Origin of the sequence: Oceanihabitans sp. 2_MG-2023 (genome assembly GCF_030547245.1) — a bacterium.
GTDB lineage: Bacteria > Bacteroidota > Bacteroidia > Flavobacteriales > Flavobacteriaceae > Oceanihabitans.
Window position 1 is genome coordinate 1 of record NZ_JAUOQT010000008.1, and the last position, 115,343, is coordinate 115,343.

Sequence of the window (115,343 nt, forward strand, 5' to 3'; positions counted from 1 at the left end):
TAGCACAAACAGTTTCGCTAGAAACGGTATCTACAGGAGGTGTTCCGCTAACAGTTATTGTGAAACTAGATTCGTTAGAACAAGTATTAGGAGCGGTTCCAATTATATTATAGATATAAATGGTTTGTGTTGTTGTAATAGCACTTCCTGCAGTTAGTGCAGTTCCTCCACCATTGGTTGCCGTATAGTAGTTTCCGTTAGTAAGCGTTGGTAAGGTATAACTTGTACAAACGGTTTCGTTTGAAAGAGTATCTACTTCTGCGTTACCAACAAGTAACTGTGCCGCATTAGTAACCAAGTCACAAGATGCAGAAGTGACTTCGCAATAATATTGATTCATATCAAAAGTTAATGGCGCATTAGTAATGGTTAAGGTGTCTGTTGTTACTCCAGAATAATTAGCATCATTCGTTACATTTACCCAATTTCCAGCACTGTTTAAAACTTTCCATTGGTAGGTATATGTTTCGGTACCAGATATAGCAATTGTAAAAGTAGCTGTACCATTTTCACAAATGGTTTGTGAAGTTGGTTGTGTAATTGTTGGTGTATTATCCGGAATTGGATCTGCGGTATGCGAACCAAGATCTGCACAACTTTCATTTGTGTTGGTATCCCAATCTGAAGAAACAAACGTACTATTAGGAACAACAGCATCAGGATTTCTTTTTACCGTATATCCTACATTATTAGGAGCATTTACAACATCAATAAGTGCTCCGTTTTTTAAAAGCTTAATTTCATCATTACCATTAATACCTAATCCCATTTCAGTATCTTCTGTTAGTCCACAAGCCGTAGGGCCACCAATTTTCACTAAATAGGTTTGAAGAGGGCCAATAGAACCAGGTAAGATATGTGTAACACTCGGAGTTGCATCTCCAACATCTCTAAAGCGTTGTAATTCATATTCACCATTAAATGTAAGTGTTGTATTAGTCGGATTGTAAAGTTCTATAAGACCAGTACTACCTCCATTTACATCATAAATTTCTGAAATATAAACATCTGGAGAATCACATTCTGATTCTAATACCGAGAAGTCAGTTGTAGAATTTCCCACACAGCCACCTGTGCTTGTAATGGTTATGTTAGATGTAGTAGAAGTTCCTGCAGGAATAAAAGCTTCAATTACATTATCGTTAATGATATTAAAAGTCGTACTAACACCATCAAATTCTACTGTAGCAGCAGCATTAAAATTGCTTCCATCTATGTAAACTATTGTGTTTTCAGGACCACTTGAAGGGAAAAAAGATGTAATAACAGGAGCTGGACACTCTAATTTAAGCGTTTTATTAGAAGCGATAGTTGTGTTTAAAAAGAGTAAGAACCAGAATAGGGAAATTGAATATTTCATTTAAAAAAATTAGACTGCAAATTAAAAAATAATAAATAAATACAAAGTTAAGCGTATGTTACCATTATCTAATTAAAGCAAAATGACCTTTGTATGTTTTTCCGTTAGAAAAGCTAACAACAAACCAATAATCTGAAGATGGTAAATTTTCGCCATTAAATGTACCATTAAATCCTTGATTTTGTGGGGTTATTTGTTTTAAAAGTTTACCATATCTATCAAAAATTTGAATAATCATAGTTGCTTTAAAGTCTAAATCTACACCTAAAGGCATCCAAGTTTCGTTGTAATAATCTCCATTAGGAGTAAAATAAGATGGGAAACCTAATACATAAATAAGTTCTTGAACGGTTTCACAACCATTTTTATCACGAATGTAAACCATATGTTCACCTGCTGAAACATTAGTAAAGGTATTACTTTCTTGGTATAAACCACTAATAGAATCTATCGCAAACTCATAATCTCCATTACCTGAAACAGTAATGCTTATTGAGTTTTCTGGAGCAATACCCGAAACCGAAACCGATTCTACAAAAGCACTTTCGGTAGCTTCAACAAGGATATCTCTAGTTGCAGTACAGCCATTAGGAAGTGTAACAATAACTGTATAGATGCCAATTTCATTAATATATATAGTCTCGCTACTAAAGGTTGTTGCTAGGTTGTTTAAGCGCCATTGATAAGTGAAATCTCCCGGAGAGCCTGTTTGTATTCCTGCTTTTAATGGAATGGTATTTGGATAATTGTTTACGCAATATTTTATAGTTTCATCTTCTAAGAGAATAGGGGATTCTTCTGTAGTTAAAGTTACTGTGCTTACAGCAAAACAATCACTTCCATTAATAATAAGCACATAGATGGTTTCTAAATCTTGAGATGTATTTGTGTAGTTTCCATTGATACTATTTGTTTCTGCTAGTAAATCTGCTTCCGAAGGAAAAAATGTAATTACGGATCCTGCAGGAACTTGTGTTTCTATTTGGGAGCGTAGCTGATTTAAATCAAATTCGGTAAAACCGTCTACAGGTGCATTATCACATGCTGGAAATGGTGGAATAATAACTGTGTTTGTTGAAATATCTAAAATTACTTCCGCTACAGCGAAACAGCCAAACTCATTTTCTACACGAGCAAAAACGGATTGTAAAATCGTATTGTTTTCAAAAGATGTTGGATTAGGTATTTCGCCTATACCTTGTTCAGCATCGGCTTCAAACAGATAATAATCGGTAACATAATCTCTGTTGTTAGTAATAATATTTGGTTCGGCATCGAACAGATTATATCTTGTAATTCCGTCTTGGTTTAAATCGCAAGCAACTAAGGAGTAGTCGTTTACTATAGGTTTTGGAGCATATTCTACATTGATTTCCCCAGAGGTTATACAGGAAGTAGGGTAGGTAATAGCAACGCTATATATACCTTGATCCACAATAGTATAGGTTGGGTTTGTTTCTCCAGCAATAGGCAGACTATTTTTAAACCAAGTATATCCTGTAGCTCCAGTTTGTGTTGCATCTAGTTCTAGGGTTTCGTTTTCGCACAAGGGATTTCTTGTTGCTATTAGCCTATCTATACCGAGGTTAATGTTTGAGGTAAAACTTCCGGCTTCTAAAAAAACAGCAGAATCGTACCTGTAATTAAACTCATCTGCAATGACTAGTTTTACATGGTACGTTTGGTTTGGTGTAATGGCAGTGGTTGCTGTTAAAACCGTAGTTTGACCATTAAAATTTATAGGAGCAGTATTATTGTTCCAACCTCCAAAATAATTTCCATTAATTGCTTGGCAAGAACCAGGAATTCCTGAATGTACAGTGGTTACTTTTACAGGAGTATTTGTTCCTGGTACTAAAGCAATATTTGTATACGTTGAAGCGCTTACTGGGCGAATTAAAAAGCCAAATAAATCGGAATATTGACAGGTGCTATTATCTCCTTCTTGGTATTCTTCGGAAGCAAATAAATATCTAAAACTTATTTGATTACTAACCGATTGAAAATCGAATTCTAAAATAGTAGCATTATGCGTGTTGTTTTCTCCTAAGGCGGTTTCTAAATCTGTATCCCCAGACCATCCAGTTGCATCATCATCACTTAAGCTTGTATTTGGACCAGGAACGTTAGATAATCTTCCGGTGCTTAACACCAGGCCACTAGCGATAGGGAAAGAGGTTCCTGTAGCATCAAAATAACCATAACTTTGGTCTGTACCATTAAAGTTTCCTCCAACAACATTATTTACAATCACATTGCTAATACAATCACTATTTATTAAAATATCTTCAATAAGTTGTTGTGGCGTATACGTATTATTGTCTACTTGTATGTTTTGAGAAAACAGCAAACAAGTGAAAAGAGATAATAAAACCGAGAAATAATTCTTCATTACACGCAATTGGATTGCAAATATAAGTAAGAACTTACTTTTATATATACTATGAAGTGTTAAAGAATGTTGTTACACCTTATCGTTTTAGCGCAAAATTTCCTTTAAGTTCAAACTTTTTACCTTCTTGTATTACTTCAGCAACAAACCAATAATCGTTAGTTGGCATGTTTTGCCCTCTGTAAGTTCCGTCCCAACCTGGAGAAGTATGTGTTAGTGTTTTTAAAAGTTTGCCATATCTATCAAAAATATGCACAATAGTGCCAGTAAGTTGGTTCACACCTGTAATGTGCCAAGTATCATTATAGCCATCATTATTTGGTGTCATAAATAGAGGAGTATCTATAATTATAATTTCTTTGGTAGCAGAAGCACAACCATTGGCATCTAAAACTGTAATAATATGTGGACCAAGAGTTACATTATTAAAAAAGTTAGATTCTTGTGCAGGACCGTTATCTAGAATATAGAAGTAATCGCCAATTCCACTAATAGTAACTGTTATATTATTTGGATCTGAAAAATCTACTTGTTCTGTAAATTCTATAGTTGCCTGTTCGGATTCTATAACATTAAAAGTAGTAGAAGTAGTGCATCCAAAAGCAGTTGTTACACTTATAGAGTAGGTTCCTATTTGTGTGATTTCAATTTCTGGAGTTGTTTCGCTGTTAGACCATGCATAGGTGTCGTTACTAAAACCTGTATTTGCACTAACTATAAGAGGAAGACTTTCTAAGCAGATGGTTTGGTCTTCAATTTCTACTATTGGTTTTCTATGTACAATAGTATTAAAACTAGTTATGCTATAACATAGTGTGTTTTTATTTTCGATGCGTATGTAAAAGGTTTGTCCATCGAAAGCAATGTAGTTTAAATCTGTAATTGCATTTTCGTTAGTAATGGCTTCATCTTCTAATTCAAAATAAGAAACATTAAAGTCGTTTGGGTTTTGACTTCCTAATACGATTGCTGTTTGTTGTTCTAAATTAAATTCTTCCATAGAATCATAATCTTCATCACATGTTTGTAAGTCTGTTACAGTATATGCTATAGGATTACTATTAACTTGTAATATAAAGGAAGAAGTAATATGACAGTTAGAAGTTGTATTCTCAGCTCTAACATAAATCGTGTCATTATTAGAGACGTAAGTATAATTATCGTTTAGCGAGTTTTGTCCATTTTCTGCATCTGTAGAATTTCTATAAAACGAAACAGCTACATTTGTTGTATCGTCTAATAAGCTATCTATGGTTTCTAAAAGGTTAAAAGTATTATTATCACTTTCGCAAGTTTCGATATTAGAAATAGCGTTTATAGTTGGTGGGACGTTTACAATTAGTTCAATAGGTACTTCTACATGACAAGTAGAAATAGTACTCGTGATTTTGATATATGCTGTTTGTGGATTGGTAATATTGGTATAATTACTTGGGTTTGTGATTATATTTGTGTGCGCTTCTACGTCTTCAATTGAAGGATGGTAAGTTATTTCTATATCATCTTGCCTTACACCTAAAACATCTACTTCGACATCTGTTAAATTAAAGTTTGTAAGTCCGTCTGTATCTGTATCACACTTTTGTAGCGGTCCAGTAAGGTTTACATTTGGTACTTGTATGATGTTTAATCCAAATTCGGCGATACCATGACAGTAGGTTCCATTTTCTATTCTAGCATAAATCTGTTGCGGATTTTCTATGTTTTCATATTGAAGTGGTAAGCTATTTTGTTCGTTTTCTGCATCATTAAATGAGGTGTAGAATGTTATTGTTAGATTGTCTGTAGAAGCTGCAGACATTTCTATTATTTTTTCAGAAAAATCAAAAATCTCTTTGGCATCATTTGAAATGTCATCACAAACAATAAAATCATTAGGAGCTGTAAATTCTGGAATTAAGCCAACTTCTATCTGTAAAGAACTTGTGTCAAAACAATCTATATCTGTAACGTTTTCTACTCTTACAAAGATTTCTTGTGGATTATCTGTGTTTTGATATGCTATATTTTTATCTATTATACCAACTCTGTCGATAGCATTTTGTGCTGTTTCAAAATACAAAACACGTTTTCCTGTTTGGTTATTTAAGATTTCGGTATCTTTTTCATTAAAAATAAAATCTGCTGTTTGGTCTCCATCTGCTTCACATTGTCTAAAATTAGAGATATCTGTAAAAATAGGTTCTGTATTAACGGTTATTTCAAAAATAACTAAAGCAAAACAGGTTGTGATTTCACTTTCTACTCTTGTATAAATTGTTTGTGTATTTGCATTATAAGCAGCGGTGTTTGTTATTGCATTTTCATTTGCATTAGCGTCATTTTCTGAGGTATGAAACGTAATTGTTAAGTCTGAAGTGCTAGTAACTATTTCGCTTATTTTATTATCCAGATTTACAATATAGGAAGCGTCATAATCGTCATCACATATTACTATATCCATAGGTTGCATGACAGTTGGAGCTGGGATTACATGTATTTCTAACTCAGCGACATCATAACAATTTGTGTCTGTATTTACGACTCTTGTAAATACTATTTGCGGATTTGTGGTATTTGTATAAAAAGGAGGTAATTGGTTTTCGTTATTATCGGCATTTTCTTCTGTTAAAAAATAACTAACTGCCGTATTTGTAATTCCTTCACTTACATAACTATTAAAGTCTTCTAAAGCAATAGAGGTATAGCCATCATCATCTGTATCGCAATAATCTACAGGAGATAAAGGTTGAATTATAGTTGGAGGGTTTATATATAAATTAATAGATGTAAAATAAATACACCCAGGAGTTTCAATAGTTACATAAAGTGTATGTGGGCTACTTGTTACTGTGTAAGGTAAGGTTTTATCAATTTCGCTTACATTGTTAGTCTGGTCTTCTTCAGTTTCAAAGAAAGTTATTATAACGTCTTCAATATTATTCGCAATATTATCAGCAATATCTTCCAAGTTAAAATCATGAATACCATCATTAGATACATCATCACATGCGCTAAAATTGATAATATGTGTGCCAGATTGTAATAGATTAGCATGAAGTTCTACACCAGATATAGAAGCACATCCAGTAGCATTACTTACTACTCGAATATAAACGGTTTGTGTATTAGGCTCTGTGTTATTAAAATTTTGATAATCTGAAATTGGATTTGCACCAGTTTCTGCATCTTCATAAGTTATATGAAAAGATACCGTAACATCCGTTAGACCGTCTAATACATCTGGAATTATTGTAGATAAATCGAAAGTCGCTAATCCGTCATCATCTGGTTCACAAGCATTAATTTGTTGTGTGTCCATATTTATAACAGGATTTTCTAAAACATTAATTAATAATGTTGTTGTGCTAACACATCCAGTTGTTGCATCTACAACACTTACAAAAAGTTGCTCTGTTATATTGGTGTTTGCATATGGCAAAGGAATTGCATTTTCTACATTATTGGCATCTGTTTGCGAGTAATGATAGTTTACAATGTAGTTCGAATTCCCTCCTGATATTTCGTCGTTTTTTACCGATAAATCTATGGTTGTAAAACCGTCTGAAGTAGCATCATCGCATATATCTAATTGTGTAGGGTCTATAATTGTTGGTAACGAATTTACAACAAGGTTAAAGGTAGAGAATGCTAAACAACCATTCGCTGTATCTTCAATTCTTACGTGAATTATTTGCGGATTACTTGCATTTTGAATTGGAACAGTAATCGGGTTGTTTCCACTTTGTGCATTAGTATCTGAATCGTGATAACTAATATTATAATTGGAAGGCGGTACAGAGGCTAAAATTTCGGTTTCCATAGTAGAAAGATCGAAGGTTTCTACTTCATCATTACTTATGTCATCACAGATTTCATAATCTTCAATTTCTCCTGCAGATTGTTCCGAACTTAAAGTAACAGATATTTCATCTTGTATTTCGCAAAAAGTATCACTTATAGGAATAGTTACTAAAACTTGGTACATACCAGATTGCGTAACATTTTCTAAATCATGTTGTGTTTCCCCTGTTATTAAAGTCCCATTTAAAAACCATTGGTACGTTGCTAAAGGATTTTGTGTATCTGCATTAAGGGTAATAGAGTCTGCACAAGTTGTAATGTCTTCTCCTAGATTTACAGTTGCATTAAAACTGTTACCTTCAATAAAAACAGCAGAATCATAATTTTGGTCATCTTGATCTGCTATTACTAATTTAATTTGGTATTGTACGTTTGGCTGAATACTAGCTGTTGCCGAAAGTACTGTTGTACGACCATTAAAATTAGTGTCGCCAATGTTATAACCATCAAAATACGTTTCATTTTCTGCAGCACAATGACCAACAATTTCATCGTGTATGGTACTGGTGTTTACCGGTGTATTCGTTCCTGGTACTACAGCAATATTTGTATACGTAGTTGTGCCAACTTCTCTTAACAGAAAAGCAAAACCATCAGAATATTCGCAAGGGTAAGTTGCATAGTATTCTTCGGAAGCTAAGATATAGTTAAACTGAATTTGATTTGAAACAGAAATAAAATCGAACTCTATTGAAGTCGCATTCACTGTATTTGTAATGCCGAGAGCAGTTTCTATATCTGTATCTGTTCCCCAACTGGCATCTCCATCATGTAAGTTATTTTCGTTTGTAGTATTACCAGCAGAAGTTACGTTTCCAGTAGAAAGTAAAATACCATTTTCAAAAGGAAAATTAGAAGTCCCTTTTTCAAAATAACCATAACTAGTTAGTCCATTTACACTTCCGTTTACGTTAGAAACAATATTGGAAACCTCTACACAACCTAGAATTAAATTATTCTCAATAAGTTGTTGAGGTGTTTGTGTATTATCTATAGTAATTTTTTGCGAAAAGGAGTTATGCAAAAAACTAATACTTACTAAAACACATGTAAATAGTAGCCTTAGTCTATGGTTTTGTTTTATGGGACTCTTTTTCAAATTATTATACTTAAATTTTATGGGTCAAAACTAAGTAGAAATTAGATTAAATGCAAATTAAATCGGTGAAATACATTAAAAATAAATAGGTTATCTATTTAAATAGACCCAACCCGTTCTAACTTTAAAGTTAGAATCGTTTAAATTTAGTACATAAAAATAGGTGCCAACCGGAAGTAATGTATCTAAATTATTTAAACCTCGATTGGCTTTGCCTTCCCATCTTTTGGAGTTGTCTCCAACAAAGATTAATGTACCATATCTATTATATATTTGCAATTCATGGTTTTCGAAAATATCGTATAAACCTTGAATGTTAAACCAGTCGTTAACGGTGTCGTTATTTGGTGAAAAACCTTGAGGAATAATTGGTGGGCAGTTTTCTGTTAACAGGTTGAATTGATAAATAGCTGCACAACCTTCGTTTTCCTGTTTCATAAAAATGGTTTGCGGACTTGCGTTGCTTTGGAAATTTTCTGGTTGAATTATATTATTTTCATTATTAAGTAAGTCTTCCAATTCTTCATAAAAACTAATGGTATTAATGTCTACATTTTCAATAAATTCTAATTGGTTTGTTATATTAAAAATGGCAGTATTAAAACCTATATCACAACTTAGCATCGTTTCTAGTTTTGTTATTTCTGGTAGCGGGATAAGTTGTATGTTTTCAATGGTTATGTTGTTCGTTTCGTTTAATTCAATTACAATTCCGCTAGAATCTCCAATATCATCTACCACAAGACTTAAAGTGAAATTGTCTGGTATATTATCCGGTATTGTAAGAGATATATTTCTATTTTCTAAACCATCAATAGCTATTTCGTTTTGTGTTGTGCTTTGCGCTATAAGAATATTATTAGCATAAAAAGCTATAGGTGTATTTTCAGGTAATACTTCTGTACTATTTATATTATATACGGTATAATCTAGGTCTATTGTTTTGCTATAACAAGGTATTGTGTAATTGTTAAGCGTTATTGTAGCGTCTGGTAATTGGCTATTTAATACGGTAATAATGTTGTTTAGAATAATTAAATCTGCCTGTGTAGTTAATTTTATAGCTGCTGAAATATCTCCAATTGCAATATTATTTTGAATGGAATATACGTCTAAATCTACATTGTAAAAAGTTGTCGAGTTTGTAAACGTATTGGTTCCATTAAAAGCATTATCTGCTAAGTTTAATGGAGGGTTAGAGATTACAGCTTCATTGATAGTTAATGTTTCTCCAAGATTTAATGCGTTATCACCTTCCCAAGCAAGAAATCCAATTTTAGCGCCATCATTATCTAAAACATTAATGTTTTCAATAATAATTGTTTTTTCTTGTACTTCACGATTAATAATTTCTAAACCTTGAAAAAGGCTTACTTGATTTATTGGTAAGCTAGATTCTTCATAAATAATATACATACTCCAACCAGCAAAGTTTGTTCTGTTATTACAATATCCAGGATTGTTAGTAAGTGTTTCCGAAATATCTAAATCGCTAAATGTGTAATTGGTATTTCCTAAAGCGGAAACTATATCTGTAATGTTAGTAAAACAGGAGAAATAGGTTAGGGTGCCGTTTGTGGGATCTTGATAATTTACAGTATAGATTTCATCTGCAATAATAGTATTGTTGTTTAGTGTGACTTCTTGATCTCCTGTTCCAGACCCTGCCCAATATAAATATGCTGCTAAAATTGATGCACTGTTAGGTATATTTAAATCTGCTGAAGAGCTCGGTAAAATTTCACAAAATTCTCTGACTAAATTGTTTTCAAATTCATTTAAAGTATTACCAATTGCGGTATAATTTATACGACCATTATACTGTTGGTATAAAGTAATGTCTTGCCCTCTTAGTTGAAGAATACCAAAGAGTAAAAATGTTAATGCAAGAAGTCGTTTACGTATTTTCATAGGTTACTATGTAAATGTACGTGATTAATTTTATCGTTTTAAGGTAAAATGATTGAAATATTCTCTACCATCTTGTAAAGTAATAGCAAACCAATAGTCGTCATTAGGTAAGTTTACTCCATTAAAAGTACCATCCCAACCAAGCCCGGAAGGGCTTATTTGTTTAATTAGTTTACCATAACGATTAAATATTTTAATTTTTGTATTTGGTTGGATAGGATTAGAAATCCCTAATACTTGCCAAGTGTCATGCACGCCATCATTATTTGGAGTAAAAAATCTTGGAAAGCCAATTACGGAAACGTTTTGTTTTACAATACCACAATTGTTTTTAACATCCATTACATGAATAGTATACATTCCTGGATATACATTGTTTAAAATATTACTAGGTTGGTATGGCGTATATAAAACACCATCGTTGTTATATAATGCATATTCATAAATCCCTTCTCCAGAAGTTAAAACGGTAATGGTATTGCTAATGTTTCCATCTATAATTTCAACAGTATCTATGGTTGCTGTATTGGAAGCTTCAACAATTATTGTTCTCGATTTATCACAATTGTTAGCGTTTGTAATAGTCACTGTGTAATTACCAATTTCATTCACTTGAATTTCATTTGTTGTTTCACCAGAAGACCAAGAGTAGATGTAATCATTTGGATTTCCTATAACTCCACTAGACAGTGTTATGGTTTGTGGATAAAAATTTAAACAATAAAACGTTGTTTCGTCTTCTAAAATATCTGGCCGTTCATTGATTATTAATGCGACTTCACTAATTCCGTAGCAAGCATTATTATCCTCTGCTCTTGCAAATAATGTTTGTGAATAGGGAGTTGTATTTGTGTATGGAGTTGTTAATTCGTTTTGTTCTAAAAGTGCATCGTTATATGTTTCATAATAGGTGATAGGAAGTGTAATACCATTTATGTTTTGAATGTCTGTAGTAAATTCATCAAGATTAAAGGTGTTTATTCCGTCTTCGGAATCTATTTCATCACAAACTTCTGGTGGAAAATAATTTTGAATTTGAGTAGTGCTTACTTCCAGCGTAAGTGAAGCAACAGAAAAGCAACCTGTACTGTTATTAATAATTTGCGCGTATACAGTTTCTGGGTTTTGTGTATTAGTAAAACTATTTCCATCTATTTCATTTATACTATTTTCTGCATCTATTTGTTCTTCATAAAATTTAACTAGAGCATTTGTATTTCCAATAGTTAGAGATTCTTGTGCTTGAAAGAGATTGAAAATGGTTAGTCCATCTACGGTACCATCTTCATCACATTGAAAAAGTGAACTATTACTACTTGAAGGGGGCGCCAGAGTTACTAAATTTAAAGGGGTAATATTTTTACAATCTGGTTCGTTAGCGTCTTCAATTCTTACAAAAAGGGTAGTGTTGGAGCTATAATACGGACTTGTTAAAGGGCTCATATTACTTATAGCTTGCGCATTGGTTTCGTGATAGGTGATATTTACTTGTGAAGCATCTTGACCGTCTAGTATTTCTTCGGTTTTAGATTCTAAATCAAAAAAAGTAACGCCATCCATTGCATCTCCATCGTCGTAATTATCGCAACTTTCTAAATTGGTTGGAGCAGCAAAATCTGGACCTGAGTTTACTGTTAATTCAAAAGGAGCAATATCAAAACAACCATTAGCTGTATTTGTAAGTCTCGCATATATTGTTTTTGGATTTTCAAGATTTGTATATGGACTAGTTAATGGGCTAGTATTAAGGTTTGCATCGCTTTCGGAATCATGATAGGTGACATTTACATTGGTTTGCGTACCAATTATAGATGGTGTATTGTTATCTAAATTAAAAGTTGTTGAGCCATCATCAAAAGGTGCTGTTACATCACAGGCTTCCATGTTTAGTGCATCAGCAGAACCTGAATTATTAGTTGGTGGTTCTGCAAATTCTGCAGTTCCAGTCCATTCTAAAGTAAAAGGACTTGTACCAACAGGTCTATCTATAACAATATAGTATGTCTCTCCAGCAAGAACATCAAGCCATCTAACAAAACTGTTTCCTTGTCCACCTGGACCTTCGGAAGTGTCTGTTTCTGTATCATTCATTCCCGTAAGGTTGTTTCCTTGATTTGCAGCTTGCGGATTTGTAGTAGAGCATCTAATTGCTTGCCCAATTGCACCACAACTTACATTTGGACCAAATACAAAAAAGTCATAATCAATTTCAATTCTTCCACTTCTAGGTCTTAAAGTAAAACCAAGTGTACCATTATTAACTACAGTAACTTGTAGCCATAAGCTATTGTTTTCGCTACTAGAACAAGTGTTTGATCCAGAAAGCTCTTGTGTGCCAATACCGTTTGCGTCTAAATTTACACTAGAATTTCCACAAACAATAACAGCATCTATACAATCTGTTGGTAATTGAGCGAAAGTAAATTGCACAAACAGAATTAGAATGGATAGTATAAGTAGTTTACGATTTGTTTTCAAAAGGGCGATTATCTTTTAAGTGTGAAGTGATTAAAATATTCTCTTCCGTCTTGTAACGTAACGGCAAACCAATAATCATCATTAGGTAGGTTTTCCCCATTAAATGAGCCATCCCAACCTTGACCAATTGGACTAATTTGTTTTATTAATTTTCCATAGCGGTTATATATTTTAATCTTAGTATTTGGTTGAAAGATACTAGAAACACCGTATACTTGCCAATAATCATTTACGCCATCATTATTTGGTGTAAAGAATTTAGGGAAACCAATTACTGATACTTTTTCTTCTACAATACCACAACCGTTTTTTATATCTCTAATAGAGACAGTATAGATTCCTCCAGGGGCTACATTTGTAAATGTATTACTTGTTTGATAATATGCATATAACCCAGCATCATTAAAAAGGGCATATTCATATTCTCCTTCTCCAGAAGCATTAACAACTATTGTATTATTAGAGACTGCATCTAGAACCTCTATAGAATCAATAGTAGCGATATTTGAAGCTTCGACTATAATCGTTCTGGATTTTTCACAATTTTCGGAGTTGGTAACGGTAACTGTATAGCTTCCAGCTTCATTAATTAGAATTTGGTTTGTAGTTTCTCCATTAGACCATAGATAAGTAAACTCATTAGGATTGCCAATAACACCACTTTCTAACGGTATTGTTTCTGGATAGGAATTTAAACAATAATAAGTTGTTTCGTCTTCTACTAATTCTGGGCGTTTATTTATTGTTAATGTAATTTCACTAATACCATAGCATGCATTGTTGTCTTCAGCTCTAGCATAAATAGTTTGCGTGTAAGGCTCTATGTTTGTGTATGGAGATACTAATTGGTTTTGCTCTACTAGAGCATCATTATAGTTTTCATAATAGGTAATAGGTAGCGCAATACTATTTAAGTTTTGAATCTCTGCAGTAAAATCATCTAAGTTAAAGGTGTTTAAACCGTCTTCAGAATCTAATTCATCACATACAGGTTGCGGCGTATAGTCTTGTATTTGAGTTGTGCTAACTTCTAGTCTAAGTTTTGCAATTACAGCACATTCTGTTGTGTTATCTGTTATTAGAGCAAAAATTTCTTGAGGATTAATTGTATTTGGAAAGCTAGTTGCATCTACTTCATTTTCTTCATTTTGGGCATCTATTAATAAAGTGTGAAAGGTTACAGAAACATTTGTAGCACTTCCCGTTAATGCATCTTCTGCTTCTGTTAGGTTGAAAACTGTGTTGCCGTCTATAGTTCCATCTTCATCACATTGAAATAAGCTACTGTCATAGCGATTTGGTTTCGGGTTTACTGTAATATTAAAAGAGGTAGTATCAAAGCAGTCAGGGTTTAGGTTGTTTTCTATTCTCGCAAAAATAGTCTCATTTATTGGTGTAACATTATAATATGTGTTTGCTAATGGCGGATTATTATTAGTGGCGTCTGTTAGCGAATTATGATATGTTATGGTGTAATCTGCGGCGTTTTGTGTGCCTAATACATCACTATTAAAGTCAGTAAGTAATATATCTGTTTGTCCATTGGTATCATCTCCATCATTACTGCCATCATCACATGTTATAAAGTCATCGACAGTATTAGCTATTGGAGTATTAAAAATTTGTAAACGGAATGTTGTAGTATCGTAACAGTTAGGATTATTAATATTATGTATTCTAGCAAAAATGGTTTCCGGGTTTGTTTGATTATCATATGCTCCAAGGATTTCATTTTCATTATTGTTAGCGTCTACTTGATTTTCAAAATAATGAACACTATAAATGTTAGGGTCTTGGGTATCTAAAATTTGAGCGTCTTGACTGGAAAGGTCGAAAGCCCAGTGTGCGTTATTGTTGTCATCGCAAACAATATAGTCGTTTGGTTGCGTGGCAGTAGGTATATCGTAGTATTCAATGATGGCTTTTCCTTCCAGAGTTTCACAATCTGCAGAGTTTAAATCTATTATTAACTCATAAGACCCTGGTTGCGATATGGTTAGGTCGTAGCTTGAGTTTGGTAATGGTGTTCCGTTATAAGACCAGGAATAGGTAGCTCCTGGTATATCATCTGCAAAAAGAGTAAATATATCTCCTGTGCAAAGCGGTAGAAAAGTGGTTTCTGTAGCGTTTCCAGTAATATCAATTTTTTCAGTAAAAAAGGAAGAGATAAAAGGAGGAAGTCCTTGTCTTGCATTTCTTCCATTTAAATCTATGTTTGCATGTTGGTAATTACAACCTATACCAATGGTGTTAGGGTTTTCAATTGTGCTTAAAAACGGAACTCCTGTATTGTAGGTTTCACTTAGTGATCTAAAAATTTTCCCGTTAGGAGCTAGTTGTAAAGCACTTCGGTACATTTGTCTGTCGTCTATAACCACTTCACTAGCACTAATATTTGCCGCATTTAGATCGTATTGTAATAATGCTCCATATTGTGCATTAGGGTTCGAAAAATCGGAATTTGGAGTTTCATAATATGTAGTGACATATAGCAATTGGCTGTCTGGAGAAAACTCTAAACCATAGGAGGATTGCGGTTTTGATGTAGCGCTATTAAAATTAATATTAATTTGCTGTCTATTGCTTACTAATCCTGTATCCGTATCGAAATCGAAAAGAAATAAACCTTGACCAATATTGGCAGCTGCTAATTTTGTGCCATCTGGAGAGAATTTTAGGTAACCTCTTTTTTCGTCTATATTGATTCCTGAATTAGAAGCTACGGGAGTTAGGTTTATTCCTGTGTTGGAAACTTCATAAGCATAAAAAGTATCATTTCTATCACCTCCACTGCTGTCTGCAAAAGTAATTACCCAAATGTTTCCAGATTCGCAATCTTTTAATACTGCACTAAGTTTTTCTGAAGTATTACTAAGCAACTGTATGTTTTTTGTTGCCGTTACGCTACCAAAACCTGCATTTAGAGACATGTCCACTTCCGAGTAGTGAAAACCTTCATCTATAGAGCCTTGATATTCGGTATCTACGGTAAAAATATAATAAATATCTTCATCCTCTGGTTTCGGAATAATTATGGCAGATTGTGTGCTAGAAGGATTTCCTTTTAAGCTATTTCCATTAGGCATTACGTTATGTACTTTATCAAACACGGTTATACCATCTGTATAAAATAATAGATTACCATCTTGGTCTGAAATACTAGTGCAACCCTCGTCTGTTCTTAACTGTCCGTCTGTAATTGAAATAACAGTTCCAGTAGTAGTATTAAATTGAATCCCTGCATTATCTCCAAAATACCAATTGGATGCTTGATCTTGAGAATAAGAAATAGCAAATGTTAAAAAAAGTAGATATAGTATTTTTTTCATCTTATGTAGCAATAGCTACCAAAGATATTACATTTTTAATGGAATAAAGGAAGGTGAATGTTAAATTGAATAGACTTTCCTAATTTACAAATCTCTGTTTTTTAAAATTCTGTACGATAAGAATAAAAATAAAGCAGTCCAACAAAGTACAATAAGAAACTCATAACCATGTACAGCATAGTCATAGGTAAGATCTATTTTATCTGGGAACTTGGTCATTACTATACGTTGAAAAGGTTGGTCAATTAATTTGTACATCGACTTTAATGGGAAGAAATTTTGAATTTTTTCTGCAAGTTCAAAGTTACTTTGCCAAGTAATCAATCCTAAAATAATGTTTTCTAGTATGAATAATATAAATAAAAATGCTAATGCAAATGCCGAGCGTTTTACTAGCATTCCAAAGAATAAACACAGAGTGAAAAAGCCTACTAATTTTACAAAATATGCTGCTATGAAATTTGTTTCTCTAAATATGATACTAGCTTCAGTATAGCTAGAATAATACATGCCAATACAAAAGGAAGCAACTGTTATTAAAATAGTAGCTACTAATGAAAAGAAAACAATGGTATAAAATTTAGAGAGTATAAACTCTTTTTTACTTAAACCATCAATAAGGTTTTGTTTTATCGTTTTGTTGCTATATTCATTACCAATCATACTAACAACAACAATAGCAAAAAAGAATTTAAATTGCGCTGCGAAAAACGTAGTAATATGCCAGATTATAGGAAAGTTGAATATCCCTAGTTCACCTAATTCTAAAGTAAAAAAACCAAAGAAGTTTATCTTAATAGAAGATAAAATTAATACGGTAAAAGGTAGGACAAAGGAAACAAATATAAGTACTTTACTAGCTCTGTTTAGAAGTAATTTTTGTAATTCAAGATTTAATAGTCGTAACATGTGATTAATTTTTGTGCTGAAGCATGTCCAGTATGAGTTGGATGAATTAGTTGTTGTCTGTAAGTTGAAGAAATTGTTCTTCTAAACTTTCTTTACGTTTTACTAAATGCGATAAGACGATACCTTTTTCAAACATTAATTTGTTAAAATTAGTAGCATCCATTGGTTCGTTTAAAAAAGCCGTAATTAATCCGTTTTCCACTTTTATGTTTTTAAAAACAGCGTCATTTTCTAAGCATTTTAATAGTTCTTCTTGTTTTTCAGTTTTTAATTCAAAAAAACCATGACTAGAAATCATCTCGTCTACACGCCCTGAGTATAATTTCTCACCTTTACGAAGCACTACAACGTGTGAGCATACTTTTTCCACTTCATCTAATAAGTGAGAAGCTAAAAGAATGGTTGTTCCATTTGCAGCAATATCTTTTATTATCTTTCTAATTTGATGAATTCCTTGCGGATCTAATCCATTTGTAGGTTCATCGAGTATTAAAATTTCAGGATCATTTAGCAAAGCAGAAGCTATTGCTAGACGTTGTTTCATACCTAAAGAGTAGGTGTTAAACTTGTGGTCTTTTCTGTCTACTAAGCCAACAACTTCAAGTTTTTCTTCAATTTTACTATAGGCTACACCTTTAATTTTGCAAACCAGTTTTAGGTTTTGTGCTGCTGTCATGTATGGATAAAAGTTTGGACGCTCGATTATTGCTCCCACTTTTTTTAATGCATCATGTGTAGATACATTACCATCAAACCATTTAAAGTCTCCTTGGGTTTTGTTTACTACATTTAAAACAATACCTAAGGTTGTAGATTTTCCGCTTCCGTTTGGTCCTAGAATACCATAAACGTTTCCTCTGTTAATAGTAAATGAAAGATCTTTTACTGCTGTGACAAAACCAAATTTTTTAGTAAGGTTATTAATCGTTAAAATAGATTCCAAAATATAAAGGTTTGATGGATTAGTTATTAGTAAGACGAAGTACGCGAAAAATTGTTACAATAAAATAAAAAAAGCACGCTAATTATTTAAATTAGCGTGCTTTAGTTTCCATGAATAGTATCTGAAATTAATTCCAGTTTTCTTCAAAGTCTAAGTTATCGTAATCGTCGACGTCATAGCCATCATCAAATTCATCAAATTCGTCTAGGTCGTCACTTTCAAAGTTTTTAATAGGAGCTTCATCTGGAATTTGACCATGAACAAACATGAGGTTTGGGTAGTCTGTTCCTTCCGCTTCATCTACAATTTCAGCAAGCTCTACATAAAATGTCCACATGCTTAAAAAATCATAGACATAAATTAGCTTGGTTTGCATTTCATGAACTACATCATTTATGGTAGATTCGTTCATTAAGCGAACAGCATTCGCACCTTCGCTAACATCAAACATCGAGATTTCTTCGCCTTGTTCCCAAGCATCATTACTTATATAAAAAGAGGCCATTTCTAAACCATCAAATCCAAAGGATTGTGTGATTGTATTGTGTAAATCTTCTAAGGTGTCTGTTTCACGAATTTCTAAATCGCGAAAAACATCCTCTTCGGTATCGTTATCTAGTATTATTCTAAATCTATAAATCATTTTTTGTTATTGTGTTGTTAAGTTATTAAGGTCGCTTAATAACTACAGGAATCTTATTTGTTGCTTGCGCTTCGTTTAAAACAACAAATTCTTTGCAAAGATACTTATTTTTTAAATTATTTACTGAAACGATGTAGTGTAAATGTCATCGCACTTAATAGAAAAAATGCACCAATTTGGTGTGCTACACCTAACCAAACTGGCACTTGTAAAATAACAGTGCAAACACCAAGAATAAACTGAAGTGTAACAAGTGCTATTAATGCTTGTATGGCTTTGTTTTGATAAACAGTGCGTTTTATGTTTCTAGATTTTTTCCAAATTAAAAACACCATAAAAACAACTAGGTAAGCGAGTATTCTATGTACAAACTGTACACCGCTTTTTCCTTCGATAAAGTTTAAGTAAACAGGGTTTTTCTCTATTAAAACGGTTTCATGCATAAATTTACCTTCGTTCATCATTGGCCAATGGTTGTGTATAAAACCGGCATCTAGTCCTGCTACAAAAGCACCATAAATAATTTGTATAATCAATATAGTTAAGCTCAATTGTACGATTTTTTTAAAGCTTTTATGTATGGTTTTTTTATTAGGAAACATTAAATCTAAAGCGACCCAAAAGGTATACGCAAAGGTGATAAACGCAGTTGTTAAATGTGCTGAAAGTCTAAAATGGCTTACATCTGGATTATCAACTAACCCACTTTTTACCATATACCAACCTAGAAAGCCTTGGAAAGCCCCAAGACATAAAAGAATTACAGATTTTTTTATTGTAGGTTTACTAAGTTGTTTGGTAATTAAAAAGTATAAAAATGGAAGAAAAAATACCATGCCAATAAACCTACCAATAACGCGGTGTAACCATTCCCAAAAATAAATGTCTTTAAAATCTTGAAGATTAAAATGATTATTTAACTTTTGGTATTCTGGATATTGTTGGTATAAATTAAAAGCTTCTTGCCATTCGATGTCATTCATTGGTGGAATGGTACCAGAAATAAGTTTGTAATTTGAAATAGATAAACCAGAATGTGTAAGTCTAGTTATACCACCAACTACAACCATAATAAAAATTAAAATACATCCAGTTAGTAGCCAGTAGATTACTTTTTTATTATCTTTTTTCATGTTTAAATTAATTCTTTTTCAAAACATAAACTATTTTCAATACCTACGTATTGACCATAGTTTGGTATTAATTGATAGTTATTTTTTTTATAAAATTGCACAGCTTCTACTTGTCTTATTCCAGTTTCTAGGATGCATTTTTTGTAACCAATTTCTTTAGCCCAATTTTCTAAGGCTTCTAATATTTTGGTTGCAACACCTTGACTTCTAGTTTCGCTTAGTGTAAACATGCGTTTAATCTCTACACTAGTTGTATTATATTCTTTAAAAGCGCCACAACCAACAGGTTTATTCTCTAGATATGCAACAATGGTATTTTTTAAAACGTCAATATTATTGTATTGGTTGTAAAAGTCATGCTCGTCACCATCTGTAATTTTTAAATATGCATCTAGTTGTTTTACTAAATTAATGAAGTCTTTGTTTTCTGAGTTAGTTCTAACTAAATGCATTTTTTTTATCCTTTATTGAATACAGCTTATTGTTCACTAATTTCAAGTCCTAAACGTTTTCCTTCTTTTAGCATTAATTGAAAAGCGGCATCAAATTCGTTTGGAATAACTCCTTCTAAAATTGCTTCTTTTATGGTTTCTTTAATGATGCCAATTTCTTTAGAAGGTTTTAAGTTGAAAGTTTTCATGATTTCTTCTCCAGAAATGGGAGGTTGAAAATTACGAACGCTATCTCTTTCTTCAACCTCTATAATTTTTTCACGAACAATCTTAAAGTTATTATGATATTTTTTAAATTTATTTGGGTTTTTTGTGGTTATATCTGCTTCGCAAAGCGTCATTAAATCGTCCACATAATCTCCAGCATCAAATACCAAACGTCGCACTGCAGAATCTGTAACAGCTTGTGCTAAAACAATAGGTCTAGAACTCATAAATACCATTTTTTGAACAAATTTCATTTTGTCATTTAATGGCATTTTTAGTCTTTTAAATAAATGATAGACCATTTTAGAGCCTTCAAATTCATGCGAATGAAAGGTCCAACCTACTTTTTTACTAAATCTTTTTGTTGGTGCTTTTCCAATATCATGCAATAATGCAGCCCAACGCAACCAAAGATTATCTGTGTTTGGGGCAATATTATCTACAACCTCTAAAGTGTGATAAAAATTATCTTTATGTTTTTGTCCTTCAACTTCGTCAATTCCTTTTAAAGCTGTTAGTTCTGGTAATATATACTGTAATAAACCGGTTTGTTCTAATAGTAAGAACCCAATAGAAGGTTTTTTAGCCGAAAGAATTTTATTCAATTCTACTACAATACGTTCTTTGGTAATTATCTTTATTCGTTTGTTATTTCTAGAAATAGCATCCAGTGATTCTTTTTCAATATTAAAATGAAGCTGTGTTGCAAAACGTATTGCACGCATCATACGTAACGGATCATCACTATAGGTAATGTCTGGGTTTAAAGGTGTTTTAATGATTTTAGCATCTAAATCTGGAACACCTTGAAAAGGATCTAGAAGGTTTCCAAAATTATCTTCGCTTAAATCTAAAGCAAGTGCATTAATCGTAAAGTCTCTTCGGTTTTGATCGTCTTGCAATGTACCATTTTCTACAACTGGATTTCTACTGTCTTCGTTGTAGGATTCTTTTCTTGCTCCAACAAATTCAATTTCAATATCGTCATAACGAAGCATTGCTGTTCCGTATGTTTTAAATACTTGTACTTTTGGTTTGTTGGGTAAATTTTTGGCTACTTGTTTTGCTAGAGCAATTCCGCTACCAATAGCAACAATATCTATATCTTTAGCTGTGCCACGTTTTAAAATAAAATCGCGGACAAAACCACCAATAACAAAACTTTCTAAATTTAATTCTTTAGCAGATTTTGATATTATTTTAAATATTTTATGATTTAATGCTTGTTTGTAGTTCATAGACTAAATTCCAAAAAGTCAAAATTCAAATTCCAAGATATACTTTTTGGAATTTAGCACTTGGCGTTTTATTTTTTACTTTCGTATAACTTTAACAATACCGTTACTACCTAACTTAATAATAGACGATGGTTTTGTTGGTTTTTTTTCGTTTTGCAAATTTACAACATAGTCTACACCTTTTAAAATGTCGGGACTTATTTCTTTAAAGGATTTTGGGGTAGGTTGGCCACTTATATTTGCTGAGGTTGAAACTATTGCTCCATTAATTTTTCTACATAATTGGTAACAAAACTCATCATCGGGAATTCGAATCGCAATTGTTTTATCTTCTGCAATTAAATTTTGTGCTACATTTTGTGCATCATCATAAATGATGGTTATTGGTGTTTCGGAAATATCAAAAATACTTTGTGCAGCTTCAGGTATTTTTTTTACGTATTTTTTTAGCATTCTATCATCTGCAACTAAGCAAATCATAGCTTTCGTTTCTATGCGTTTTTTTAGCTTGTATATTTTTTCAACAGCTTCTGCATTGGTAGCATCACAGCCAATACCCCAAACGGTATCTGTTGGATATAAGATTATTCCTCCATTTTTTAGCGTTTCAACGGTGTTTTTAATTTCTTTGTGCATATATAATTGAAAAAAATATAACTGTTTTTTTGATTTTTTTTGAAACTACAATTTTATTAAATGAATAGATAAGAATCCATAAAACTAATTGTAATTTTGCGTTATGAAGTACGAAGTTAAAAGTAATTTTTCAGAATTTGAATCTGTATTAAAAGATTATATTCTAAATTTTGATAATCAAGGGGATGATTATGGCAACCAGAAGCGAAATTCGTTAAAATTATTTCAGTTAAATGATCTAACTATAAACATTAAATCGTTTCGTGTTCCTAATTTAGTGAATCAAATTGTTTATCGATTTTTTAGAAAAAGTAAAGCCGAACGTTCTTTTGTATATGCAAATAAATTACTCGATTTACAAATAGGTACTCCGCATCCAATAGCTTACTTTGAGTTGCCAAGTCCTTTATTATTTAAGAAAAGTTATTATGTAAGTGAACATTTAGATTACGAATTAACGTTTAGAGAATTATCGCATAATCCAGATATGCCAGATCATGATAAAATATTGAGAGCATTTACTCGCTTTACTTTTATGCTGCATGAAAAAGGGATTCATTTTTTAGACCATTCTCCAGGAAATACTTTAATTAAAAAAGTAGGAGCGGAGTATCAATTTTATTTGGTGGATTTAAATAGAATGGAATTCAAAGAAATGTCATTTAATGAAAGAATACATAATTTTGCTAGATTAACAATGTATAAGTCAATTGTTGAAACCATGAGCGATGAGTACGCAAAAGTTTCGGGTGAGGATTACAATAAGGTTTTTAATTTAATGTGGAAGGAAACGGAAGCTTTTCAAGAAAAATTTCACAGAAAAAGAAGGCTTAAAAAGAAGCTGAAATTCTGGAAAAAGTAATTTTTATCGCAATTGTAAAGCGGTATTTAATAAATAATAGAGTATTAAGTTAAAAGTTACTAAAAACTATTCTCTTCCTCTACGTAATAGCCAAAGTTTTAAATAGCGCATAAAAACAACATAAGCTTGTATTGTACCAATGGTAAAACCTACAAGACCATCTAAAAAACCTCTTTGCATAATATAATGTTTAAAAAAGCCATATAAGGGTTTTATTACAAAATGATAAGGCGTTAGTTTACCTGTTTTTTTGTCATAATCTTTAGCTTGCCACCAAGCGTATCGATTCATTTTTTCTAAATACTTATCAAAAGTAATATAAGTGTTGTGGTAAAATTTATTTGTTAATTTACCAACACTGCCTTCTACTTTTATTTCTGCATGTACGTGTTTATCTTCGTATTTGCATAAATCACGTTTAAAAAGACGAATTACTTTGTCGTTTCTCCAACCACTATAATGTACACGTTCTCCCATGAAGTGGTTCATTCTGCCAATCCAATAAGCTACATGTTCTATTTTAGGTTGTTTTAATATTGCTAGTATTTCTTTTTTTAGTTCTGGGGTAACACGTTCATCTGCATCTACTAATAGAATCCATTCGTATTTGGCTTGCGGGATTGCCCAATTTTTTTGTGAAGCAGAGTATTCATATTCACGACGTATTACTTTTGTTGCTAATTCTTGAGCTTTTTCAAAAGTACCATCTGTACTCAAACTATCTACAACTAGTATTTCGTCTGCAAAACTTACAGATGCAATAACAGCTTCAATGTTATGAATTTCATTTCCGGTAGGAATAATCGCAGTGAGTCTATTCATTGTTTTTTTGTAAAGTATATGCTTTGTTATAGCTTTTAAAAGTAAAGTAGTTTAAACGTTTTCGCATTTTATACTTTCGCACCAAATTTAAAGGTTTTTGTTTTAAATAGCTTTTATCTTTATGTAAAAATGAAATACTTGCATTTATGATGCGTTCGCTAGACTTTCCATCAAAATAAGGATGTAAATCTTGAATATAATTTTCAATATTTTTAATCAAGTTATCCGGATGTGTTAGTGCTTTTCGAAATATTTTTTCTAAATCGGCAGCTTGGGATACATGTAATAAAAAATCGTGTTGAAAAGTATGATTAAAAGTTACTACTGGTTTTTTTTGTAATAAAAATTCTTGAATTGCAGAGGTGGTGTCAGCAAACATTATATCTGCTTTTTTATATAAAGGAATTAAATCTGTTGTGTTGAAAAATGTGAAATTGGCATTGTTTATAGATTTCCATTTGCTAATAATGGTTTTTGGTAGTTTTGGATGTAATACCATGATAAAATGAAAAGTTCCAGTCGAGGATAATCTTTTAATTTCCTCGTAAACCGAATTGTTGTAGGCTAGACTTAGACTTTGTGTAAAAGTAGAAGCTATCATAATGGTGTTTTTGCTTTCTTTTTTTTCAATAGGAAACAAAGGGTCTACTTTGCTCCAGCCAGTCTCTATTACTTCAAAATATGGATGTTTTTTTTGTTGCGCTTTAAAACCATTTGTGGTAGAAGGTCCTTGTGTGCAATACAAATCGAAAAACCCGCGAAGCCTAAAGTGCGAAAAAGTATTTTTCTTTGAAGGTCTTTTTTGAGCATTAAAACCATGAAATACCTGTACTTTTAATCCGGAAATAAAATCGGGAACACTATCTGTTGCAGTTAATACAACATCTGGTTTGTAGTTTATAACTTCTTGAATGGTTTGTAAAGTATTCTTTTTTTCTTGGATTGCTTTTTTGCCATCGGTTATATCTGCAAACCATTTTACAGTGTAACCACGTTTTGTAATTTCAATATCTAAAGGCATACCAATTGGTAGTGCATAACTATAAGATATGTATATTAAAAACTTGTACTGCATTAATTTTATTGTTTTTGTTAAAGTAATTTTTTACTGTTAGTTTACTCGTTTTTCTAACCAATGTAAAAGGTATTCTAAGATAGTTGGAGGGCAAAGGTCTAAACTTTGCATGCCTAAAAATAATTTGTTTTTACTTTTTTTGTTCAATTTATATTTATACCAAAATAGGGGTTTTTTATAAGATCTAAAATACATAAGTTGCAAGTCGTCTTTAAAATAACAGGTTTCGTTTTTTATTTCTAGATGATTTGCTAATCCTTGAGGCGTAAATTGCGTATTGTCTCTAAATCTGTGTTTTATGTTATTAATGAACACCTCTTTATTTTCGTTGAAATATTTTTCGAAAGTAGATTTACGAAGTGGATGTGGTGTATGCTTAAAATTATAATAGGAATTAAAGCCTAGAAGTCTTGCTGCATTTTGCTGTATAGATTTATGACCAGTTCTAGGTTTTTTTAACTTTTTATAAAGTATATCGGTATCGAACTTTAACCATTTCCCTCTTAAAACGGGAAGCCCATTTTTAAAAAAATCATCAGGTTTTGTTTCTTTAATTAAAAAGAAATCGTCGTTAAAGTAAATAAAATGTTCTGCTAAATTGGGTATTCTGTATATGCAAGTTTCAATAGGTCTACAGTTAAAAACTGGTAAATAGGTTTCGTAATTTGCAAAAACAACACTATGATCTACTATGTTTACCTTGTTGTATTTGCTTTTTTTAGGTGTTAAAAAACCAGGAGTTTGTTCGTCTGTAACTACATGAATATTTCTAATATATGGAGCGAATTTTAAAATAGAATCTATAGTGAATTTAATTTCATTTACTTGGTCATACCGTGTTCTAAACTTTTTTGTTTTCGCTTTTTTATTATCTTTTATATATGGTAAAATCTTTGCTTTATGCTTTTCATCTTCCCCATCTACCCAAAGTATTACAGCATCAATTGGTTTTTGTGTTGTATTTTCTTTTGTCATAATAGTAATTAATTAAAAGTAAAATTAATTTACTTTGGTAATAACGTGGTTTTTATTTTCTTGTTTTGGTAGTATAAAATAATCTCCTATGATTTTATTGTATGCTTCAGGATAAAACTCTTTTCTTGCATCTGATGGGTAAAAGGTCATTTCCCCAAAAATAGATTTTCCGTTTATCGAATAAAAATCTACACGAACGAAGGGTAACTTGTCTGCTAATTTTTCAGAAAGCATTGCCATTTCTTGAAGATTGCTAGGTTTTTCTATATCAGAAGAAATGCTTTTGTAGTTTTTACTTTTACCAAAGGGTAATATATTAAATTCTAAATCAAAACAACCTTGTTTATGGTCTTCATCTCTATCTATATGCACATCAATAAACTTTGGTTTTCCGTTAAAGCAATAAAATTTATAATCTACTAATGAGTTTTTGTTATTTTCTTTTAAGAATTTTTCAATTATAATTTTAGGCTTTATGTCCTTATAAGCCCATTCTTGACCTTTTCGGTAGTATTGGTTTTTACTTAACCATTTGTTAAATAGATTTTTTGCTTTTTTAGTATCTAGCTTATTTTTATTGGTAACAATTAAATTATGGTTGTTGGTATGATTAGCTTTAACTACAAATTTGTTTGGTAATTTATTAAAATCTATGTTATTAACGTTATCATAAACAGCATAAAGTTCATTAAGATATTGTGCGCCAATTTTTTTTTCAACATAAGATCTAACAGCATGTTTATCTGCTAGTAGTGTTAGTATTTTTGGACGATAAAAAACCTTGTACCATTCAATTTTAGCATTAAACTCAATCGGGTTTTCTAAATTTAATTTTTTTCCTGAAAAGTATTCATAATGGTATTTTACATATAATTTAGAGGGTAGAAATCGCATTTTTCTAAGCGTTCTTAATGTAAATTTACGAATACTCTTAATCATTAATTTTTAGGTTTCAACAAATATAGTAAAAGTAAAAAGCTTTTATAAGAAGTGTTTTTATAAAAAAACCGCAATGAAATTTCAAAGCGGTTTATAATTAAATTTTTGTTTGTTTTTAAACAGCTACATCATATTCACGTAAAGCATCATTTAAAGAAGTCTTCTTATCTGTACTCTCTTTACGTTTGCCTATAATTAAAGCACAAGGTACTTGAAATTCTCCTGCAGCAAATTTCTTAGTGTAACTTCCAGGAATTACAACAGAACGCGCTGGTACAACTCCTTTGGTTTCTATCGGTTCATCTCCAGTAACGTCTATAATTTTAGTACTCATAGTTAGTACCACATTAGCACCTAAAACCGCTTCTTTTTCTACGCGAACACCTTCTACCACAATACAACGTGAACCTATAAAAGCTCCATCTTCAATAACAACAGGTGCAGCTTGTAAAGGTTCTAAAACACCACCAATACCAACACCACCAGAAAGATGTACATTCTTGCCAATTTGCGCACAACTACCAACAGTTGCCCATGTGTCTACCATTGTTCCTTCGTCTACATATGCTCCAATATTAACGTAACTTGGCATTAAAATGGTTCCAGGAGAAATATATGCTCCATGTCTAGCAACTGCATTTGGTACTACACGAATTCCTTTTTCTGCATATCCTGTTTTTAGTGGTATTTTATCATGATACTCGAAAATACCAACCTCAAGGGTTTCCATTTTTTGAATAGGAAAATATAAAACTACTGCTTTTTTTACCCATTCATTTACTTGCCAACCATCTGTAGTTGGTTCTGCTACTCTAAGTTTCCCTAAATCTAAAAGGTTTACAACCTCCTTAATTGCAGAAATAGTTTGTGGTTCTTTTAATAAATCTCTGTTGTTCCAAGCTGTTTCAATTAGCTGTTGTAATTCTTTCATTGCTATTATATATTTGCATTTTCATTAATACGAAAACTGCTATTGTTTCAAATTTTAGTTTTGCAAAGATAAATCTATAATTGGTTTATATAAAAGGTTGTATTAAAAATATAGTATAAATACCAAAACAATAAAATTAGCCTTATTTTTGTAAAATAATAATAATAACTTATTAAAATAACTCTCCTTTTTTGAGAATTTGTATGGCAAGAATTTTAGCATTAGACTTTGGTACCAAAAGAACAGGAATAGCAGTAACAGACGAATTGCAAATTATTGCTTCTGGTTTAACTACAATAGATACTAAAGAGTTAATTACTTTTTTAAAAGACTATTTTTCTTTAGAAAAAGTAGAGCTAATTCTAATAGGTGAGCCTAAGCAAATGAATAATGAGGTTTCTGAAAGTGAAGTCGCAATTCAAGCTTTTATTAAAAAATTCACTATTGCTTTTCCCGAGATGCCGATGCAGCGTGTAGATGAACGCTTTACTTCTAAAATGGCTTTTCAAACAATGATAGATTCTGGTTTATCTAAAAAAAAGCGTAAGAATAAAGCATTAGTTGATGAGATTAGTGCTACTATTATTTTACAAAGTTATCTGTATTCAAAATAGATTTTACTTTTTTTAATCGTTTAGTATGTATTTTATCGATTAAAAAAGCAAAAAAAATTCATTTAACGAGAATTTTTATTCAGTTGTCTAAAAATTAGATAGTTATAAGTTTGTGCGTATATATTTGTTGCAACCCAAATTTATTAACTTATGAAAAATCACTACTTTACAATGCTTGTATTGGCATTATTCTCGTTTACACAAATTCACGCACAATTTTGTCCTCCAACGGGATATGCAACTCCTTCTAATCTATATTTTATATATGAAGCAGGATCTTCAAATTGTGTCGATAGACCAACAACAGTGACCGTTGAGTCCTCCACCTTTACACAAACATCTTGTCAAGATCAATTATCTGTTTATGAATTGTCTTCTGGATCATCATTAGCCGATACAGAAAATATAGCTGTAGACTTTGGTTTTTCTATTTGTGAATATTCAGGTGGAACATTATCTGCAGAAGAATTTGAATTAATTTTTAAATCCATGCTAAAAGTATATCCTAATCCAGTTACACGTGGCGATAACTTACATATTGAAATAGGTGTAAATACTTCTGTAAAAGTAGAAGTGTATAATGTTACAGGAAAGAAAATGCTAAGTACTAATAAGTCACATTTAAACCAGCTATCTGTAGATGTTTCTAATTTAGAAAACGGTATTTATATAGCACAAATTGTTACAGATTTAGCAACAATTACTAGGAAAATAATTATTATGAATTAGTATAATTACTTCTATTACCTAAAAAACTCCTTAAATTTTAAGGAGTTTTTTTATACTTTTTAGCCAAGTAGTTAAGTAAGTATTGTATTTTTGCATGAAATTATTTAAAATACCTCATGATATTACCTATTGTAGCTTATGGAGATCCTGTTTTAAAAAAAACAGCAACAGACATTACTAAAGATTACCCAAAATTAGACGAGTTAATTTCTAATATGTACGAAACGATGTATGGCGCTTTGGGTCTAGGTTTAGCAGCTCCACAAATTGGATTACCAATTCGTATGTTTTTAGTAGATGCAGAACCTTTTGCCGAAGACGAATCTTTTTCTAAAGAAGAACAGGAACAATTTAAAGGGTTTAAAAAAACCTTTATAAATGCAAAGATTTTAGAAGAAAAAGGAGATGAATGGGCTTTTAATGAAGGTTGTTTAAGTATTCCTGATGTACGAGAAGACGTCTTTAGAAAACCAGAGATTACTATCGAGTATTTCGATGAAAACTTTGAAAAACATACCGAAACATACGATGGTTTAATAGCTCGTGTTATTCAGCATGAGTATGATCATATTGAAGGTATTTTATTTACAGACAAACTATCTTCATTAAAAAAACGTTTAATTAAAGGAAAGCTAACAAACATATCTAAAGGAAAAATAGGAGTAGATTATAAAATGCGATTTCCTAACCAAAAAAAGAAACGATAAAATTTGTTTTGCAATGGCAAACATTTGATATTTGCCATCTTTAAAAAAATAAGTATATGAGCTTAGAAAAAGTATTATCCATTTCTGGAAGACCAGGATTATATAAATTAATTGCACAAACACGTGGTGGCTTTATTGCAGAATCTTTATTAGATAAGAAAAAGATTTCTGTAAATATGCAACATAACGTTAGTATTTTAAGTGAAATAGCGGTGTATACACTGCAAGAAGAATTACCTTTAAGAGAGGTTTTTAATAAAATAAAAGAAAAAGAAAACGGTAAATCAACTTCTATTAGTCATAAAGAAAGTAAAGATAAGTTAGAAGAATACTTTTTTGAAGTATTACCAGATTATGATGAAGATAGAGTATATGCTAGTGATATTAAAAAAATCATTCAATGGTATAACTTATTAGAAAAGCATGATATGTTAGACTTTGATAAAGCAGAAGCTTCTTCGGAGGAAGAAGAATAACATTCTCAATTAAAATATTAAAAAAATCCAACTTATGTAGTTGGATTTTTTGTTTGTAAATTTACCAAAACGCGATATATGAATTCTAGAGACAACCAATTGAAAGCCTTTGATAGATTATTAACTATTATGGACGAATTACGCGAACAATGCCCATGGGATAAAAAACAGACTATGGAGACTCTACGTCATTTAACTATTGAAGAAACCTATGAATTAGGAGATGCTATTTTAGATAAAGATTTAGAAGAAGTAAAAAAGGAATTAGGAGACGTATTATTACATATTGTTTTTTATGCAAAGATTGGGAGTGAAACCAAAGCCTTTGATATAGCAGATGTTTGTAATGAAATTTGCGATAAATTAATACATAGACATCCACATATTTATGGAGATGTTAAAGTAGAAAATGAAGCGGATGTAAAACGAAATTGGGAAAACTTAAAACTTAAAGAAGGAAAAAATAGTGTGCTAGAAGGTGTGCCAAAAAGCTTACCAGCTCTAGTAAAAGCAAATAGAATTCAAGATAAAGTTGCTGGTGTGGGATTTGATTGGGAGCAACCAAGCCAAGTTTGGGAAAAAGTAGAAGAGGAGCTTCATGAATTTCAAGAGGAAGTAAAAGCAGAAAACCAAGAGGCTATGGAAAGTGAATTTGGGGATGTTTTATTTTCAATGATAAATTATGCTAGATTTTTAAATATAAACCCAGAGAATGCATTAGAGCGTACTAATAAAAAGTTTATTAAACGTTTTCAGTATTTAGAAGAAAAAGCGAAGTCTTTGAATAAAAATTTAAAGGATATGACGCTTGCAGAAATGGATGTTTTTTGGGAAGAAGCAAAAAAAATATAGTTTTTTTTTATTAATATAATCCAAAATTAATTTTCTACCGTATATACTACAAATGGCACTACTTTCATGAGTAGGTTAATAGCAGATCAAATTCTTAAAAGTGTCATTCTATTATCAATGTTATTTTTTAGTAGTAAAAAATAACAGTTTAGTTAGTTTAGTTAGGAACTAATCCTATTTGAATTTTAGTTATTCAAATAGGATTTAGTTTTTATATAATGCCTTGTAATTTAGTAAAGTTCTTTGATTTTACGAAGTTTATTTTTCCAAAGCTCTAAAGATTCTTTATGCTTGTTTATATTTTTATGGACTTCTTTAACTAAAGGATTATCGTCTTTAACATTGGTGAAAAACTGAAGATTATTTTCTAATTGATTAATTTCTCCTTTTACTTCGTCAATTTTCTTTCTAATAAAGGAGCGCTCATTATCTAAAAATCTACTGTCTTTAGCGTTACTTAAGTTTTCTAATTTGTTTTCAAACTTCATCATTTCAGCTTCCGCTTTATCCATTTTAAGTGCATCAAATAAAGAGTCTAAAGTTTTACTAAATTTTCCTTCTATATAGCGTTTGTTTGGTGGTACGCTACCTAAGGCTTTCCATTGTGCAATATGATCTTTTATACTTTTTAAGTCTTTATCATTTTCACCAGTCATTTCTAATGACTTCATGGTTTCTAATAGCTCTTTCTTTTTATTGTAAACCTCGAAGCCTTCTTTGTTTTCTGCATCCTTTATCGCATGAAACTTATTAAAATAATGATTGCAAGCACTTTTAAATTGTTTCCATATTTTATCACTATCTCTTCTCGGTACATGACCAATGTTTTTCCATTCCTCTTGAATTTTTTTCATTAAAGGAGTGGTCGTTTCAAAATCATCGTTATCCTTATTGTCCTCAGCAATTTTAATTAAAGCTAGTTTTTTATCTAGATTGGTATGTTGTTCTTTTTTTAAATCTTTATAAAAAGCATTTTTGTTTCTATTAAAGTCTCTAACTACATCTTTAAATTTAGACCAAGTTGCTTCGTTTACTTTTACAGGAACTTTTCCTGCGCTAAAAAACTCTTTCCGTAATGCTTCTATTTCTTTTATTTTGCCTTGCCAAGCGCTATGTGATTTTACTGGCTGTTTAGAAATGCTTTCAATTTTGGCAATAATAGCATGTTTGGTTTCTAAATTTAATTCGTAAATCTTGTCTAAGTCTTTAAAATAATCTTGACGTTTATCATGAATAATTTTGGTAGCAGCTTTAAATCTATTCCAAATATCGTCTCTATGTTCTTTTGCAACAGGTCCTAAATCTTCTTTCCAGAGTTTGTGTAATACCTGAAGTTCTCTAAAAGCACGATTTAAATTATCGTCTTGTGCAAGTTCTTCTGCTCTTTCAATAATTTTAAGCTTTTTATCTAAATTATGTTTAAAGTCTAAATCACGTAAATCTCTATTTAAATGTAAAAAATCATAAAAAATTTCTACATGATGATGATAGGTATTCCAAGCATTATTGTATTTATCTCTTGGTATTGATCCTGCATTTCTCCATTGTTCTTGCAGTTCTTTAAAATGGTTATAGGTGGTATTAATATTTTCTTCAACATTAATTAAACCTTTAATTTCTTCTATAATACGTAATCGTTCTTCTAGATTATCTTTATGGCTTTTTTCAATGCTTTTGTAGTGAGCATTTAATTTGTCGCGATATACAAAATAGGTTTCTTTAAATTGTTTATGAATAGGGTTTGAGTAATGAAAATCGATTTCATTGCCACCTTCATTTAAAAACTCTTCCTTCTTTTCGTCTAAAAGTGTGTTGAATTTGGCTTTAAACTCTGCTCTTATGTCTTCAACATGTTTTTTTATGGCTTGCACTTTTTCATTTGTAACCAATTTTTCAAGTTCTGCAGTTAAGCCTTCTAAATCCATAGCATGATAGTCTTTTACCTCTATCTCATGTCTGTCTTTTGTGTCTTCGTCTTCAGCATCTTCAGCGTTTACAGCTTCAATTTCATTTAAAACTTCATCCTGATTTTCTTGCGTGTCCTGATTTTCTGTTGGTATCGTTACATGGTTTTCTTCTGTTGTAGTAGAATTTTCTGTAGACTGATTTTCTTGTTTTCCGTCTGCTTGTAGCAGGTTATCTTTCTCTGACATTATAAAAATGATTGGTTCGTAAAAGTACTCTAGCGTTAAAGATACTAAACAAGGCTTATATTTTCAAAAAAGAAGCTAGTATTAACTAAATGAATTTTAAGGAGTATTCGTATTCATTACTTGTTCCAGATTTGCCAAGATTTTTCTGCTTGTAATTGTAGCATTTTGTAGCCATTAATTATGGTTGCTTTTTTTTGCTTTCCATACTTTAAAAATGTAGATTCTTCTGGATTATAAATAAGATCAAAAAGCAAGTGTTTTTCTGTGATTGCTTGGTAAGGAATATTTGGACACGCTTTTATGTCTGGATAGGTGCCTAATGGTGTACAGTTTACTATTATAGTATTCTTTTTTAGGATTGTTTCTGTTAGCTGTTGGTAAGAAATTTGATTCTCTTTTGTTGCGTTTCTAGAAACATAGGTATAAGAAATGTTTAATTTTTTTAAGGCATAAGCTATCGCTTTGCTAGCGCCTCCAGTGCCTAAAATTAGTGCAGATGTATGGTGTGGTTTTAGATGTGGTAGTAAGGAATTTTTAAAACCATAGTAGTCTGTGTTGTATCCTTTTAGTTTGCCTTTTTTGGTGAATTTTATGGTGTTTATTGCGCCAATTTTTTTAGCATTTTTATCTAATTTATCTACATACGGAATAATAAGTTCTTTGTAGGGAATAGTAATATTAAAGCCTTTAATGTTACTATCTTCTAAAAGTGAAGGGAAATCTGTTATGCTTTCTAAGTCAAAGTTTTGGTAGTTGGCATCCGTTATTTCTTCTGCTTTAAACTTTGCAGTAAAATAAGATTGCGAGAATGAGTAATCGATGTTTTTTCCTATTAATCCAAATTTACGCATTTGTTTTTCTTGTTTTTTGTCCGTAGAATTCTATAGCTAAAACGATAGCAATCCCTAGTATTGTAAATAGAATAGCAAGGTACGTTTCTTGATTTAATTCTGGTATAAAGCGCTTGTAGTTTTCTATAATTTTTGTTCCTGTAGAATCTGTTAAAAAACTACCGTCTTCATATGTTTTATAGACTGTTTTTTTAAAAGGCCAAACAACACCCAGAGATCCAACAATAAAACCAATTATGGAAGCTGTTGTTATGCTTTTATAGTTTTTTAATATATAACTTAATACATGCGAAAATGTTACTAAACCAGTAAAAGATCCTAATGTAAATACAGTAAGTACTTTTAACATTCTTAGACGTTCTGAATTTTGCATAAACGAAAAATCGCCTTTAAGCATATCTGCAAAACTATCATATAAAGCGTTTACAGAATCTACTAAAAGTAATACGTAATTACCTAAAAGAATTAGAATAAAAGAGCCAGAAAAACCAGGGAGAGTCATACCCGAAACACTAATAATACCGCAGATAAATACAAACCATAGATTGTCGTTTTCTTTAGCAGGATCTAAAAAACTTATGCTAATACCAATTGTAATTCCGATAAATAGAGCAAGATAGGTTTTGTAATTCCAGTCTTCAAAATCTTTACTAATGTAGTATATGGAGCCTATTATCATTCCGAAAAAAACACTCCAAACATAAAGTTCGTAATGGATAATTAAATAATCTAATATTTTTGAAATACTAAAATAACTTATAATCATTCCGAAGAATAACAAACTTAAAAATCGACCATTAATGTAGGTAAAGAAACTTTTAAATCTTCCATTAATAAAAAGCTTAAATGCTTTACCATTTATTTTTTGAAGTGAATAAATAAACTCTTCATAGAAACCAGCAACAAAAGCAACTACACCCCCAGAAACACCGGGAACTTTGTTCGCAGCTCCCATTCCTAATCCTTTTAAGACTAGAAATATTTTGTCTGTAAATGTTCTAGTACTTTGCATTTATTTTACTTTATTACCTATTTTTTCTAGAATAAAAATGGTTAAAAATCCAGTGATCATTAAGGCAACTGCTGTTAATAATTGAGCATTTGTCTGGTTTATTTCTGAAAAATTAGAAGGTAAAATACTTTTTTCAACAATTGTTTTATAGCTCTCAAAATTTTGAATAGTTTTTTGGTACACAGAAAGAGTTCCTAAATCACTAAGACTAGAAAATGGAATAATTTCACCAGTAGTATCGCTCATAACAGAGACCGTTTTTTTCCATGGCCAAACCTTGTTTAGCGAGCCAAAAATAAAACCAGTTAATACTGCTAATGTTATATTGTGATAATTTTTAAATAACCATTTTAAAACACGTGAAAAACTTAATAGTCCTACAATTGCACCAAAAGCGAAAATGGCTATTTTTTTGATATCTAAACTATCGATTGCAAGACTTAAAGTTTTGTAAGCACCAAGAATTACTAAAATAAATGAGCCCGAAATTCCTGGTAAAATCATTGCGCAAATGGCAATTGCACCAGCAAAAAATAAAAAGTAAGGATTGTTGCTGCTAGCCATAGATGGCAAAGAAGTTATGTAGAAGGCTAGTACTGCACCAATTATTACGGCTAAAATGGCAGCCAAGTTCCATTTCGTAATTTGTTTACCTATAAAAAGAATACTAGCTATAATTAGTCCAAAAAAGAAGGACCAAATTAAGATAGGATGTTGTTCTATTAGATATTTAGCAAGCTTCATAAAAGAAGCAAAGCTGATGATCATTCCTATTAGCAGTGCTAGTAAAAAGTTACCATTTACTTTTTGCCAAAAGGCAGAAATACCTTCGGTTTTTAAAATTTTAAGTGTGTTTAGATTTACATTGCTAATGGTTGTTATTAGCTCTTCGTAAATTCCAGAAATAAAGGCTATTGTGCCACCTGAAACACCAGGAACAGCATCTGCTGCACCCATTGCAATTCCTTTAAAAGATATGATTAAGTAGTCTATAAACCGTCTTTGCATGCTTTGATTTTTTGCTTAAACCAAAGGTAATATTTTAAGAAGACAATTTTTGCATTATTTTAATTTTAGTAACTTTTTCACCATAGGCTTATTAAAAACATTAGGGAAAAGTTCTTCAATAATAAAAACGTATTCAGGATTTGAACGCGTTGCATTTTTTAAGTGAAAGGTTCCCTTTTCTGTTTCATGTTGTAAAAAGTATAGGCCACCAAGTCTGTATTCTAATTCTGCGTTTTCTGGATGAAATTCAACTGCTTGTAAAAAGTTATAAATTGCGGCTTCGGTTTCTCCAAGTTTTAAAAGAATGTCTCCTCGAGTAATCCAAGTGTCTACTTCGTAATTCCCTAATTCTAATACTTTTTTATATCCACGTTCTGCTTCTTCTAAAAAGTTTAAGCGATGGTTTATTTGAGCATATAGTTTCCAATAGATCACATTTTCTGTGTCTATATTTATAGCTTTATTTATATAGTATAAAGCTTTATTGTAGTTTTTCTTTTTGTTATAAAACTTTGTGATTGCAATCCATCCTTTATCTAATAATGGGTCTTCATGTACCGTTTTATAAAAATATTGAACCGCTAATTCGTTATTTCCTAATTTTTCATAGCATTGAGCAATGCGTAATAAAGCAAAGGAGGTAGGATCATCTAGTTGTAAAGATAAAGTGTAACTTTCTATAGCATCATTAAATCTTTTTAGCTTTTCTAGAACTTTTCCTTTTTCTAGATATGCGCCAACAAATGTATCGTCCGAAATAATTGCAAAATCATAAGCGGCAAGAGCTTTAGTGTATTCTTTAGTGGTATAATATTGTTTGCCTAATTGATGCCAAGCAACTTCACAGTATGGATTCTTATTTAAATAGTCATTTAGGTAGGCGATTGCTTCATCATTTTCATCTAGAAAATCGAAACAATAAATCATATTATATAGTGCAGAATAATCTTCAAGGTCTTGTTCTAAGCATTTCATGAAGTTTTGTTTGGCTTCTTCAAATTTATCTAAAAACAGATATTCCATACCAATTAAAGAATATAAATCTGTTGTTTCATCTGCAAATTCTAATGCACTTATTAATACATCTACAGCTTTTGCATGATTATCTTGTTTAGAAAAAATATTAGCTTTTTGAATATAGATTTCTTCGTTTTGAGGTTCTAAATTATGAAGCTCATTTAAAAGTTTATCTGCTTTCGTTAATTCGTTTTCAAAAATATAAACTTCCACTTTAAATAATCTTAAGTTTATAGAGGTAGGATGCTGTTCAAGGCCTAATTTAATGGCTTTTTTTGCTAAAGCAACCTTACCTTGGTTAAGGTAGTGGTGTATAATATTCTCGAACTCCTCTGAATCGAAAAACAACACATTGTTTGTTTTTAGCATCGATTCAAATTTAGTAAGTGGTAAATTGTTGTTGTCGTTTTGACTAAACTCCATAGGCAATAAGTATGGTTCTTCTATAATAAATGTACTATTCTAATTAGCTAATAATGTAAAATGTGCTAAATCTTTTTAACAAAGTAATGAACAGTGCTTTTTGTTGGTGTTTGTTGTTGATAAACAGAAAGTTATGAATTACTTGTTTGGTTCTATTGTATTTAAAATAGCAAGAATAATGCCACAACCTTCAATAATTTCTTGGTTAGAAATGGTTAAAGGTGGAGTAATTCGGATTGCTTTTGGTTCAAAAAGTAGCCAAAACAGAATTAATCCTGCGTCTTGAGAACGTAAGATTACTTGATTTGTTATTTCTGCAGAAGAAGTTATTGCAGCAAGCATTAAGCCTTTTCCTCTAATTTCTGTAATTAGTGGGTGTACTAAATGTTTTCTAAATAGTGCTTCTTTTTCAAGAGTTAATGCAATTAGATTGCTTTGGGTTACTTCTTTTAAAGTTGCTAATGCAGCAGCAGCAATTACAGGGTGACCACCAAATGTAGTTATATGTCCAAGTTTTGGATTGTCTTGTAATAAATCCATAAGTGCAGCTGAAGCTGTAAATGCACCAATTGGCATTCCGCCACCAAGTCCTTTTCCAGTTACTAAAATATCTGGAGTGCAATTGTAGTTTTGAAACCCGAATAATTTTCCAGTGCGCCCAACACCAGGTTGAATTTCGTCTAAAATAAAAAGTGCACCTACTTTTTTACAACGAGCTTCTACTTTTTGTAAATAGTTATTTGTTGGTGCTATAAAACCTGCCCCACCTTGAATGGTTTCTAAAATAACACATGCGGTTTTATTGGTGATTTTTTCTAGTTGTGCTTCATTATTAAATGTAATAAAGGAAACATCAGGAAGTAAAGGTCTAAATGCTTGTTTGCGTTCTTCAAAACCCATAACACTCATTGCTCCCATTGTATTGCCATGATATGCTTTTTTTGCAGCAATAATTTGGCTTCTTCCTGTAGCTCGTTTTGCTAATTTTAACGCACCTTCTATTGCTTCTGTACCAGAGTTTGTTAAGTATGTTTTTTCTAAAGATTTAGGTAAGTGTTTTGCTAAAAGTTTTGTAAGTTCTACAGCTGGTTTTTGTATATATTCTCCATAAACCATTACATGTAAATATTTGTCTATTTGTTCTTTAAGCGCAGCAATTACTTTTGGGTGTTTATGCCCAAGTGTACATGCAGAAACACCCGCAACAAAATCTAAATAAGCTTTATTGTTGCTGTCGTAGATGTAGGACCCTTTAGCTTGGGATATTTCCATTGCTAATGGATGTGGTGACGTTTGTGCTTGGTATGTTAAGAAATCTTTTTTAATGTTTATTCTTCTTTAGATTCTATTAATTGTGGTTGTATTTTCTTTACAACGTTTAGCGGAAGTGTAGCTCCTTTTTTTAATTTTTTATTAGGAACATTTCTAGAAGCTTTAGGGCTTGCTATAGTTTTTTTTGATTTTTTTGCTTCTGCTTCATCTGCTTTTTCTATTCTATCTAGCATTTCCTTATCAAAAAAGTCTTCTTGTGGAACATAATCTTCTAAACCTTTAATAATGGGGAGGTTTAAAGGTGGGTCATCACTAAATAAGTCTTCTACACTTTTGGGTCTTTCTTCTTCTCTCCAATCAAAACCGCGTAATTTTCTAACGTTTTTTGGAAACTGGGATTCAGGATATGTCTTTCCGTCTACTTGTCTGATTTTTCGAAGTTCTTCAATTTCCCCATTAGCAAAAAGCATCATAATGCTTCCGGATTTGGATTTGTCTATTCCAACTAATTCATTTTCATCATTTCTAGCGAAATAAATGGATTCTGCATTTTTGTTAATGTCTACTTGTTTTAAGGTGTTTTCTTCAGAAAAAAGTCCGATTAGTATTTTTCCTGTAATTTGATTAAATCCGGCTCCTAGCGTGTCTTTGCTAATAATGAAAGCGTTATCGAAAACGATGAGGGAATCTAATTTTTCTGTTTTAGGATTCGATTTAAGCTGAATGGTATCTCCAGTCATCTGGTTGCCAAGATTCCAAAGAACTGGTTGCCTCTTGGTTACAAAAGCATCTTTAGAGTTTACGTTAGAAAGATTGATAAGTTCTGTTAATCCTGTTTGATGGTTTGCGTGTATGGAATCTGCCTTTCCGCTCATATCCGATTTGTAAAACTTCGCGTTTTTAAATGCTCTAGTTATTCTGTTTTCTGCTTTTCCAGTAACCATTAACGTGTCTGCATGTATATACACCGAATCATTTTCTTGTAGCGAAATAGCTAAAGCACGTTTTGTAATAAAAACAGAATCTTTTAGTTTGTAAATTTCGGCATAATGTCCTTTTACAATACTGTTGTTTATGGTGTCTGTAACTTTTATATTATTTGTAGCCGAAGCAAAACTTCTATTATTGTCAAAGTACATACTATCACCTTCAAATAGGCGATTTTCGTAATCTATTTTAGATTTTTTTACCGCATAGCCTTGTTTGGTTTCTGTATTGTAGAAGCCTTTTTCACAATATATTTTGCTGTCTTCGGTAACTATTGTTGAAGGCCCATAAAGGAATGCATGACCGGTTTCTGTGTAAAAATCTAATTGTTCTGTATCTATGGTATAGTCCGGATTTACCAGTTTTACCTTTTTTACAAATTGGTATTTTTTAGCATTCATGTAATACCTGCCAATTTTACTTGTAATTGTTCCTGAAGAATCTCGAACTACTTTTCCGCCGCTTTTGTAAAAGGATTGTTGTTTAGCACGATCAAAATACAAAGTATCAGTTGTTAATGTAGAAGCTGGTTCTTTTAAAATAACCTCTCCGCTAGCAAAAGCTAGTTTTGTTTTGCCGCTGTATTCTACATATTTAGATGTCATATTGATACTGTCTCCTTGTACCATTTTTACGTTTCCGTAGGCTTCTACAAAATTCTCGTTAGAGTAGAGTAGTGCTTGATCACACCACATGTCTACGCCTTCGTGTACAATATGAATTTGACCAGAATCATCACGCGTCATGATTTTTAAACCAGGACTGTCTTCTTCTTTAAATTCTAAAAAACCGGAGTATTTAATTTCTATTTGCTGTTGCGCTTGTGCAACAATAAATATAAAAAATAGTAAGAGTGTATATATATGCTTTAGCTTCAAAATCTATAATTTGTGGTAAAAATAACTATTATTATGATGTGGTATTATAGATTAAGAATTTTTTAATAGTAAAAAATCTCTCTAGTATTTATAAAATAGGTTTGATTTTTATAAAATTGCTTGGCTATACTCGTAAAGGTAGTACGATATAAATATGGTGTGTTCTTTATATTAGCTAACGGAAATCGTATGATTAGGGTGGTTTTATCTGTTTAAAATGTAATTTATCGAAATTTTGTTATTGTTCTTTTTATTATAATGATTTACATCATATTTATGTTTTTTTTGTACAGATAATTAATTTTTCCCAAAAAAACATGAAAATAATTTCATTAAAATCATTTTTGTTCTTACTATTTATTTTGCAAAGTGTTCTTAGTTTTTCTCAAACAACAATTATTGCTTCAGCAGATTCTTATACTTGGAACACAAATCCAGGTGTAAACTATGGAACTAAAAGATTAATTATTAGTGCAGATACTGATAATACTTCACATGTTAGGCATTCGTATTTAAAATTTAATATAGCATCTTTACCATCTGTAACTTCAGCAAAATTAAGACTTACTTTAGAGAGTAGTCCTGCTGTAACAAGGAATTATACTGCTTTTTTAGTAAATGATTCATGGTCTAATGGAGGTATAAAATGGAATAATGCACCAGCAGTTGTTGGCGCTTCCTTAACTACAACAAATAATGTAGGCAACGTAATTGAATTTGATCTTACTACTGTTGTTTCTGATCACATTACAAATGGAGATACAGTGATTTCTATAAAACTTGTTTCTAATCAAGAAGATCTAGCTAGCTTTATTTATAGTACAGATACTGCTGCTTCTAATGCAGATAAGCCAAGGTTAGTGATTAATGATCCAACATTGTCTTTAGAAAATGAAATAGAATCTGATGTAAATAATATAGCTGTTTACCCAAACCCAACAACTAATACTATATTTTTAAAAGGACTCTCTACGGAAGGAACTACAGTATATATTTATAATACTCTTGGGCAATTGTTAAAACAAGAAATTTATAATGAAAATGTAGATTTAAGTGCTTTTGAAGCTGGAGTTTATTATGTAAAGGTTTTAAATGGAATGCAACAAAAAACATTTAGTATGCTTAAAAAATAAACTTTAATTTTTTAAATAAAAAAACCTGTCTAGTATATATATAGACAGGTTTTGTTTTTTATAAGTTTGCTTCTCTAGGTAAGCAATAATATACAATAATGTAACTACATAAAAATAGTCTGTTTTCTATCTGGACCAACAGAAACCACATGGATAGGGATTTCTAATTCTTTTTCAAGAAAAGCAATATATTCATTTAGCTCTTTTGGAAACTGTTCTTTATTAGTCATTTGTGTTAAATCTTCTTTCCATCCTTTAAAATCTGAATAAATAGGAGTAAGATTTTCTGGTTCTATATTGTAAGGTAAATGTGTAATCGTTTCTCCTTTATATTTATATGCTGTACAAATTTTAAGGGTTTTAAAACCAGAAAGCACGTCGCCTTTCATCATCATTAATTTAGTAACACCATTTACTTGACAAGCATATTTTAACGCTACTAAATCAAGCCAGCCACAACGTCTAGCTCTTCCAGTAACTGCTCCAAATTCATGACCAATTCTTGCCATGTCTTCTCCAACAGAATCAAAAAGCTCCGTTGGGAATGGCCCAGAACCAACTCTTGTAGTGTAGGCTTTAAAAATACCATACACATCGCCAATTTGGTTAGGAGCAACACCTAAGCCTGTACATGCTCCAGCTGCTGTAGTGTTACTTGACGTTACAAAAGGATAGGTTCCAAAATCGATATCTAATAGCGATCCTTGTGCTCCTTCTGCAAGAATACTTTTTCCAGATTTTTGTGCTTGGTATAAGTATTCTTCAGAATCTATAAATTGTAAAGACTTTAAAACTTCAACAGATTCAAAAAATTCCGCTTCCATTTCTTCTAAGTCATATTGTACATCTACATTATAAAAGGCAATCATTGCTTCGTGCTTGTTTGCTAAAGCTCTGTATTTTTCTTTCCAATCACTTAGTTCTAAATCGCCAACACGAATTCCGTTTCTACCCGTTTTATCCATGTATGTTGGTCCAATTCCTTTTAAGGTAGAACCAATTTTTGCTTTTCCTTTAGAAGCTTCACTTGCTGCATCTAAAAGTCTATGCGTTGGTAAAATTACGTGTGCTTTTCTAGAAATGATAAGCTTGGTTTTATAATCTAAATTAAATTGATCTAAACCTTCTAATTCTTTTGCAAAAACAACAGGATCTATAACTACACCGTTACCAATTACATTTATAGATTCGTCGTGAAAAATCCCGGAAGGAATGGTTCTTAAAACGTGTTTTATACCATCGAATTCTAGTGTGTGTCCAGCGTTTGGACCACCTTGAAAACGTGCAATAATATTGTAGTTAGCGGTTAAAACATCGACAATTTTTCCTTTGCCTTCGTCTCCCCATTGTAAACCTAGTAGTAAATCTACTGCCATTATAATTTAGTTATTTAGTTGCTTTTTTTGTGCCGTAAAAGTAGAGCGAGTGATTATTGATTTCAATATCAAAAACTTCTTCAATTGTTTTTTTGATAGATTGAATTCTAGGATCGCAAAACTCGATAACTTCTCCAGTGTCTGTAAGAATTACGTGATCGTGTTGTTTATCGAAATAAGATTTTTCATAGTGTGCCTGACTTTGTCCAAACTGGTGTTTTCTCACCAATGCACATTCTAGAAGTAATTCTATTGTATTATAAAGAGTGGCTCTACTAACACGATACTTTTTGTTTTTCATGTTTAGGTATAGCGACTCAATGTCAAAATGTACATCACTATTATAAATTTCTTGAAGAATAGCGTAACGCTCAGGCGTTTTACGATGCCCTTTACTTTCTAGAAATTTTGTGAATACATTTTTTACAATTTCTTGGTTTTTTGTATCTGTTTTTACACTCATAATTTCGGCGTAAATTTACACTTTTTATACTCTTTTAACCTTATCAATTCCATTAATTTTTTTAAGGTTATTCATAAGTTTTGTTAATAAGTTTTTGTTTTTTACTACTACATTGATTTTTCCAGAAAATATACCATCATCACTTTGAAAACTAATGCTTTTCATATTAACATGCATGTTTGCCGATATTAATTTAGTAATATTATTTACTAAACCTAAATTATCGATACCAGAAAGTATAATTTGTGCAGAGAATTCTTGTTGACTAGAATCTATCCATTTTGCAGATAAAATTCTATATGCATAATTAGATTGTAAACTAACTGCATTAGGGCAATTTTTTTTATGTACTTTAATACCTTCATTAACGGTTAAAAAACCAAAAACGGGATCTCCAGGAATTGGATTACAGCATACTGCCAATTTATAATCCAGTTTTTCTTCTTCTTTACCAAAAACGAGTAAGTCGTATTTATTTGTTATTTCGTCTTTTTCAATTTCTTCTTTACTTAAATTGGCTTTTCTAGAAATTTTATTCTTTAAATAACTTACAAAAGCATTGCTTCTGGAGGAAGCATATTCTTTTAGCATGATATTATCTATAGCGCCAGAACCTACGCGATAAAATAAATCTAAACTTGTTTTAAGTTTAAAATAACTTACCATTTCGTTTATGGAATTTTCGTTTAAAGTTATTTTAAGTTGTTTTAATTTTCTTCTTAAAATTTCTTTACCTTCCTCTGCTACCAATTTTGTGCTTTCTTTTAAAGCAGTTTTAATTTTGCTTCTAGCTCTTGCTGTTGTTGCATAATCTAACCAGTTCGGATTAGGTTTTGCACTTTCTGAAGTTAATATATCTACTTGATCTCCACTTTTTAGCTCATGACTTAAAGGCACTAATTTTCCATTTACTTTTGCGCCTCTTGTTTTCATGCCAACTTCGGTGTGAATACTAAAGGCAAAGTCTAAAGGAGTAGCACCTTTTGGTAAGGATTTTAAATCTCCTTGTGGTGTAAATACAAATATTTCTTTAGAATAAAGGTTGAGTTTAAATTGCTCTACAAAGTCTACGGCATTTGCTCCATGGTTTTCTAAAGCTTCCTGTAGTTTGTTAATCCAGGAGTCTAAACTATCTTCTTCTTTTTCACTTTTGTTTTTGTATTTATAATGTGCAGCATAGCCTTTTTCTGCTATTTCATTCATGCGCTCGCTACGTATTTGTACTTCTACCCAACGTCCTTTTGGTCCCATTACAGTAATGTGTAGAGCTTCGTAACCAGTAGATTTTGGAGAGGAAATCCAATCTCGAAGTCGTGTAGGATTTGGTCTAAAATGATCGGTTACTATAGAATAGATTTTCCAAGCAAGAAATTTTTCGTTTGCTGCATCGCTTTTATAAATAATACGAACAGCAAATTTATCGTAAACTTCATCGAAAGAAACCCCTTGATTCACTATTTTTCTTCGAATAGAGAAAATAGATTTGGGCCTTCCTTTTATGTCATAATTAAGGTTTTCTTTATCTAATGAGTTTTTTATTACATCATTAAATTCTTGGATGTATAAATCTTGTTCCTCTTTGCTTTCTTTCATTTTAAGCAAAATATCATTATACACTTCTGGTTCGGTGTATTTTAATCCAAGATCTTCAAGTTCTGTTTTTATGTTATACAGTCCAATTCGGTGTGCTAAAGGTGCATAAATATATAGTGTTTCGCTTGCTATTTTTACTTGTTTATCTGCTCGCATAGACTCCATAGTTTGCATATTATGCAGCCTATCTGCTATTTTAATAATGATAACACGAACATCATCATTAAGTGTGAGTAGCATTTTTCGGAAGTTTTCTGCTTGCATAGATACATCCATATCTTTATTAAGCGAAGAAATTTTTGTGAGTCCATCTACAATTTTGGCAACCGTCTCTCCAAAGAGTTGTTCGATATCTTGAATAGAATAATCTTCATTGTCTTCCACAACATCATGAAGTAGTGCTGCAGCAATAGAAGTGCCATCTAAGCCAATTTCTTGTGCTACAATTTTTGCAACAGCTATAGGGTGAAAAATATAAGCTTCACCAGATTTTCTACGTTGTTCTTTATGTGCATCTACAGCAACTTCAAAAGCTTTTCGGATAAGTTTTTTGTCTTCGGTAGTAAGCGTTCTGTAGCTTACTTTAAGCAATTCTTTATATGCTTTGGTAATGGCTGCGTTTTCTTGTTCTATTTCTACATCTGTCATAAGTATTAAAAATAGTATAAAGAAAATTAATGTACAACCCTTTTTTGTTTAAAGTTTGGGAAGATTTTTTTGAAAGAAATTATTTCTTTAAATTCTGAATTCTCTCCAACAAAGTAGGATGCGAGTAATGCATAAACACATACGCTTTATGAGGTGTTAAATTACTTAAACTGTTTTTAGATAATTTTTTTAGCGATGTAATTAAGGGTTCTGCTTTATAGGTGTTTTTAGCATAATCATCTGCTTGGTATTCAAACTTTCGGGAAAACCAATTCATTAATAAACCTGTTATTTCGGAAAGCGGACTATATAATATACCAAAAGCAATTAAACCAATATGAAAACTAGGAGTTGCTACGCCTAAAGCTTGTGATAATATAGGTTTTGAAATAAATAAGGAAAGTATAAAAAGGGTGAACCCAGTTAATAAAATCGATGCTGTTAAATTGAAGATGATGTGCTTTTTTTTGTAATGACCAATCTCGTGTGCCAGTACTGCTACTATTTCTTCTTCGTCTAGATCATTAATCAATGTATCGTATAAGGTTACGCGTTTTTCGCTACCAAAACCTGAAAAATACGCATTTGCTTTTGTACTTCGTTTAGAGCCATCAATCACAAAAATTTTATCTAAAGTAAAACCAACGGTTCTTGCATAGGCAGAAATTTTATCACGAAGGCTTCCTGCTTCTAAAGGCGTTTGCTTGTTAAATAATGGGACAATAAGTTTGGCATAAAACATATTCATGAAAACCGTAAAAGCTGTAACTAAAGCCCAAGCGTATAACCAAAAGTGTTTTCCTGTGGTTTGGTAAAACCAAAGGATAGCAGCAAGAATAATACTACCAAGAAAAGCCATCATGAACCATCCTTTTATTTTATCTAGCCAAAAGGTTTTCTTAGATGTTTTATTAAATCCGAATTTTTCTTCAATTACAAAAGTCTTATAATAGGAAAATGGAGTTGTAAGTATATCACTTCCAATCATTATTATTGCGAAGAAAATTAATGCGATTAGAATTGGATTTTCAGAATAACTTCTAGCAAGGTTGTCGATAGCTTCAAAACCATCAAAAAATAAAAAGCTTAGTGTTAAAATAATAGAGAACGAAGAGGTTAAGATTCCGAATTTATAATTTGTCTGCTTGTAGTTTTGTGATTTTTTATACTGCGTTGCATCATAAACATCTTCAAGTTCTTGTGGAACAGTATCTTTAAAGCGTTTGGCGTTTAATGCGTCTAGAGTTTTATCAATAATAAAATCGATAATTAAAATTGCAATGATGATGTAGAATAGAGTAGTAGGTGTCATGCTTTTACTTAAAATTTCTTTGTCTTTTTGCTTCAAAAACTAATATTCCTGCAGCAACAGAAACATTCATAGAATCTATTTCACCTTGCATTGGTATTTTAATATTTTGTTTAGATGCTTTTCGCCAAGATTCGCTTAAGCCATCTGCTTCAGTACCAACTACAATTGCAGATGCTTTGGTGTAATCTTGTTCGTGATAATTTACAGCTTCTTGTAAAATTGCACTATAAATAGCAATGTTGTTATTGTTTAAAAAAGTAATAATTTCTTCTGTTGTTCCTGTGGCAATTTGGTTGGTGAAAATACAGCCAACGCTAGATCGAATTATATTGGGATTATAAAGATCTGTCTTAGGGTTTGCTATAATTACAGCGTCTACATTTGCTGCATCTGCAGTACGTAAAATAGCACCAATATTTCCAGGTTTTTCAGGAGCTTCAGCAATTAAAAGTAAAGGGTTTGAAGTCTTAAATTTTAAGTTATTAATAGAGGATTCTTTTGCTTTTGCAATAGCAATAATGCCTTCTGTAGTACTTCTGTATGCTAGTTTTTGATATACTTCTTTAGAAACTTCTATGCAGTTAACATCTGTTACGTTTAGCTCGTTCAGGTTCTCTTCAGAAAATAACGCGGGGTAAAAAACAATCGTTTCCAATGTATAGTTTCCTTTTAAGGCTAAAGAAACTTCCCGTTCTCCTTCAATTAAAAACAATCCAGATTGTTTTCTGTTTTTAGATTTATCTTTTAAAAGCACAAGTTCTTTTATGTAAGCGTTTTGCGTGCTAGTTATTTGTTTAAAAGCCATAAATTTACTTATCTTGTATGCACAAAGTTACACTATTATGAAGAAACAACTACTCTTATTATACGTTACCATTTTATTTAGCGTAAATCATTATTCGCAAATATCCTTTATTTCTCAAGAGGTAGAATGTGCTACAAATTGTTCTGAATTAACTATAGATTACTATAATGCTTTAGCAACAGAAAATTATACGGTTCAGAGTATAGCTTATAATCCACCATCTGATTTTTTTGGATTAGCTAATAATATTAATAATACAGATGACTCTTGGAGTAATACTATTAATTTACCTTTTGATTTTGATTTTTTTGGCGACACTTATTCTCAACTGTTAGTTAGTGGAAATGGCGCTATATCTTTTGAAATGGAAAATGAATCCGATTATCATGCATGGAATTTTTCAGAAACCTTACCAAATAATACTAATGATGCATTTAGCCAAGCAAATATTTTTACTCCAATGCAAGATATGGATCCGGCAAATCAAAATAATAGTGAAATTAATTGGGGAGTAATTGGTGTAGCTCCAAATAGAGCAGTGGTTATAAGTTACTATAATATGCCTATGTTTAGTTGTAATGATTTAACGACAACACAAATGGTAGTCTTATATGAATCGACAGGTATTATTGAAATGTTTATTGAAAACAAACCAATATGTACCAATTGGAATGGTGGAGTTGCTGTTTTAGGGATTCAAAACCTAGAAGGAACTCAGGCTATTGTACCTCCAGGAAGAAATACAGGTGCTTGGGAAACTGTAAATGAAGCTTGGCGTTTTAATCCTAGTGGAACAACTTTTGAAAATGAATATGCTTGGTATGATGCTAGTGGGACTTTAATTAGTAATACCATAAGTATTAATGTTTGTCCTACTGCAGAAGAGGTTTATACCGCAGAAGTAAGTTATTATAATCCCAGCACAGCTTCTTATGAAACCGTAACTGAAGATATCACTATATACGCTATTTATCAAGGTGAAGATCCTAGTAATATGGAAGTTTGTGCTACACCAGACGAAACGGTATTCTTTGATTTAACACTTCAAACAGATTTAATTACTGGAGGAAATACGTGTAGTCTGTTAAGCTATTATCTTAGTTTAGAAGATGCAGAAAATGCAACAAATGCTATTGCAAATGAAGAAACTTATACTAATATAGCTAATCCAGAAACGATATATATTCGTGTAGAAGATAGCAATACAGGAAGTTATGAAACCAAGATGTTTGATTTAATAGTTAAAGATTCACCATTAGCAATTTATGTAGATGTTATTGTTTGTGGACAAGATGGATACGCAACTTTTAATTTACCAGATTTTAATAATGAACTAACCCAAGGAAATACCAATTATTTAGTTTCCTATTATGAAACAGTTATAGACGCAGAGAATGCAGAAAACATGTTATCTGATATCTATGTGAATACAATAGCAAATAATCAAGAAATATTTGCTCGAGTAGAAGATGCTATAAATGGATGTTACAGTATTTCATCTTGTTTTTTAAATGTAGATAATGGTGTTGATTTAACTAATGTGGCAGACTTAGTTCAATGTGGTACTAATGCAACAGCGTCTTTTGATTTAGTTTCACATGTATACCAAAATATTAATACGAGTGTACAGCCAGAAGTGATTTTCTTTACATCTCAAGAAGATGCAGTGAATGAAAATAATCCTATTTTTCCAGCAGATAATTATACCAATATAAGTAATCCACAAACTATTTTTGTTCGAGCACAAGATGTAAATTCAGGTTGCTTAAGTTATGGTAGTTTTCTAATTCAAGTAGAAGATGGTGCTACATTTAGTACTCCAACTCCATTAACAGTATGTGATTTTGATGGTGCAGAAGATGGTTTTTATGTGTTTCGTTTAAATGAAAAAGATGCAGAGATTTTAGAAGGGTTAGATCCTAATTCTTATTTAATAACATACCACGAAATAGAAGCAGATGCAGCAACAGGAATTAATGCATTAAATAGCACCGAATATTATAATACAACACCAAACGCACAAACAGTATTTGTACGAGTAGAAAACTTAAATTTGGGATGTGTTTCTTATACTACTTTAGATCTGGTAGTAGAGATATGTCAAGTTTCTTGCGAAGAAAATGTAACCTTTTGTTATACTAATGATGTTGTGACCTATACTTATAGTAACGATAATGGTGTGCCTTTAACCGTAATATTTAATGCAGGACAAGTTGAAGTTAATTATGACGAATTAGTTGTTTTAGATTCGGATGGAGTTACTAATTTAAATGAAGCAAACCCTTATGGAAACAATGGGGATTTAACAGGGTTAACATTTACATCTTCTGGAGATTCTTTAACTATAATTATTCAATCTGATGGTTCCATTAGTTGTGAAACGAATAATTTCACCGAAATAGATTTTTATGTTTTCTGTTATGTAGAATCGGGATCTATAGAAGTAAATGCATTTATTGATGAAAATAGCGATTCCATATTTGATGCTTCCGAAGTAAATTTCAGTAATGGCGTATTTACATACGAAGTAAACAACGATGGTGTTATAAATTATGTGAACTCTTCTTCGGGAAGTTTTGTAATTCCAAACTCTCAAGAAGGAGATACTTATGATATTGGTTTTACAATGTTTGAAGAATATAACAGTTGTTTATCCCAAACCTTCACATTAGTGGAAGATGTTGTTATTATGGATAACGAAATTTCCGAAGTAAATTTTCCACTAACTTTAATTTCAAACTGTAGTGATGTTGCAGTGTATTTAAGCGCTAATACAGCGCCAAGACCAGGGGTTATTTATAATAATATTTTAGTAATAGAAAATTTAGGAAGCGTGCCAGTTTCTGGTTCGGTTGAATTTACTCATGATGCATTAGTAACTCTTGATGCTGTTTATAATTTAAACGCAGGCAATAGTATTACCAATACTGCAACTGGTTTTATATTAAATTTTAATAATTTACTTCCTGGAAATCAAGAACAGGTTTATATAGCACTTAATGTTCCTACAAATTTAAATATTGGAGATGTTATTACAAACACTGTAGTTTACAGCGAAACCGATTTAAATTTAGATAATAATACATCTTCTATAACACAGGATGTTGTGAACTCCTACGATCCTAATAATAAACTGGAATCGCATGGACCAGAAATCAAGCTAGATGATTTCACAGATCAAGACTATTTATACTACACCATTAATTTTCAAAATTTAGGAACAGCTGAAGCTTTAGATATTAGGGTAGAAGATGTTTTAGATGCACAATTAGATGCAAGTACCTTTAAGATGCTTAGCGCTAGTCATGATTATATGGTAACAAGAGTAGCTAATAACTTAACTTGGCAATTTGAAGACATTAATTTGCCAAGTGAAAGTATGGATGAGCCAAACAGTCATGGTTTTGTGTATTTTAAAGTGAAGCCTTTAGCAGGTTATCAAGAAGGAGATATTATACCAAATGTTGCAGATATTTATTTCGATTTTAATCCTGCAATTACAACAAATGTTTTTGAGAGCGAATTTGTTACAACACTTTCTGTAGATGCACTTACTGCAGTAAGTTATACCATGTATCCTAATCCAGCCAATAGTAATGTTCATGTTGTGTTTAACAACGCTGTAGCGGAAGATATTTTAATTAGCATTTATAATTTACAAGGTAAATTAGTAAGTAAGACAAGTGCAGCTTCTAGTGACAATAAGATTCGTTTTAATGTGTCTAATCTTTCACAAGGAATGTATTTTATAGAATTTAAAGGGGAGAGCTTCAAAATGGTAGAAAAATTAATGATAGAGTAAATAGATACGTTAAATTTAAGTTATAAAAGCTTCCGTTCTACGGAAGCTTTTTTTGTAATGTTTATTTTTACTTTTCGACTAAAAAAAATAACCAAAAAAAACATATTGATGAAAAATTACATTTTTGCTATTGCCTTATTAATTAGCTTCTCGGCATGTAAGCAAAACACAAAAACAGAAGAAATTACAAAAACAGTAGAAGAAGTAGTAGAAACACCAGCTGTTACTTATCCCGATAATCTAATTAAAGTACTGGATGCACATGGCGGAATAGAGAAATGGAAATCTATGAAATCCTTAGTTTTTACTATGGAAAAGCCAGATGGAAAAGAAGTGATAACTACCAACTTAATTTCAAGAGAAGGATTAGTAGATAATCCAAAAGAAAGTATAGGTTTTGATGGTGAAAAAGCATGGTTTTTAAATAAAACAAAAGGGGATTATAACGGGAAAATGGCGAAGTTTAAATATAACTTAATGTTCTATTTCTATGCGATGCCTTTTATTCTTTCTGACGACGGAATTAATTATGCGGATGCAGAACCTTTAGTTTTTGAAGGTGTTACTTACCCAGGAATACAAGTAACATATAATGCTGGAGTAGGGGAAACACCAGAAGATCGTTACGTTTTATATTATAATCCAACTACATATCAAATGGAGTGGTTAGGGTATACTGTTAGTTTTGTCCCAGGAATTGATAAAAAAGAATTACATTTTAGAAGGTACAACAATTGGCAAGAAATAAACGGTTTACTATTACCAAAAACAATTGTAGGTTATGGTTTTAAAGACGATAAGCCAACAGATGCTAAAAAGAGTACAGCATTTATAGATGTTCAGCTTAGTGATGAAGCTAAAGGTTCTAGTACATTTGCAAAACCTGAAAAAGGAGAATTTGTAGAATAACATGTTTATTAACAATAAAAAAGCGAGTAATAATTAAATTATTGCTCGCTTTTTTTATATTGTAAATTGTTGCTAGTAAGCGACTGGTTTTAATTTGGATTAGGATCAATAGGTCTATCTAATCCAGGAATTTCTAACATTACTTTTTGTAACTCGTATTTTAAAAAGTATTTAGAAAAATCTTGATATGCTGTATTTCTATTAAAATTTTGAGGAATAAATACCAAGTTACGATTTGTAATCGTTTCAAAATTTTTAAAAGGTGCTGTTGTTTTTAAATTTTCTTCTAAAGTGTATATGTTCTCAAAAGTATAGCTGTCAAAAAAAGAGTAGTTTTCTTTTTTTATTTTCTTTAACTCTAGTGTTTGTGCAAAAGAAATAACGCTAAGTAAAAGTGTCAAGCAGGTTAGTTTTATTTTCATAATTAATGAATTACACCTACTAATTTATGAAAATTATATCGAATTATAAAGTTTCCTTGTCATAATAATTTACTAGAAGCGCAACCACATAACTGTAACTTTGCATTCCTCCTTTTTGATTGTTAGCCTTTAAAAAGCTAGAATACACCGTTTCAAAAATGGGCTCGGTAATATTTTGATACTTATCCCAAAAAGCTTGTGTTTCTTGGTAGTTTTTAATAATTCCAGAATTTATTGATTTTAATAATGATTCGTAGATTACTGGGTCTCTTCGATAAATTTCTAATAAGCAATGTTTTAATCCAAAGGTGAAACCAGAATAATTGAAATAGATATTTTCGTTGTTTATGGCTGCCAAAAAGCCAATAAAATTAGCTTCGTTTTCTTTTGCATAACCTAATTGATGCGCTACTTCATGCGAGGCTGTGGTTGGAAATTTATATTTTGGAATTAAAGCATCTACTTGTGCTTCATTAGTTAACGGATTTAAATAACCAGAAAATCCCATATAGGTTAAAGGTAAACTAAATAGTGATTTTTTTATGCTTTTAGTATGGTAAGAAAGATGCGGGAAATCTTTTTCTAAAATAGTATAACCATTTGGAACTTGTAGTAATAATTCGGTTTTACTATATGGCATTTCTACTTTAATGGTATCGTTTTTTGTAATTTCAAGATGTAATTTGTTTGATTTTTTAATGAGCTCTTTTGTAACGCTTATTAATTGTTCAGTAGTGTAATCTGCTTTCAGATTTAGGTTTTTGTGTAATGGTAATCGATAGTAGTTCATTGCCCAAAAAAGATGAAAAGCAAAGTAAATTATTGAAATGGCAGCAAAAATGTCTAATAGCCAGTTTTTCGTGTCTTTTCTAATTCTTATCCTATTAATTATAAACCATCTAATGCCATAAATTAAGGAAAAAGCATAAAATAAATCGCCAAAAGAAAACGGTATCCAACCTAGAGTAAATCTGAAAATATTCGAGATTATTGGATATAACCCGTTACTATAATAGGTTTCTATAAATTCAGGGTAACCAGAAAGTAACTTCACCATAAAGTAAAGTGGAAGTATAGAAAAAGCAATATAAGGTTTTGGGTTTTTCAGCATCTTTCAAAAGTAAGCAAATGTTTGTAATACTTTCCTTGTAGGATTTAAAAACCGGCAAGGTTTCTTCTAAGACTATTTGTATCTTTACACTTTCAAATAAAATAAAGAGATGAATTCAGAAATAAGACAATTAGAGCCACAACAACTTTGGAACAAATTTGCAGATCTAAATGCTGTACCAAGACCATCCAAAAAAGAAGAGCGTGTTATCGCGTTTATGAAAGATTTTGGAAACAAATTAGGTTTTGAAGTAATAGAAGATGCCGTTGGAAACGTAATTATAAAAAAACCAGCTACAGCTGGAATGGAAGATAGAGTAACCATTGTAATGCAATCGCATTTAGATATGGTACACCAAAAAAATGCAGATACTACATTCGATTTTGATACTCAGGGAATTGACATGTATGTAGATGGAGATTGGGTTCGTGCAAAAGGAACAACGCTTGGAGCAGATAATGGTTTAGGGGTTGCAACTATCATGGCTATTTTAGAAAGTACAGATATTCCTCATCCTGCAATTGAAGCATTGTTTACTATTGATGAAGAAACTGGAATGACAGGAGCAATGGGATTGAAAGGAGGTTTGCTGGAAGGCGGAATTTTATTAAACTTAGATACCGAAGAAGATGATGAAATAGGTGTAGGTTGCGCTGGTGGAATTGATATTACAGCAACAAGAACATATGCTGAGGAAGAAACTCCAGAATTTAAAACCGGTTTTTCTATTGTAGTTAATGGTTTGCAAGGCGGGCATTCTGGGATGCAAATTCATGAAGGTTTAGGAAATGCAAACAAAATCATGAATCGTGTTTTATTTGATGGTTTTGAAAACTTCGGTTTACGTATTTCTGAAATTGATGGAGGTAGCTTGCGTAATGCTATACCAAGAGAAAGTAAAGCTATAGTGGCTATTGATGCAGTTCATGAAGATGCTTTTATAGCAGAAATGGCAGAAATGGCAAATACGATTAAAACCGAATTTAAAACAATGGAGCCAGATTTAGAAATTACGGTTTCTAAAATCGATACACCAGAAACCATAATGGATTTAGGGGTGCAAGAAGGGGTTACAAGAGCTATTTATGCAGCTTGTAATGGCGTGTACCGAATGAGTGCAGACATTCCTGGCTTAGTAGAAACATCAAATAATATTGCAAGAGTTATTATTAAAGATGGCGCAATTAAAATTGGTTGTTTAACACGTAGTTCTGTGGAGAGTTCTAAAGACGATTTAGCAAATACGCTTCGTGCAACTTTTGAGCTTACAGGTTGTGAAGTTGCGCTTTCTGGCGATTATCCTGGTTGGGCTCCCAATATGGATTCGTCTATACTAAAAGTGTTAGATGGTTTATACGAAAAAATGAATGGCGAAAAAGCACATGTTGCTGCATGTCATGCAGGATTAGAATGTGGAATTCTAGGACAAAATTATCCAGAAATGGAAATGATTAGTTTTGGGCCAACAATTAAAGGAGCGCACTCTCCAGACGAAAGAGCTAGTATTTCTTCGGCTCAAAAATATTGGAAGTTTGTTTTAGAAATTTTAAAAGAGATTCCTAAAAAGTAAATACAAAATAATAGAAAATAAAAAAGCAGCTCATCGAGCTGCTTTTTTTATAAAATAGAATTCTTAATTACTTTTGAATTCCCATTATCTCTAAATCAAAAACTAAGTTTGTGTTTGGAGGTATAGGTCCCATTCCGTTTTCGCCATAACCTAAATAACTAGGAATAAAAACGTGAGCTTTATCACCAACATTCATGTTAAGCATTGCTTCTCTAAATCCAGGAACAAGAGTTGCCGTTTCGTTATATATCATTGGAAATGGTTTGTATCCACCTTTTTTATCACGTTGCTCGTTGTATTGGTCGTTGTCTTTAGCTACTTGAACCCAACTGGTATCAAATAATCTACCATCTTCAAAGAAACCAGCGTAGTTAATTAGTACTTTGTCTGTAGCTGTTGGTTTTACACCATTTTTAGCTTCGTCTACAATCATTACTAAACCAGTAGGAAGTGTTTTTATAGTCCCTTTTTTAGCTTCATTCTTTTTTAAGAAATTTTCGGTAGCAACTTTTGCTTGTTCTTTAAGTTTTGCTGCTGCTTCTTCTTTTAACTTTTTAGTTCTTTCGTCAATTTTAGGTAATTCTTCAGTGTATACTTTAGGAGCATCAAATGCTTTTGCTAATTTTCCTTTTCTAATAATGTTTAATTCATTTATAACAACATCAATAAAAGGCTTATTGCTTGGTTTTTCAATTTGAACATTAGAGATACTATCTTGTACTTCTAAACCTAAAACAACTTCTCCAAAAACAGCATGACAACTAACTCTAGGATTGTCGCATTTTTTTAAGTTTCCTTGTGCATCAAATGCATCTAAGTTTGGTGTAGGACCTTCTGTTATAAAAAATTGACTACCATTAGTATTTGCTCCAGAATTAGCCATAGATAATATTCCCGGTTTGTCATGTCTTAAATCTGGGTTAAATTCATCTGTAAACTTATAACCAGGATTTCCCGATCCAGTTCCTGTTGGATCACCTCCTTGAATCATAAATTTGTCTATCACTCTGTGAAAAGTTATTCCGTTATAGAATCTTTTTCCTTTTAAAGAATCGGTAACATTTGGATGTGTACCTTCTGCTAATGCTACAAAATTAGCAACGGTAACAGGAGCTTGTTCAAAATATAATTTAGCGACCATTGTACCTTTGTTGGTTACAAATTCTGCATAAAGACCATCTTCAAGATCTGGATATTTGTCTTGGCAAGAGGTAACACTTAATAAAAGTGCTAGAATAAAAATTTTCATAGTTTGTTTTAAAAAATTCATGTTAATTAGATTGATTTTGAGTTATTGAATTTACGGTTACTTCACATATTAAAGGAATGCTTGTTCCTATTCTATTATTGTCTCCATAATAACCATATGCTTTTGGTGATGGAAAAAGAAAAGTAACAGTCTCTCCAGATTTCATAAGTTTTAAACCTTCACGTAAACCAGTAAAAAGTTCTTGCTTATCCATCGCATAGTTTTGGGTTTTTAATTCTTCTTTAGAATAAATTAAGTTTCCATTTAAAGTTTTTACGTTGTAATTAAAATTTACAATGTCACCAAATTTAGGCTTTATAATACTGTCTTCTATCTTCGTGTTATAATAATACCAGAAACCGCTTTGCGAAGCTACATAGTTATTCTCTGGATTTTTATCCATTATGGCTTCTATGTTAACTTGTTCTTTCGCAAAAAGCTCTTTGTTTCTAGCAACAGACTCTTCAATAAAAGAACCAGAAGTAGCAGAAATGGGCCTTCTTGCTTCTGGTGATTTACAAGATGCGAATAGTATTAAAAAAAATGATAATATTACAAATTTATTCATTGTTTAAAGCCTTTTTATAGCTTGGTAATATACTAATAAATTTTTCAATGGTTTTATTCATATCTGTATCGCTTTTACCTCCTGCTGCATTAGTATGTCCTCCACCTGAAAAATGTGCTCTTGAAAATTCGTTTACAGAAAAGTCCCCTTTAGATCGTAACGATATTTTTATGATACTTTGTTTTTGGTCTTCAATAAAAATTGCTGCAAATATAATGTTTTGAAGAGATAATGCATAGTTTACAAATCCTTCCGTATCTCCTTTTTTGTAATCAAAATTGTTTAATTCTTGTTGCGAAAGGGTGATATAAGCAGTTCGGTATTCTGGTAAAATTTTTAGATTGCTCAAGGTACACCCTAATAATTGTAATCTGTTGTAGCTATTAGTATCGTAAATAGCATTATGTATTTGTGCATTTTGTGCTCCTTTGTCTATTAAGTCTGCAATTACTCTATGTGTTGTAGAAGTTGTTGAAGAAAACCTAAAAGACCCAGTGTCTGTCATAATTCCTGTGTATAAACATGTTGCTATATCTGCATCAATTTTAGTTATATCATCTAGCATATTTATAAAATTATAAACCATTTCGCAAGTAGAACTCATGCGTACATCGCTATAGGTGTATAATGCATAATCATCGGGTTGTTGGTGATGATCTATCATTATTTTTAGGGCTTCACTTTTAGCAAGAATAGCCTCCATATCTCCCGTTCTATTTAAGGCATTAAAATCTAAAGTGAAAATAATTTCTGCTTGATGTATTAAAGCATCACTCGTTTTAGTTTGCATATCATATTTTAAAATAGTGTTTTCGCTTGGCATCCATTTTAAAAAATCAGGATAATCATTTGGAGCAATAACGCAAACTTCATGATTATATTTTAATAGATATAAATATAGTCCTAATGTAGATCCTATAGCATCTCCATCTGGGTTTTTATGAGGAACAATTACAATTTTTTTTGGGGATTGTAAAAGTGTTTTAATGTTACTAATGTCTTGTTTTTTCATAGGTAGCGAAGATACAATTTTTTAATAATGGATTATATTGTTTTTATGAAGAAATACATTACTTTTGCAAAAAAATTATATTTAAAAAATGGCAACAAATAGAACATTTACAATGCTTAAACCAGATTCTGTTGAAAAAGGGAATATTGGTGCAATTTTAGAAAAAATCACAGCTTCAGGGTTTAAAATCGTAGCAATGAAGTTAACACAAATGACATCTGCTGATGCGCAAGCATTTTATGCAATACACAGCGAACGTCCATTTTTTGGAGAGTTAGTAGAGTACATGACACGTGGACCAATCGTTGCAGCTATCTTAGAAAAGGATAATGCAGTTGAAGACTTTCGAACTTTAATTGGTGCAACTAACCCTGCCGACGCAGCAGAAGGTACTATACGTAAACTGTATGCAGCATCTATTGGTGAAAACGCTGTTCACGGAAGTGATAGTGATGAAAATGCAGCTATTGAAGGTGCTTTCCATTTTTCTGGAAGAGAAATGTTCTAGGAAATTCACATAACAATTATTAAAAAAGCCTGCAATTTGCAGGCTTTTTTGTTTCTATAATTTAGCTAAGTTTAAACTTTAAATAAGTTGTAGTATCTTTATAAAAAAAAATATAATGAAAAAATCTTCCAGACTTTTATTACTTTTCTTCTTGTTAGCGATTACTGCTAATGCGCAAGAAATACAAAAGAGTATTGCTTCGTTTGTAAATGAAACAAATGCAATTGTTACCATTAATGAAAATACTGAAATTGTAAATTTCGTTAAGTTTCAATCTGCAAATCCTTTAGTCTTAGAAGGGGGAACATTAGAACAAAAAGTATTTCAGTTTCTAGAAAAATATAAAGGAATATTTAATATGAATTCAGTGGAAGATTCTTTTATTGTTGAAGGAACAAAAACGGATACATATGGGTTTCAACACATAACATTTAATCAGGTTTATAATGGGGTTGCTGTATATGATGGTCAATTAAAGTTTCATTTTAATAGTGACAATAAACTAACTTCTATTAATGGAAATTTCATTCCAAATATTAAACTTTCAGCGTTACCAAATATACCAAAAGAAACAGCGAGTAGTGTCGCTATGGAAGCTGTAGGGAAACAAAATATAAATACTTCTCGTAAACCTTTAAAAGTAAATAAAAACACATTATATGTTTTTCAAAAAGGATTGGCTCAAGGAAATTACACTTCAAAACATCTTGTCTATGAAGTGGAAATTAGAAATGATGTAGATGTAAGAGAGTTTGTTTTTGTCGATGCACATTCTCAAGAAATAGTTGAGCAGTTTACAGGAATGGCTAATGCTTTACATCGAATTGTTTATGAAGATAATACCTCAAACATTGTTTGGGAAGAAGGAGATGCCTTACCAGGAACTTTATCAAACTGGCAGTTAAATGAAGTAGAAACTTCAGCACAAGTATATTATTTGTTTAATAATACTTTTGGTTTTGATTCTTATGATGGTTCTGGGGCTCAAATGCGAACGGTTAACAACGATCCAAATGTTGCAAATGCAAGTTGGAATGGTTCTACCACAAACTATCGTGATGGTACAGCAGCCGATGATGTCATTGCGCATGAATGGGGGCACGCATATACCGAATACACAAGTGGTTTAATTTATGCTTGGCAAGCTGGAGCAATAAATGAATCTTATTCTGACATTTGGGGAGAAACTATTGATTTGTTAAATAATTATGAAGATGAAGGAGAAGATTTTTCTTTAAGAACAGGCTGTTCGAGTTCCGATAGATGGAGAATGGGAGAAGACGCCACTTATTTTAGTGCTGCAATTCGTGATCTTTGGGATCCTACCTGTAACGGAGATCCAGGTAAGCTTACAGATGCTGAGTATCACTGTTCCGATAGTGATTCTGGTGGAGTACATGTTAACTCTGGAGTACCAAATCATGCCTACGCTTTATTAGTAGATGGAGGAACTTATAATGGACAAACTATTAACGGAATTGGGTTTACTAAAGCGGCTCATATTTTTTGGAGAGCTCAAAGTACATATCTAAGTGCTACAAGCGATTTTTCGGTTTTAGCAGATGCTTTAGAAACTTCTTGTATAGATTTAATAGGAATAGATCTTCCTGAATTAGTGACTACAAACACTACAGCAGGAGCTTCTGGTGAAATTATTACAGTTGCAGATTATGACGAATTAGTAAAAGTGCTTTTGGCTGTTGAGATTCGTATCTTACCAGAACAATGTAATTTTACAGCGATTTTACAAGAAGTACCAGAATTATGTGAGCCTGCGACTAATAATGCTGTGTTTTTTGAAGATTGGGAATCTGGTTTAGGAAATTGGGTAGCTACCGAATTACCAAGCAATGCTTCAACTTGGGAGTCTAGACCATGGAGTATAGATGCTAATTTACCTAATGGTAGAAATGGGCAAGCTGTTTTTGGTGCAGATCCTGTAAATGGTGATTGTGCAACAGATTTACAAAACGGAATAATTAGATTAGAAAGTCCATTAATCACATTACCAGATTTTACAGAGGGTGTTTTTGAAATGGCTTTCGATCATTATGTTGCTACAGAATCGCAATGGGATGGTGGAAATATAAAATATAGTGTTACTAATGGTCTTTTGTGGAATATTGTTCCAAGTTCTGCATTTACACATAATCCATATAATAATACCTTAAATACTAATGGAAATGATAATCCATTGCAAGGTCAAGAAGCTTTTACAGGAACCAACGGAGGTAGTATAGGAGGTAGTTGGGGAAAAAGTATTATAGATTTATCGGCAATAGGAGTAGGAGCAAATAGTACTGTTAAATTTCGATGGGAATTAGGTACAGATGGTTGTAATGGTAGAGTAGGTTGGTATTTAGATGATGTGGTAATTTATAATTGTGATAAAGCTTTATCTGTTACAAATTTTGAAGCTTTAAATAACAGTATAAAAGTGTATCCAAATCCATCTAATGGTTTATTTACAATTCTTAAAACGCAAAACATAAATTTAAGTACTGCTAGTATTCATGATATCAATGGAAGATTTATTAAGCAAATAGATTTAACCAATATGCAAAAGCAAAAAGATATCAATATATCTAATTTAGCTTCTGGTATTTATTTTATGACAGTTGCTTCTTCAGAAAGTAAAGCAGTTATTAAGCTTGTTAAAAAGTAATCGTAATCGTATTATTATAATTGTAATAGAAAAGCACAACTATAATCGTTGTGCTTTTCTATTTGATGTTCCCTGTAAATTAGAACATAATGCAAAACAAAAAAAACGCAACCTATTGGTTGCGTTTTTGTTCTAAAAAGATAAGCGTATATATTAGATAACTTTTACGTTTATTGCGTTTAATCCTTTTTTTCCTTCTGTTAATTCGAACTCAACTTCATCGCCTTCACGAATCTCATCGATTAATCCCGAAATGTGTACAAAATGTTCTTTGTTTGAACCTTCTTCTGTGATAAAACCAAATCCTTTGGTATCGTTGAAGAACTTTACTGTTCCTTTACTCATTGTTAAAATATTAAATATTAATTAATTCTATTAAGGCAAATATAGTGCCAATAAATTTAATAAACTGTAATTATTTGTAATTTATCTTAATACTAGTTTCTTAATTACCTCTTTTCCAAGACTCTCATTAAGCATTTTGATTATTTTTTCTTTACCATAGCTCAATTCTTCGCGTAAAACACTAGAGCTTAATTGTATATATAAAGTATCTCGTTCTAATTGTATTGCTGTTGTGTAATTGTTTACACCATTTCCCATTAAGTTAGCCCAAGCTTCGGCTACATTAACTTTGTCTAAGCCTTTTTCTAGTCTGTTAGTTTCTACAAACTCTTTTAAAGCATCTGCTATACTTAGGTTTTCATTATTCCGTTTTGCCATGTTTACTTCCCACGTAAGTGGGAATATTTATTTAATTAGTATTTATTTCACCTAAATCTAAAGGTAGATAACGCTTATATAAATATACGTCCTTATTCTGGTTTATTATTTTTAATTGCTCTGTAGTTGCTAACAAAATGCTTTCTTTCCAAGTAGCAAAAGGTGTTGTGTAATATATATTTAAACTGTCGTTTTCTATTATTACCTTTATGTTTTCTACATCTTTAGAGGTTTCAAAAGTACCAATGAAATTCGGTTTTAACTTTTTTCTAATTCCTGTGAAACTATCGTTTATTTCGAAATAATCAATAGTATCGTTATAATTGTAGTCTTTTTTGCTTCCGTCTTGTAAAATCACTTCATCAATTTCCCAATATCCATTTATATGAGGAATAAAAGTTTCCGGATTTGGCGAACAGCTAAAAATAAATAGTGTTAATAATAAAAATGCGTATGGTTTCATAGCTTGAAAATTTCAAAAGATTGGTGTACTTGTTTTACAGCATTTTCGGTGCGTTCTGCATGTGTGTCGCTAATAAATAGTTGCCCAAAATTTTCATCATCTACTAACTTAATAATTTGTGCAACGCGTTGTTCGTCTAGCTTATCAAAAATATCATCTAAAAGTAGAATAGGATTTACACCACTTTGTTTTTTAATGAAATCGAATTGCGCCAATTTTAAAGCTATTAAAAATGATTTTTGTTGCCCTTGACTTCCAAACTTTTTAATAGGATGCGCTTCTATATTAAAAACTAAATCGTCTTTATGAATTCCTGTACTTGTATACTGAAGTGCTTTATCTTTATTAATAACTCGCATTAAAAGAGTGTTGAGATCTCCTTCAAATAAATCACTTTTATATACCAAATCTACGGTTTCATTATTATTGCTAATTGCTTCATAACGCGATTTAAAAATAGGAATAAACTCTTGTAAAAAAGTATCTCGCTTTTTAAAAATACGTGTTCCATAATCGGTTAGCTGATTGTTGTAAACTTCTATTGTGTCTTGATTATAAGTGTTGTTTAGAGCAAAATATTTTAATAAAGAGTTGCGCTGCGCTAGAATCTTATTATACTTAATTAAATCGTCTAAATAAGTCTTATCACTTTGTGAAATCACACTATCTATAAATTTACGTCTTGTGTCACTTCCTTCCGTAATTAAATCTCTATCTGCTGGCGAAATAATCACCAAAGGCAAAAAACCAATATGCTCGCTAAATTTTTCGTAAGCCTTATTATTTCGTTTAATTACCTTTTTCTGACCTCTTTTTAAACTAACCGCAACTTTTTCTGTGTTATTTTCTTTTTCATAATCGCCATTAATTACAAAAAACTCTTCATTGTGTTTTATATTTTGAGAAGCAACAGGATTAAAATAACTTTTACCAAAAGACAGATGATAAATTGCATCTAAAATATTGGTTTTCCCTATGCCATTGTTGCCAACAATGCAATTTATTTTTTCATTAAATGAAAAAGAAATGCTGTCAAAATTCTTGTAATTAAGTAGAGAAAGTGATTTTAAAATCATAAAAAAGTTAGATAAACGTAATTCTAGAAGTTGTTTTCTTAAAATGTCTTGCAAATTATTGAAAAATAACAAATAAATAAACCTTATTTCTGAAGAAAAATTTTATTTTTGCCTCGCAATAATTAAGAATATAATGGCAACATACAAGAAAAGAGGATATAAACCGAAAACTAAAGTAGAAGAAGTTCAAGTAGAAGAAGAAAACTCAACAACTGCAGAAGTTTTTAATACACTAGATGAAACAGCTTCTAAAACAGAAGATTGGGTTATTAAAAATCAAAAATACATTTTTGTAATTATTGGTATAGTTGCAGTATGTGTGTTAGGTTATTTAGGTTACAAAGAATTTGTTTCAAAACCTGCTCAAACAGAAGCGATGAACGATATGTTTCAAGCGCAAAAATATTACAACGAAGCGGTAACTGGCGCAGACAAAGATTCTTTATTTAATCTAGCATTAAATGGAGGAGAAGGTAAGTATGGAATGTTAGATATTATATCAGAACACAGTGGAACAGACGCTGCTAATCTTGCAAATTATTATGCAGGAATGGCTTACTTAAACATGAAAGATTACAAAAATGCAGTTTCGTATTTAGGTAATTATACAGGGAAAGACGAAGCTACTGGACCTATTGCTAAAGGTGCAATTGGTGATGCATTTGTTCAATTAAACCAAAAAGAGGATGCTTTAGGCTATTATGTTCAAGCAGCAGAATTGCGTAACAACGAATTAACTACACCAATGTATTTATTCAAAGCTGGTGTTATAGCTCTAGATTTAGGAAAAGCTACTGAAGCATTAAAGTATTTTACTAAAATTAAAGAAGAATATTCTTCTGCTACAGAAGCTACAAATATTGATGTATTTATTGGCAAAGCAGAAGTGTTGGCTAGTAAATAAATTACCGCTTTCGCGGAAAAAAATATGGCAACAGTAAATAAAAATTTATCCGATTACGATAAAAACACAATCCCAAATGCGAAAGATTTTCGATTTGGGATTGTTGTTTCAGAATGGAATGATAATATAACCGAAGGTTTATTTGAAGGCGCATATAACACACTTATTGAAAACGGTGTAACAGAAGAAAATATACTTCGTTGGAATGTTCCTGGAAGCTACGAACTTATTTTTGGAGCAAAAAAAATGCAACAATATAATGTAGATGCAGTAATTGCAATTGGAAGCGTAATTCAAGGTGAAACAAAGCACTTTGATTTTGTTTGTGAAGCAGTTTCTCAAGGTATTAAAGACTTAAATGTTTTACACGATATACCCGTAATTTTCTGCGTGCTTACCGATATGAACATGCAACAAGGTATTGAACGTTCTGGCGGAATTCATGGCAATAAAGGTACAGAAGCTGCTGTGGCTGCTATTAAAATGGCTGCACTAAATACGCTTTAGTTTTTAGCGCATAGTCGCGTTTGCAATCGAAGGCTTAGACTTTACAAAACTATTTTGCTTTTTTACAAGTTTATAAAGAAACAAGCTTAATTGAATCTTGTTAACATTTTTTAGCACTTTCAAACCAATATTTCCTTGTAAATTAAGTAAATTTGAAAGGTAACGTACTTTTAATTTTACAGTGAATTTATTTAAACAGCGCAGAAACAAATCGTTTAACTACACTCCAAGACACCAAACGGAACAGGAGCAAAACCCTAAAGAAGGACTAGCTTCTAAATGGGAAGAAATTCGTGGTACTTCTAAACGTAAAAGCACTTTTTTTTCAAGCTTACCTCTTATGGTGTTGTTTTTGATAGCTGTGTTAGTACTCTTATACATTTTAAGTCGTTACTAATAAAGCAAACATTATGGGAATTTTTAAAACAAGACAAAATAAAAAGTTTGATTATACACCGCAACACTTTAAAGGGGAAGGAAATCCTTATGAAATTAAACATAAATTTGATGACCATAGACAAACAGTTGGTAGTCAAGGCGGACTTAAATCGAAGTTAGTTTCAGCACTAAACGATTATAAACACAACGAAGATAAAACAGCAAATAAACGCGTTTTAATTATAATCGCTATTCTCATCTTTGTATTTTTGTTTATTATAGATTTCGATTTATCTATATTCTTTTCAAAATAATTTATGGCAGACATTATTCAACTTTTACCAGATCATGTTGCAAACCAGATAGCAGCAGGAGAAGTAGTACAACGGCCTGCTTCAGTAGTAAAAGAATTACTAGAAAACGCAGTAGATGCACAAGCTACAAGTATTAAGCTAATTGTAAAAGAAGCTGGTAAAACCCTAATTCAAGTGATTGATGATGGTAAAGGAATGAGTACAACAGATGCTCGTTTAAGTTTCGAGCGTCATGCAACTTCCAAAATTCGTACCGCAGATGATCTTTTTCAATTAAATACCAAAGGCTTTCGCGGTGAAGCTTTAGCAAGTATTGCTGCTATTGCTCATGTAGAATTAAAAACCAAACAAGAAGGGGAAGAAGTTGGAACAAGTATTATTATTGAAGGCAGCGAAATTGTAGAACAGGAAGTAGTGGTAGCTCCTAAAGGAACTTCTATTGCAGTAAAAAATCTGTTTTTTAATATTCCTGCACGACGCAATTTTTTAAAGTCGAATACCGTAGAATTGCGTCATATAATAGACGAATTTCATCGTGTTACACTAGCGCATCCTAATATTGCATTTGCGATGTATCATAATGGATCGGAATCTTTTCAGCTACCAGAAAGTAATTATAGGCAACGTATTGTAAATATTTTTGGAAACAGAACCAATGAAAAATTAGTTCCTGTAGAAGAAGATACCGAAGTATTAAAGATTTCAGGATTTGTAGGTAAACCAGAATACGCCAAAAAATCGCGAGGAGAACAATTCTTTTTTGTAAACGATAGATTTATAAAAAGTGCCTATCTAAACCACGCTATTGCATCGGCTTTTGAAGGTTTATTAAAAGATGGCGCACATGCGAGTTACTTTTTAAACTTACAGGTAAACCCGCAAACTATTGATATTAATATTCATCCAACAAAAACCGAAATTAAGTTTGACGATGAGCATACCCTCTATGCAATTTTACGTTCGTCTGTAAAACATAGTTTAGGGCAATTTAATATAGCTCCTGTTTTAGATTTTGAACGCGATGCAAATTTAGACACCCCTTATGGTTTTAAAAATAAAGGGGCAAATACTCCAACAATAGAAGTAGACAGAAGTTTTAATCCTTTTCAAGAAGAAAAAGAAACAAGAACAAAACCACAAGTTTCTTATAAAAAGGAAACTGCTGGAAGTTGGGAAGGTTTATATGTTGGTTTAGAGTCTAAAAGCACGAAAACACAACAGGATTTTAGCGAAGTACATTTTGAAAGCGATGAACAAACTGCTTCTATGTTTACTAATGAAAATGAAGTAGAGCAACAGCAATCTACCTATCAACTAAATAATAAATATATTATTAGTAAGGTGAAATCTGGAATGCTACTTATCGATCAGCATAGAGCGCATCAACGAGTACTTTACGAAGATTTTTTGAAAAATTTAACGGTAAAAGAAGCGATGAGTCAACAGTTGTTATTTCCACTGCAATTGCATTTTTCATCGCAAGAAATTACAATTATAAATCAGGTTAAAGAAGATTTAGAACACACAGGTTTCATGTTTGCTTCCATTCATACAGATAGTATCGAAATAACAGGAGTTCCTGTAAGTGTTCCAGAAAGTGAAGTTTCAATCATTTTAGAACAGCTTATTAGCGATGTGGAAAATGAAGTGCCAGATAGTAATTTTAGTGCAACCGATTTATTAGCAAAGTCGATGTCTAAAAGTCTAGCAATTAAAACCGGACAAAGTCTAAGTTTACAAGAACAAGAACATTTGGTGAATAAACTCTTTGCTTGTAAAGAGCCTAATGTTTCACCAACCAATAGGCCAACTTTTGTTACTATGACTATGGATGAGTTGGATAGAAAATTTTTATAATATATAATAAGAGGATTCCCTTTTTCAAGGGAATAAAAACAAGTTTTTGATGAATAGAATAACAGATACAGTAAAACATTTAATTATCATAAACGTACTAATGTTTATTGGTACTTTGTTTGTAGGTGGAGGACAATTGTTTTATGAATGGTTTGCTTTATATTTTCCTAAAAATGAAGCATTTCAACCTTGGCAAATTATTACGCACATGTTTATGCATGGTGGTGCAGATTTGCAAAATCTAAGTCTAATGCATTTAGGTTTTAATATGTTTGCTTTATGGATGTTTGGTTCTTCTGTAGAGCAGGTTTTAGGAAGTAAGAAATTTTTGTTTATCTATATTTCAGCAGGTTTAGGAGCCGTATTGTTTCAATTGGGGTATTACTATTTCAGTTATATTCCTTTATATGATGAATTGATTGCTTCTGGATTAACAAATGATCAATTAGTGCAAATGTTTACTTCTAATGAAACTATTTCTGGTATTACTGATGCACAATTAGTAAATCTAAAACAAGCTTTTCCTATTTACAATGCTTCAATGGTTGGAGCATCTGGTTGTATTATGGGAATTCTTGCAGCATTTGGTATGATGAATCCCGAAGCAAAACTGATGATGATTTTTTTACCAATTCCTATAAAGGCAAAATATTTTATTCCAGGAATTATTCTATTAGATGTTATTTCTGCAATCTCAGGACAATCTTTCTTTAGTCCAAGTAATACAGCGTATATGGCACATGTTGGTGGTGCTATAACAGGATTTATAATCATGTGGTATTGGAAAAAAAATCAGTTTAATCAAAATCGTTGGGATTAATGACAAATCTAAATCAGGACATTAAACAAAAATTAACGCAGCTTAATGTGTTTGAAAAGCTTATTGCTGTTAATATTCTTGTTTTTATTATAGCGCAAGTTTTAAGATTTGTATTAAATACAGCATCTAGTATGTCTTGGTTAGAACTGCCTAGTGATTTTTTTACTTTTTTAAAACAACCATGGAGTATTATTAGTTATGCTTTTGTGCATTATGATTTTATACACATGTTGTTTAATATGCTTTGGCTATATTTTATAGGTCGAATGTTTATTAATTTATTTAACACCAAACTAGCTTTAAATGTGTACTTTCTGGGTGCTATTTTTGGTGGCCTCGTTTTTTTATTAGGCTACGCATTATTGCCAGATGTATTTAGCGCTGGTCATCGATTAGTTGGTGCTTCTGGAGCTGTTAGAGCTTTGCTAATTTTTATGTGTGCTTATATGCCTAATATGGATTTGCGTTTCTTTACCTTTAATATTAAATTAAAACACGTAGGTTTTGCTATTATTATTTTAGATTTTATTGGTCTTTTTGGCGGAAATGCAGGAGGGAATTTAGCACATTTTGGAGGAACTATTCTTGGTTATTTTTACGCAACACAACTAACTAAAGGAAAGGATATAGGAAAAGGTTTTGAAGGAGTTATGGATCGTTTTGCAAATCTTTTTAAGAAAAATCCTTCTAAATTAAAAACAGTTCATAAAAATAAAAGTAAGGTTGCGGGCTATACTAAAGATGAATTTAAAGAGTTTAATAACCAGAAGCAAATTGATGTTATTTTAGATAAAATAAGCAAAAGTGGCTACGAAAGTTTAACCAAAGAAGAAAAAGAATTATTGTTTAGAGCAGGTAAGTAGAACAGTAGTCAATAAGTAGTAAACATGTTTACGTTTTAAACAGCACATGAAAAATTTAAATTTTATAAATAAAATAGTATTCTTCTTCAACTCTGTTGCTGCTACGCTTTTATTGCTTTCTTATGTGTTGCCTTTTGTACCTCCAAAAACATTTTCAATTTTATCTGTCTTAAGTTTAGGTGTGCCTTTTTTAATTTTAGTAAATGTATTATTTTTTTTATACTGGTTATTAAAAATTAAAAAACAGTTCTTTTTATCTTTATTCGTTCTAGTTATTGGCTATATGTCTTTTGGTTCTTTGTATAAATTTTCAAACAAAGTAGAAGTAGCTAAAGCGAGTAGTCTTACCGTTATGAATTATAACGTGCGACTTTTTAATTTATATCATTGGATTGAAGAAGACAATACCGATTTGAAACTAATTGATTTTATTAAAGAAAAGGCTCCTGATGTAGTTAGTTTTCAAGAATACCATCCTAAAGAAAATATAGATTTGTCTTTTTTTAAATATAAATTTGAAAAACTTACAGGTAATAAAATTAAATTCGGACAAGCAATTTTTTCACAATATCCAATAATAAATTCAGGTTCTGTTGCTTTTCCAAATACTTCTAATAATGCCATTTTTGTAGACATTGTAAAGGAAAAAGATACTATTCGTGTATATAATGTGCATTTACAATCTTTAAAAATCGATACTAAGGTGGAAACTATATCGCAAGAAGATTCGGAGCGTTTAGTAAGGCGTATTGGGAAATCTTTTGAAATGCAACAAACGCAAACCGAATTGTTTTTAAAGCATAAAAAGCAGTGTAAGTACAAAGTAATTGTTAGTGGCGATTTTAACAATACAGCATTTTCTTATGTATATAAAGAAATTAAAGAAGGTTTAAAAGATGCTTTTAAAGTAGCAGGAAATGGTTTTGGTAGAACCTATGATTTTAAATTTTTTCCTACACGAATTGATTTTATTCTAGTAGATAAAAATTTTAAAGTAGATACTTTTAAAACCTATGATGTGCATTACTCCGATCATTTTCCTGTAATGACTAAGTTGTCTTTAGTGGATTAGTCTTTTTTAGAATTACATAAAAGAACAATCTACATAATCTGCAAGCATGTGTATGCATAAACCAAGTCCGATTAATCTTGTTTTTTTAGGAAGTAATAACAACACATAAACGATCATTGCGTAATAGGTATGTAACGGATGAAAGTTTATACTACATCTATTTGCTTCAAAAATTGGTGTTGCTAGTAGATGATCTACATCTATAATAATTGCAGCAGCCAGTATTAAATAGGTAACTTTCCAATTGCTTTTATAAAAGAGAAGTGCAATTAGTAATGGGAAACCAAAGTGAATTCCATAATGTAAAAAAGATTGCAGCATTATAGATGTTTAAACTGATTTTCTAGATAATTTATAGCATTTGTTCCTTCATTAAAAAGTAAATCTAAGATGCTTAAATTAGAAATATATCCATGTTTTTCGTTGAATACTTGTGTGTAATTATCAAAATTGAAATTTGGTTCTTTTCTAGAGTTTACCAAATATCTAAAGTCGGATTGGTCTGTAATTTCTTTTTGAAAAATTTCCGTTTCCGAAGATTTTATATCCAGTTGTAAGCATTCTAAAATGGTTTCAAAACATTTTAAATTAAAGTCTAAAAGGAATTCTGCTTTTTGTGTAAATAAAGGTTGTAATTCATCTTCGTAAAATTCAAAAAAAGGAGAGGTTCTATAAGCAGATTCTAGAGATTTCCAATGTAAGGTTTGCCATTTTTCGGCATTATGAATTTTAATATCGCTGTATTTTTGTCTTTCCTTTTGCGAGTATATTACAGGTACACTTAGTTGTAATTTGCCATTTGCACCATAAATAAAACTTCTATTTCTATAGGTTTGCTTTTGGTAATTGTCGTGCATTTCAAATACAACATTATTAGCTTGAAGCATAGCTGCAAAATGTGCTATATTAGGAAAGTAAGTTGGATGTATAAGGATGTTCATTTGTAGATGCGTTTATTTTTTGATTTGATAATTTTTCAACGCATTCAATTTATTGGTAATACTTTCAACGTTTATTCTTAATTGTGAACACAACCAATACTTTTCCTTATAAGGAAAAGTATTGGTTGTGTTATAAATAGTTTTAGTTAATTCTTTTGTTTCCTTCCAAACTTCTAACTTTTCAAAACTATATTGATACATATTAAAATAAACAATTAATTTGCTTCTTTTCTCTTTCTCCATTTACCATAACCATACCAACCAAGTAATAAAACTAAAAACGGAATTAAGTACGAAACACGCTCTCCACTACCACCAACAGTGGTGAATAAACGATCCCATCGTATTTTGTTCTTAATACCTTTGCCATCACTATCCCAACTAAACCAAATAAAAACAGGTTTACCAACTACGTGGTCAAAAGGTACAAATCCCCAAGTTCTTGAATCTTGAGAGTCATGTCTGTTATCTCCCATTAACCAATAGTAATCTTGTTTAAAGGTGTAGTTTGTTGCTAGCGTATCATTAATAAATATCTGGTTTCCTTTTACTTGTAATGTGTTATTTTCGTATTCTGTAATAATACGTTTGTAAAGTGGTAAAACATTTAAATTTAAGTCTACCGTTTTTCCTTTTTCAGGAATGTATAAATTTCCGAAATAATCGTTATTCCAGTTGTAGTTTGGATCGTGCGGAAAAATATTTGCATCTCGTTTTCCTTCTTCACTTTTTAAAGGAATGATTTTATCGATTTTCGGATTATTTTTAAATTTCTCTAAATCGCCTTTATAAATTCCCATAAAGATATGATCATTTCCGCTTTTTCCAATTCTATTCGGATTCATATCATACCTATCATGAAGATATTGCAGATTAAAATTTTGATTGTTTTTTGTTTTTACTCGGTACGAAAATTGCAATTTAGCTCTGTCTGGTAGTTCATTTTGTTTTCCGTTAATAAATACATATCCATCACGAACAGATAAAGAGTCTCCAGGTAAACCAACACAACGTTTTACATAGTTTGTTCTCTTGTCTATTGGCTTATTGTAGTTTCTGTCTGGTCTAGGAACAGTCATGCTATACGATGTGTCTATTGGCCAGTTAAAAACCACAATATCATTACGTTTTATTTTTTGTAATCCAGGAATTCGCATATAAGGTAAAGACAACTTATTAATCCAAGAAGTGTTCTTTTTTTCTAAGTTATCATCATACAAATACGATTTCTTTTTTATAAAAGGAATCGTGTCATGTACCATTGGCGCAGCAACGGTTGTCATAGGTACTCTTGCACCGTAGTGAAATTTACTAACAAATAAGAAATCACCTACTAATAACGATTTTTCTAAAGATGAAGTAGGAATCGTGTATGGTTGCATAAAATAGGTGTGTACAATAGTTGCGGCAACAATTGCAAATAAAATAGAACTTGCCCAATCTCCCGAAGCAGATTTAGGATGTAAACTTCTGTCTTTAACATGCTCTACATCTGCAATATAATTAAGATAATAATTGTAAAATCCGAAGCTAATAATTGCTAAAAAAGTATCTAAAGGTTGGTTTTTGCCAAAGCTTCTAGCGGTTTCTACCCAAATTACCGGAAACATGATAAGATTAACAATTGGTAAAAATAAAAGAATCGTGTAGTACCAAGGTCTGTTAATAATTTTCATTAAAATTACTGCATTGTAAACTGGTACAAATGCTTCCCAAGCTTGTCTTCCTGCTTTTGTATAAAGTTTCCAGGTTCCTAATCCGTGGATGACTTGGATACTAATAAAAAAGATAAATAATTGCGTAAATGTCATAATCTGTATAATGATAATTGCTTGTAGCAATTAATTAATTGTTGTTAGTTGTTGCTTGTGTGTGTTATGTTACAAATATATTACTACTTAACTAATATTTAACACATCTTTCATTGTAAAAACGCCAGTTTTTCCAAGTAACCATTCTGCGGCAACAACTGCTCCAAGAGCAAATCCTTGTCTGTTATGTGCTGTATGTGTAATGTCTATTGTGTCGACATCACTTTTATAAGAAATGCTATGTGTTCCAGGAACGTCTTCTATTCGTTTTGCGATTATTGGTAAAGCATTTTCAGTATTTTGGTCTAAACTCCAATTAGTATAACTAGTGTGTTCTTTAATAATATCGTTTGCAAGTGTAATTGCTGTTCCGCTTGGTGCATCTAGCTTTTGTGTGTGATGAATTTCTTCCATAGATACTTTATAGTCTTTTAAAGTATTCATCATTTTAGCTAAGTAATTGTTTAATTCAAAAAATATATTTACACCTAAACTAAAATTAGAGGCATAGATGAAGGCTCCTTTTTTTTCTTGACATAATGCTACGGCTTTGTCATAATCTTCTAACCAACCAGTTGTTCCCGAAATTACAGGAATATTATTCTCTATACAATTAGATATGTTTTTGTATGCTGCTGTAGGAATACTAAAATCGATAGCAATATCTGCTTCAGAAATATCATAATCTTCATCCATTGCTTTGGTAACAATAGTATGACCACGTTGTATTGCTATCTGTTCAATGGTTTTTCCCATTTTTCCGTAGCCAAGAAGTGCTATTTTCATCAAAAATATAAATTTTTATTTCCGAGATATCGGAAATACTATTAATGTCTATTAAAATTTAAAATTTAGAGTAAGTCCTAAATCTCCTGTATTATCAAATTCGTTAATTTTATAATGCGGCATAAAAGTAAGATTCTCGTCTACATTAAATTGCAATAAATGCGCATCTACATTTGCCCAAACAATGTTTAATATATAAATACCTGCAGTAATTAAAAGGGATAATTCTTTGTTTCTTCGTAATGTACTTTGTGCTTCTTCTAAACCATCATCTGTAATTGTATCATAGAATTCGTCGTCTGTAAAGCCTGCTAATCTACGTTTGTAAGCATCACGATAGCGATTGTATTCCTTTTGGTTGTCTAAATAAAAATACATTCCAGCACCTAGTCCTGCGTAAATAACAGGAACTTTCCAATATTGTTTAAGATGTATGTGGCCTAAACCTGGTAAAACAGCAGAATAAAAAGCAGCACGAGCAGGAGTAAGCGGGTCTATTGGTTCTCTTGTACTAATTTCTCCATCGATAACAATTCCTTCTTCAGCTAATTGTTTTTTTGTTTCTTTGGTTACTTCTTCTTTAGGTTCTTTTTCTTGTGCTAAAGCCGATAAACTAAAACAAATGCTTAAGAATAGGAATATGAAAAGTTTATTTTTCACTTTGTACTAACTTTTTTATTCTATTAAAATCTTCTTCCGAATGAAAAGGAATTGTAATTTTCCCTCTACCATTACTAGAAACTTTAACGTCTATTTTATGACCAAAGTATTCCGAAAAATCTTTCATGCCTTTTTTAACAAACTTTGGCAATTCTTCTTTTGTTTTCTTTGGTATGTTTACTTCTTGTGTCTTATTGTAGTTTTTAACTAGTGCTTCTGTGTCTCTAACAGATAATTTGTTTTGAAGTATTTTTTCATAAATATCTAACTGAATAGATTGGTCTTCAATATTAATTATTGCACGACCATGTCCCATAGAAATAAAACCATCTCGCATTCCTGTTTGAATGATTGGATCTAGTTTTAATAAACGTAAATAGTTAGCAATTGTAGATCGTTTTTTACCAACACGCTCGCTCATTTGCTCTTGTGTTAATTGGATCTCGTCAATAAGACGTTGGTAGGATAATGCAATTTCAATAGGATCTAAATCTTGACGTTGAATATTTTCTACCAAAGCCATCTCTAGACTTTCTTGGTCGTTCGCTATTCTAATATAAGCAGGAACGGTTTCTAAGCCAATTAATTTGGATGCACGAAAACGACGTTCACCAGAAACCAGTTGGTATTTTTCGAAGCCTAATTTTCTAACCGTTATTGGTTGTATAACACCAAGTTCTTTAATAGATGAAGCTAGTTCACGAAGAGATTCTTCATTAAAATTAGTACGTGGTTGAAAAGGATTCATTTCAATTAAATCCAATTCTAACTCTACAATATTACCAATTACCTTGTCGGCATTTTTGTCTTCTGCATTTTGTATATCGTTACTAGGGTCTTTTAAAAGGGCAGAAAGTCCTCTTCCTAAAGCCTGTTTCTTTGTTGCCTTCGCCATAATCTAGGAGTTTTTTGTAATCACTTCTTTAGCCAAACTTAAATAATTACTTGCACCTTTACTAGAAGCATCATAATTAATTATACTTTCGCCATAACTTGGCGCTTCACTTAAACGTACATTACGTTGAATGATGGTTTTAAAAACCATATCGTTAAAATGTTTTTGCACTTCTTCTACCACTTGGTTGGAAAGGCGTAAACGCGAATCGTACATGGTTAATAATAGGCCTTCAATGTCTAAATCTGGATTGTGAATTTTTTGAACACTTTTTATGGTGTTTAATAATTTTCCTAAACCTTCTAATGCAAAATATTCGCATTGAATTGGTATTATTACTGCATCGGAAGCTGTTAAAGCATTCAATGTTAATAAGCCAAGAGAAGGAGCACAGTCAATTAAAATATAGTCGTAATCCTCTTTGATTTCTTGTAAAGCCTTTTTTAACATATACTCGCGAGATTCTTTATCGACAAGTTCTATTTCAATAGCAACAAGATCTATATGGGCTGGAATAATATCTAGGTTAGGTGTTTCTGTTTTAACAATAGCCTGTTTGGCCGAATTTGTATGCTCTAAAAGTTGGTACGTACCAATTTCTACAGTTTCTACATCGATACCAAGACCAGAAGTTGCATTTGCTTGCGGATCTGCATCTATTAGAAGTACTTTTTTTTCAAGTACACCAAGTGAAGCTGCTAAGTTTATTGAGGTTGTAGTTTTACCTACCCCTCCTTTTTGATTAGCAATTGCTATAATTTTACCCATTAATTTCATTTCATTTTAGGAACAACCAAAAATACGATTATTTATGGGTTTATAAAACCGAAGTTGTTAACAGTTGGTTAAAAGAAGGTGTGTTTTATGGCATGGTTTTTAAAATAGTAACCATTACAAGGTTAAAACATTATTTTTCATGAGATTATGTGTATTGTTAAATAGACAGGTCTTACTATATTAACTATTTTTACAAAACTTATTTTTTAATAGATTATGAAACAATTTGTACAATTTCTATTTTCAGTTTCCCTTTTGTTAAACGTACTAAACGCTTTTGCTCAGGAAGTTATTGCCAAAAACGGAAGTTATGGAATAGATAAAGAAAACAGAGTTATTGTTTGGCATACTAGCAATCTAGATTCTTTAACTTCTGTTAATGAAAAGATTACTAGTATTAAATTTGATGCATCTTTTACATTAGTAAATAGCAAAAAACAACTCTCATACTCTAATATTAATGTTGTTAAAGGGAAAGAAGCATATACATTATATATTTCTAAGCTTCCATTGGTTCATATAACTATAGATACTACAACTATAAATAATCAATATAAAAGGCCTGGGTATTTTACCCTTTTTTCCGATACGGAATATATAAAAAGTACAATAGGAGTAAGGCATCGTGGTAATTTATCATTGTCTTTTCCTAAAAAATCATTCGATATAGAATTTTGGACAGATAGTATATCTAAGCAGAAAAAAGATGTTAAATTTAAAGGTATGCGATCTGATGATGATTGGATTCTAGATGGATTATATAATGAGCCTTTACGTTTAAGGTCTTATATCTCAACTAAATTATGGAATAAAATTCATTCTCCTTATTACGCAAAAAAAGAGCCAAACGCTAAAAGTGGTTTTGATGTAGAATTTGTCGAGGTATTTAAAAATAACTCCTATTATGGTCTTTATCAATTATCAGAATCTGTGGATAGAAAACAATTAAAACTAAAAAAAAATAAAGCAAATATTATTCATGGAGAATTGTATAAAGCACATTCTTACAAAGGTGGACCAGGTTTTACAAAGTCTCCTGCAGAATATAATAATATTTTTCCGCATTGGAACGGTTGGAAAACCGAATACCCATTTATTGATTATACATCCGATTTTAGTAATTTATCTGCTTTTACAAATTTGGTAGTACATGCCTCAGACAAAGATTTTTCGCAAAGGATAGAAACTAATATCCATATAGAAAATGCTATTGATTATTATCTTATGGTAAATATAATTAGAGCTTCAGATAATATGGGGAAAAATTATTATTTGGGAAAATATGATATATTAGAACCTTACTTTTTTGTGCCATGGGATTTAGATGGGGTTATGGGAATTATTCAAGACGGAAAACGAGAACGAGGTGTTAATCAAATTTTATCTAATGGACTTTTTGATAGATTGTTAGAAAACAATCCAAATGAATACAAAGCAAAAATGAAATCCAGGTGGTTTACTTTAAGAGAAAATGCTTTTAGCAAAGAAGCATTGTTAGGTAGTATTACAAAAATATATGATAGATTTACTGTTGAAAAAATTTACGAACGTGAACAATTGATTTGGATTAATAAGTTGAATGATCTACCCAATACAGACCATTATGAATATCTAGAAAATTGGATTGAAGAAAGATTAACCAATCTAGATGAGTATTTTAAATCGCTATAAACTATTTGGTAACAGCTTTTTTATTTTGGTATCATCAATACTAAAAATAGTGTCTTTTTTAATAAGTAATCCTTTTGTTTTGCCCGAAAACTTTAGCTTTCCATGGTGTACATCTGTTCTAATAACCGTGCCGTCAAAATCTGTTGATATATCTTTAACCGTAGTGTGACCAATTATAATTTTTTTAGAATTGTAATGTTTTAAAATTTTTTGTAGCTCAAAAGCTCTTATTTTATCATATTTTATTCGGTTGGTAATTAATCCTCTATACCAAAAAGGAGCATGAGAACTATACAGAAATTTAACAGTTTCATTTTCTTTATCTGTTAAAGCGTAATATTTTAATCTAGTAATTTTATTTATTTCATCTAAAGTTAATCTGTATTTTAATATTTCTGGACTCAAACCAGCGTGTACGAATAGATAGTTTCCTATTTTTTCAATAACATTTTTTGTAGCGAGCCATTTACCTAATTCAGACTTTTTAGAATACATAAACTTAGTAGCTTCTTTTGGGTCTTTTAGTTTACTTATATCTTGTGCTGCTTTTATGTATTTGCCGCGATTATATCTATGGTCACCTTGAAAATTAAGTATTTCATGATTGCCTAATATAAAATGTACAGCTCCGTTTTGTTTTTTTGCTTGGTGTTCTAACTTATAGATTAACCATAAAACTTGTGTTACATTTATTCCTCTATCTACAAAATCACCACCCAATACTAAATGACCATCGTTAAAAATCCAATTGTGGTTTTTGTCTATTACATTATTAGCAATTAAAAAACTAGCAAACGCATTGTAGTTCCCTTCAATGTCTGAAATGACAATCATTTTTTCAGGTAAACTATAAATGGTTTTAGGTAAAGTGTACTCTTTTTCTAAGGTGACAAAAAAAGCATCTTCCTCTACATTATTTACTCTAACAAGTATGGAATCCCTTTTAAAAAAGGATCTTGCAGTAAGTTTATTTTCTTTATTTATATAATATATGCTATCGTTAATTATATAAGGCCCATCATTGCCATTAAATGAAATTATTTTTTCTTTTTTTGTTGGATGATTAGATTTTGTAACATTGTCTTTTTGTTGTGCTTTTGGAAATGGGTTTGTTTGTGCAAAACTTTTAGTCATACAACTTGACAAGCATAGTATGAAGCATATAATATAGCAATTTGTATATTTTAATAAATCATGCTTCATGGTAATAATACTTCAACTCGTTTTGTGGAGATGTAATTTAGAAAAAATAAATAGGTCTTTTAAGTATTGTTATATTTTTTAAGAGTTAGAAAGGTTGAATTTAACAGTTTGTTTTATTAATCAATTAATATTTCTAAAATTTTAATTGCAGCATCACTAATTTTAGTACCAGGACCAAAAACAGCAACAGCTCCAGCATCGAATAAATATTGATAGTCTTGTTTTGGTATTACCCCTCCAACAATAACCATAATATCTTCGCGACCATATTTTTTAAGTGCTTCTATTACTTGTGGTACTAGGGTTTTATGTCCTGCAGCTAATGACGATACACCAAGAATGTGAACATCATTTTCTACTGCTTGTTTTGCTGCTTCTTGTGGTGTTTGAAAAAGTGGGCCTATATCGACATCAAAACCAACATCTGCATAACCAGTTGCTACTACTTTTGCACCACGATCATGACCGTCTTGTCCCATTTTTGCAATCATAATTCGCGGACGTCTACCGTCTTGTTCTTCAAATTTATCTGCAAGTTCTTTTGCTTTAGCAAAAGATTTATCATCTTTAATTTCTTTACTATACACGCCAGAAAAGGATTTAATTTGTGCTTTGTAGCGACCGAATTCTGCTTCTAAAGCATCACTGATTTCGCCTAAAGTTGCTCTTTCTCGAGCTGCAATTACTGCTAAAGCTAGTAAATTTTCTTCACCTGTTTTAGCAGCTTTAGTTAAATTCGCTAATGCTTGGTTTACTTTCTCGTTATTTCTTTCAGATTTAATTTTGTTTAAACCTTCAATTTGTTGTAAACGTACGGTTTGGTTGTCTACTTCTAAAGTAGCAATAGCATCTTCTTGTTCTAAAACATATTTGTTTACACCAACAATAATATCTTGGCTAGAATCTATTCGCGCTTGTTTTCTTGCAGCAGCTTCTTCAATTCTAATTTTTGGTATTCCAGCTTCAATAGCTTTAGTCATGCCTCCAAGTTCTTCTACTTCTTCAATTAAAGACCATGCTTTTTGTGCGATATCATGTGTTAGTTTTTCTACATAATAACTTCCTGCCCAAGGATCTACCGTTTTTGTAATATTGGTTTCTTCTTGTAAAAATATTTGTGTGTTTCTTGCTATACGTGCAGAAAAATCTGTTGGTAAAGCAATAGCTTCATCTAAAGCGTTGGTGTGTAAAGATTGTGTTCCACCAAAAGCTGCTGCAGCTGCTTCGATCGTTGTTCTTGCTACATTGTTAAAAGGGTCTTGTTCTGTTAGACTCCACCCAGAAGTTTGGCAATGTGTTCTTAAAGCCAAAGATTTTGGATTTTTTGGATTAAATTGTTTTACCAGTTTAGCCCATAACATTCGAGCAGCACGCATTTTAGCGATTTCCATAAAGTGGTTCATGCCAATTGCCCAGAAAAAAGATAATCTAGGCGCAAAGGTGTCAATATCCATTCCTGCCGCTAAGCCTTTTCTTATGTATTCTAAACCATCAGCTAGTGTATATGCTAGCTCAATATCACAGGTTGCTCCAGCTTCTTGCATGTGGTAACCCGAAATACTAATGCTATTAAACTTTGGCATGTTCTTACTAGTGTATTGAAAAATATCTGAAATAATTTTCATAGATGGTGTAGGAGGATAGATGTATGTATTTCGTACCATAAACTCCTTTAAAATATCGTTTTGTATGGTTCCAGCTAAGTCTTCAGGTTTTACACCTTGTTCTTCAGCAGCAACAATATAAAATGCCATGATTGGTAAAACAGCTCCATTCATGGTCATAGAAACCGACATTTTATCTAATGGAATTTGATCAAAAAGCACTTTCATGTCTTCTACAGAATCTATTGCAACTCCAGCTTTACCTACATCTCCAACTACGCGTTCATGATCGCTATCGTAACCTCTGTGTGTTGCCAAATCGAAAGCAACAGAGAGCCCTTTTTGTCCTGCTTCTAAATTACGTCTATAAAAAGCATTGCTTTCTTCTGCGGTACTAAATCCTGCATATTGCCTAATAGTCCAAGGTCTACGAACATACATGGTAGAATATGGACCACGAAGGTTTGGAGCAATTCCAGCTACAAAACCTAAATGTTCGACATCTTGAATATCCTTTTTATTATAATTGGACTTTACAGGAATGTCTTCGGCAGTTAGAAACGGACTATTAGCTTTTGTTTTTTTGCTTTTAGTTTCCGTGTTCAAGGTAATATGTTGGATGTTTTTACGCATAAGTTTATTTTACTGCTTTACCGGACGCTTATTAAAATCTACTTTAGAATTGTTAGCGTTTGGATTAAAAATTGGCTTCGTGTTTTCTTGTTTTGTAGCTTTTGGTCTGTTAAAATCTACATTAGTGAAATCTGTTTTTAATATTTCTACATAAAAGTATTCTAAGGCAACATACAAGGATAAATATTTGTCACCATTTACTTTATGTGTTTTTGTTTGTAATGCAGGATTAAATAATTGTTTACTAAAACTATTGGTTGCTACTAGAGCATTAAAGGTTGTTTTAATACCTTCTTTTTTCATGTTCTCAGCGATACATTTAATAAGCGGGTTGTTATAATTTACTCCTTTTCCTGTTATAAACCCAGATTCTTTAAGCGCATTTGCTAGCGCTACAGAGTGTTTAGAAGCAAACAGGGTTGGGTCTATTTTTTTTCCTGTGGCTTGTTTTGTGAAGGTATTGTATGCACGAATAGGATTTTGTTGTAAAAGATCATAAAACGGTACAAAATCTTTTTCGAAAGAATATAATGCTTCGTTTAATAATTCATTGTCTAAGTCCCCGCAATTAATTACTTGAACTTCGTTATTAAATTGATAATCTGCAAAAGATGACTTTTGCTTTTTACAGCTTGAAAAGTTAATGATTATGGTTAATAATAAAAGTTTAATACTAATGTTTTTCATGTGTTTAATTTTCGGTTTTTACTCTCTCTTGTTCTATGTTTTCAGCCAAGCGTTTTTCAATAATTGGTTGTACTAGGGTTTTTCTAATATTTGTTTTTACAAAAGGGAAGAGTTCTAATTCGTCTTTCATTTTATCGTTTTTGTTAGGATGTTTGTTGGTTCCTAATAAAACGATTTCACCTGTATTAAACTGTTCTTGCTCTTTTGCAGCACTTTCTTTTATTTTTCTTTGGATAGTGCCTTCTTTTAATTGGTTTAAAAAGCCTCCTTGTGCTTCAATATCTTTAAATAGCTCTAATGCTTTTTCGGCTAGTTGCTTGGTTAAGCTTTCAATGTAATAAGTACCTTCGGAAGCATTTTCTACTACATCAAAATAGCTTTCATTTTTTAAAATTAGTAATTGATTACGTGCTATACGTTCCCCAAACTCATTGTTCTTGTGGTAAATAGCATCATAGGCTAAATTGCAAATGGTATCCGCTTCTCCAAGTATGGCACTCATGCATTCTGTTGTAGTTCGAAGCATGTTTGTATTGTAGTCGTATATAGTTTTGTTTCGTTTTGTTGGTGTTGCAAAAATATTACAATTTGCTTCTAGGTTATATTCCTTAATTAAGGCATTAAATAAAATACGTAAAGCACGAATTTTAGCAATTTCGAAGAAATAATTTGTGCCAACAGAAATATTAAAAATTACTGTTTCAACTTTTGTGTTTTCATGTAAGTGATTGAAGTATTCATTGGTTTTTGCTATTGCATAAGCCAATTGTTGCACCATTGTTGCTCCTGCATTTTGATAAAGAGAAACATCAATACTAAAAGAATTAGTTTGATTAACAATGGTTTCAAAATGTTGGTGGTCTTCTTTTAGGTTTGTAAACCAGTTTCCAGATTTTGCTAAATTACCAATAATATCTGTGTTAATATGTAAACCTGCTTTTGAAGTAATTGAATCAAGTTCTTTTACAAAGTTGGAGTCTAAAAACTGTAATTCGAAATACAAGCTCGTTATTTCAAGATCTATATTATACAGTAAATTGTTTATTACAACTTCTTTGTTAGGAATAATAAATAGAATGCTCTCTGCACCACGTTGTATGGCATCGATAGCTTTTTTGTTACTTAAAGCTACATCGTGAACAAATATAGATTGGCAGATAAGCCATTTTTTTTGGTTAGAAATATTTTGAAAATCTTCGTTAAAGTCATCGGCATGATAAAACGGTTTTACATGAATACCTTCGTTAGATTTCCAGATTAACGTATCATTGTAGTCTGCACCTTTTAAGTCTGCTTGAATTTTTTGTTTCCATTGTTTAGAAGAAACTTTTTCAAAATCAGTAAATAATTTTTTAGTCATTTTTCTTCGTTTTTAAGCTGTCTTCGTATTCTATAATATAAATTTCTTCCTTTTCGCGTTTCATGTAATATTCTTCGCGAGCAAATTTTTCTAATCCTTCGTCTGTACTTAGTTTTTTAAGTTCTTTATTATCTTTTTCAATTTCTTTAAGGTAAAACTTTTTTTCGTCTTCAAGATCGTTAATGTTGTTATTTAATTCGTTATGAATGAGTAACGAGTTTGCATCAAAAAACAGCATCCAGATAGCGAATATTACAAAAATAATAAGGAATATGTTTTTAAAATATTTTAGCATTAACTAATTCTTTCATTAATAATAGTTCTAACTATATCTACAGCAACTGTATTGTATTTGTTGTTTGGTATAATTATATCTGCATACTCTTTCATCGGTTCAATAAATTGTTGATGCATTGGTTTTAGTGTTGTTTGGTAGCGTGTTAAGACTTCGTCTAAATCTCTACCTCGTTCTGCAATATCTCGTTTAAGCCTTCGTATTAATCGTTCATCACTATCGGCATGTACAAATATTTTAATATCGAACATATCACGTAACTCCCGATTTGTAAGAATTAGAATCCCCTCTACAATCATTACTTTTCTTGGCATGGTATGAATGGTGTCACCAGTTCTGTTATGCTTTACAAAAGAATAAACTGGTTGGTCTATTGGATTGCCATTTTTTAATTCTTTTAAATGTTCTGCAATTAAATCGAAATCGATACTTCTTGGATGATCGAAATTTATTTTTATTCTTTCGTCGTACGAAAGGTGCGAAGTATCTTTATAATAGGAGTCTTGTGATATTACACCAACTTCTCCTTCTGGTAATTCGTTAAGTATTTGATCTACAACGGTTGTTTTTCCACAACCAGTTCCACCAGCAATTCCTATAATAAGCATGAATTTTTTTTTGATTTAGATTCACAAATTTAATGAAATCTTCTACACGAGTTTTAAATATGGCCTTTAATTTATTACTATATTTTATTTGAAGTTATTTCTTTGAATTAGTTTTTAATGAATTTATAATTTTGAACACTATTGTTATTCGTAATACGTACGATGTATATTCCAGAAGCAAAGGAAGATACCTCTATGGTTTTATTATTTGTATTAGTATTTTTAAAGATGGTTTTTCCGTTAATGTCTAATATATTAATGGTGTATGGGTTGTTATTTTGAGTTGTAATATGTAGTTGATTTGTTACTGGGTTAGGGAATAATTTAAAGCTTTTTTTAGATGCCTCACTAGTGGATAATACACCAATTTGTGCTGTAGCTTCATTTGTAATAATTGCAGGATTAAAATCGAAATAAATATTAGATTTTGATCGTACAATATTACTATTTGAAAACCAGCTTTTTAGTTTTGCTTTATAAAGTATCCAGCCATGACTAGCAGGCTCGTTAGCATCTGCATGTGGTAGGTTAATGTTTTCAAAAGTATAGGTTAATTGATTGCTTCCATTTAACTGTACATTGGTATTATGACTAGCAGCAACTGGTTCAAAAGTATTATGCTCTATGTATTGATCTAAAGTTTCAGTAATTACTATGTTTGTTGCGGCGGCAGTCCCTTCATTTTGAAAACGGGTTAAAAAATGTAGATATCCATCAGATTGTTCTTGAGTAATATATGCTCCTTCTAAAATAGTTTTGTCATTTGGATCAAAAGAGTTTACAGCAATTTGGTTTAAAGTATATTGATTATTAATCGGGTTACTATCTGTGCTATTTTGTGTAGTTGTAGCAGTAAATGTTAGAATGTCATCCGATACAACTATTGGAGGAATACTTATTGTAAAACCAACAAAATAGTCTGTATAACTAAATGGTAATAAGTTGTTGTAATTCCATGTTAAACTATTGGATGTGTTAGCGTCACTAATTGGTGTTTGCTCAAATAATGTTGCTTGGGTATCGTTATAAGTCAATGTAACTGTTCCGCTTAGATTTGTACTTCCTTGATTATAAAGTTTAACAATATACGAGCTGTTAAATCCAGGGACGGCATTAGATTGCGGAATAATAATTACTTTTAAATCGGTGTAATTATCCGAAGAACTTACACAAAAATCAGCAGCATATGTTTCGTTAGATCCACTACTTGTAATAGAATAATTTGCTGGGTTCGCGGTAAATTCTGAGTTTAAATTTATAGAAGCAGTAGTATTGTAAGTATTTATATTTGGGATGTATATAGAATATTCTCCTAATTGATTTGTAAAACTAGAAAAATTAGCGCCACTCGTAGTTGCTTTTACTTTTCTGTTTGGAAAAGGTATTCCTGTACCACAATCATCGTTATTTGCATTAAAACTTACTTGGCCAGAAATTTTATTTGGTAACATATCGGTTAAGTTTGTTTTAATGCAGTCGTTACATCCACTAGGAGTTGGGCAGTTAAAGCAACTGCTATACTGGTAAATATCTACATAATTACAGTAGTCGTAAGCATCATAATCGAGATCTAATTGATAATAAGCATAGCCTATTGCAATATCTGTTTCATTTAAATAATACATTGCAGTAACGGGGTTGCCAATATAATTAGTAGTAGACGAAACTGTGACAGCTTCATTATTATAAAGGTTTGTTGGGTTTAAAGTGAATTGATCGTTAGGGAATAAAGCACCAAAAGTATAAGTGGATGAATTAATAGTATATTCAATTGCATCTCCTAGATCGACAATGTTGTTATTATTTAAATCTAAGTAGGTTTCCGATATTTCAAAAATGGTATTAGATTGATTCATTTCTATAAAGGTATAGTTGTTATAATAGTAACTATAATGGTCTGAAAAATCGGTTACTTCCGTATTACTTGATGCTGTTGCAGTAACTTGAAATTGAATATCATTATAACAATTATAATTATTTTCAATAATAACTGTCATAGTAATAATTTCGTTGGGGTATAAGGTTTCTGAGGATAAGTCGGGGCATGAAAACGAGTTGTAATTATTTTCACATAAAGTGTAAGAGTTAATAATTACGTTAGTATTATCTACTATTGAAATATTCGTTAAAGTTTCGTCTCCAGTATTTTTAATACTAAAAAATAGTGTTCTGTTTCCGTTGTATATTTCTGAGTCGTTATATAAATCTTCTGCAGAAAGAATAAATCCTATAGATGGGTTTTGTGCATGTATAAGAGAATTAAAAAAAAATAAAACGAATAGAAGTAGTAGTTTTTTTAGCATGATATAATATTGTTAATAGTTTTGTTTACAATAGATTGTCAAATTTAAGGTTATTTCTTCGGAATAATTTTAACTATCCCAACGTTTTCTACACCAACATAAATATAACCATCTGGTCCTTGAAGAACGCTGCGTACTCTACCAATTTCATTTAATAATCTATCTTCTTTAATTACTTTATTGTTTTTTAGCACACATCTATCTAAATACTGAAACTTTAAAGAACCAACTAAAAGATTTCCTTTCCAGTTTGGGTACATATTACTTGTAATAAAAGTCATGCCGCTTGGAGCAATAGAAGGATCCCAATAATGAAGTGGTTGTTCCATACCTGGTAAGCTGGTTTTATCTGTGATTTTTGTACCATGATAGTTAATCCCATAGGTTATTTCTGGCCAGCCATAATTTTTACCAGCTTTAATAATGTTTATTTCATCTCCACCACGAGGGCCATGTTCGTGAGTCCAAATTTCACCAGTAATGGGATGTTTTGTCATGCCTTGCGGGTTTCTGTGTCCATAGGAATATATAGCTTTTTTAGCATTTGGATTATTTACAAAAGGATTGTCTTGTGGAATAGATCCATCGTCTTTTAAGCGATACACTTTTCCGCCATCTTTAGTAATATCTTGCGGGTTTATATCTCTTTCTCCACGTTCACCAATGGTAAAGTATAAATAGCCCTCGTTATCAAATGTTATTCTTGAACCAAAATGTTGCCCTGCAGTAGTATTTGGTAGTGCTTTATAAAGCACCTTTTTGTTTACTAGTTTATTGTCTTCTAATTTTGCTCGCATAATAGAAGTGTGAGCACCATCATTTTCGTCATTAGAAGAAGCATAAGAAATATATAACCAACCATTTTCTTTATAGTTTGGATGCAGTGTAATATCCATTAAACCACCTTGGCCAAGCACTTCAATTTTTGGTAGGTTTGAAATCTCTGTTTTTTTATTGTTTTTGAAAAGAATCATTTTTCCAGATTTTTCATTTATTAAAATAGAACCATCTGGAAGAAAAACAAACCCCCAAGGATTGCTAAGACTTGGAACGACAACTTCATGTGAATGTGCCGTGTTTATGGGGTTTTTATCTTGTGCACAAGAATTGAAATGAATTAAAATTAGTATCGTTATAAATAAAAAAGGAAGCTTCATAAGTATTAAAATAAAAACTATTCACAATTTACTTCTTTTTCTTGTTTGTTTTTAAAGAAAAGCTATATATTTGCAATCCTTAAATGATAAAACATTTTCGGGGTGTAGCGTAGCCCGGTTATCGCGCCACGTTTGGGACGTGGAGGCCGCAGGTTCGAATCCTGCCACCCCGACTTTTAAAGCTCAACTTTTTGTTGGGCTTTTTTTATGCCTATAGTTATTTGTTTATGTAAACAGTTTTAATATTTACAAATTCATGAATACCTTCTTTAGATAGTTCTCTACCATAACCAGAAGCTTTTGTGCCACCGAAAGGTAATCTTGGATCTGATTTTACCAATTCATTAATAAAGAAAGCACCATCTGGTATTTTAGAAATGTTTTTAACAGCAGTATCTATATCTTCTGTAAATAACATGGTACCTAAACCAAATTTAGTATCTGTAGCTAGAGTTAGTGCTTCTTCTACATTTTTTACTTTAAATATTGGAGCAACAGGACCAAAAGTTTCTTCTGTAAATACAGCCATGTTTTTGGAAACATTTGTTAGAATAGTAGGTTCAAAGTATGCTTTATTTCTTTTATTACCTATAATAACTTTAGCACCTTTTTTTATAGCATCATCTACTTGTTTTTGTAAATCAATGGCTAGATCCTCTCTTGCAAGTGTAGCAATTTCTGTTTCTTCGTTTAAAGGATCCTTATATTTTAAAGCTTTTACCTTAGCGGTGAACTTCTCTAAAAAGGCTTCATAAATATTATTTGTAACAATAAATCGTTTTGCAGCAATGCAACTTTGTCCAGTGTTTAGCATTCTTGCTTTAACCATAGTATCTATGTACTTGTCTAAATTTGCGTCATCTAGAACTATGCATGCGTTATTACCACCTAACTCTAAAACAACCTTTTTTAAATTTTGACCAGCAATTTTAGCAATATTTCTTCCAGCTTTTTCACTTCCGGTTAGAGAGACTGCTTTAATAATATCGTCTTTTATTATTTTTTCTATGACGTTATGATTGGTTATTAATGTTTGAAAACAGCCTTTTTTATAACCTGCATCTTCAAAAATAGTTTGTATTGCAATTGCGCACCCAGTAACGTTAGATGCATGTTTAACTACAACCGTATTTCCAGCAGTTAAAGTAGGTATGGCGAATCGTAAAACTTGCCAAAACGGAAAATTCCAAGGCATAATTGCTAGAATAACTCCTAAAGGATCATAGCTAATAAAACTTTCATGTGCATCGGTTTCAATAATTTGATCTGCTAAAAAAAGGTCCGCATTTTTTGCGTAAAAATCACAAAGAAAAATACATTTATTAATTTCAGCTCTACTTTCTTTGATGGGTTTTCCCATTTCTAGGGTGATAAGTTTACTTAATTCGTCTATTCTTTCTTCTAAAATGTTTCCAACTTCATGTAATAATTGAGTACGATGTTTTAAGTTTTCTTCTTTCCAATCTTTAAATGTGTTCTCTGCTATTTTTAGCTTAGAGAATATTGCTGCTTCCGTTTCTAAGTTATAGGTTTGAATTGTCTCTTGATTATAGGGATGGATTGATTTTATAGTTTCTGACATCAGGTTCTGTTTTTATAAAAATTAGCCTTTAAGTTACTTGATAAGATTTTTAATTCCGTTAACATTATTATAATAAATATTAAGGTTTTCATAAAGTTTTTTTGAGCTAAAGATTGATTGTAATGAGTTAATGTTAGCTTTTGTTTGGTGGTATCTTTACATTAATTGTTTAACAAAAAAAAATAAAAACGATGAGTAATTCAAGTAATACATTATTAGGAATATTAGCAGGAACAGCAATTGGTGCTACACTAGGTATATTGTTTGCACCTGATAAAGGGGCTAATACTAGACAGCGAATTTCGGATGAAGCACAAGCTGCTAAAGAAAAGCTGGCAGAAACAGCAGTAGACTTAAAAGATAAGGTAGTAACTTCTGCTGTATCTAACAAAGAAAACCTTGATCAACAAGTAGAATCTATAGTTTCTAGTGCAAGTTATAAAGCAGAGGATGTGATTTCTACTTTAGAAAAAAAACTAAAAGATTTAAAAGAGAAGAATAAGAAATTACAAAAGACATCATAATTTATGAGTGTATTTGAATCCATAAATAATACCTCTGAAAAAGCTACAGATCTTGGTGAGAAGTATATTAAAACTTCACATGATTACATTAAACTAAAGACATTTCAGCAATTAACTTTTTCAATTAGTTTAGTAGTTAAGCTTTTTGCTGTTGGAAGTTTGGTGTTTTTGGGCTTAGTTTTTCTAGCCATTTCTGGAGCAATTGCAATTGGTAATGCCTTGGGGAGTTTTACCTTGGGTTGCTTTATTGTAGCATTAATTTTTATAGCACTAGCTGTTTTAATTTATGTTTTTAGAAAGTATATAGACCAGAAAATAATCAAAAAAGTTTCCATTAAATTTTTTAATTAATACTATGAAAACCTATAAATCATTTAAAGATATTGATAACGATTTAAGAAGACTTGACCTGGAGCGACAAATTGCTTGGGAAGAACTTAAACTCGTTAAAGAAGATATTAAAGAAGATTTACAACCAATTAATTGGGTGCGTTCTGCAATAAAAATGGCTGGTAAAATGGGAGGGTTTATGCTATTGAAAAAGATTATTAAATAAGTTTTTATCCAATTGTTTGAGCTGTCTAAATGGTCCTAGGTGGCTTTTATAGTATCTTCATAGTCTTATTCTTTACAACTTTCTTGTTTGTAGCTTAAGCTTTTTTATAAATTTTCTTGTTTTTCCAATCTAAACTATGCATCGATCCAAAATAACAATAAGTATACTTTTAGTGGGTGTTTTAGGATGCTTTTTCTTTCTTCAAAATAAATTTAAAACAGAAGTAATTCAAGCAATATACACTAAACTACCTAAAAACATAAAACTAGAATATGCCAATATACAAGTAAATGTTATCACGGGAACAATCGATATGGACTATCTAAATCTAAAAGTTTTAAATAGCGATAAAAATATTAGAGCAACAGTACATGCTAATCATCTTAAAGTAGATGGTTTTAAATTATGGCAGTTTGTTTTTAATAAAAAAGTAGTAATAGACAATGTTGTTTTTAGTGAGCCCAAAGCGGAATATTTTACACATTCAAATGAGCAATTTCAAAAAAGGAAGAATATTGGAGATGACAAATGGGATAAAACTGTAACTATTCATAATATTTCTATTGTAAACGGAGATATACAAGTAAAAGATGCAAATTCAAATAGGGTTTTCACTAGTGCAAAAGCATTTAATTTTAAGCTGAAAGATCTTCAATTAGATGCCGAAATAATAAAGCGAGACATGCCTTTTGTTTATAAAAATTATCATCTTACTACAAAACAATTTTTCACCACTTTAAGTGCTTATGAAACACTAAAAATAGATATATTAAGTATAGAAGATGAAGACTTAAATTTGAAAAATATTATTCTACAAACAAAGCTTTCAAAAGAAGAATTATCTAAGGAAATTGATGTAGAACGCGATTACGTAGATCTTCATATTCCAGAATTACTGATGCATAAATTAGATTTTGGTTTTAATACCGAAGGTCTTCTTGTAAAAGTAAACACCGTAAAAATTCAGCAACCCGATCTAAGTATTTATAGAGACAAAAGAGTGACAGATGACATGCAAACAAAAAAAATGTATAGTGAAATGTTGCGTGATTTACCGTTTTATTTAGCTATAAAAAATATAGATATTAGCAATGGAACTATAGAATATGCCGAAAGAGTAGCGGCTAGTGGTCCAGCAGGAAAACTGTTTTTTAAAACAGTAAATGCTAAGATAACTAATTTGGCAACCACTTTTAAAAATAGAGATACAACCGAAATTGTAGTTCGTTCTAATTTTATGGGAAAAGCACCAATGGAATTGAATGTTAGTTTTGACGTGAATAATACCCAAAATGCTTTTTTAGTTTCCGGACAATTCAAAGACTTCCAAGCCGAAATAGTAAATACCTTTTTTAAATCTAATTTAAATGCAAAAGCAGAAGGGGATATTGAACAGATATATTTTACATTTAGTGGAAATGAAAGGCATTCCAAAGGGATGTTAAAAATGAAATACAAAGCATTTAAATTTGAGATTTTGGATAAAAAGAATAAAGCCAAGACCTTATTAACAGCTATTGCTAGTATATTTGTAAATGATGGATCTAAAACCGATAAAGACGGTTATCGATATGGTGAAATACAAGTAGATCGTAACAACACAAAATCATTCTTTAATTATTTATGGATTAATGTGGAGAGCGGATTAATAAGTGCATTAACAGGAGACGGAAGTAAATAATATTTAATTGTAATATATAATATGAATACACCTATTATTTTCAAAAAGAAAAGATATATAATTCCCTTATTAATTATTGTAGCCTTAATAATTTTAAGATTAATGCTTCCTTTTCTTGTGAAAAAGCATGTAAATAAAGTTCTAGCAGATATTCCAGGTTATTATGGACAAGTAGAAGATATCGATATTTCATTAATACGTGGTGCGTATGTTATAGATAACTTGTACTTAAATAAAGTGAATGCAACCTCTCAGGTACCATTTTTAAATTTCAAAAAAACCGATATTTCTGTAGAATGGAAATCCTTATTTAAAGGTGAAATCGTTAGTGAAATTATAATGAATAGTCCCGAAATAATTTATGTTTTTGAGGATCAATCTGAAGACGCAAACGAATCTGATTTAGAGGATTGGTCTAAAGCTTTAACAGACTTGGTGCCAATTGATATTAATAACCTTGAAATTCATGATGGAAAATTTGCTTTTGTTGAGGTAACTGCCGAGCCAACTATCGATCTGCATTTAGATAAAGTAGAACTTTCTATGTCTAATTTAAGAAATGTAGTAGATAAGTCTGTAAAGCTACCTTCTACAGTCCATGCAAGTGCTATTTCTGTTGGTGAAGGAAACTTTACATTAGATGGGAAAATGAATATTATTAAAAAAATTCCGGACATGGATATCTCTTTTTCTCTAGAAAACGCAACGGTAACTGCTTTAAATGATTTTACAAATCATTATGCTAGTATTGATTTTGATAAAGGTGATTTTAATGTTTTTAGTGAAATCGCTATTGCTGATGGTTATTTAAAAGGTTATGTAAAACCCATTTTGAAAGATGCTATACTAATAGGTAAAGAAGATGGTTTTTTAGAAACACTTTGGGAAGGATTTGTTGGCTTTTTTAAATTTGTATTAAAAAATCAAAAAGTCAATACTTTAGCAACTAAAGTACCTCTAGAAGGAGATTTAAATACTGTAAATTCTAAAGTTTGGCCAACAATTACAAACATATTTAAAAATGCCTGGGTTGACGCATTTAAAAATGTAATTGACAACGACATAGATTTTAAAGATGCAGAAAATGGAGCTGATGAAAAAGAAAAAAAACAGCAAAAAAAATAAGGTAAAAAGAAGCTAAAAAAATATAATGAAGAATCGGATTTTTTATTTAAGATTCTTCTTCGATTAAAACTACAATCTGTTTTTTAAATTCATTTGGGGTTAATCCATATTTATCTTTAAAAATTTTCGAAAAATAACTTCTGCTTGTAAATCCTATAGAATATACTATCTGCGAAATATTTAAGTTGGTATTATTCATTAAATCTCTTGCTTTTTCTAATCGTACATGTCTAATGTATTCTGTAACTGTTTTCGCAAATAAAAATTTAAAACCTTCTTGTAGCTTTGCTTGCGACAAACCTGTTTCACTCGATAGTTCCTCTAATAGATAATTATCTTCTGGGTTTTTAACTATTTTTTCACCAAGTTTTTTAATTCTCTTTAAAACGGATTTTGAAAGTGGAATATCTAAAACTTCTGCACTATCATATTTGTTGTGTAATTCAATATGCATAGACAATAATTGGTATAATTCTCCTTCTGCTTTTAGTAACCTAATCATGCCTTTCGTTTTAATGTCTTGCAGCGCTTTTACACGATCTGCCATTTTTAAACTTATTGGACCATAATAAGCAAACTTATTATCATGTTGCTTATCCACAAAAACTTCATATAGTTTATTATTAAGCATATTAGAAATGTTTATTCGTTTGTTTAAAAACTTTTTACGAATAATTCGAATTGTATTTAACTCTATGTGAACGTCTTTTGGAAAATTAAAATGATGCGAAACATCGCTATCACAAGTCCCTATAAAGGAATGAAATTGTTCAATAGTAGTAAATTCTTCTTGATTACTAAACTTATGATCAAAAGAACCATTTAAAGAATAGGAAAATTGAATTGGATTAAATTTTGAAGGATCTGAAATAACTTTGGTGTTTTGAAAGAAAATAAGGTTAAACTCTACAAAACTAACTCCCCAATCAAAAGACATCGATCTGATGCATCCTTTAGCAAATTCGTTATCTATATCTAATACATTTTCTCCCCATTTTTGAGTAATAGTACCACCAATTTGTTCTTTAATTTGCTGAATACTATCCATAGTATTTTCAGCATTAATTTTAATAATTTTCATTAATTATAACAAACGGTTTAAAATATATTATATCTGATAAAGTAAAGGTATATAAAAAAAAACGAATACAGCTTCTCTTTTTGCTAGGTTATTGATAATTGAAACCCAATAAGCACAAATAATCTTCTTGTTTTAAAGTAATACTTAAATGAGCACCTATTTTTAGTATTACAATTAACGTATTAAATGAGTTCTTCTTTTATTGTAAAAAACGAATATTATGTTTTATAAATTACGAAACACTGCTAGTTTAAAAACGATAGAAGATACTTTTGAAGCCCAATTTAAGTATCCTAAGTTGTATAAACCAATACCAATTATTAATGGTTTAAAAGAAAGTACTTTGCCAATAATAACTATAGAAAAAACAAAGACTATCGATTTTTCAATTTGGGGGTTGTTACCTGTAGATTTTAAAGATAATTGGGCGGTTTTTCAAAATATATCGAACACCTTAAATGTGCCAGTAAATAACGTTACTAATGAAGATGTTTTTTATACCAAAAGTTTAAAAACGAAAAGATGTCTTATTGTTGTAAATGGATTTTATACCACATTTATTAGTGCAGGAAAAATTAAAACCTTTCTTGTCTATAGAAAAAACAATAAACCTTTTTGTATGGCTGGAGTGTATAACGAATTATCAGACGGTTTTAAGACTTGTTCTCTATTAATGATGCCAACAAAAAATAATTCTATTCCCAATTTTTCAAAAAATCAACCCGTAATTCTTAAAAGGAAATATTTTAACTATTGGTTAGATAAAAGCTATTCTTTTTCTGAAGTAAAAGCAATAATAAATAATCGGGATTATTATGATTTTCAATCGAAAGTTGTAAATCAGGAAATAATTCAATCTAGTGAGCTAACAAGCTAGAAACTATAAACATTCTATTAGAATACGGAAAGAGTTAAACGAAGTTTTGATATAGTTAAGCTTTAAGGTAAAAAAGATGGATCTTAGAGTATTGTAATGAACGTCGTTACAACAACAACTTAAAACCAAATATAATATGTTACGTTACGCAATCATTTTCGTTATTTTAGCAATAGTTGCTGGAATTTTTGGTTTCGGAGGAATATCTGAAGGAGCCGCAAGTATAGCAAAAATTTTATTCTATATTTTTATAGTGCTATTCATTATTTCCTTAATAACCGGAAGAAAAAAAATATAAAAAATTATTTAAAATTAAAACTGTTCTAAGCCTACAAGCAATTTTTTTATTAAAAAAAACAGTAGAATATTAATAATAAAAGGCAGTTTAATCTAAGGATTTTACTGCCTTTTTGTATAAAAAAAACATGAAATGGAATACGCTAAACATGAAATAGAATATATAGAAAGGCTAAAAAAGCATGGATATACCAATAATTTTAGACTTGTAAATGAAAAGCTAATAGAAGTAAATAGTAAAGGTGCATTTATGCCGCATCAAATTTATATTGATAAAGAAATGCGATTTGAAGGTATGAGTAATCCTTCCGATGCATCTATATTATATGCCATAACTACAAGTTCAGGACTCCAGGGAACCGTTTTGGCTAGTTATGGACCAACTGGAAATTTAGAATTGGCGGAGTTCTTTAAGAAAATCCCAAAAAGTAATATTAAAACACATTAATTACTATCTAGTTTTTATGGGTTTAAAGCCTTGCTATCCGGTTCCATGTATTTTATAAAATCCGAAGGAGTTTCTAATAAATGATAATGATTCCCTATATTTAAAATAGAACATTTTAATGTTTCTGGATGTTTTTGTAGTACTTTAATCCAATCTTCTGTGTTTAAATCTATATTTTTTTCATAATAGTTTTTTGTGAAATCTGGATGCTTTTGGTGCACCAAATCCGCCAACGGCATTTTTAAATTTTCAGCTATTTCAATCCATTGTGTTCCTGTAACTTTTGTTTTAGAAAGATCTATGGCTAAAAGTTTCTTGTTTGAAGCTTGTACGTATGGTAGCGTTTGCTTACCAATTGCTGTTTTAGAATTGTAATATAGTTTTATTTCTCTTTTATTTGTTGCTATTACACCCATTTTATTTTTCTTTTTTAGATTTGATTTATCGATATTCTTTTTTATAAATTTTTATTATTACGATAAGTAGGCTTAATAATAATGGACCAAAAATTAATCCTATAAAACCAAATAAAGGCACACCAATAATAACACCAATTAAGGTAATTAATGGGTGTACATTGTCTAGTTTTTGTAACACATAAAGTCTTATAATATTATCTGTAGATCCAACAATTAGTATTCCGTATAATAAAATTCCCCAAGCCTGAAAAGCATCACTATTGGCATAGGTTATTATAAATGCTGGAATAATACCTAACATGCCACCTACAAATGGAATCATAGATCCAATAGTAACCATTACAAACCAAAAAACGGGGTTCTCAATTCCAAAAATAAGGAAACCAATAAGCGCTACAACACCTTGTGCGATGGCAACTAAAGGGATTCCTATTGCATTAGAGCGCACCATAATACTAATGTCATCTCCTATAATTTTTAAATTATCGGTACTTATAGGTATGTATTCAAATAGACTTTCTCTTAATTTTCTTCGGTTCGTTAGCATATAATAAAGCAAAAAATACATAATAAATATAGAAATAGTAACTTCAAAAGTACTTCCTGCAAAACTTTGTAACTTTTCTGAAATAATTGATGAAACTTGAGAAGAGTCTATTTGATCATTTATATTAAACCCTAATAGGTTTTCCATTTTTTTAAACTGAGATGTTAGCGCATTAATAACGCGTTCCGAGTTTTCAGAAACATTACTTATTTTGTTACTTAGCATAAGTACAATACCTAAAACAGGTAATAGTATACAGATAACAGATAAAGCTAGTAAAACGAAAACCGCAAGTTGTGAATTCCATCCTTTTGCTACCATTTTCCTCATGGGTTTTCGTAGTAAAACATAAAAAGTTATTGCTCCTAGTACACCTGAAAAATATGGTGCCATTTCGAATATAATTATTGCCGCAATGCCTAGTATTAAGGAAAGCAAAAATATTTGATTGATAATTTTCTGACTAATATGATCCACTTTGAATAGAGGTTTTAATTATTATTTGTTATGTATAGATTCACTTGTTGGTTTAATTCCAAAACCATATTTTTCAGCATAAACTCTAGTGAATTCTGCTCCAAAAAACAAAATTAAACAGGAGTATGATACCCATAGTAGTATTAAAACCACTGTTCCTGCTGCACCATAAGTGGAATCAAAATCTGCACGTCCAAAATAAAGACCTAATAAGAACTTACCTAGAACAAATAAGATAGCAGTAATAAATGCGCCAATCCAAACGGATTTCCATTTTATTTTTGCATTTGGCAAATATTTAAATAAGAGAGCAAAAAGTACAGTAACCATGCTTAAAGAAAGAATGATATCTATAAAATAGGCTAAATAAACGATTACATCCGGGAAATTTCTGCTTAAAAATTTTGTAAGCGCAGAAATACCTGCAGTAATTATAAAACTAATCAACAGTAAAAAACCTAAGACTAAAATGAAAGTAAAACTTCTAGCTCTATTTAATAACATTCGCCAAAATGTTAATTGTAATGCAGCATCTATTTTCCAAATTTGATTTATAGAGATTTGTAAATGGTAGAAAACTCCAGAAGCACCAAAAACTAAAGTCCCAATGCCAATAATGGTAGAAACAATGTTTTTATCTGCATCTTGTGTTTCCGAAATCATTGTTTCTACCGCAGTTGCAGTATCTCTTCCTAAGGCCGTTGATATTTCATTAGTTAATTCACCTTTAACTACCTCTTCTCCTAGAATAGCACCAATTACATTAATAATTATTACTAATAACCCAGGCATAGATAGGATAGCATAGTAGGCAACAACAGCACTTAATCGAAATGGGTTTTCTGCATTCCAATCTTTATAGGTTTTAATTAGTAAATTGGGTAAATCTGCTAATTTAAATTTAGAATGTGGTTTTGTGTTTTGCAATGTTTTAAGTTTTTCATAAATTAAGTTATTTCGGATATTTAAATACCTTAATCGATATTTTTTTTAACCCAAAAAATAATTAGAGAATTATTGAAGAAGATAGAAGCGTTTTTTTATATCAATTATTCTTATGTTTTAATAACAACTGTTGATAACTTAAATGTAAGTTTTCTATCAAAAATCCTACTTTTGTATACCTAATAAGATACTAAAATTATGTCTGATACAATTGAAAAAGTAAAATGCTTAATTATTGGTTCTGGACCTGCTGGTTATACAGCTGCGATCTATGCCGCTAGAGCAAATATGAAACCTGTTTTGTACCAAGGTACACAACCGGGTGGTCAATTAACTACAACTAACGAAGTTGAGAATTTTCCTGGTTATCCTGACGGTATTACCGGACCTGAAATGATGATGGAGCTACAAAAACAAGCAGAACGTTTTGAAACTGATGTTCGTAATGGTTGGATAACGAAGGTAGATTTTTCAGGAGATGTTCATAAAGTTTGGGTAAATGAAACGAAAGAAATTCATTGCGATACTGTAATTATTTCTACTGGTGCCTCAGCAAAATATTTAGGATTAGAGTCTGAACAAAAATATTTAAAACTTGGAGGCGGTGTTTCTGCTTGTGCTGTTTGTGATGGGTTTTTCTATAGAAACCATGAAGTGGTTATAGTTGGAGCAGGAGATAGTGCTTGCGAAGAAGCACATTATTTATCGAAACTTTGTAAAAAAGTAACGATGTTAGTAAGACGTGACGAATTTAGAGCTTCTAAAATTATGGCTGCTCGTGTTGCTAATACAGAAAATATTGAAATTCTTTTTAATACGGAAACGGATGAAGTTTTAGGTGACGGACAAGTAGTAACTGGAGTACGAGTAGTAAATAATAAAACCAATGAAAAACACGATATTCCTGCAACAGGTTTTTTTGTAGCTATTGGGCATAAACCAAATACGGATATTTTTAAAGACGATATAGATTTAGACCCAACAGGTTATATTGTTTATGCAAAACCAGGAACCTCAAAAACAAATGTGGAAGGTGTTTTTGTAAGTGGTGATGCTGCAGATCATGTTTACAGACAAGCTATTACTGCTGCTGGAACAGGATGTATGGCTGCTTTAGATGCGGAGCGTTATTTAGCTGCTAAAGACTCGACTTTTGAGGTGAGTACTTCTAATTATAACTAGAAGTATAAAATACAAGTATTAAAAAGTGGCTAATGTTTAATTAAACTTTAGCCACTTTTTAATATAAGTAGATGTGGAGAAATTTAACACACACATCTTTTATATTTTCTTTTTATGTAATGTTGAGGTGTCTTTAAATTTATTTATAGTAATCTTAGGATCACCATAAAGATGCACATCACTTGTTCCTGAGGTTTCTAAAGTTAAATCATTTACTACATGTATTGTAGCATCACTAGAATCTTCAATAACTAAATTACAAGTATTGATAGATAAGTTTTTTGCCGAAAAATCGGAGGAGTTTATCGTGTTAAGTGTAGCGTGTTCTACATCACCTTCTAACTTTGCATAAGCACTTTGGTACATATCTATTTGTAAACTATCCGTTTCGATTAAAGCTTCGGTTTTACTGTTTTCGTTAAGTTCGATTAACACCTTATCGCTTTCTATATTAAGTTTTGATTTAGAACTAATCCCAAATGTGGATTTATTGTTATTTGTTAGTGTGAATTGTTTGTTTTTAATATTTAAAAACGCCTTAGAGTAGTCATTAATTATTAATATCAAAGAATCGTTTTTTAAGGTGTTTGCAGCACTCACTTCTGCATCTTCATTAATTTCTATTTTACGAAGTGATTTAGTAATATTCACTACTATATTTAATTTTTTACTAGATTGAATTTTTGCAGAAGTACTAAAATGAAGCACACTATCTTTTACAGAAAACTCAATAATATCATGTAAGTTTTCGTCGGTTTCAATTTCTACCGATGCAGCATCGCTTTGTATTAATTCAATTTCAAATTTTTCACCAAAAGAAATGGTGTTAAAATCATCTATTAAAGTTTCTACTGTAGTAACATTTTTATTTCCTTTTACTTTTTCTTGAGCAAAACTTGAAATTGCTAGTGTAGCAATACACAGTGTTATGAGCCATTTTTTAGCCATTTATTTTAAAGTTAATAGTTATACTACAAATATATACAAAAACCATCCCAAACTTGATTTTAAGTTTGAAATGGTTTTTTTGTACTGGAAAAAATCAGTACAACTGGATTAATTGGTTGGTTTTAACTCTTTGCTAAAATAAAATATCCAATGCTATTTTTATTATAGCCCCTACTAAATTGATCATAATTGTTTGTTTTTTGATTGATTAATTAATGATTCAAATATTATACTTTTTGTTAGTGATTAATAACTTTAATATCTGACTTGTTGATTTATTAGGATGAATTGTTAATCGTTTTCCGTTGATATTTTTATTCCATCTTCGTCAATTTTAACTTTAATGTCCTCCGAGTTTCCTCGAACACCATCTTCATCTATTTTTAAATTAGAGTCTTTGGTTTTTAGTTCTAAACCTTCATCATCTATTATAAGACTAGAGCCTTTGTCATTATTGACATCAATATTTAATTTGTAATTTTTATCCTCTTCCTCTTTTTCAGTACAATCTAAACAAGTTGCTTCATCATCTAATACTTTTAAAATGTGGCCAGAATCTTTATAATTAACTAAATTATTATTGGAGGTATAATAGTTTAAAAAGGATCTAGTATTCTTGTTTAAGTTTATAACTGTTCCTTCGGGTACATATAAAATTAATCTTACTTCTTGATCACTAAATTTATTATCTGCATTGGTTGTTAAATACGAGTCGAATTGTAATGTATTATTAACAAGCGCATAATTATAATCTATGTTTTCGGCACGTTCTTTAGCCGTTTGAAAACTTCTACCATCTGCATTTTTTTCAATGTGTAAAGTAGCTACAGAGTCTTGTGTAGACCTAATAACTATTTTTACGTCTGATGAAAAAATATATTTTTGGTCATCATCTCCATAAACTAGATGAAACGAATTATTATTTCTTTGCATACTTTTGTTGTAGTCATTATTGTCTATCATCTTAATATTTAAAGTGTCAATTGTTGCCATACTATATACTTCTTTATGTTTAATAGTTGCATCAAAAGCATGTTCTGTAGCTTGTGTAACACCAATAACAACAAGACCTATTATAGCCATTAACCATAAACCAAGTAAAGAGTATTTTGCAATATTACCAATAGATTTTAGGTTATTAATTAATATCTTTAGACCTAAATAGAATACAAAGAAAAATGGGATTCCAATTGCAAATAAAGCCAATAGAGAAACTAACCAAACGGGAGTTCCTGCAGCATTTGCGGTATCTACTATGTCAAATCCTGGTACGTTAATGGCATCAGAAATGCCTACCGTAAACATTCCTATTATTAAACCTATTAAAGCAGAAGCACCTATTATTATTAGTATAACTCCAATAAATTTTGCAGCTACTTTTAAGAAAAACATAAAAATATCTCCAATAGTGTCAAAGAACGAAGTAGATGTTGACTTTAAGGAGTTACTTTTTTTTTTAAAGTCGATGTTTTTTGCTGCATCACTAACCGAATCGGAAACGTTTTTTGCAACATCTTGAACCGTATCTGAAACAGTAACAATACCATCTTTAATTTTCTTTTCGATATTACTAATGTTTACCGGTTCTCCTTTCATCATTAGTTTGTCACTTGTGGTAACGGCTTCAGGAAGTAAAATCCATAATAAGATATAAAGTAAAACTCCAGTTCCAGCACCAAATATTAAAAGAATCCAAATTAAACGAATCCAAATAGCATCTATACCAAAGTAATGGGATAGTCCTGCAGAAACACCACCAACATAGGAGTTATCTGTATCTCTAAACAGTTTTCTGCTAGAAGTTTTATTGCTAGAAGAATATTGTTTTGGTTCATCTTCAAATATTTCATCGTCTACTATGTAATCTTCGGGTTGCCCCATAATAGTAATTACATCGTCTACTTCTTTAATACCAATAACTTGCTTGTCGTGTTTTACGCGTTCTGTAAAAAGTTCAGCAATTCTTGCTTCTATGTCAGAAATAATTTCCGAGCGACCTTGAGAGTCTGTAAACGAACGTTTAATAGCCTCCAGATAGCGTTGTAATTTTGTATATGCATCTTCATCTATATGAAAAAATATACCTGCTAAATTTATGTTGACTGTTTTATTCATTATTTGTTGATTTTTGTCTTGTTACTATATTTACTGCGTTTTGTAATTCGCTCCAAGTGGTAGTTAATTCTTTAAGAAACAATTTTCCCGTTTCAGTTAAACCATAATATTTTCTTGGAGGTCCTGAGGTAGATTCTTCCCATCTGTAATTAAGAAGTCCTGCGTTTTTTAATCTAGTAAGTAAAGGGTAAATTGTTCCTTCTACTACTAAAAGTTTTGCGTCTTTTAATGTTCCTAGAATTTCTGCAACATACGCATCATCGTCTTTTAAGACCGAGAGTATGCAGTATTCTAGTACACCTTTACGCATTTGTGCTTTTGTGTTTTCTATCTTCATAGTTTCCTTTTAATTTTGTTATAACTGTTCATTTTTTGATGATTAAATGGTTGATGATTAATTTGTATTTAACGAGTGATTAATTCGTTTGAAATTATTTTAAAAAATTGATGGTTAACGGATATTTAAAAAATTCGCCATCTCTTGCTGTTAAACTTGCTTTAATAATAAACACTAGTTCTAATAGAAAAGCAATAACTGCTAGCCCGGCAAAAGCACCACCAATATATAATAAAGGAGAAGGCTTGTCTAAGTTTATACTAATGTTTTCAAAAGCATTAATATTTATAAAATCTATTTGTTTAAAAATATTAAAGATGAAAAACGGAACCGTTAGCAACCCTATTACAATACTATATAGTAAAATACTTATCTGAAAATTAATAGCCTGCTTTCCGTGTGCATCTACAAATTCTGATTTATCCTTATTAGCAACCCAAAGTATTATTGGTCCAAGAAAATTTCCTAAAGGAATAATGAATCTTGAAAACGTAGATAAATGTATAAAAGTTGCAATGTTTTTTTGATGGTTGTTTACCATGATCTAAAAGTATATAATAGTTTCTTATACAAATATATGTCTTTAAAAAGGTATTATGTTACGCATAGTACTAAAAATTAACAAAATTTTAACAAATTGAAATGTCAAATATTTTCGATAGTTTTGGTGAAAATTATATCTATAATGAAGCTAACACCTAGAAAAATTAATACTTTTAATCTGTTTAAGTTACCATCCGTTTTTTTTACAGGAGTACGAGTAAAATCTATTAATAATGAAGCTTGTACTGTATATGTTAAACATAGATGGATAAATCAAAATCCTTTTAAATCTATGTTTTGGGCTGTGCAAGGTATGGCTGCCGAATTAACAACTGGTGCTTTAATGCTAATGAAAATTAAAGAAAGTGGAAAAAACATTTCTATGCTAGTAGCAAATAATAATGCCACTTTTACTAAAAAAGCGACAGGTAAAATTATGTTTGCTTGTAATGATGGAAATAAAATCGATGATGCAATTGCTAAAGCTATAGAAACTGGCGAAGGGCAAACCATTTGGATGCAATCTACAGGAACGAATGCAGATGGAGTAGAAGTATCAGTATTTAATTTTGAATGGAGTATAAAAGTGAAGTCTAAAAAGTAATTTGTAACAAAAATTAAAACAAAACTACTCATATACATATTAATCAAATAAACCAATAAAAAATGACAGCACACGAAATCGATTACAGAATATATGGTGAAGAAATGCAATACGTAGAAATTGAGTTAGATCCTCAAGAGGGTGTTGTAGCAGAATCTGGAAGTTTTATGATGATGGATGATGGTATTAAAATGGAAACCATTTTTGGTGATGGCTCGCAAAAAGATACTGGCTTTTTAGGTAAGATTTTAGGGGCGGGAAAACGTATTCTTACAGGAGAGAGTTTGTTTATGACTGCTTTTTATAACAATCTTGACGGTAAACGTAATGTAAGTTTTGCTTCGCCTTATCCAGGAAAAATAATACCAATTGATTTAACCGAATTTGGCGGAAAGTTTATTTGCCAGAAAGATGCATTTTTATGTGCAGCTAAAGGAGTAAGTATAGGTGTAGAGTTTTCTAAAAAGCTAGGAAGAGGTTTATTTGGAGGAGAAGGTTTTATCATGCAAAAATTAGAAGGTGATGGTATGGCGTTTGTTCATGCTGGAGGTACCATGGCTAAAAAGGAATTAAAAGCTGGGCAAACTTTACGTGTAGATACAGGCTGTATTATTGGCTTTGACCAAACCGTACATTATGATATTGAATTTGTTGGTGGTATTAAAAATACCGTCTTTGGAGGAGAAGGTCTATTCTTTGCAAAGCTTGAAGGTCCTGGAACTGTTTTTGTACAATCTTTACCTTTTAGCAGATTAGCAGGAAGAGTATTAGCAAGTGCACCAAGAACAGGAAGTAGTAGTAAAGGAGAAGGTAGTATACTAGGTGGAATTGGCGATTTACTAGATGGAGATAATAGATTTTAGTTAATAACTTTTAGGTGTTAAAGTTTTGTTTAAATAGAAATGCAATGCAGTTTTTTCACTATATTTAATCCATATATAAACAAATAGCCTATAAAACATTTCTACTTTTTTATTTCAACTAAACCTAATAAAATTATGGCAAGAGCAATGTTCGAGTACACCAAAACGGTACTTAATAAAGTGAGTTTTGATGCTACTTTGTTTTGTAAAGAAGTGCAAAAAGCTATTAACAGATTATTACCTTATGAAATTGAGGAACTAAAGATATTTGTTGAATCACTTGTAAAGCAAAACCCAGAACTAAATCAATGTTTAATCTATTTAAAACCATAAATTAAAAGCGACTATAAAGTCGCTTTTTTTAACTAATTTAATTAGATTAATTTTAAGTTTCATCTTATCTTTGGCCAAAAATATTAAACTGAAAAAAATATTTATTTACATATTGTTATTAGCATTTGCTTTTAAGCCAATGTATTATGTAAGTCAAGTGCTTTACTACCAGCTTAATATTGACTATATTGTAGAAACCTATTGTGTTAATAAAGAAAAACCAACGCTACAATGTAATGGTAAATGTCATTTAGCAAAACAACTGCAACCAACTTCTAACACTAGTAATAGTGATGATGCTATTTCAAGTCTTGTAGAAGCATTTACTTTTGTTTATTATAACGATTATCCTTCCTTAATATTTAATACTGTTTTCTTATTAGAAAGCAGAGAAAAATCTTTTTTTTATACTAAAAACTATACTTATAAATTCGAGTATAGTCATTTTAGACCTCCAACGGTATAATTTTATTTTACGGATTAGACTACTTTTAGAGTCTTTATCAAATAAGCTTTTAAATATTATATAAGCTCGTTTCTATATGCGAAATGTTGCTTCAACTAGTAATAAATTATTAGGAATAGTATTTAAGATTTTTGATACAAATTAACAATTCAAAATATTTAAATTATACAAAATGAAATTTTTAAAATACACATTTGCGTTATTAGCATGCGCAGCAATTACTTCTTGCTCCTCAGACGATGACAATAACAATTCAGAAGATTTAACAGGGCAAACAGGAGAGCTAATTCTTAAGTTTGACAATGGAGTAGGAGATCAAGACTTTATTTTTGGTACAACATATAGCAAATCTAACGACGAATCTTTTCAATTAGATAACTTAAAATACATTATTAGCAACGTACAATTTACAGATAGTGATGGTAATATTTTTATGTATCCAGTAGAAGATAACGTGTTTATTGTAGACGAAACAGATGGTAATAATGCAGGTGAAATCTATATTACTTTAAACGATATAGATGCAGCAAATTATGTTTCGGTAAGCTTTGGAGTTGGTATAGATCAAGATCGTTTTGCACTTGGAGCAGATGGTCAAGGAGATTTTTTAGACGAAGCTTCAGAGGAAGGAATGATGTGGAGTTGGGCTTCTGGTTATAAGTTTATTCGATTAGATGGTACTTTTTCTACCACGACACTTACAAACGAACCTTTAAACGTTCACATGGGAAGCGTTGGTACTGCACTAGACAATTATCGTGAAGTAACTTTATCTTTTCCTAATACCGTATTAGTAAGAGAAACTACTTCTCCAGAAGTGCATATTAAAGCAGATATAGCAAAAGTATTTGACGGTACAACAACTGCAAACTTTGCAGATGGTTACGATCAAGTTCATACAGATGTTAATGAAACTCCTATTATAGCAGATAACATTAATGCGATGTTTACTGTACACCACGTACATAACGATTAATTAGTAAATAAAAATCAAGGAAAGTAAATAACGCTTTCCTTGGTTTTACTAAATACATATAATATGAAAAGAATAGTTCTTTTTTTATTGGTATGCTTTGCTTTTTTATCTTGTAGTGAAGATTCTGAAACAGAAGCATACGTAGCAATTCCACTTGAAGTCGTATTGCCAGAAAATTTTCCAGATATAGCTTATAATCTAGATAATAATCCTGTAACTGAAGCAGGTTTCGAGTTAGGTAAAGATTTGTTTTACGAAGGTAAATTATCTTCTAATGGAGCAATTGCATGTGCTTTTTGCCATGAACAAGCTTTTGCATTTACACATCATGGACATAATTTAAGTCATGGTGTAAATGGAGGAGTAGGTTTTAGAAACGCGCAACCTATTCAAAATTTAGCATACCAAACTTCTTTTATGTGGAATGGTGCAGCTTCTCATTTAGATTTGCAACCAATTATTCCTATTACTGCAGAAGTAGAAATGGGAGAAACCTTAAGTAATGTAATCTCTAAATTAAGTGCAGATCCCGAATATCAAGTAAAATTTGCCAAAGCTTTTGAAGATGGTGAAGTAAGTACAGAAAACATGCTCAAAGCATTATCACAATTCATGCTAATGATGGTTTCTTCAAATGCTACCTACGATAAGTATGTAAGGCAAGAAGACAACGTTACATTAACAGCAATAGAATTAGATGGATTGAATACATTTCAACAAAAATGTACCTCCTGTCATGCTACCGATTTATTTACAGATCAAACGTTTAGAAATAATGGGTTACCAATAAATCCACTATTAAATGATACTGGACGTTATGAAATTTTAGAAGATCCTAACGATTTATACACATTTAAAGTGCCAAGTTTAAGAAACGTTGAGGTTACTGGACCTTATATGCATGATGGAAGATTTACAACTTTAGAAGTGGTTTTAGATTTCTACGATTCTGGAGCTGTAGATAATGGTAATGTAGATCCTTCTCTTTTAAGGGAAGATAATACTTATGGTATAACATTAAACGATTACGAAAAAGAAAGTTTAATAGCTTTTTTAAAAACACTAACAGATAACGAATTTTTAGAAGATGAACGTTTTTCAGAATTTTAAAACCGGAATTGTAGTATTTGCAATTACACTTTTATATACCAATATTGCGCAAGCAAGTCGTATAGAAAATCCATGTGCTAATCACGAACCATTTAAAGTGTATTGTGATTTGTGTGGTTGCTCTACTAGTAGCGGAAGCTTTGGTTTTGGTACCTTAAGCAATGCTAATTTTGTAGGAGTACGGTATATTTATCAAAACTTTGAATCTAGAAATGGTATTTTCGAAAATTCGCCAGTTAGTAAAGAAACCTTTAATACCTACCAGTTATGGGCGCAAATACCAATAAATAATTCTTTTTATGTAAGTGCGAATTTGCCATACCAAGATTTAACTAGAAATTTTAATAATGCTAAAGAAAATATAAACGGTTTAGGTGACGCTAGTCTTATAGGTTGGTATAAACTACCATTTTATAAAAAGCAAAAGGAAGATAAGGTAGATTTTAATGCCGAAAGAGAAGCTTCTGGACATTCGCTGCAGTTTGGATTGGGAATTAAATTACCTACAGGTAAATTTGAAGAAAGCTTAGCAGATAATATAAATCCAGGATTTCAGGTTGGTACAGGAAGTGTAGATGGTATTTTTTCTTTAGGATATAATTATGGAGGAGAAAAATATGGCGTAAATACACTTTTTAGCTATTACTTGAAAGGTGAAAATAAAAACGATTATCAATTTGGAAACCAGTTTAGTTATGCTACAAATCTGTATAGAGCATTTGCAACAGAAAAAATGAATATTATGCCTTTTGTTGGTGTATCTGGTGATGTTTATAAAAAAATCACACAGTATGATGAAACTCTAGAAGATACAGATGGAAACATTCTTAATGCTTCCTTTGGATCGGAATTAGCAATAGATAAATTTATTTTTGGTGCGAGTTATACATTGCCAATTAGCCAGAGTTTGTTTGGAGATAATGTAGAGTCTAAACAACGCGTATCTGTTTATGTAAACTTTGCGTTATAATCTGATTGCAAATAATTTTAAAGTTTTATACTATTTATAAAAGCAACCAGCTCTTAATTAGAATTAAGAGCTGGTTTTTTTACTGCTTTAAAAAGTAATAAATGATATAGGGATTTTGTAATTATTATTTGATTTCATTATTGATATTTTGAATTAACTCCTCTATCTCTGGTGTAAATATCTTGATTTTAATTTTTTAACTCCAAACACGATAATCAATATCTGCAAGTAGCCAGATAAATTTTGGTTTTTTTAAAATGTCCTCCGGAACACGATTAACTACCCAATTGTTGTTTTTATCAAGGAATGGATCTTCGCGAAATGAGAGCAGTAAATCTACATTAGGCCTATAGCGTCTTGTAGTATGGTCTATTTGGGTATGATAATCAAGCAATCTGAAACCAAAGAAATTAATAAGTTGATTTTTAATACTGTCATTCGAAACACGATCAATTCCAAAGGATTTAAGAGCATCATATGGGCCTCTTTTAAACTGTAGATAATTACCCAAGTTTAATTTCCATAAATCGGATTGTATAGACATATCGAAAAAAACGTGATTATTTGTAAGATTTGTAAAATAATCTACAGTATTTTTTAAGGTAGTATAAGTTTCATAATGTTCCTGCAAATTTGATAAATCTAATCTTAAGTATTTTCAATTTCTGACAACATTTTTACTTCATATACTCTATTTTTTTGCTGGATATAAATTATTAATCCGTAGTGCAATCAAAATACCAATAAGAACAAGCACAATCTCGCCAATTGCATAAATTAAATATTTGCCAAATTTGTTTTCAGTTCAAAGTTATTGTCTTATTCGTCTAAAAAACTTAATCATTGGTTAGTGGTAGTGATGTATAATGATTTTATTTATAATTAGTTACGTTCTTGGTGTAACTAATTTAACAAATACAAACCAAATAGAAAATTAGAGCAGATTTTAGTATGTTGGCAAGTATTATAAATGAATTATATAAGGTGTTGTTTGTAGTGCCTTTCTAATCTTTGTTATTTAATTTATAATTGAGTAATTCGTTTATTGTTTTTGAAAAACGGCCTGAATTAAAAGGTCAAATTGACATTTTTCAAGTGAAAAAATGACAATATCACTGAATATTTGGCATTTTCACTTAAGATTTCATTAAAATTTTCACATAAAAAGCGATGAATTCATTTTGGTATTTTTTTTGTAAAAAACTATAAAGAAGTCATATGATTTCAAATTTGAAATAATGTTTAATTTAAAATTTTTTAATTATGAGCAATTTAGTAACTGTTCCTAAAAATGGAAGTTTATCAAACACGAATTCAAATGTAAACTTCCCCAATTGGTCTAGCTGGTTAGATGATATTTTTAATAGAGACCTCCCTTCCGTATTTACGTCAAATTTCAATACTGGAATTACTTTACCTAAAGTGAATATTAAAGAAGCTGCTGATGCCTATATAGTAGAAATGGCAGTTCCTGGTCTAAAAAAATCGGATTTCCAAATTGACCTAGAAAGTCAAGTATTATCGATTTCTACAGAAACGAAAATAGAAAACGAAGAGAAAGAAGAGAACTATACTCGTCGTGAATTTGGATATTCTTCGTTTAAAAGAACTTTTAGTTTGCCTGAAACTGTAGATGAAGATAAAATAGAAGCAAGTTATAGCGATGGTATTTTAAGTATTCATTTACCTAAAAAAGAAGAGGCAAAACAAAAGCCTGCAAGAACCATTAAAATTTCTTAATTACATAAAGCTATAGTTACATGTTGAAGATGAGGCTGATTTTTCGGTCTCATCTTTAACTATTATTGTTTGATTTATAGGTTTTTAATTTTAAAATTTAAAATAATGAAAAAATATATTTTATTGTTAATGATAATTTTTTTGTGTTTTAGTTGTAGTGGACAAGATAATGAAGCAAATAAAATAGAATCACAAAAAAGTGAAAAGAGTATAGTTGAAGTGCCTAAAGGTAGTTGGAAGGTTGATAAGGAATTTGATGAAAATGGAAATTTAATACAATACGATAGTATTTATTCTTGGTCATCTAATGACAAATTCAATACTCTTTCAAATTTTAGTAGAGATAGTTTGATGCAATCTTTTAAATCACGTTTCTTTTCTGATTTTTCAAAGTTTAAAAATGAAGGATTTGAAGATGTTTTTTCTCAAGATTCCCTTTTTAGCAAGCGCTTCTTTAATGATGATTTTTTTGGAAGCTCTTTTGGAAAAGACTTTATGGATATTGATAAAATAAGAGAGCAAATGCTTGAGAGGCAGAAGATTTTTTTAGAAAAATACCAGTCAGAATTTATTAAAACTGAAGACGAAAACTAAATAGTTTTCGTCTTTTTTTAGTTTAACAAAAGTCATAAATATATAAAAACATAAACGAATCACTTTTTCTCTAAGTTTTATACACGTTGTTTACTCACGCATTTATGTGTCTTGAATAATAAAAACAACTTTACTAAAATCTTTTGTCTTCAAATCAATTTTTCTAATTCCAAAATAACAGCCTGATATTCCAATAGCCTCAAACTTTCCCCACATTCCAAAACTTAAAAGGTTAATAAAATCTGGGCGTAATTCTTGAACTTGTTTTTTTATATTCTCATCCTTATAATCCCTTGATTGCAAATAAGAGTATGCCCAATCAACTTCTACGGCATCTTGAATTGGACAAGGTGTACCTAAAGTTGTTTCTCCTTCACAAAATTCAAATTGCTCTAGAATTTCTTCGTACAATTCATTATCCTTTTCCGATAAGCCTAAATTTTGATATTTCCAAGTATATGTTGTTGCTGGTAATCGAAATTCAAGATCCATATCTATTGGCACTTCTTTAAAGTTAAATTCTGTAGGTAAATCTTTCGGGAATTCCGTTTTTTTTATGCTACTTAAATTTCCGTTATAATATAATACTTGATATTTTTCTTTCTCCATTTGGAATTGATAATTTGAACCATATTCGCTCTCTGGTTTATTAAAATGGGTGAAAAAGTATAAAATACCATCCTTTGGAAGTATATTTTCTTTATCCAAATGAGAGGTTTGTTCTAAATTAATTTGAGCAAAAAATACCATTGGTTCTCCTTTAAAATTCGGCCACTTTGTATTAACAGGTAAATCTGGAGTCCCACCAAATTTTGAGTTTCCAATTTTATGCGATTTGCCTTCTGATAAATAAATGTTTGGTTCAATTAATGAAATTACCTTTTCTGGTTCTTCCCATTCGTATTGTTTTAATTCTGTTATTAATTTTTGCTTTTCTTTTTCGTAATTAGAAGGTTTTTTATTTCCAAAACATCCAAAAAACATAGTTGAAGATATTAAAATTAATAATAGGTGTAGCGATTTTTTCATGTATTGTACATGTTTATGTAAGCTTTGTTACGTATTTTAACAACTAAGTTAGTAAATAATAGTCAAATGTAAAATTCGTTTGTGTTTTCGTAAAAAGCTAGAACAGGCAATTAATTAAACATGTTGTTGCAGTACGTTTTTATTTCCATTTCGAAATAAAATTAGAATAAAACCAATTAGAGTTATCGCATATCCAAAAATTAGCCGAAAAGGTAACGGGATGATATGCCACAATATTAGATTAGCGATTAAAATTATTACTATTCCTGTCTTATTGTTTTGAAAGTAATTAAAGCTTAAAATCAATAAACCAAGGTTGAAAATTTTAGAACTTGGCCCTATAGTCATAAAAGGTTTCCATATTGATGGAACTTTTGAAATATGATTCGTGAATTGATTACGCAGTTCTTCGTTTGGAAAGCTCCACCAAATGAAGTCCAATACACACATTCCAATAATACAAGTAATCCCTATTAAAGTTAAAGGAATTCCAAGGATGCTAAATATTTCTTTAGGAAAAGAAACAACTTGAGGGATTAATAATACTACTCCAACTAACAAAAACCAATGTGCAAAATCAATAGGTTCTTGAGCGTATACAAAATCATTTCCTTTAGACATTATAATCTGACCAATTAGAAAGAAAAATAATCCAATTATAAAGCATGATTTGTATATGAACTCCGTTTTGTTTTTTACTTTTTTAGTTGTTTTCATTGGCTTTTTGCATGCACTATTATAGCTTAATATAGGCTTTTTTTTTGTAGATTTAAGTACTAAATTTAGCAAATAAAAACCGAATAGAATATTCCGAAAGAATATTTGTAAGTAGGATAGAGCTAGCAATTAATTTATATGTTGTTGTGCAATCGCTTTTATTTTTCAATCCATTTTCGAAAAGAAGCTGTCTTGCTTTGACTGGTTTTAAAATAGGTTTTAATAGCTTTTATTTTAATGGCCAAGATATTTTTGTTGTACCGCTCAATTTTTTCTACGTGTTGTTTGTTTACGAGAGTACTACGATTTATCCTAAAAAAATATTCCGTATTAAGCTCTTTTTCTATCTCGCTTAAAGTGGGTTTATTTAATAAGTGTTTTTTGCCTTTAATGTCATAAGCAAAAATAACACCTTCACTAGCTTCAAAGAAAGTAATGTTTTCCGTATCCAAAAAGTAAATTCCCTGATGCGTATTAATAGTAAAGCGTTTTTTGTAGGTGTTTTTTTCGAAGTTTTGTTGAATAAGTTTAGTAAGCTTATTCAGTTGTAGATTTTCATTAGAATATGACGTTTTCAAAAGTAGAAACTTATCCCAAGCTATTTGAAAACGATCTTTGGAAAATGGTTTTAATAAATAAGCTATTCCATTACTTTCAAAAGCATTCATCAAAAACTGATCATAAGCTGTAGTGAAAATGATAGGACAAGAAACTTGAACTCGCTCGAAGATTTCAAAGGCATTACCATCTAACAATTCTATATCTGAAAAAATTATATCTACGCTAAAGTTACTAAGGAATTCAATTGCTGTTTCTACAGTATCAATCTCTGCTACTATTTTGGTTTTGGTTTCTAATGCTTCTAGAAATCTTTTTAGTTTCTTTCTTGCAGGTATTTCGTCTTCTATAATGAGTATTTTTATCACTTTACTAATGTATTTATTATAGGAATAATAACGGAAAAGGTACTATCAGACTTTTGAATTTCTATAGGATTCTCGATTAATAATTTATATTGCTCTTTTAAGTTATTTAATGCTCTTCCTGAAGTTGATTTTGCATTTCTTTTGGCAATATAATTGTTTGTTATTTTTATTCTTTTGTTTATTTCAATTTTTATAAAAACTGGACTTTCTGAAGTTCCTAAATTATGCTGGACTGCATTTTCTATTAGTAACTGTAAGGATAGCGGTACGATATAGCCGTCCGTGTTTTCATTTTTAATTACTAATCGGTATGCGTTTCCATATTTATGTTGAATCAATCTAAAGTATTGTTCTGCAAAAATTAATTCTTCTTTTATGCTAACAAACTTTTTGTCTGATACTTGTAAAATATACCTGTAAATTTCTGCAAATTCATTCAAAAAATAAGATGCTTTGTTTTTGTCTTCATCAATCAATTGGTCCAAAACATTGAGATTGTTAAAAAGGAAATGCGGGTTAAGTTGGGTTTTTAGTTGTTTAATTTTATTTTCTGAAATCGCTTGGTTATACTTAATTAGCTTCTTTTGTTTATTTATATTCTGATTATAGTAGTAATATACTAAAAAAAAGCTGCCATAAATAATTCCGTCCAATAGATTAG

The 115,343-nt window shown here is 31.0% G+C and carries 108 protein-coding genes and 1 tRNA gene (1 of these 109 running past the window's edge); 39 read left to right on the forward strand and 70 right to left on the reverse strand.

Annotated elements, in window-relative coordinates:
• The 13 genes from Q4512_RS14165 to Q4512_RS14225 all read right to left on the reverse strand — a co-directional run.
• Positions 1–1,360 (reverse strand): IPT/TIG domain-containing protein (locus Q4512_RS14165; protein WP_303425821.1); only part of this gene is annotated, 1,360 nt, incomplete at its 3' end.
• A 64-nt stretch (positions 1,361–1,424) separates the two neighbouring features.
• Entirely contained in the window at positions 1,425–3,752 is a 2,328-nt protein-coding gene (locus Q4512_RS14170; RefSeq protein ID WP_303425822.1) for a T9SS type B sorting domain-containing protein, read from the reverse strand.
• 79 nt (positions 3,753–3,831) lie between these two features.
• Positions 3,832–8,619 carry a T9SS type B sorting domain-containing protein gene (locus Q4512_RS14175; protein WP_303425823.1) on the reverse strand — a complete coding sequence of 1,596 codons (4,788 nt, stop codon included), beginning with the start codon at positions 8,617–8,619 and terminating at the stop codon, positions 3,832–3,834.
• A 165-nt stretch (positions 8,620–8,784) separates the two neighbouring features.
• Positions 8,785–10,605, reverse strand: coding sequence for a gliding motility-associated C-terminal domain-containing protein (locus tag Q4512_RS14180; RefSeq protein WP_303425825.1), 1,821 nt, complete (start codon positions 10,603–10,605; stop codon positions 8,785–8,787).
• A gap of 30 nt (positions 10,606–10,635) precedes the next feature.
• Positions 10,636–13,083, reverse strand: a complete 2,448-nt coding sequence (locus Q4512_RS14185; RefSeq protein WP_303425827.1) for a T9SS type B sorting domain-containing protein — start codon at positions 13,081–13,083, stop codon at positions 10,636–10,638.
• Positions 13,084–13,091: 8 nt separating this feature from the next.
• Entirely contained in the window at positions 13,092–16,412 is a 3,321-nt protein-coding gene (locus Q4512_RS14190; protein WP_303425828.1) for a T9SS type B sorting domain-containing protein, read from the reverse strand.
• An 84-nt stretch (positions 16,413–16,496) separates the two neighbouring features.
• Positions 16,497–17,321 (reverse strand): ABC transporter permease subunit, encoded by an 825-nt coding sequence (locus Q4512_RS14195; RefSeq protein ID WP_303425830.1) that lies wholly within the window; start codon positions 17,319–17,321, stop codon positions 16,497–16,499.
• A gap of 46 nt (positions 17,322–17,367) precedes the next feature.
• A complete protein-coding gene (locus tag Q4512_RS14200; RefSeq protein ID WP_303425832.1) occupies positions 17,368–18,264 on the reverse strand; it encodes an ABC transporter ATP-binding protein in 897 nt (298 codons plus the stop codon).
• Positions 18,265–18,391: 127 nt separating this feature from the next.
• Complete coding sequence (locus Q4512_RS14205) at positions 18,392–18,907, reverse strand: IS1096 element passenger TnpR family protein (protein WP_303425834.1); 516 nt, start codon at positions 18,905–18,907, stop codon at positions 18,392–18,394.
• Between the two features lie 116 nt (positions 18,908–19,023).
• Positions 19,024–20,040 (reverse strand): COX15/CtaA family protein, encoded by a 1,017-nt coding sequence (locus Q4512_RS14210; RefSeq protein ID WP_303425836.1) that lies wholly within the window; start codon positions 20,038–20,040, stop codon positions 19,024–19,026.
• A gap of 2 nt (positions 20,041–20,042) precedes the next feature.
• Entirely contained in the window at positions 20,043–20,492 is a 450-nt protein-coding gene (locus tag Q4512_RS14215; RefSeq protein WP_303425838.1) for a GNAT family N-acetyltransferase, read from the reverse strand.
• Between the two features lie 26 nt (positions 20,493–20,518).
• Positions 20,519–21,937 carry a CCA tRNA nucleotidyltransferase gene (locus tag Q4512_RS14220; protein ID WP_303425840.1) on the reverse strand — a complete coding sequence of 473 codons (1,419 nt, stop codon included), beginning with the start codon at positions 21,935–21,937 and terminating at the stop codon, positions 20,519–20,521.
• 75 nt (positions 21,938–22,012) lie between these two features.
• The gene (locus tag Q4512_RS14225; RefSeq protein ID WP_303425842.1) at positions 22,013–22,573 is read right to left on the reverse strand and encodes an L-threonylcarbamoyladenylate synthase; all 561 of its coding nucleotides are present in this window, start codon (positions 22,571–22,573) and stop codon (positions 22,013–22,015) included.
• Positions 22,574–22,676: 103 nt separating this feature from the next.
• On the opposite strand from Q4512_RS14225, the gene Q4512_RS14230 reads away from it, so the two are divergent.
• The gene (locus tag Q4512_RS14230; protein ID WP_303425843.1) at positions 22,677–23,435 is read left to right on the forward strand and encodes a lipopolysaccharide kinase InaA family protein; all 759 of its coding nucleotides are present in this window, start codon (positions 22,677–22,679) and stop codon (positions 23,433–23,435) included.
• 66 nt (positions 23,436–23,501) lie between these two features.
• On the opposite strand, the gene Q4512_RS14235 is transcribed toward Q4512_RS14230, so the two are convergent.
• The 5 genes from Q4512_RS14235 to Q4512_RS14255 all read right to left on the reverse strand — a co-directional run bounded on the left by Q4512_RS14235 (position 23,502) and on the right by Q4512_RS14255 (position 28,177).
• Positions 23,502–24,257: a glycosyltransferase family 2 protein gene (locus Q4512_RS14235; RefSeq protein WP_303425845.1), complete on the reverse strand. Its 756-nt coding sequence runs from the start codon at positions 24,255–24,257 to the stop codon at positions 23,502–23,504.
• Positions 24,250–25,332: a CDP-glycerol glycerophosphotransferase gene (locus Q4512_RS14240; RefSeq protein ID WP_303425847.1), complete on the reverse strand. Its 1,083-nt coding sequence runs from the start codon at positions 25,330–25,332 to the stop codon at positions 24,250–24,252. The genes Q4512_RS14235 and Q4512_RS14240 overlap by 8 nt, the downstream gene beginning before the upstream one ends.
• 36 nt (positions 25,333–25,368) lie before the next feature.
• On the reverse strand, positions 25,369–26,307 hold the full coding sequence (locus Q4512_RS14245) for a Stealth CR1 domain-containing protein (RefSeq protein WP_303425849.1): 939 nt from the start codon (positions 26,305–26,307) through the stop codon (positions 25,369–25,371).
• A gap of 24 nt (positions 26,308–26,331) precedes the next feature.
• Positions 26,332–27,201 (reverse strand): ATP-grasp fold amidoligase family protein, encoded by an 870-nt coding sequence (locus Q4512_RS14250; RefSeq protein WP_303425851.1) that lies wholly within the window; start codon positions 27,199–27,201, stop codon positions 26,332–26,334.
• Positions 27,202–27,361: 160 nt separating this feature from the next.
• Entirely contained in the window at positions 27,362–28,177 is an 816-nt protein-coding gene (locus Q4512_RS14255) for a 2,3,4,5-tetrahydropyridine-2,6-dicarboxylate N-succinyltransferase (RefSeq protein WP_303425853.1), read from the reverse strand.
• Between the two features lie 203 nt (positions 28,178–28,380).
• On the opposite strand from Q4512_RS14255, the gene ruvX reads away from it, so the two are divergent.
• The 5 genes from ruvX (at position 28,381) to mazG (ending at position 31,555) form a co-directional block, all read left to right on the forward strand.
• Positions 28,381–28,791 carry a Holliday junction resolvase RuvX gene (ruvX, locus tag Q4512_RS14260; RefSeq protein ID WP_303425854.1) on the forward strand — a complete coding sequence of 137 codons (411 nt, stop codon included), beginning with the start codon at positions 28,381–28,383 and terminating at the stop codon, positions 28,789–28,791.
• Between the two features lie 150 nt (positions 28,792–28,941).
• On the forward strand, positions 28,942–29,520 hold the full coding sequence (locus Q4512_RS14265; RefSeq protein ID WP_303425856.1) for a T9SS type A sorting domain-containing protein: 579 nt from the start codon (positions 28,942–28,944) through the stop codon (positions 29,518–29,520).
• Between the two features lie 116 nt (positions 29,521–29,636).
• Positions 29,637–30,227, forward strand: coding sequence for a peptide deformylase (def, locus tag Q4512_RS14270; protein ID WP_303425857.1), 591 nt, complete (start codon positions 29,637–29,639; stop codon positions 30,225–30,227).
• Positions 30,228–30,283: 56 nt separating this feature from the next.
• Positions 30,284–30,703 carry a DUF5606 domain-containing protein gene (locus tag Q4512_RS14275; RefSeq protein WP_303425859.1) on the forward strand — a complete coding sequence of 140 codons (420 nt, stop codon included), beginning with the start codon at positions 30,284–30,286 and terminating at the stop codon, positions 30,701–30,703.
• A 78-nt stretch (positions 30,704–30,781) separates the two neighbouring features.
• Positions 30,782–31,555: a nucleoside triphosphate pyrophosphohydrolase gene (gene mazG, locus Q4512_RS14280; protein ID WP_303425861.1), complete on the forward strand. Its 774-nt coding sequence runs from the start codon at positions 30,782–30,784 to the stop codon at positions 31,553–31,555.
• Between the two features lie 230 nt (positions 31,556–31,785).
• Here the strand turns inward: mazG and Q4512_RS14285 are convergent, their stop codons facing one another.
• The 7 genes from Q4512_RS14285 to Q4512_RS14315 form a co-directional block, all read right to left on the reverse strand.
• Positions 31,786–33,708, reverse strand: a complete 1,923-nt coding sequence (locus Q4512_RS14285) for a DUF349 domain-containing protein (RefSeq protein ID WP_303425863.1) — start codon at positions 33,706–33,708, stop codon at positions 31,786–31,788.
• A gap of 116 nt (positions 33,709–33,824) precedes the next feature.
• Complete coding sequence (locus Q4512_RS14290; protein ID WP_303425865.1) at positions 33,825–34,559, reverse strand: shikimate dehydrogenase; 735 nt, start codon at positions 34,557–34,559, stop codon at positions 33,825–33,827.
• Complete coding sequence (locus Q4512_RS14295) at positions 34,552–35,571, reverse strand: DUF368 domain-containing protein (RefSeq protein WP_303425867.1); 1,020 nt, start codon at positions 35,569–35,571, stop codon at positions 34,552–34,554. Before Q4512_RS14295 ends, Q4512_RS14290 begins: the two co-directional genes overlap by 8 nt.
• On the reverse strand, positions 35,572–36,579 hold the full coding sequence (locus Q4512_RS14300) for a DUF368 domain-containing protein (protein WP_303425869.1): 1,008 nt from the start codon (positions 36,577–36,579) through the stop codon (positions 35,572–35,574).
• Positions 36,580–36,633: 54 nt separating this feature from the next.
• The gene (locus Q4512_RS14305) at positions 36,634–38,019 is read right to left on the reverse strand and encodes a lipopolysaccharide assembly protein LapB (protein ID WP_303425871.1); all 1,386 of its coding nucleotides are present in this window, start codon (positions 38,017–38,019) and stop codon (positions 36,634–36,636) included.
• Positions 38,020–38,157: 138 nt separating this feature from the next.
• On the reverse strand, positions 38,158–39,291 hold the full coding sequence (locus Q4512_RS14310; protein WP_407941826.1) for an aspartate aminotransferase family protein: 1,134 nt from the start codon (positions 39,289–39,291) through the stop codon (positions 38,158–38,160).
• Positions 39,292–39,347: 56 nt separating this feature from the next.
• Entirely contained in the window at positions 39,348–41,156 is a 1,809-nt protein-coding gene (locus tag Q4512_RS14315) for an OstA-like protein (RefSeq protein WP_303425873.1), read from the reverse strand.
• 317 nt (positions 41,157–41,473) lie between these two features.
• On the opposite strand from Q4512_RS14315, the gene Q4512_RS14320 reads away from it, so the two are divergent.
• Positions 41,474–42,289: a DNRLRE domain-containing protein gene (locus tag Q4512_RS14320; protein WP_303425875.1), complete on the forward strand. Its 816-nt coding sequence runs from the start codon at positions 41,474–41,476 to the stop codon at positions 42,287–42,289.
• Between the two features lie 104 nt (positions 42,290–42,393).
• Here the strand turns inward: Q4512_RS14320 and Q4512_RS14325 are convergent, their stop codons facing one another.
• From Q4512_RS14325 to Q4512_RS14345, 5 genes are all read right to left on the reverse strand, one after another.
• Positions 42,394–43,665, reverse strand: coding sequence for an adenylosuccinate synthase (locus Q4512_RS14325; RefSeq protein ID WP_303425876.1), 1,272 nt, complete (start codon positions 43,663–43,665; stop codon positions 42,394–42,396).
• 10 nt (positions 43,666–43,675) lie between these two features.
• Positions 43,676–44,128, reverse strand: a complete 453-nt coding sequence (locus Q4512_RS14330; protein WP_303425878.1) for a Fur family transcriptional regulator — start codon at positions 44,126–44,128, stop codon at positions 43,676–43,678.
• Positions 44,129–44,152: 24 nt separating this feature from the next.
• Positions 44,153–46,369 carry a bifunctional (p)ppGpp synthetase/guanosine-3',5'-bis(diphosphate) 3'-pyrophosphohydrolase gene (locus tag Q4512_RS14335; protein ID WP_303425880.1) on the reverse strand — a complete coding sequence of 739 codons (2,217 nt, stop codon included), beginning with the start codon at positions 46,367–46,369 and terminating at the stop codon, positions 44,153–44,155.
• 79 nt (positions 46,370–46,448) lie between these two features.
• On the reverse strand, positions 46,449–47,681 hold the full coding sequence (locus Q4512_RS14340; RefSeq protein WP_303426010.1) for a M48 family metallopeptidase: 1,233 nt from the start codon (positions 47,679–47,681) through the stop codon (positions 46,449–46,451).
• A gap of 4 nt (positions 47,682–47,685) precedes the next feature.
• The gene (locus Q4512_RS14345; protein WP_303425882.1) at positions 47,686–48,486 is read right to left on the reverse strand and encodes an RNA methyltransferase; all 801 of its coding nucleotides are present in this window, start codon (positions 48,484–48,486) and stop codon (positions 47,686–47,688) included.
• Between the two features lie 37 nt (positions 48,487–48,523).
• Between Q4512_RS14345 and Q4512_RS14350 the strand changes: the two genes are divergently transcribed.
• Complete coding sequence (locus Q4512_RS14350) at positions 48,524–52,288, forward strand: T9SS type A sorting domain-containing protein (protein ID WP_303425884.1); 3,765 nt, start codon at positions 48,524–48,526, stop codon at positions 52,286–52,288.
• A gap of 108 nt (positions 52,289–52,396) precedes the next feature.
• On the forward strand, positions 52,397–53,197 hold the full coding sequence (locus Q4512_RS14355) for a DUF6503 family protein (RefSeq protein ID WP_303425886.1): 801 nt from the start codon (positions 52,397–52,399) through the stop codon (positions 53,195–53,197).
• Positions 53,198–53,286: 89 nt separating this feature from the next.
• Here Q4512_RS14355 and Q4512_RS14360 read toward each other — a convergent pair whose 3' ends face one another.
• Both Q4512_RS14360 and Q4512_RS14365 read right to left on the reverse strand, forming a co-directional pair.
• Complete coding sequence (locus tag Q4512_RS14360) at positions 53,287–53,598, reverse strand: hypothetical protein (protein WP_303425888.1); 312 nt, start codon at positions 53,596–53,598, stop codon at positions 53,287–53,289.
• A 64-nt stretch (positions 53,599–53,662) separates the two neighbouring features.
• The gene (locus tag Q4512_RS14365) at positions 53,663–54,730 is read right to left on the reverse strand and encodes a DUF3810 domain-containing protein (RefSeq protein WP_303425890.1); all 1,068 of its coding nucleotides are present in this window, start codon (positions 54,728–54,730) and stop codon (positions 53,663–53,665) included.
• A 109-nt stretch (positions 54,731–54,839) separates the two neighbouring features.
• On the opposite strand from Q4512_RS14365, the gene Q4512_RS14370 reads away from it, so the two are divergent.
• On the forward strand, positions 54,840–56,300 hold the full coding sequence (locus tag Q4512_RS14370; RefSeq protein WP_303425892.1) for an aminoacyl-histidine dipeptidase: 1,461 nt from the start codon (positions 54,840–54,842) through the stop codon (positions 56,298–56,300).
• A gap of 67 nt (positions 56,301–56,367) precedes the next feature.
• Here Q4512_RS14370 and Q4512_RS14375 read toward each other — a convergent pair whose 3' ends face one another.
• The 3 genes from Q4512_RS14375 to Q4512_RS14385 are packed head-to-tail and all read right to left on the reverse strand — an operon-like array spanning position 56,368 to position 59,129.
• Positions 56,368–57,549 (reverse strand): peptidylprolyl isomerase, encoded by a 1,182-nt coding sequence (locus Q4512_RS14375; protein ID WP_303425893.1) that lies wholly within the window; start codon positions 57,547–57,549, stop codon positions 56,368–56,370.
• 22 nt (positions 57,550–57,571) lie between these two features.
• On the reverse strand, positions 57,572–58,117 hold the full coding sequence (gene gldI / locus Q4512_RS14380) for a gliding motility-associated peptidyl-prolyl isomerase GldI (RefSeq protein ID WP_303425896.1): 546 nt from the start codon (positions 58,115–58,117) through the stop codon (positions 57,572–57,574).
• On the reverse strand, positions 58,110–59,129 hold the full coding sequence (locus tag Q4512_RS14385; RefSeq protein WP_303425898.1) for a bifunctional oligoribonuclease/PAP phosphatase NrnA: 1,020 nt from the start codon (positions 59,127–59,129) through the stop codon (positions 58,110–58,112). Before Q4512_RS14385 ends, gldI begins: the two co-directional genes overlap by 8 nt.
• Before the next feature lie 88 nt (positions 59,130–59,217).
• Here Q4512_RS14385 and Q4512_RS14390 point away from each other — a divergent pair, with 88 nt between their 5' ends.
• Together Q4512_RS14390 and Q4512_RS14395 are read left to right on the forward strand one after the other, a co-directional pair.
• On the forward strand, positions 59,218–59,637 hold the full coding sequence (locus tag Q4512_RS14390) for a nucleoside-diphosphate kinase (protein WP_303425899.1): 420 nt from the start codon (positions 59,218–59,220) through the stop codon (positions 59,635–59,637).
• Positions 59,638–59,752: 115 nt separating this feature from the next.
• Positions 59,753–62,302, forward strand: a complete 2,550-nt coding sequence (locus Q4512_RS14395) for a M4 family metallopeptidase (protein ID WP_303425900.1) — start codon at positions 59,753–59,755, stop codon at positions 62,300–62,302.
• Between the two features lie 153 nt (positions 62,303–62,455).
• Here the strand turns inward: Q4512_RS14395 and Q4512_RS14400 are convergent, their stop codons facing one another.
• The 4 genes from Q4512_RS14400 to recF all read right to left on the reverse strand — a co-directional run bounded on the left by Q4512_RS14400 (position 62,456) and on the right by recF (position 64,564).
• Positions 62,456–62,647 (reverse strand): cold-shock protein, encoded by a 192-nt coding sequence (locus tag Q4512_RS14400; protein ID WP_183488476.1) that lies wholly within the window; start codon positions 62,645–62,647, stop codon positions 62,456–62,458.
• A gap of 81 nt (positions 62,648–62,728) precedes the next feature.
• Positions 62,729–63,025, reverse strand: a complete 297-nt coding sequence (locus Q4512_RS14405; RefSeq protein ID WP_303425902.1) for a DUF721 domain-containing protein — start codon at positions 63,023–63,025, stop codon at positions 62,729–62,731.
• A gap of 31 nt (positions 63,026–63,056) precedes the next feature.
• Positions 63,057–63,488, reverse strand: coding sequence for a hypothetical protein (locus Q4512_RS14410; RefSeq protein WP_303425904.1), 432 nt, complete (start codon positions 63,486–63,488; stop codon positions 63,057–63,059).
• Positions 63,485–64,564: a DNA replication/repair protein RecF gene (gene recF, locus Q4512_RS14415; protein WP_303426012.1), complete on the reverse strand. Its 1,080-nt coding sequence runs from the start codon at positions 64,562–64,564 to the stop codon at positions 63,485–63,487. The genes Q4512_RS14410 and recF overlap by 4 nt, the downstream gene beginning before the upstream one ends.
• Before the next feature lie 133 nt (positions 64,565–64,697).
• Here recF and Q4512_RS14420 point away from each other — a divergent pair, with 133 nt between their 5' ends.
• Together Q4512_RS14420 and ribH are read left to right on the forward strand one after the other, a co-directional pair.
• A complete protein-coding gene (locus tag Q4512_RS14420; protein WP_303425905.1) occupies positions 64,698–65,468 on the forward strand; it encodes a tetratricopeptide repeat protein in 771 nt (256 codons plus the stop codon).
• Positions 65,469–65,492: 24 nt separating this feature from the next.
• Complete coding sequence (gene ribH / locus Q4512_RS14425; RefSeq protein ID WP_303425906.1) at positions 65,493–65,975, forward strand: 6,7-dimethyl-8-ribityllumazine synthase; 483 nt, start codon at positions 65,493–65,495, stop codon at positions 65,973–65,975.
• A gap of 219 nt (positions 65,976–66,194) precedes the next feature.
• Here the strand turns inward: ribH and Q4512_RS14430 are convergent, their stop codons facing one another.
• Positions 66,195–66,356: a hypothetical protein gene (locus Q4512_RS14430; protein WP_303425907.1), complete on the reverse strand. Its 162-nt coding sequence runs from the start codon at positions 66,354–66,356 to the stop codon at positions 66,195–66,197.
• A 29-nt stretch (positions 66,357–66,385) separates the two neighbouring features.
• On the opposite strand from Q4512_RS14430, the gene Q4512_RS14435 reads away from it, so the two are divergent.
• From Q4512_RS14435 to Q4512_RS14455, 5 genes are read left to right on the forward strand one after another with little or no spacing between them, the layout of a single operon-like run.
• A complete protein-coding gene (locus Q4512_RS14435; protein WP_303425909.1) occupies positions 66,386–66,667 on the forward strand; it encodes a riboflavin synthase subunit beta in 282 nt (93 codons plus the stop codon).
• Positions 66,668–66,670: 3 nt separating this feature from the next.
• Positions 66,671–68,524 carry a DNA mismatch repair endonuclease MutL gene (gene mutL / locus Q4512_RS14440; RefSeq protein ID WP_303425912.1) on the forward strand — a complete coding sequence of 618 codons (1,854 nt, stop codon included), beginning with the start codon at positions 66,671–66,673 and terminating at the stop codon, positions 68,522–68,524.
• A 49-nt stretch (positions 68,525–68,573) separates the two neighbouring features.
• A complete protein-coding gene (locus Q4512_RS14445) occupies positions 68,574–69,344 on the forward strand; it encodes a rhomboid family intramembrane serine protease (RefSeq protein ID WP_303425913.1) in 771 nt (256 codons plus the stop codon).
• Positions 69,344–70,207: a rhomboid family intramembrane serine protease gene (locus tag Q4512_RS14450; RefSeq protein WP_303425914.1), complete on the forward strand. Its 864-nt coding sequence runs from the start codon at positions 69,344–69,346 to the stop codon at positions 70,205–70,207. The genes Q4512_RS14445 and Q4512_RS14450 overlap by 1 nt, the downstream gene beginning before the upstream one ends.
• A gap of 46 nt (positions 70,208–70,253) precedes the next feature.
• The gene (locus tag Q4512_RS14455) at positions 70,254–71,279 is read left to right on the forward strand and encodes an endonuclease/exonuclease/phosphatase family protein (protein WP_303425915.1); all 1,026 of its coding nucleotides are present in this window, start codon (positions 70,254–70,256) and stop codon (positions 71,277–71,279) included.
• A gap of 12 nt (positions 71,280–71,291) precedes the next feature.
• Here Q4512_RS14455 and Q4512_RS14460 read toward each other — a convergent pair whose 3' ends face one another.
• The 8 genes from Q4512_RS14460 to Q4512_RS14495 all read right to left on the reverse strand — a co-directional run bounded on the left by Q4512_RS14460 (position 71,292) and on the right by Q4512_RS14495 (position 77,140).
• The gene (locus Q4512_RS14460) at positions 71,292–71,600 is read right to left on the reverse strand and encodes a DUF6122 family protein (RefSeq protein ID WP_303425917.1); all 309 of its coding nucleotides are present in this window, start codon (positions 71,598–71,600) and stop codon (positions 71,292–71,294) included.
• On the reverse strand, positions 71,600–72,220 hold the full coding sequence (locus Q4512_RS14465; RefSeq protein WP_303425919.1) for a WbqC family protein: 621 nt from the start codon (positions 72,218–72,220) through the stop codon (positions 71,600–71,602). The genes Q4512_RS14460 and Q4512_RS14465 overlap by 1 nt, the downstream gene beginning before the upstream one ends.
• A 12-nt stretch (positions 72,221–72,232) precedes the next feature.
• On the reverse strand, positions 72,233–72,463 hold the full coding sequence (locus Q4512_RS14470; RefSeq protein ID WP_368389421.1) for a four helix bundle protein: 231 nt from the start codon (positions 72,461–72,463) through the stop codon (positions 72,233–72,235).
• Positions 72,436–74,031: a signal peptidase I gene (gene lepB / locus Q4512_RS14475; RefSeq protein WP_303425921.1), complete on the reverse strand. Its 1,596-nt coding sequence runs from the start codon at positions 74,029–74,031 to the stop codon at positions 72,436–72,438. Before lepB ends, Q4512_RS14470 begins: the two co-directional genes overlap by 28 nt.
• 87 nt (positions 74,032–74,118) lie before the next feature.
• Positions 74,119–74,817 carry a 4-hydroxy-tetrahydrodipicolinate reductase gene (dapB, locus tag Q4512_RS14480; RefSeq protein ID WP_303425923.1) on the reverse strand — a complete coding sequence of 233 codons (699 nt, stop codon included), beginning with the start codon at positions 74,815–74,817 and terminating at the stop codon, positions 74,119–74,121.
• Positions 74,818–74,868: 51 nt separating this feature from the next.
• The gene (locus Q4512_RS14485) at positions 74,869–75,477 is read right to left on the reverse strand and encodes a DUF5683 domain-containing protein (protein WP_303425924.1); all 609 of its coding nucleotides are present in this window, start codon (positions 75,475–75,477) and stop codon (positions 74,869–74,871) included.
• Positions 75,467–76,372 carry a ParB/RepB/Spo0J family partition protein gene (locus Q4512_RS14490; protein WP_303425925.1) on the reverse strand — a complete coding sequence of 302 codons (906 nt, stop codon included), beginning with the start codon at positions 76,370–76,372 and terminating at the stop codon, positions 75,467–75,469. Before Q4512_RS14490 ends, Q4512_RS14485 begins: the two co-directional genes overlap by 11 nt.
• A 3-nt stretch (positions 76,373–76,375) precedes the next feature.
• On the reverse strand, positions 76,376–77,140 hold the full coding sequence (locus Q4512_RS14495) for a ParA family protein (RefSeq protein ID WP_303425926.1): 765 nt from the start codon (positions 77,138–77,140) through the stop codon (positions 76,376–76,378).
• A 225-nt stretch (positions 77,141–77,365) separates the two neighbouring features.
• On the opposite strand from Q4512_RS14495, the gene Q4512_RS14500 reads away from it, so the two are divergent.
• Entirely contained in the window at positions 77,366–78,820 is a 1,455-nt protein-coding gene (locus Q4512_RS14500; RefSeq protein ID WP_303425927.1) for a CotH kinase family protein, read from the forward strand.
• Here Q4512_RS14500 and Q4512_RS14505 read toward each other — a convergent pair.
• The 8 genes from Q4512_RS14505 to Q4512_RS14540 form a co-directional block, all read right to left on the reverse strand.
• Positions 78,815–79,954 carry a metallophosphoesterase gene (locus tag Q4512_RS14505; protein WP_303425928.1) on the reverse strand — a complete coding sequence of 380 codons (1,140 nt, stop codon included), beginning with the start codon at positions 79,952–79,954 and terminating at the stop codon, positions 78,815–78,817. The genes Q4512_RS14500 and Q4512_RS14505 overlap by 6 nt on opposite strands.
• A 185-nt stretch (positions 79,955–80,139) precedes the next feature.
• On the reverse strand, positions 80,140–82,260 hold the full coding sequence (scpA, locus tag Q4512_RS14510) for a methylmalonyl-CoA mutase (RefSeq protein WP_303425929.1): 2,121 nt from the start codon (positions 82,258–82,260) through the stop codon (positions 80,140–80,142).
• Between the two features lie 9 nt (positions 82,261–82,269).
• Positions 82,270–82,947: a hypothetical protein gene (locus Q4512_RS14515; protein WP_303425930.1), complete on the reverse strand. Its 678-nt coding sequence runs from the start codon at positions 82,945–82,947 to the stop codon at positions 82,270–82,272.
• A 4-nt stretch (positions 82,948–82,951) separates the two neighbouring features.
• Positions 82,952–84,307: a methylmalonyl-CoA mutase subunit beta gene (locus Q4512_RS14520; protein ID WP_303425931.1), complete on the reverse strand. Its 1,356-nt coding sequence runs from the start codon at positions 84,305–84,307 to the stop codon at positions 82,952–82,954.
• Complete coding sequence (locus Q4512_RS14525; protein WP_303425932.1) at positions 84,300–84,602, reverse strand: septum formation initiator family protein; 303 nt, start codon at positions 84,600–84,602, stop codon at positions 84,300–84,302. The genes Q4512_RS14520 and Q4512_RS14525 overlap by 8 nt, the downstream gene beginning before the upstream one ends.
• Positions 84,602–85,210 (reverse strand): uridine kinase, encoded by a 609-nt coding sequence (gene udk / locus Q4512_RS14530; RefSeq protein WP_303425933.1) that lies wholly within the window; start codon positions 85,208–85,210, stop codon positions 84,602–84,604. The genes Q4512_RS14525 and udk overlap by 1 nt, the downstream gene beginning before the upstream one ends.
• A 107-nt stretch (positions 85,211–85,317) precedes the next feature.
• Complete coding sequence (locus tag Q4512_RS14535; protein ID WP_303425935.1) at positions 85,318–87,513, reverse strand: T9SS type A sorting domain-containing protein; 2,196 nt, start codon at positions 87,511–87,513, stop codon at positions 85,318–85,320.
• Positions 87,514–87,563: 50 nt separating this feature from the next.
• On the reverse strand, positions 87,564–88,670 hold the full coding sequence (locus tag Q4512_RS14540; RefSeq protein ID WP_303425937.1) for a PQQ-dependent sugar dehydrogenase: 1,107 nt from the start codon (positions 88,668–88,670) through the stop codon (positions 87,564–87,566).
• A 98-nt stretch (positions 88,671–88,768) separates the two neighbouring features.
• Between Q4512_RS14540 and Q4512_RS14545 the strand changes: the two genes are divergently transcribed.
• Positions 88,769–88,843, forward strand: a tRNA-Pro gene (locus Q4512_RS14545).
• Between the two features lie 44 nt (positions 88,844–88,887).
• Here Q4512_RS14545 and Q4512_RS14550 read toward each other — a convergent pair.
• Positions 88,888–90,252 (reverse strand): NAD-dependent succinate-semialdehyde dehydrogenase, encoded by a 1,365-nt coding sequence (locus Q4512_RS14550; protein WP_303425939.1) that lies wholly within the window; start codon positions 90,250–90,252, stop codon positions 88,888–88,890.
• 191 nt (positions 90,253–90,443) lie between these two features.
• On the opposite strand from Q4512_RS14550, the gene Q4512_RS14555 reads away from it, so the two are divergent.
• From Q4512_RS14555 to Q4512_RS14575, 5 genes are all read left to right on the forward strand, one after another.
• Positions 90,444–90,776, forward strand: coding sequence for a YtxH domain-containing protein (locus Q4512_RS14555; RefSeq protein WP_303425940.1), 333 nt, complete (start codon positions 90,444–90,446; stop codon positions 90,774–90,776).
• A gap of 3 nt (positions 90,777–90,779) precedes the next feature.
• Positions 90,780–91,127 carry a hypothetical protein gene (locus Q4512_RS14560; RefSeq protein WP_303425941.1) on the forward strand — a complete coding sequence of 116 codons (348 nt, stop codon included), beginning with the start codon at positions 90,780–90,782 and terminating at the stop codon, positions 91,125–91,127.
• 4 nt (positions 91,128–91,131) lie between these two features.
• Complete coding sequence (locus Q4512_RS14565; protein ID WP_303425943.1) at positions 91,132–91,332, forward strand: DUF6327 family protein; 201 nt, start codon at positions 91,132–91,134, stop codon at positions 91,330–91,332.
• A 136-nt stretch (positions 91,333–91,468) separates the two neighbouring features.
• A complete protein-coding gene (locus tag Q4512_RS14570; protein ID WP_303425945.1) occupies positions 91,469–93,013 on the forward strand; it encodes a hypothetical protein in 1,545 nt (514 codons plus the stop codon).
• Positions 93,014–93,034: 21 nt separating this feature from the next.
• Positions 93,035–94,138, forward strand: a complete 1,104-nt coding sequence (locus tag Q4512_RS14575; protein WP_303425947.1) for a DUF748 domain-containing protein — start codon at positions 93,035–93,037, stop codon at positions 94,136–94,138.
• Positions 94,139–94,184: 46 nt separating this feature from the next.
• On the opposite strand, the gene Q4512_RS14580 is transcribed toward Q4512_RS14575, so the two are convergent.
• A complete protein-coding gene (locus Q4512_RS14580; RefSeq protein ID WP_303425949.1) occupies positions 94,185–95,219 on the reverse strand; it encodes an AraC family transcriptional regulator in 1,035 nt (344 codons plus the stop codon).
• 220 nt (positions 95,220–95,439) lie between these two features.
• On the opposite strand from Q4512_RS14580, the gene Q4512_RS14585 reads away from it, so the two are divergent.
• The 3 genes from Q4512_RS14585 (at position 95,440) to Q4512_RS14595 (ending at position 96,841) form a co-directional block, all read left to right on the forward strand.
• Positions 95,440–96,096 (forward strand): SOS response-associated peptidase family protein, encoded by a 657-nt coding sequence (locus Q4512_RS14585; protein WP_303425951.1) that lies wholly within the window; start codon positions 95,440–95,442, stop codon positions 96,094–96,096.
• A gap of 136 nt (positions 96,097–96,232) precedes the next feature.
• Positions 96,233–96,394, forward strand: coding sequence for a DUF1328 domain-containing protein (locus Q4512_RS14590; protein WP_303425953.1), 162 nt, complete (start codon positions 96,233–96,235; stop codon positions 96,392–96,394).
• Between the two features lie 132 nt (positions 96,395–96,526).
• The gene (locus tag Q4512_RS14595) at positions 96,527–96,841 is read left to right on the forward strand and encodes a hypothetical protein (RefSeq protein WP_303425955.1); all 315 of its coding nucleotides are present in this window, start codon (positions 96,527–96,529) and stop codon (positions 96,839–96,841) included.
• 14 nt (positions 96,842–96,855) lie between these two features.
• Here the strand turns inward: Q4512_RS14595 and Q4512_RS14600 are convergent, their stop codons facing one another.
• Genes Q4512_RS14600 through Q4512_RS14610 form a run of 3 tightly spaced genes read right to left on the reverse strand, consistent with a single transcriptional unit; the run spans position 96,856 to position 99,211 of the window.
• Entirely contained in the window at positions 96,856–97,257 is a 402-nt protein-coding gene (locus Q4512_RS14600) for an arsenate reductase family protein (RefSeq protein ID WP_303425956.1), read from the reverse strand.
• A 25-nt stretch (positions 97,258–97,282) separates the two neighbouring features.
• On the reverse strand, positions 97,283–98,284 hold the full coding sequence (locus tag Q4512_RS14605) for an AI-2E family transporter (RefSeq protein ID WP_303425957.1): 1,002 nt from the start codon (positions 98,282–98,284) through the stop codon (positions 97,283–97,285).
• Positions 98,285–98,305: 21 nt separating this feature from the next.
• Positions 98,306–99,211, reverse strand: a complete 906-nt coding sequence (locus tag Q4512_RS14610; protein WP_303425958.1) for a YihY/virulence factor BrkB family protein — start codon at positions 99,209–99,211, stop codon at positions 98,306–98,308.
• 216 nt (positions 99,212–99,427) lie between these two features.
• Between Q4512_RS14610 and trxB the strand changes: the two genes are divergently transcribed.
• Complete coding sequence (gene trxB / locus Q4512_RS14615; protein ID WP_303425959.1) at positions 99,428–100,411, forward strand: thioredoxin-disulfide reductase; 984 nt, start codon at positions 99,428–99,430, stop codon at positions 100,409–100,411.
• 99 nt (positions 100,412–100,510) lie between these two features.
• Here trxB and Q4512_RS14620 read toward each other — a convergent pair whose 3' ends face one another.
• The 4 genes from Q4512_RS14620 to Q4512_RS14635 all read right to left on the reverse strand — a co-directional run bounded on the left by Q4512_RS14620 (position 100,511) and on the right by Q4512_RS14635 (position 104,352).
• Positions 100,511–101,359 (reverse strand): GIN domain-containing protein, encoded by an 849-nt coding sequence (locus Q4512_RS14620; protein WP_303425961.1) that lies wholly within the window; start codon positions 101,357–101,359, stop codon positions 100,511–100,513.
• Between the two features lie 291 nt (positions 101,360–101,650).
• Positions 101,651–103,474: a PspC domain-containing protein gene (locus Q4512_RS14625; RefSeq protein WP_303425963.1), complete on the reverse strand. Its 1,824-nt coding sequence runs from the start codon at positions 103,472–103,474 to the stop codon at positions 101,651–101,653.
• Positions 103,467–103,811 (reverse strand): PadR family transcriptional regulator, encoded by a 345-nt coding sequence (locus Q4512_RS14630; RefSeq protein ID WP_303425966.1) that lies wholly within the window; start codon positions 103,809–103,811, stop codon positions 103,467–103,469. The genes Q4512_RS14625 and Q4512_RS14630 overlap by 8 nt, the downstream gene beginning before the upstream one ends.
• Positions 103,812–103,905: 94 nt before the next feature.
• A complete protein-coding gene (locus tag Q4512_RS14635) occupies positions 103,906–104,352 on the reverse strand; it encodes a DUF4870 domain-containing protein (protein WP_303425967.1) in 447 nt (148 codons plus the stop codon).
• Between the two features lie 144 nt (positions 104,353–104,496).
• Between Q4512_RS14635 and Q4512_RS14640 the strand changes: the two genes are divergently transcribed.
• From Q4512_RS14640 to Q4512_RS14670, 7 genes are all read left to right on the forward strand, one after another.
• Positions 104,497–104,958: a DUF4442 domain-containing protein gene (locus tag Q4512_RS14640; protein WP_303425968.1), complete on the forward strand. Its 462-nt coding sequence runs from the start codon at positions 104,497–104,499 to the stop codon at positions 104,956–104,958.
• Between the two features lie 62 nt (positions 104,959–105,020).
• Positions 105,021–105,821: a TIGR00266 family protein gene (locus Q4512_RS14645; protein ID WP_303425970.1), complete on the forward strand. Its 801-nt coding sequence runs from the start codon at positions 105,021–105,023 to the stop codon at positions 105,819–105,821.
• A 135-nt stretch (positions 105,822–105,956) separates the two neighbouring features.
• Positions 105,957–106,154, forward strand: coding sequence for a hypothetical protein (locus tag Q4512_RS14650; RefSeq protein WP_303425972.1), 198 nt, complete (start codon positions 105,957–105,959; stop codon positions 106,152–106,154).
• 112 nt (positions 106,155–106,266) lie between these two features.
• Positions 106,267–106,620, forward strand: a complete 354-nt coding sequence (locus Q4512_RS14655) for a hypothetical protein (RefSeq protein ID WP_303425973.1) — start codon at positions 106,267–106,269, stop codon at positions 106,618–106,620.
• Between the two features lie 172 nt (positions 106,621–106,792).
• Entirely contained in the window at positions 106,793–107,596 is an 804-nt protein-coding gene (locus tag Q4512_RS14660) for an MbnP family protein (protein WP_303425974.1), read from the forward strand.
• Positions 107,597–107,659: 63 nt separating this feature from the next.
• On the forward strand, positions 107,660–108,706 hold the full coding sequence (locus Q4512_RS14665) for a cytochrome-c peroxidase (RefSeq protein ID WP_303425976.1): 1,047 nt from the start codon (positions 107,660–107,662) through the stop codon (positions 108,704–108,706).
• Positions 108,684–109,676, forward strand: a complete 993-nt coding sequence (locus tag Q4512_RS14670) for a hypothetical protein (protein ID WP_303425979.1) — start codon at positions 108,684–108,686, stop codon at positions 109,674–109,676. Before Q4512_RS14665 ends, Q4512_RS14670 begins: the two co-directional genes overlap by 23 nt.
• A gap of 196 nt (positions 109,677–109,872) precedes the next feature.
• On the opposite strand, the gene Q4512_RS14675 is transcribed toward Q4512_RS14670, so the two are convergent.
• Positions 109,873–110,220 (reverse strand): hypothetical protein, encoded by a 348-nt coding sequence (locus Q4512_RS14675; RefSeq protein ID WP_303425980.1) that lies wholly within the window; start codon positions 110,218–110,220, stop codon positions 109,873–109,875.
• Positions 110,221–110,939: 719 nt separating this feature from the next.
• Between Q4512_RS14675 and Q4512_RS14680 the strand changes: the two genes are divergently transcribed.
• On the forward strand, positions 110,940–111,416 hold the full coding sequence (locus tag Q4512_RS14680) for an Hsp20/alpha crystallin family protein (RefSeq protein WP_303425981.1): 477 nt from the start codon (positions 110,940–110,942) through the stop codon (positions 111,414–111,416).
• A 105-nt stretch (positions 111,417–111,521) separates the two neighbouring features.
• Complete coding sequence (locus Q4512_RS14685) at positions 111,522–112,010, forward strand: hypothetical protein (RefSeq protein ID WP_303425982.1); 489 nt, start codon at positions 111,522–111,524, stop codon at positions 112,008–112,010.
• Between the two features lie 102 nt (positions 112,011–112,112).
• Here the strand turns inward: Q4512_RS14685 and Q4512_RS14690 are convergent, their stop codons facing one another.
• From Q4512_RS14690 to Q4512_RS14705, 4 genes are all read right to left on the reverse strand, one after another.
• A complete protein-coding gene (locus tag Q4512_RS14690) occupies positions 112,113–113,039 on the reverse strand; it encodes a YwqG family protein (RefSeq protein WP_303425984.1) in 927 nt (308 codons plus the stop codon).
• A gap of 114 nt (positions 113,040–113,153) precedes the next feature.
• Positions 113,154–113,756 carry a hypothetical protein gene (locus Q4512_RS14695; RefSeq protein ID WP_303425986.1) on the reverse strand — a complete coding sequence of 201 codons (603 nt, stop codon included), beginning with the start codon at positions 113,754–113,756 and terminating at the stop codon, positions 113,154–113,156.
• Positions 113,757–113,914: 158 nt separating this feature from the next.
• Positions 113,915–114,682, reverse strand: a complete 768-nt coding sequence (locus Q4512_RS14700; RefSeq protein WP_303425987.1) for a LytTR family DNA-binding domain-containing protein — start codon at positions 114,680–114,682, stop codon at positions 113,915–113,917.
• Positions 114,679–115,343 carry the 3' portion of a sensor histidine kinase gene (locus Q4512_RS14705; protein ID WP_303425988.1) on the reverse strand. The gene runs 367 nt beyond the window's last position, so 665 of the gene's 1,032 nt are visible here — the last part of the coding sequence; its start codon lies off the right edge, out of view; it ends in the stop codon at positions 114,679–114,681. The genes Q4512_RS14700 and Q4512_RS14705 overlap by 4 nt, the downstream gene beginning before the upstream one ends.

What these genes read in the sequence shown, in the direction of transcription:
- Q4512_RS14410 (WP_303425904.1), bottom strand. Translation starts at nt 63,488, where the DNA reads ATGAAACCATACGCATTTTTATTATTAACACTATTTATTTTTAGCTGT.
- Q4512_RS14205 (WP_303425834.1), bottom strand. Translation starts at nt 18,907, where the DNA reads ATGATTTATAGATTTAGAATAATACTAGATAACGATACCGAAGAGGAT.
- Q4512_RS14535 (WP_303425935.1), bottom strand. Translation starts at nt 87,513, where the DNA reads ATGCTAAAAAAACTACTACTTCTATTCGTTTTATTTTTTTTTAATTCT.
- Q4512_RS14595 (WP_303425955.1), top strand. Translation starts at nt 96,527, where the DNA reads ATGGAATACGCTAAACATGAAATAGAATATATAGAAAGGCTAAAAAAG.
- mazG (WP_303425861.1), top strand. Translation starts at nt 30,782, where the DNA reads ATGAATTCTAGAGACAACCAATTGAAAGCCTTTGATAGATTATTAACT.
- Q4512_RS14465 (WP_303425919.1), bottom strand. Translation starts at nt 72,220, where the DNA reads ATGAACATCCTTATACATCCAACTTACTTTCCTAATATAGCACATTTT.
- Q4512_RS14490 (WP_303425925.1), bottom strand. Translation starts at nt 76,372, where the DNA reads ATGGCGAAGGCAACAAAGAAACAGGCTTTAGGAAGAGGACTTTCTGCC.
- Q4512_RS14560 (WP_303425941.1), top strand. Translation starts at nt 90,780, where the DNA reads ATGAGTGTATTTGAATCCATAAATAATACCTCTGAAAAAGCTACAGAT.
- def (WP_303425857.1), top strand. Translation starts at nt 29,637, where the DNA reads ATGATATTACCTATTGTAGCTTATGGAGATCCTGTTTTAAAAAAAACA.
- Q4512_RS14375 (WP_303425893.1), bottom strand. Translation starts at nt 57,549, where the DNA reads ATGAAAATTTTTATTCTAGCACTTTTATTAAGTGTTACCTCTTGCCAA.
- lepB (WP_303425921.1), bottom strand. Translation starts at nt 74,031, where the DNA reads ATGACATTTACGCAATTATTTATCTTTTTTATTAGTATCCAAGTCATC.
- Q4512_RS14265 (WP_303425856.1), top strand. Translation starts at nt 28,942, where the DNA reads ATGAAAAATCACTACTTTACAATGCTTGTATTGGCATTATTCTCGTTT.
- scpA (WP_303425929.1), bottom strand. Translation starts at nt 82,260, where the DNA reads ATGCGTAAAAACATCCAACATATTACCTTGAACACGGAAACTAAAAGC.
- Q4512_RS14690 (WP_303425984.1), bottom strand. Translation starts at nt 113,039, where the DNA reads ATGAAAAAATCGCTACACCTATTATTAATTTTAATATCTTCAACTATG.
- Q4512_RS14505 (WP_303425928.1), bottom strand. Translation starts at nt 79,954, where the DNA reads ATGACTAAAAGTTTTGCACAAACAAACCCATTTCCAAAAGCACAACAA.
- Q4512_RS14555 (WP_303425940.1), top strand. Translation starts at nt 90,444, where the DNA reads ATGAGTAATTCAAGTAATACATTATTAGGAATATTAGCAGGAACAGCA.
- Q4512_RS14650 (WP_303425972.1), top strand. Translation starts at nt 105,957, where the DNA reads ATGGCAAGAGCAATGTTCGAGTACACCAAAACGGTACTTAATAAAGTG.
- Q4512_RS14435 (WP_303425909.1), top strand. Translation starts at nt 66,386, where the DNA reads ATGGGAATTTTTAAAACAAGACAAAATAAAAAGTTTGATTATACACCG.
- Q4512_RS14495 (WP_303425926.1), bottom strand. Translation starts at nt 77,140, where the DNA reads ATGGGTAAAATTATAGCAATTGCTAATCAAAAAGGAGGGGTAGGTAAA.
- Q4512_RS14170 (WP_303425822.1), bottom strand. Translation starts at nt 3,752, where the DNA reads ATGAAGAATTATTTCTCGGTTTTATTATCTCTTTTCACTTGTTTGCTG.
- Q4512_RS14370 (WP_303425892.1), top strand. Translation starts at nt 54,840, where the DNA reads ATGAATTCAGAAATAAGACAATTAGAGCCACAACAACTTTGGAACAAA.
- Q4512_RS14455 (WP_303425915.1), top strand. Translation starts at nt 70,254, where the DNA reads ATGAAAAATTTAAATTTTATAAATAAAATAGTATTCTTCTTCAACTCT.
- Q4512_RS14310 (WP_407941826.1), bottom strand. Translation starts at nt 39,291, where the DNA reads ATGGAAATATCCCAAGCTAAAGGGTCCTACATCTACGACAGCAACAAT.
- Q4512_RS14590 (WP_303425953.1), top strand. Translation starts at nt 96,233, where the DNA reads ATGTTACGTTACGCAATCATTTTCGTTATTTTAGCAATAGTTGCTGGA.
- Q4512_RS14180 (WP_303425825.1), bottom strand. Translation starts at nt 10,605, where the DNA reads ATGAAAATACGTAAACGACTTCTTGCATTAACATTTTTACTCTTTGGT.
- Q4512_RS14240 (WP_303425847.1), bottom strand. Translation starts at nt 25,332, where the DNA reads ATGCAGTACAAGTTTTTAATATACATATCTTATAGTTATGCACTACCA.
- Q4512_RS14395 (WP_303425900.1), top strand. Translation starts at nt 59,753, where the DNA reads ATGAAAAAATCTTCCAGACTTTTATTACTTTTCTTCTTGTTAGCGATT.
- Q4512_RS14565 (WP_303425943.1), top strand. Translation starts at nt 91,132, where the DNA reads ATGAAAACCTATAAATCATTTAAAGATATTGATAACGATTTAAGAAGA.
- Q4512_RS14635 (WP_303425967.1), bottom strand. Translation starts at nt 104,352, where the DNA reads ATGGTAAACAACCATCAAAAAAACATTGCAACTTTTATACATTTATCT.
- Q4512_RS14385 (WP_303425898.1), bottom strand. Translation starts at nt 59,129, where the DNA reads ATGAAAAAACAAGACATTAGTAACATTAAAACACTTTTACAATCCCCA.
- Q4512_RS14520 (WP_303425931.1), bottom strand. Translation starts at nt 84,307, where the DNA reads ATGACTAAAAAATTATTTACTGATTTTGAAAAAGTTTCTTCTAAACAA.
- Q4512_RS14570 (WP_303425945.1), top strand. Translation starts at nt 91,469, where the DNA reads ATGCATCGATCCAAAATAACAATAAGTATACTTTTAGTGGGTGTTTTA.
- Q4512_RS14550 (WP_303425939.1), bottom strand. Translation starts at nt 90,252, where the DNA reads ATGTCAGAAACTATAAAATCAATCCATCCCTATAATCAAGAGACAATT.
- Q4512_RS14670 (WP_303425979.1), top strand. Translation starts at nt 108,684, where the DNA reads ATGAACGTTTTTCAGAATTTTAAAACCGGAATTGTAGTATTTGCAATT.
- mutL (WP_303425912.1), top strand. Translation starts at nt 66,671, where the DNA reads ATGGCAGACATTATTCAACTTTTACCAGATCATGTTGCAAACCAGATA.
- Q4512_RS14290 (WP_303425865.1), bottom strand. Translation starts at nt 34,559, where the DNA reads ATGCGTAAATTTGGATTAATAGGAAAAAACATCGATTACTCATTCTCG.
- Q4512_RS14365 (WP_303425890.1), bottom strand. Translation starts at nt 54,730, where the DNA reads ATGCTGAAAAACCCAAAACCTTATATTGCTTTTTCTATACTTCCACTT.
- Q4512_RS14230 (WP_303425843.1), top strand. Translation starts at nt 22,677, where the DNA reads ATGAAGTACGAAGTTAAAAGTAATTTTTCAGAATTTGAATCTGTATTA.
- Q4512_RS14675 (WP_303425980.1), bottom strand. Translation starts at nt 110,220, where the DNA reads ATGTCTATACAATCCGATTTATGGAAATTAAACTTGGGTAATTATCTA.
- recF (WP_303426012.1), bottom strand. Translation starts at nt 64,564, where the DNA reads ATGATTTTAAAATCACTTTCTCTACTTAATTACAAGAATTTTGACAGC.
- Q4512_RS14625 (WP_303425963.1), bottom strand. Translation starts at nt 103,474, where the DNA reads ATGAATAAAACAGTCAACATAAATTTAGCAGGTATATTTTTTCATATA.
- Q4512_RS14305 (WP_303425871.1), bottom strand. Translation starts at nt 38,019, where the DNA reads ATGGAGTTTAGTCAAAACGACAACAACAATTTACCACTTACTAAATTT.
- Q4512_RS14255 (WP_303425853.1), bottom strand. Translation starts at nt 28,177, where the DNA reads ATGAAAGAATTACAACAGCTAATTGAAACAGCTTGGAACAACAGAGAT.
- ribH (WP_303425906.1), top strand. Translation starts at nt 65,493, where the DNA reads ATGGCAACAGTAAATAAAAATTTATCCGATTACGATAAAAACACAATC.
- Q4512_RS14420 (WP_303425905.1), top strand. Translation starts at nt 64,698, where the DNA reads ATGGCAACATACAAGAAAAGAGGATATAAACCGAAAACTAAAGTAGAA.
- Q4512_RS14195 (WP_303425830.1), bottom strand. Translation starts at nt 17,321, where the DNA reads ATGTTACGACTATTAAATCTTGAATTACAAAAATTACTTCTAAACAGA.
- Q4512_RS14320 (WP_303425875.1), top strand. Translation starts at nt 41,474, where the DNA reads ATGAAAATAATTTCATTAAAATCATTTTTGTTCTTACTATTTATTTTG.
- Q4512_RS14685 (WP_303425982.1), top strand. Translation starts at nt 111,522, where the DNA reads ATGAAAAAATATATTTTATTGTTAATGATAATTTTTTTGTGTTTTAGT.
- Q4512_RS14680 (WP_303425981.1), top strand. Translation starts at nt 110,940, where the DNA reads ATGAGCAATTTAGTAACTGTTCCTAAAAATGGAAGTTTATCAAACACG.
- Q4512_RS14445 (WP_303425913.1), top strand. Translation starts at nt 68,574, where the DNA reads ATGAATAGAATAACAGATACAGTAAAACATTTAATTATCATAAACGTA.
- Q4512_RS14330 (WP_303425878.1), bottom strand. Translation starts at nt 44,128, where the DNA reads ATGAGTGTAAAAACAGATACAAAAAACCAAGAAATTGTAAAAAATGTA.
- Q4512_RS14585 (WP_303425951.1), top strand. Translation starts at nt 95,440, where the DNA reads ATGTTTTATAAATTACGAAACACTGCTAGTTTAAAAACGATAGAAGAT.
- Q4512_RS14325 (WP_303425876.1), bottom strand. Translation starts at nt 43,665, where the DNA reads ATGGCAGTAGATTTACTACTAGGTTTACAATGGGGAGACGAAGGCAAA.
- Q4512_RS14620 (WP_303425961.1), bottom strand. Translation starts at nt 101,359, where the DNA reads ATGGCTAAAAAATGGCTCATAACACTGTGTATTGCTACACTAGCAATT.
- Q4512_RS14345 (WP_303425882.1), bottom strand. Translation starts at nt 48,486, where the DNA reads ATGGCTTTTAAACAAATAACTAGCACGCAAAACGCTTACATAAAAGAA.
- Q4512_RS14460 (WP_303425917.1), bottom strand. Translation starts at nt 71,600, where the DNA reads ATGCTGCAATCTTTTTTACATTATGGAATTCACTTTGGTTTCCCATTA.
- Q4512_RS14245 (WP_303425849.1), bottom strand. Translation starts at nt 26,307, where the DNA reads ATGACAAAAGAAAATACAACACAAAAACCAATTGATGCTGTAATACTT.
- Q4512_RS14295 (WP_303425867.1), bottom strand. Translation starts at nt 35,571, where the DNA reads ATGCAAAGTACTAGAACATTTACAGACAAAATATTTCTAGTCTTAAAA.
- Q4512_RS14580 (WP_303425949.1), bottom strand. Translation starts at nt 95,219, where the DNA reads ATGAAAATTATTAAAATTAATGCTGAAAATACTATGGATAGTATTCAG.
- Q4512_RS14515 (WP_303425930.1), bottom strand. Translation starts at nt 82,947, where the DNA reads ATGAAAAACATTAGTATTAAACTTTTATTATTAACCATAATCATTAAC.
- Q4512_RS14335 (WP_303425880.1), bottom strand. Translation starts at nt 46,369, where the DNA reads ATGACAGATGTAGAAATAGAACAAGAAAACGCAGCCATTACCAAAGCA.
- Q4512_RS14630 (WP_303425966.1), bottom strand. Translation starts at nt 103,811, where the DNA reads ATGAAGATAGAAAACACAAAAGCACAAATGCGTAAAGGTGTACTAGAA.
- Q4512_RS14250 (WP_303425851.1), bottom strand. Translation starts at nt 27,201, where the DNA reads ATGCGATTTCTACCCTCTAAATTATATGTAAAATACCATTATGAATAC.
- Q4512_RS14450 (WP_303425914.1), top strand. Translation starts at nt 69,344, where the DNA reads ATGACAAATCTAAATCAGGACATTAAACAAAAATTAACGCAGCTTAAT.
- Q4512_RS14390 (WP_303425899.1), top strand. Translation starts at nt 59,218, where the DNA reads ATGGCAACAAATAGAACATTTACAATGCTTAAACCAGATTCTGTTGAA.
- Q4512_RS14400 (WP_183488476.1), bottom strand. Translation starts at nt 62,647, where the DNA reads ATGAGTAAAGGAACAGTAAAGTTCTTCAACGATACCAAAGGATTTGGT.
- Q4512_RS14275 (WP_303425859.1), top strand. Translation starts at nt 30,284, where the DNA reads ATGAGCTTAGAAAAAGTATTATCCATTTCTGGAAGACCAGGATTATAT.
- Q4512_RS14235 (WP_303425845.1), bottom strand. Translation starts at nt 24,257, where the DNA reads ATGAATAGACTCACTGCGATTATTCCTACCGGAAATGAAATTCATAAC.
- dapB (WP_303425923.1), bottom strand. Translation starts at nt 74,817, where the DNA reads ATGAAAATAGCACTTCTTGGCTACGGAAAAATGGGAAAAACCATTGAA.
- Q4512_RS14220 (WP_303425840.1), bottom strand. Translation starts at nt 21,937, where the DNA reads ATGAACTACAAACAAGCATTAAATCATAAAATATTTAAAATAATATCA.
- Q4512_RS14190 (WP_303425828.1), bottom strand. Translation starts at nt 16,412, where the DNA reads ATGAAAAAAATACTATATCTACTTTTTTTAACATTTGCTATTTCTTAT.
- Q4512_RS14340 (WP_303426010.1), bottom strand. Translation starts at nt 47,681, where the DNA reads ATGACACCTACTACTCTATTCTACATCATCATTGCAATTTTAATTATC.
- Q4512_RS14540 (WP_303425937.1), bottom strand. Translation starts at nt 88,670, where the DNA reads ATGAAGCTTCCTTTTTTATTTATAACGATACTAATTTTAATTCATTTC.
- Q4512_RS14640 (WP_303425968.1), top strand. Translation starts at nt 104,497, where the DNA reads ATGAAGCTAACACCTAGAAAAATTAATACTTTTAATCTGTTTAAGTTA.
- Q4512_RS14215 (WP_303425838.1), bottom strand. Translation starts at nt 20,492, where the DNA reads ATGCATTTAGTTAGAACTAACTCAGAAAACAAAGACTTCATTAATTTA.
- Q4512_RS14525 (WP_303425932.1), bottom strand. Translation starts at nt 84,602, where the DNA reads ATGCTAAAATATTTTAAAAACATATTCCTTATTATTTTTGTAATATTC.
- Q4512_RS14430 (WP_303425907.1), bottom strand. Translation starts at nt 66,356, where the DNA reads ATGTATAAGAGTACTAACACAGCTATCAAAAACAACACCATAAGAGGT.
- Q4512_RS14660 (WP_303425974.1), top strand. Translation starts at nt 106,793, where the DNA reads ATGAAATTTTTAAAATACACATTTGCGTTATTAGCATGCGCAGCAATT.
- Q4512_RS14285 (WP_303425863.1), bottom strand. Translation starts at nt 33,708, where the DNA reads ATGTCAGAGAAAGATAACCTGCTACAAGCAGACGGAAAACAAGAAAAT.
- Q4512_RS14210 (WP_303425836.1), bottom strand. Translation starts at nt 20,040, where the DNA reads ATGAAAAAAGATAATAAAAAAGTAATCTACTGGCTACTAACTGGATGT.
- gldI (WP_303425896.1), bottom strand. Translation starts at nt 58,117, where the DNA reads ATGAATAAATTTGTAATATTATCATTTTTTTTAATACTATTCGCATCT.
- ruvX (WP_303425854.1), top strand. Translation starts at nt 28,381, where the DNA reads ATGGCAAGAATTTTAGCATTAGACTTTGGTACCAAAAGAACAGGAATA.
- trxB (WP_303425959.1), top strand. Translation starts at nt 99,428, where the DNA reads ATGTCTGATACAATTGAAAAAGTAAAATGCTTAATTATTGGTTCTGGA.
- Q4512_RS14225 (WP_303425842.1), bottom strand. Translation starts at nt 22,573, where the DNA reads ATGCACAAAGAAATTAAAAACACCGTTGAAACGCTAAAAAATGGAGGA.
- Q4512_RS14500 (WP_303425927.1), top strand. Translation starts at nt 77,366, where the DNA reads ATGAAACAATTTGTACAATTTCTATTTTCAGTTTCCCTTTTGTTAAAC.
- udk (WP_303425933.1), bottom strand. Translation starts at nt 85,210, where the DNA reads ATGCTTATTATAGGAATTGCTGGTGGAACTGGTTGTGGAAAAACAACC.
- Q4512_RS14405 (WP_303425902.1), bottom strand. Translation starts at nt 63,025, where the DNA reads ATGGCAAAACGGAATAATGAAAACCTAAGTATAGCAGATGCTTTAAAA.
- Q4512_RS14645 (WP_303425970.1), top strand. Translation starts at nt 105,021, where the DNA reads ATGACAGCACACGAAATCGATTACAGAATATATGGTGAAGAAATGCAA.
- Q4512_RS14575 (WP_303425947.1), top strand. Translation starts at nt 93,035, where the DNA reads ATGAATACACCTATTATTTTCAAAAAGAAAAGATATATAATTCCCTTA.
- Q4512_RS14470 (WP_368389421.1), bottom strand. Translation starts at nt 72,463, where the DNA reads ATGGAGAAAGAGAAAAGAAGCAAATTAATTGTTTATTTTAATATGTAT.
- Q4512_RS14665 (WP_303425976.1), top strand. Translation starts at nt 107,660, where the DNA reads ATGAAAAGAATAGTTCTTTTTTTATTGGTATGCTTTGCTTTTTTATCT.
- Q4512_RS14350 (WP_303425884.1), top strand. Translation starts at nt 48,524, where the DNA reads ATGAAGAAACAACTACTCTTATTATACGTTACCATTTTATTTAGCGTA.
- Q4512_RS14355 (WP_303425886.1), top strand. Translation starts at nt 52,397, where the DNA reads ATGAAAAATTACATTTTTGCTATTGCCTTATTAATTAGCTTCTCGGCA.
- Q4512_RS14600 (WP_303425956.1), bottom strand. Translation starts at nt 97,257, where the DNA reads ATGGGTGTAATAGCAACAAATAAAAGAGAAATAAAACTATATTACAAT.
- Q4512_RS14695 (WP_303425986.1), bottom strand. Translation starts at nt 113,756, where the DNA reads ATGAAAACAACTAAAAAAGTAAAAAACAAAACGGAGTTCATATACAAA.
- Q4512_RS14300 (WP_303425869.1), bottom strand. Translation starts at nt 36,579, where the DNA reads ATGCAAAGACGGTTTATAGACTACTTAATCATATCTTTTAAAGGAATT.